This is a genomic window from Paracoccus aestuariivivens (assembly GCF_009711225.1).
Lineage (GTDB): Bacteria > Pseudomonadota > Alphaproteobacteria > Rhodobacterales > Rhodobacteraceae > Paracoccus > Paracoccus aestuariivivens.
The window spans coordinates 1-112,257 of sequence record NZ_WMIE01000001.1; the positions used below are offsets into that span (position 1 = coordinate 1).

Here is a 112,257-nt window from a genome sequence, read left to right on the forward strand (position 1 = left end):
TTCTGCATTCGGTCTCTCCCCCATTCTTGAGGCTCGGCACCAGCCGACCTGGTGCAACCCTCGAACGGAGAATGCCGCGGGAGAGGCCGCCAACCCAGTCAGCTCACCTCCCGATCATCGGGTCTAAGGGGCTAACGCGGCCGCACTGCGGACAAGGTCCCTCTCAAATGCCCTGAACGATCTCGATCACCAGCGCCTTCGACGGTTCACTTGGACAGGTGGCGGTCACCGCCACAGTTGCGCTTCACCGTCCACCGCTTGATGACCTATACCAATGGTCCGATCATCGCTACGCTTTAATCCTTGTAGCAGAAGCGAGTTTACAATTTTGAGATATAAGCCCGCCATCATGACCAAGTCATCAAAAGCCGGATGCAGATGATTCAAAATCGGTAGACATCGAAAATTAGATAAGATCTCAGTTAAGATTAATGGAAACAATCTGAAGGCAGGTCATAGCACAAATTAATCAAGCTTGCGTTCGGACGAACGCACGACCTCAGTTCATAAAATTCTCAAAAAACTAACCCTTGATCAATTCTAACGCAATACCTTGCGAACTCATTGCCCTATTTTGCGAAAACGACGATCGAACCAAATAACGCGTAACCATCCGATCAATTGTCAGGACATCGGAGAACTGCGAGATATTCGAATTACCTGTTACCTTTTCGAGTCTGACCCTCATCTCGGAAATCTGCCTATCGATTGAAAGGTTAGACAAACTTTCATCCAACCAAAGTGCTCCCTCGAGGAATTTTCGAACAGGCTTCGATGCAATCGCAGTGTACCATTTTGTATTCTCGGTTGAAGATTTTTTAGACAATTCTCCGAGTTCACGAAAAGCATTCAATGCAATCTCGATCTCAGGATAGTTCTCCCCAATACTTCGTTCAAACGACCTGATTTCAAATCTTGAGACAATCTCACCGATACGCCCGCCTTCAACAAACTCTTCAGATCCAACTGAAGACAGCGCCTGATTCAGGGCCAAGTATCTTTTATCAGTCAGCTTATTGACTAAACTCGACTTATCATCAGGATCCGCTTCCATAACCTTCTTGATGAACAAGCGGTTATTCATATCCCCTTCCAGACCAAACGCGCGAAGGGTGACGTTTAGAAGACGGTAGTCTGACACCAACTGATCTGCGCTCTTAACTCCCGGCATCTTCTCTTGGTAGTAGTCCTTCGCACGGAGAATATCATGACTCTTTCCGAAGGTATTCCTCTGCAACTCCTCAGTTCGCATCAACAACTTCCAGCCCGTATATCCGCCACTCGCCAGATTAACGGAATAAGTCATAAACGAGAACTCTGCAAAAGGACGGACTCAAGGGGCAATAAATAACGCAACTTCTTTAGTGCTTTATAGTAATTACCGTGACGAATCAAGCCGTCTACAGCAACCAATATATTCCTGCTTTCCTGGTCCGAAAAAATGGAAGAGAGTTGACTAACCCCATGCAAAACATTCATTCGTTCAATCTGCTCATCAACATCGCCGACGACGAGCAACTGACACGTATAGCAGATTCGACCAACTGGAGTATTCGCATCATTCGGATGCATTGCATCACGCAACCGAAGGATATGTGCATTGGGAGACACTATCGACAACCTGGCGCGCTTATCCCAATTTTCGACTACAGCCCCATTGATCAAGACTCGCTCACGAGATGAAAGTTTAAGGATAAGACCGCTCATAGGTCGCATACCCCACGAAGACCGCGCATTATAGCCATATTGATGTCTATAAGGACATTCGTATTTCCCCGCCCAACAAGGACATTGTGGCCATGCCTCAGTACAAATGCAGATAGCGACATCAATCCCGATTTAAGATCATCTCTCAGTTGGTTCGAGGGATCTGCCAACGCCGCACCAAGGAATGTCCACAACTCATTGTTTCGCGAGATGGCAGAAATCGTCCGTATATCGGCACACTCGCGAGGCGACTTGACCAATTCTCGCGTGACCAAAGAGAAGGCGTCATATTCCATCTCCTTTGGACTCCGGACCGCCGGATGGACGTAGGCGTTACCCAAAGCGGATGCCGGTACATGTTGTTCTCCTGTCCAACACTGAAAAACTAAAACGTGTTGGGGGCAGCGTAGGCTGCCCCCAGGTGAAAATTATTATCCTCTGAACAGGGACATGATCGAAGACGGTGCCTGGTTCGCGATCGACAGCGCCTGAATTCCGAGCTGCTGCTGGGTCTGCAGAGCTTGCAATCTGGCCGAGGCCTCCTCCATATCTGCATCGACCAGAGAACCAGCCGCCATTTTAAGCGAATCCGACAGTTTCGAGACGAATTCGACCTGGTCCGAAATCCTTTCTCCGGCCGCTCCAAGGGAAGCCGCACCAGAAATCGCGATCTTCATCAACGCTTCGATCTCAGTTACTGCAGTTTCCGCGCTATCAAGATCGGTGATCGTCGTGATCGTGGCGTCAACAATGTTCGCCTCGAAGTCGACTGATGCAACATTGATGCGGGATGCAGTCATTGTGGTACTGCTACGGTCAAGCGAACCCAACACCGAGTAAGTCGATCCTCCGATAACGCCATTGGTGCTTAGTAGATTCACACCATTTGCTTGAGTCCCTTTGACAATCGCCGCAATTTGATCACGCTTCGCAGTGATTTGGGTTTGAATGGTGGCGAAATTGCTGTCGCTACGATCCGCACCGGTGGCAAGTTGCTTCACCTCGTCAAGCAATTTTTGAACGCTCTCTGCACCGTCACGAGCGGTCGCCACGGTCTGACCTGCGACATTCAGGTTTGTCTGGATCGTCTTGAACGTTGTTTGATCCGTCTCCATCGTTTTGGAAATTGCCCAAACCGCCGCGTTATCCTGGGCGGAGGCCACCGACTTGCCGGTGGAAATTTCGCTTTGAGTCTTCGCGAGATTCGAATTGATACCCTTAAGGGTCTGCAAAGCGACAAGTGCCGAGCTGTTGGTCAGAATACTGGACATAACTTAACTCCATTCGTGGGAACATTTCATCCCCGTTGCGAAAAAGGCCCTTCTGACCCGCGGGGCTTTGCCCGATGCGTGATGCACGACTCTGAGGCTAGGCATCACAAGTGAATAAATACTGAACGGATACCCATGCACAAATGATCAGTGATGATAGTTTTATTCAAAACTTTCTGCTGGTGCTGTCGGAAATACGGTGACTCTCCCGCCTTCCATCGCGATCATATAGGGTGCAAGTTCCAGCAGACTCGGACAAAACTTTTATCATATCTATTGCCGATGATATCCCAGACATGACCGCAAGCGACAATAGCCCAATGCGCTCTACTTCTAGCGCGATATTATTTATATTCGATGCATCCAGGTCAACGGTGGCGCGCATTTCTTTAGACTCGGTAATAAGGTCATAAGCAAGAATTGGGTCCAAATTGATAATCGCGCCCTGAGCTTTTCGCAAACAATCAATTATGCTCATCTGCCACACCTCTGCCCGCCTGCAAGTCTAAGATCCATGCGAAGTGCCAGTGCCTCGGCATTTACCTCGCAAAGCAGGCTCGCGAACTGCTCCTCCCCAATGCCTCCACCGAATACGCCCTCTAGAGGCCTTGGCCCAGCGACCTTCAACATCTCGCCTAAAAATGCACGTTCAAGTCCATCGCTCACTTGCGACTTTCGGCCGCTATGACACGGTGCCGTTGCAATCTCGGGACCAACTTTCATTTCCGCCCTCAAACATGATTGGAATTTCTCACTTTTACGATGATCTGGTAAATATTTGGTAAGGCACGGCTGCTAGGTAGAGAGGCGAACACGCAAGGGAAACGCCGTGCTTGAAGCAATTGCAGCCCATTCATACACGTTGTCGAAGGCTCAGCCGCTCGCTCGTGGAAGCACGAACGACAGCAACTTCGAGTTCGAGCGGGAGTTCGTTCAATCAGAAATTTCACGGGCTGGTCAGATTGTTGACATGATCGGTGAAGAAGATATCGAGATCACGACGACCGGCGACAGCATTTGCACAAACGATTCGACAACAGATGTGTGTTCTGGTGATACCAATCTTCCCAGCCCCGCCGGATGTAACTCATGCGATTTCGAACAAGTCTTCGAACAACTTGATCGCCCGAGTTTTCATCCGAACGCGAATGATTCTGTCATAATAGAAGACGGAAACACAGAGGTTGGCGCAGAAAAAATGCCGCGTACTCTAGTCAACAAGCTTTCGATCGATCCGAACTCCGATTTATCAAATCAACATTTTCCGATCAAAAGAAGAGAAGAAGGCATAGTAGAATTTGTGCCTGATTTTGATTTCTTCAGTTTGCCCGACCAACTACCATCTACCCCACCCTTGACCAAATCTATTCCGAAGCTCAGCTTACCCAGAGCAAATGAAATTAATGGTGCTACAAAAACTGCCCCTGAAGCGGCACCGATAATTTTTGACACGACTCTGCATTCCACAACTACTTCGCCGGCAATTTATAATAGCGTAATCATTAGGCAAAATCACGATACCGGTTCAATAGATCGTTCGAAACACCTACCCGTGACTAACCCCGACGACAAGTCGAACCGATTCGAAACATTATCGACAGCCAACACTGAAGCATTCAATATATCTGACATAATAGTCTCATCGAAACCGGCACTTCAGGACATTGACCGCAACCAAACGAATGACGGTACATTCCTAGATGATGTCAAAACGAGTGAACATTCGGTCAATTCAGCTAATGGACGAGGGATTTCAGTATCAGGGAGCGTCGTTGCCCCGCACACATTCAGCGACCGTGCGGTATCTGAATCTCGAACCGACCCTGGCAGGCTGCTTCGGCAAGAAAACTCGGCCGACCCAGACCTGCCCAAGGTGGAAGGCCGCAACACAACACCGAACCCGGGCTTCAACTCGGTGCAATCCGTTAGTTCGTCGGATATTTCGATGGCTCAACCGACCGGCTCCGATCCGGCTCTGAGCGACCTCAAACCATATGGTGAGGCTGGCCCTGACCTATCGGTCAGGTTCGGACGTGAACCACTACAAGGACCATTATACGGAAATCAGGCTCCACAGCTATTCCATCAAGAGCCGCACGAGATCCTGCGGCAGATTTCCCGACAGGCGCAGCCTCTGGATAGCAACGAGATTGAGATTACGCTCTCCCCCGACGAGTTGGGCAAGGTCCGTATGGTCGTCGCATCTGGTGATACAATATCGGTCACAATTTACGCCGAGAATCGCGAAACTTTGGACCTCCTGCGACGAAACAGTGAGCAACTGGCCAAAGAGTTAAGAGAAAGCGGATTTGCGGATGCGTCGCTGTCATTCTCTGATCAAGGCGACGGTGCCGAACAGAAGCGTTGGCACGAGAAATCCGGCAGCAGCAACTCGATGGGCGTTGGCGCGGAAGCAGTAACTGTAACGCCAACGACCGAATCGCCACGTCTCGTGTCTCTTCGCCAGATTGACATACGCATATAAGGGAACAAGCCTATGGTAGACAGCATAAACGGCGTAAACACCGGCGCCACGGCAACGACCAATTCAACGGGTACATCAGGGACGTCGTCGGTTGGAAGCGATTACCTGACTTTTTTGCGGATGCTGACGACTCAAGTACAGAATCAGGACCCTTTGAATCCGATGGAAAGCTCTGATTTTGCCGTACAGTTGGCGACTTTCTCGGGCGTCGAGCAGCAGGTTCAGACCAACAATCTTCTTACTGAACTCCTGAACGCAAATGGCGGACAACTCGCGCAGTATTCCGGCTGGATCGGTAGGGAGATCCGCGCCTCTGGCCCAATCTGGTATGAAGGCGAGTCGGTGACGCTGCAAATCGACTCACCTGCAAATGCGGATCAACTTATCCTCATTACTTCGGATAGCGCCGGAAATGAGATCATGCGCGAGGATATTGGAACCGGTTCGGGCGAAGTCGATTGGCAAGGCCGCGACGCAAGCGGAAATGCCCTGCCCGACGGGCATTATCAGTTCCAACTGCTAGCAATGAATAATGGAGAGGTTATCTCAACAACGAATGTCGAGGGCTACTCCGAAGTGACAGGGATCGAGATTTCGACTGAAGGTCCGGTTCTTGTTCTGCGCGGCAACGGCGCAGTTCTCGTTGACCACGTAACCGGAATCCGTGAGGCCGCGGAACAGGGCTAGATCAGACCGGCAGGAAATTGATGGCTTATCTCGGGCGATGGATCGGGCCAAGGAAAAGACATGATAACCATCGATGTCGGGATTACCTGATCGTAGAAATCTAGTCCGGCCTTTGCGAATGTTTCGGCCAGTTCCCGCTTAGGGATATTGACCTTGCCCCGTGATCCCGGACTGGGGGTTGTTTTTCTCTCAGCCTAGGGAATCCAGGTTCGGCATCTGTCGCAGCGGGTGGCCACGCGGCACCAGCCGTTCAGGCGACCGAACATCATCTCGATGCGGCTATGCTTCTTTTGCGGCATTCATTCATCCTCCAAAGACCTCGAGAGCCTAACTCGGGGAGAACCACTTTTCAGGGGGAAGACCACCTGTCCCGCCAGATCAGCAATGATCTACATCGCTTCAGCGCGTTCGCCGTTGGGCTCGGACCAATGGTGCCTCGACGGCTCACCATATGATTTCCAGTTTGTTGTCCGGTTGCGGGCAGGTGCGGACATCGTCATCCCGTGACGATTAACCTACGAGATTCACTCGGTGAATCCCGTAGGTCGGCGAGTTGCACAAAAACGCCGCTGTGGCTATTGCGAAGGTTAAAAATAAACCGTCGATCAACCGGCCAGTAGCGCCGCGTTGCCACCGGCGGCAGTGGTGTCGACGCACAAATGGCGCTCGTGCATGACGTGGGCAACGTCAGGCGCCGAGCAGATCAACGGCCGCAAGGCGCCCTGCATACCCGCGAGGATCTGGGCGATCTGGCATGCGCCCGCCTTGTCGCCCCACCACAGAACGGCCGAGAAATCACCCTGCTGGCTCAACGACCCGAACGCAGCATCATCGGGCAATTCGACTGCCTTGCCACCCAAAGCCTCGACCGCCGCAAGCTGAGTCGCGCGGGCCTCAGTTCCGGGGCCCGCGCATAGAACCGGTGGGCGGGCAATCAGATGCAGGCGGTTCATCTCGCCTGTCGGACCGGGCATGAACTGCTCGACCGGTTGGGCGGCCTGCGACGTAGGTGCCACACCGGGAAACTCCGGCGCATAGAACCGTTGCAGGTAGAACGGGCCGCCAGCCTTGGGTCCGGTGCCCGAAAGCCCCTCGCCACCGAAAGGTTGCGAGCCGACAACCGCGCCGATCTGGTTCCGGTTGACGTAGATGTTTCCGGCATGGATCGCGTCCGTGACCTCTTGTACGCGCCCGTCGATGCGGGTGTGCAAGCCGAAGGTCAGACCGTAACCGCGCGCGTTGATCGCCTTAACCACATTCTCGATATCGCCCGAAGCGAAAGTCGCCACATGAAGGACCGGCCCGAAAATCTCGCGGTCCATTTCCTCGATTCCCGAAACCGTCACCATCGTCGGCGCGATGAAATGCCCGTCCCGAGGCGCATGCAGCGCATAGGCCACACGGCTGCGGTTCTGACCAAGATATTCCTTGATGCCCTGATGCGCTTCGGCGTCGATCACCGGCCCGACATCGGTCTCGATCGACCACGGATCACCCATGCGCAATTCGTTCATCGCGCCCTTGATCATCTCGATCAGATGCGGAGCGATGTCCTCTTGCACATAAAGGCAACGCAGCGCCGAACAACGCTGACCGGCCGAGCGGAACGCGGAAGCAACCACATCGCGGACCGCCTGTTCGGGCAAGGCCGTCGAATCGACGATCATTGCGTTCAGACCGCCGGTTTCTGCGATCAACGGGGTGCCCGGCTCCATATTGGCGGCCATGGCGCGAGCGATGATGCGAGCGGTGTCGGTCGAACCGGTGAACACCACGCCCTTGACCCGCGCGTCCGATGTCAGCGCCGCGCCAACCGTGGCGCCTTGACCCGGAAGCAATTGCAACGCCGATACCGGAACACCCGCTTCGTGCAACAAGCGCACAGCCAAGGTGGCGATCAGCGGAGTTTGCTCGGCCGGTTTGGCCAGAACCGCGTTTCCGGCCATCAGCGCGGCAGCGATCTGACCGGTGAAGATTGCCAGCGGGAAGTTCCAAGGGCTGATCGCCACCACCGGACCACGCGGAGCACGGTTCACGTTCTCCCCTTCCGAGGCGTAATAACGCAGGAAATCGACCGCCTCGCGCAATTCGCCAACGGCATCGGGCAAGGTCTTGCCTGCTTCGCGCGCCAATGCGGCGAAGATCGGGCCGTAATTCGTCTCGTATAGATCTGCGGCACGACGCAGGGTCGCGGCGCGCTCGGCAGGTGCCACATCCCAGTTACGGGCATCTTCAATGGCCTGAACAGCGGTACGGGCGTCGGCTTCGGTGACATTTGCCACGACTTCGCCGGTCGCCGGATTGCGCACCGGCAGCGTTGCACCCGTCGCAGGCGTTACGGTCAGCGGCTGGGCATCGGCGAGCGCGACATTGCGCGCCGCCTCGATCCGAGCCAGCACGGCGGTATCGCTTAGATCGAAACCTTGCGAGTTCGCGCGCTCCTTACCGAAGATTTCGGACGGCGCGACCAGACTTGCCGGAGCATGTGCCGTCGCCAGTTCGACAAAGGGATCGGCGGCGACAGCCTCGGGGGCGATGGATTCGTCAACGATCTGGTTCACGAAAGACGAGTTCGCACCGTTTTCCAGCAGGCGGCGGACCAGATAGGCCAGCAGATCGCGATGCGCGCCAACCGGAGCATATATGCGGCAGCGGCCCTTGTCTTCACGCAGGACGATGTCGTGCAAACGCTCGCCCATGCCGTGCAGACGCTGGAATTCGTACTCGATCCCCCCTGCCATTTCCAGCACGGCGGCGACCGTGTGGGCATTATGCGTGGCAAATTGCGGATAGATCCGGTCGGCGTAACCGATCAGCTTTTTCGCATTCGCGATATAGCTGACATCGGTCGCCACTTTCGAGGTGAACAGCGGGAAACCCGGCAGCCCTTCGACCTGGGCACGTTTGATCTCGCTGTCCCAATAGGCGCCCTTGACCAACCGGACCATGATCTTGCGGTCCAGACGCGTCGCCAGTTCGTACAACCAGTCGATGACCAGTCCGGCGCGTTTGCCGTAGGCCTGTACGACTACGCCAAAACCGTTCCAGCCCGCCAGAGCCGGATCGGACATTACCGCCTCGATCACCTTCATCGACAGAACAAGGCGGTCCTGCTCTTCGGCGTCGATGTTCATGCCCATGCCGCCGACCTTGGCCTCGCGGGCCAGTTTCTGAACGACGGGGACCAACTCGGCCATGACACGTTCTTCTTGCGCGACCTCGTAGCGCGGATGCAGCGCCGACAGCTTGATCGAGATGCCCGGATTCATCTGCACCGATCCCTTGTCGCAAGCCTTCGCAATGGCCGCGATGGCATCGGAATAGGATCGCGCATAACGCTTGGCGTCGGCCTCGGTCATGGCGGCTTCGCCCAGCATGTCATAGCTGTAGGTGAAGCCCTGCTTTTCGCGGGTCGTCGCGTTGTCCAGTGCCTTGGAGATCGTTTCACCCAGCACGAACTGACGTCCCATCTCCTTCATGGCACGACCCACGGCGGCGCGGATCACCGGCTCGCCCAGACGGCGAATGGCACCGCGTAGCGTGCCCGCGATACCGCCGTGGTTGTCGTCCAACACCTTACCGGTCAGCATCAGCGCCCATGTCGAGGCATTAACCAGCGACGAGGATGCCTCGCCCAGATGCTTGCCCCAATCCGACGGCGCGATCTTGTCTTCGATCAGCGCATCGATGGTGTCACGGTCAGGAACGCGCAGCATGGCCTCGGCCAGACACATCAAGGCGACGCCCTCACGGGTGGACAGGCCGTATTCCGCCAGGAAATGCTCCATCATCGTGGGCTTGGCCTCGCTGCGGATGCGGCGGACCAGCAACGCGGCACGGGCGCTGATCGCAGCGCGCGCGCGTTCATCCAGCGCGGTCTCGGCCACAAGCCGGTCCAGTAGCAATTGCTCGGGCTGGAATTTGCTGTCGGGACCAAGATCGGAAAGCTGGGTGTTGGGCATCGTATTCTCCTGAGTACGAGGCTGCATACTCTGACAGGCGTGGACGATGTGACCAAATGAGTGTATGGAGCTAGGCGATCATAACATAATTTGGCGGCATGGAAGACCATGGACGACGTTCTGGACGCGACCAACGTGAAGATCCTGCGCGAGCTGGTTGCCAATGCCCGCATTCCCATCACCGAACTGGCCCGCAAGGTCGGGCTGTCCAAGACGCCGGTGGCCTTGCGGATCAAACAGATGGAGAAAATGGGGCTGATCACCGGCTACCGCGCGATCCTGTCACCCCTGAAACTGGGCCTGACCCATGTAACCTATGTCGAGGTGCGGCTGTCCGACACGCGGCAAAAGGCGCTGGAGGCCTTTAACGAAGCCGTCCGCGCCATTCCCGAGATCGAGGAATGCTACATGATCGCGGGCGGCTTCGATTACCTGCTGAAGGTGCGCTCCAAGGACATGACCGGCTATCGCAGGATCATGGCCGAGAAAATCTCGGCCCTCCCCCATATGCACGCGACCACCAGCTATGTCTCGATGGAGGCGGTGGTCGAACAGAACTGGACCGAGCTTTAACCGGCCAGCAGCGCGTCCAGTCCGGCCATTTCCTCGTCGCTCAGGTGGATGCCTTCGGCCATCGAGCGGGCACGGATCTGGTGGCGGCGCTCGCCGGGCAACCTTGCGCCCTGACCAAGGATCGCGCTGAACAGCAACTCGGCCTGCGCAAAGGGATTGCTGCGGCCAGCAGCAAACCGCTCGGGCGAGAAGGCAAGGATCAACTGTCCATGACGCGGGGCCAAAGTCGTCGTGCCCAGTGCCGAAAGAGCGGCATCGCTGGTCAGATCGCCTATCATCACTCCAGCCAGCAGCTCGACCATGGTCGAAATCGCCGAGCCCTTATGCCCGCCGAATGGCAGCATCGCACCGGACAGAGCGGCTTCGGGGTCGGTGGTGGGATGGCCGTCGGCATCCAATGCCCAACCTTCGGGCAAGGGTTCACCCGCGCGGCGTTTCAGTTCGATCTCGCCGCGCGCGGCAACCGAGGTGGCAAAGTCGAAGACATAGGGCGCATCGTCAAGACGCGGCCAACCGAATGCGATCGGGTTCGTTCCCAGCAGCGGTCGGGTTCCACCTGCCGGAGCGACGGCGGAATAGCTGGGGCACATGGAAAGCCCGGCAACCCCGCGTTCGGCCAGTGCCTCGACTTCGGGCCATAGCGCCGAGAAATGCACGCAGTCATTGATGACCATCGCCGCGATTCCAAGGTCATGGGCACGGTCGGCCAGCAAAGGCAGCCCCGCTTCGAACGCTGCGGGCGAGAAAGCACCACCCGCCTCGACGCGGATGATGCCCGAATCCTCGTCGTCGATCACCGGTTGGGCATCGGGCGACACCTTTCCCGCCGCGAGCGTGCGCAGGATACCGTCAAGACGATAGATTCCATGCGACTTCGCGCCGTCGCGCTCGCCCGCCGCGACGATGCGGGCCAAGGCATCCGCGTGCAGATCGTCGAACCCGGCCTTGAGCAGAATGGCCTCGACCTTCTCGGACAGATCAGCAAAGGAAATTACCGGCATCTCAAACTCCCATACAAGTTGGGCCTACAAACCCGATTGTGACAAATGGCGCAAGTGTTGTGGTCTTTGCCCGTCACACCGACTGCGCTAGATACGGGCAAAGGGGGCCACATGGATTTCAAATGGCTTGAGGATTTTCTGACGCTTGCCGAGACCCGCAGCTTCTCTCGCTCGGCCGAATTGCGCGGCGTGACGCAAAGCGCCTTCAGCCGCCGGATCCGCGCGCTCGAGGAGTGGATGGGCACCGACCTTTTGTCGCGCGACAGCTATCCCGTGACCCTGACCCCCGAAGGCGTGCTGTTTCGCGAAACCGCCGAGGAAGCCGTCCGGATGATTACATCCCGCCGCGCCGAGTTCCGCGAACAATCCCGCGCCCGCGGTGGCGAGATTTCGTTCCTTTCCTTGCACAGCCTCAGCGTGACATTCCTGCCGGGCTGGCTGATGCGCCTGAAATCGGCGGCGGGGCAGATGACCAGCCGTGTTAAACCCGAGAATTTCGACCGATGCATCGAGGCCCTTTCCGAGGGTGGCTATGATTTCTTCCTGACCTATGCCCATCCGCAAGTGAACATCCCCCTCGACCCCGAGCGTTATCCGCATCTGGTCGTCGGTCAAGACAGCCTAGTCGCGGTCGCCCGTCCCGGCTGGCCACGCGAATGGCTGACCGAGGGAATGCCGCTTTTGCAATATTCGCGCGGTTCGTTCCTGAACCAGATGACGCGGATCGCACAGGGACAACCCGGTGCGCCCAAGATCTATGTTGCGCATATCGACGAAGCCTCGATGGCCGAGGCAATGAAAAGCATGGCCGTCGCCGGTCATGGCGTGGTCTGGCTGCCCCGTCTTCTGGTCGAGGCCGAAATCGCGGCGGGAAAGCTGGAAATCGTCGCCCCCGAGCTACCGATGCAGATCCGGCTATACCGCAATCCGTTGCGCGGGCGCGGGCTGACGGGGCGGGTCTGGCAGGTCGCCTCGACGCTGGATGAGGGTTATTCCAAAACGGAATAACCCAGCGCAACTTGGCATTGGATATCCGCCCTGCCCGATCCTACATCGCAGGAATGAAGGGCATGACGCCCGGAAAAACCTGATTAGATACAACTCCTAAAACCTGCCTCGCCGGAACGGCCCCGCTTTCAGTGGGTTCTTCGGGCATGCAGCCGAGGTGAATGACATGAAGACCCGCATCGACCACGATTTGCTTGGTGACCGCGAAGTTCCCGCCGATGCCTATTGGGGTGTGCACACGCTGCGCGCCGTCGAGAATTTTCCGATCTCGGGCCGACCCGTCGGCGAGATCCCCGAACTGGTCCGCGCTCTGGCTGCGATCAAGCAGGCCGCCGCTTTGGCCAATGCCGATCTGGGCCTGCTGTCCCCCGAGCGCCGCGACGCCATCGTCGCTGCATGCGAGGAAATCCGTGCGGGCAAGCTGCATGACCAATTCGTTGTGGACCAGATCCAGGGCGGCGCGGGCACCTCGACCAACATGAACGCCAACGAGGTCATCGCCAACCGCGCGCTGGAAATCATGGGCCATGCCAAGGGTGAGTACAAATACCTGCACCCGAACGAACATGTGAACATGAGCCAGTCGACCAATGACGTCTACCCGACGGCGCTGCGTCTGGCATCATGGAAGGGTCTGCAAAGGCTGATCGTAGCGCTGGCCTCGTTGCGCGGAGCCTTCACCGAGAAAGGCGTCGAGTTCCAGGACATCCTGAAAATGGGCCGCACCCAGTTGCAGGAAGCCGTTCCGATGACGCTGGGTCAGGAATTCAGCGCCGTCGCCATCACCATCGGCGAGGACGAACAGCGTCTGGCCGAAGCAGCAGCCCTGATCTGCGAGATCAACCTTGGCGCCACTGCCATCGGCACCGGCATCACCGCGCATCCGGAATATGCCGAGCGCGTCCGCGCCCGTCTGGCCGAGATCACCGTCATCCCGGTCGTCACCGCCGCCGATCTGGTCGAAGCCACGCAGGATTGCGGCGCCTTCGTGCAAACCTCGGGTGTGCTGAAACGTGTCGCGGTAAAGATCTCGAAGGTCTGCAACGACCTTCGCCTGCTGTCCTCGGGTCCGCGCGCAGGTTTCAACGAGATCAACCTGCCTGCAAAACAGGCTGGCTCCTCGATCATGCCGGGCAAGGTGAACCCCGTCATTCCAGAGGTGATGAACCAGATCTGCTTCGAGGTCATCGGCAATGATATGACCATCACCATGGCAGCCGAAGGCGGGCAGCTTCAGTTGAATGCCTTCGAGCCGATCATTGCCTACAGCATGTTCCGCTCGGTCGATCACCTTGTCGCAGGATTGCACACGCTCGAGCATAACTGCGTGCGCGGTATCACCGCCAATCGCGACGTGTTGAAGGAAACGGTTCGCCGTTCGATCGGGATCGTCACCGCGCTGAACCCCTATATCGGCTACGCCGCTGCCACCGAGGTCGCGACCGAAGCGCATATGACCGGTCGCGGCGTCTATGAACTGGTTCTGGAAAAAGGACTGCTGCCGAAAGAGCGGCTGGACGAAATCCTGCGCCCCGAGACGCTGACCCGCCCGACCCTGTTCGTAGCCTGATCGAGGTCCCCTGCCCCCAGGGGTAAAGCGGCCCCGGCACCTAGCCGGGGTCGCACGAAATTTCATCCAGCAGGAATGCGCGGAACTTGCGGATCGCGGGCCGGTTCCTGCGCCCCGTCGGATAGACCAGCCAATAGCTGCGCCCGTTTTCCGAAACCTGCTTGAATGGCTGGATCAGGCTGCCCGTTGCCAGTTCGTAGCGAAAGAACCGCGGCGTCAGAAGCGCCACGCCGTATCCCGCCAGCGCTGCGCGTGCCTCGTGCAGATCGGTGCTCAGGGTCAGGCCGGGCTTGGGGCGCTTTTCCCAGAAATCCACGCCTGCCTCGCGCATCCAGACCATCCAGTTCGGGTCCGAGGCATCCAGCAGCGGCAGTTTCAGCAAATCGGACGGTTGGCGCAGGTCATGCTTCTTGGCCAGTTCCGGCGACAACATCGGGGTATATTCGACGTTCATCAGATGATGCGCCGTCAGCCCCGGCCACTCGCCCGAACCGGCGCGGATCGCGACGCTGATATCCTCGCGCCCGAAATCGATCAGATTGTCGTTCGTCTCGAGCCGCACGGCCAGATTCGGATTGTTCATCTGGAACTTGCCCAAACGCGGCGACAGCCACGCCCCCGCAAAGGTCGGGACGGTCGAGATCGACAGCGTTGAAACCGAATCCGCCGATGGTTCGGAAAACGTCTCGCGCAGCATGTCAAAGGCGTCGATGGTCGGACGCGCGAACAGCGCTCCGGTCTCGGTCAGGGCAATCTCGCGGGTTTTGCGCAGGAAAAGCGGCGCGCCAAGCTTCTCCTCAAGCATGCGGATCTGATAGCTGACGGCGGCTTGCGTCATGCCCAGTTCATCTGCGGCACGCGTAAAGCTGAGATGACGGGCCACGGCTTCGAAGGCGCGAAGTGCAGCAAGAGGCGGAATCGACATAAGCAGGCCTTATGGATGCTTGCGGAGGCTTTGTTGGTCAAACCGCCAAGACAGTAGCATCCTGAACATACTCATCAACCACGCACATTGCGGAGAAATGCAATGTATGACTGCGCACCCACCCGGCGGCCCTTGCGGCTGACCGATCGTATCCTGATGCTTTTCGGCTTCGGCGGCCGTGATAAGCAGGACCTATACGTAACGACATCCGACCGGATGGCGGCGCTTGATGATCCTGCAACACGAAAAGCCCTGGCAGAATTGCCACCGCATCTTTTGCAAGACATCGGCGTCTCGGGTTCCGCGCCTCAACGCGGTGGAACCCAGTCGGTAGATGGCGAAGTCCTGCGCAAATACCTGTGGTAAGGCTTAACGCAGGCCCTCACAGAAGCGGCGGATGCGGTCACACGCATCCGTCAGAACCTCGTCCGAGGTCGCGTATGAAATCCGGAAATGGGGGCTAAGCCCGAAGGCCGCCCCAAAGACCACGGCCACGCCGGTTTCGTTCAGAAGCGCGGTCGCGAAGGCTTCGTCATCCGCGATCAACGCACCGCCAGCCGAAGTCTTGCCGATCAGATCCTTGATCGAGGGGTAGACGTAGAATGCCCCCTCTGGCACGGGACAGGTCATGCCGGGGCATGCGTTCAGGCCCGCGACCACCAGATTGCGGCGGCGCTCGAACACGGCGCGGCTGGTTTCCAGATAGTCCTGCGGCCCCTCCAACGCGGCCAGCGCGGCATATTGGCTGATCGAGGTCGGGTTCGATGTCGATTGCGACTGCAATTTGCCCATCGCCTTGATCAACTCGACCGGACCTGCGCCATAACCGATCCGCCAGCCCGTCATGGCATAGGATTTGCTGACCCCGTTCATGGTCAGCGTACGCTCTTTCAGCCCCGGCTCGATCTGGGCGGGCGTGACGAAGACGAAATCATCGAACACCAGATGCTCGTAGATGTCATCGGACAGCACCCAGACATGCGGATGGCGCATCAGCACGTCGGTCAGTCCGCGCATATGCGTCTCGCCATAGCCCGCGCCGGTCGGGTTCGAGGGCGAGTTCATGATCACCCATTTGGTCTTCGACGAGATCGCGGCCTCAAGCTGGTCGGGCGTAATGCGATAGCCGTTTTCCATCGCGCCTTCGACGATGACCGGAGTACCACCCGCCAGAAGCACCATGTCGGGATAGCTGACCCAGTAAGGCGCGGGAATGATCACCTCATCGCCGGGGTTCAGTGTGGCCATCAGCGCGTTATACAGGATCTGCTTGCCGCCCGTCCCGACCGTGACCTGGGCCGGCGTATATTCCAGCCCGTTTTCGCGCAGGAACTTGTCGCAAATCGCGCGCTTGAGTTCGGGGATGCCGTCGACGGCCGTATAGCGTGTGTGCCCCGCATCGATGGCGGCCTTGGCGGCTTCGCGGATATGTTCGGGCGTGTCGAAATCCGGCTCGCCCGCCGAAAGGCTGATGATGTCACGACCCTCGGCGGCCAGTTCGCGGGCGCGGCCCGTGATGGCAATGGTGGGCGAGGGTTTGACGCGGGCGAGTGTCTGGGACAAAAGGCTCATCGAATTCATCCTGCGGCTGGGTCGCCTGAAGTCATAGGCGCGGCGCCGTGGACAGACAAGCCAAAGGCGAACGAACACATGGAAGAAGCAAGGCTCAAACGGCTGCAGATGCGCAGCTGGCGGCGCGGCATGAAAGAAATGGACCTGATCCTTGGCCCGTTCTCGGACACCGAACTCGAAAAGCTTTCCGCCGCCGATGTGGACCTGTACGAGACGCTGCTGAACGAGAACGATCAGGACATCTATCCCTGGATCACCGCGCGGATCGGCGGAGAGCATCCTGGCCCCAAGGAACTGGTCGGACTGCTGGACGTGATTGCAGGATTCGCGACCGACCGCCTGACGCCAAAATCCTGAAATTTTTAGGTAAACCGGCGGAATCGTCGCGTCGATTAACCAGAGATTCGGAAATCTCGTTCATGGTCGCTGGCAACAAGACCTTGAACGGGATGAACCAATGCCACAGCCCAGCCACAGCCCGGTCCGGCCCGTGCCGTCATTGCGGCCCGCCCCAGACGTGGCACGCGCGGATGCCTATCTGGAAAGCCTGCAACTGCTCGAACGGTTGCACCGTCTGCTTCTGGACCTGATCAAGGACGAGTTCGAGCGATTGGGCCGTTCCGACCTGACTCCGGTACAGGCGCTGCTGATCTATAACCTTGGCGGTTCCGAGGTGACGGCGGGCGAGCTTCGGTCGCGCGGGATGTATCAAGGCTCGAATGTCAGCTACAATCTGAAAAAGCTGGTCGAGTTGGGCTATGTCAGTCACGAACGCTGTGACATGGACCGGCGCGCGGTGCGGGTCCGGCTGACCTCCTCAGGGCAGGATGTCCGTGACCATGTCTGCGCCCTATTCGCCCGCCATGCCGAAGGTCTGGCCCTGTCGGGCGTGTTGGACGATCCGGCGATCGAAGCCGTGAACCTGCAATGGCGCCGGATCGAGCGTTTCTGGCTGGAACAGATCCGCTACATCTACTGAACGAATGACCCGCCAGTTTGTGCTGGCAGGTCAAGTGCGATCACCAGTGACCGGTATTCTGCATGCTGGCCCAGGGTTCTTGCGGCGGCAGGGATTCACCCTCTTGCAGCAATTCGATCGAGACATTGTCCGGGCTACGCACAAAGGCCATATGACCGTCGCGCGGCGGGCGATTGATCGTCACCCCCGCATCCATCAATTGCTGGCACATCTCGTAGATGTTCTCGACCCGATAGGCGAGATGACCGAAATGGCGGCTATCCGAGGGAAGCCCCTCATCGCCGTCCCAGTTATGGGTCAGTTCGACCGGACATTCCGGCTGGCCCGGAGCTGCCATGAACACCAGCGAGAATCTGCCCTTGTCGTTATCGATGCGGCGAATCTCCTCCAGCCCCAGCAGCCGGTAAAACGCCATCGACTTTTCAAGGTCGAGCACGCGGACCATGGTGTGCAGATAGCGAACTTTCATATCGGAATCTCCTGTGTTTCGGGCGACAGAATGGCAGCTTGGCCGGTCCGCAGCAACGCCATGCAGATGATGATATGGCCTTCCATCGAGCGGCCACTGGTGGCAGGCGGCGCAGAACATCTGCAAGCGGGCCGGTCGAACAGCGTCGGACAAATGTGCGGACTGGTGCGCGCGTCACGTGGCAAAAGTCCTGATTCACGCCCCGCTTCGCATCACCAGATTCGGCCCGAATGTGGGCACGGCGCTGCATTGTTCAGGAATGTTGCTCGCAAAACACGCTCGCCCTTTTGCGGGGACGATGGGCAGCCAAAATCGTTTCTGGCCGAAGATATTGAAGTCACAGGAAAGCTTTACGGACCTCACGATCTGAGGCGAAGCAGCGAACCGGCAAGCATGACCGATTATGGAATTTGACGCGATTTTTGCTGTGGACGGATGGGGATCGCATGACTAGAAGCGGCCCCCTCGACCGCCGGATCATGCCATCCTCCGGAGCAAGGCCCCCACAACCATGGACCTTGAATGCGCTTATCCGCACAACCTTTCACAGAATCACGCCCCAGACTGATTAACGGCGCGTTCTTTGTTTGAGCCACAAGATATGGGTAGCGAACGCCATTCGTTATCTATATACTGGGTGAACGCGCCGACGAGGCCATGCGATTCCGGACCCAAATTCGGTCGCCCTTAGGCGTGAATGCAACTGTAGGTAGTTCGCGATTGACTGGTTCCGGCGAGGTTTCCTGCGGGATGTCCGGTTGTCGTCGCTGCCTGCGGGATCGTGACTAATAAAAAGGGACCACAGGCATGAGCATCACCGTCTATTCCAAACCCGCTTGTGTGCAATGCACCGCCACCACGCGCGCGCTGGACGCCCGCGGGCTGAGCTATGACGTCGTGGACCTGACCGAGGATGACGCGGCCATGCAACTGGTCACCTCGCTCGGCTATCGACAGGCCCCCGTCGTGATCGCCGGGGAAGAACATTGGGCCGGCTTCCGTCCCGACATGATCGGCCGTCTTTCCTGACGACCGATGGGCGGGCTGGTCTATTTCTCATCGGCTTCCGGCAACACCGCGCGCTTCGTCGCGCGGCTGAATCTTGAGGCCGCGCGAATCCCGATCTCGCCTTCGGACGAGATGCCAGAACCGGCCACGCCCTATGTCCTCATATGCCCGACCTATGCCGATGGCGAAGGTCGGGGCGCCGTGCCGAAACAGGTCATCCATTTCCTGAACGACGCGACCCGCCGCAAGCTGCTTCGTGGGGTCATCGCCGGGGGCAACCGGAATTTCGGCACGACCTTTGCCCTTGCGGGCAAGGTCATCTCTGACAAATGCAACGTCCCCCTGCTCTATCGATTCGAGCTGGCCGGGACAGAAACCGACATCGCCCGCGTATTGGCCGGGCTGGACAAATTCTGGGGGACAGAATGCTTGACGATGGCGTGAAGGCCGAGCTTGATTATCACGCGCTGAACGCGATGCTGAACCTTTACGACAGTGAGGGTCGCATCCGTTTCGACGCCGATCGCAAGGCCGCGCATCAGTATTTCCTGCAGCATGTGAACCAGAACACGGTCTTCTTCCACTCGCTGGACGAGAAGCTCGATTATCTGGTCGAAGAGGGCTATTACGAGCCCGAGGTGCTGGACCAGTATTCCAAGAACTTCCAGCGCGTGATCTGGGACGCCGCCTTCAAGCGCAAGTTCCGCTTCCCGACCTTCCTTGGCGCGTTCAAATATTACACCAGCTACACGCTGAAGACCCGCGACGGTCAGCGCTATCTTGAGCGCTACGAGGACCGCGTGGTCATGGTCTCGCTGGCACTCGCCCGTGGCGATGAGAAGCTGGCGATGAGCTTCATGGAAGAGATCCTCTCGGGCCGTTTCCAGCCCGCGACGCCGACCTTCCTGAATGCCGGGAAGAAGTCGCGCGGCGAGCTGATCTCCTGCTTCCTGCTGCGTCTGGAAGACAACATGGAATCGATCGGGCGCTCGATCAACTCGGCGCTGCAGCTGTCCAAGCGCGGCGGCGGCGTTGCATTGATGCTGACCAACCTGCGCGAGGCCGGTGCCCCGATCAAAGGCATCGAGAACCAATCCTCGGGCGTCATTCCGGTGATGAAACTGCTGGAAGACAGCTTCAGCTACGCCAACCAGCTTGGCGCGCGTCAGGGCGCGGGCGCGGTCTATCTGAACGCACACCACCCCGACATCCTGCGTTTCCTTGATACCAAGCGCGAGAACGCGGACGAGAAAATCCGCATCAAGACGCTGTCTTTGGGCGTGGTCATTCCCGACGTGACCTTCGAGTTGGCGAAGAAGAACGAGGACATGTATCTGTTCTCGCCGCATGACGTGGAAAAGGTCTATGGCGTGCCCTTCTCGGAGATTTCGGTCACCGAGAAATATGCCGAGATGGTCGATGACAAGCGCATCAAGAAGCGCAAGATCAACGCCCGCGAGTTCTTCCAGACCATCGCCGAGATCCAGTTTGAATCCGGCTATCCCTACATCATGTTCGAAGACACGGTGAACAAGGCGAACCCGGTCCATGGGCGCATCACCATGTCGAACCTGTGTTCGGAAATCCTGCAGGTGAACGAGGCGTCTGAGTTCAACGAGGACCTGTCCTATTCGCATCTGGGCACGGATATTTCCTGCAACCTTGGTTCGCTGAACATCGCCGCGACCATGGACGGGCCGGATTTCGGCGCGACCGTCGAGGCCGCGATCCGCGCCCTGACCGCCGTGTCGGAAATGTCCTCGATCGAGTCGGTGCCGTCGATCCGTCGCGGCAATGACGAGGCCCATGCCGTGGGTCTGGGCCAGATGAACCTGCATGGCTTCCTTGCCCGCGAGCGCATCCATTACGGCTCGCCCGAGGGTGTCGAATTCACCAGCGTTTACTTTGCCGCCGTCGCCTATCACGCGATCCGCGCCTCGAACCTGCTGGCGCAGGAACATGGCTCGACCTTCAAGGATTTCGACAAGTCGAAATATGCCGATGGGTCGTTCTTCGAGAAATACACCTCGCGCGACTGGCTGCCGGTTTCGGCGGATGTGGTGCGGGTGTTTGAAGGCGTGACCCTGCCCACCCGTGAGGATTGGGCGGCGCTGAAAGCTTCGGTCATGGCGAGCGGGCTTTACAACCGCAACCTGCAAGCGGTGCCGCCGACCGGCTCGATCAGCTATATCAACAACTCGACCAGCTCGATCCACCCGATCGTCGCCAAGATCGAGATCCGCAAGGAAGGCAAGATCGGCCGCGTCTATTACCCGGCTGCGTTCATGTCGAACGAGAACCTGGAATATTACCGCGACGCCTATGAGATCGGCCCCGACGCGATTATCGACACCTATGCGGCGGCGACCGAGCATGTCGATCAGGGCCTGTCGCTGACGCTGTTCTTCCCGGCCGAAGCCACGACCCGCGACATCAACCGCGCCCAGATCTATGCGTGGAAGAAGGGCATCAAGACGATCTATTACATCCGCCTGCGCCAGACCGCGCTGGAGGGAACCGAGGTGCAGGGCTGCGTTTCTTGCAGCCTGTGACCCGCGTCGCTGGCGGGGGGCTGTCTGCCCCCCGCACCCCCCGAGGATATTTGAACACAAAAGAAAGGTTCTTCGGATGAAGGATCAAGTGCTGCGGACCCCTTTACGCGCCATCAACTGGAACCGGCTGGACGATGAGAAAGACCTTGAGGTCTGGAACCGCCTGACCGTCAATTTCTGGCTGCCCGAGAAGGTGCCGCTGTCGAATGACGTGCAAAGCTGGGCCACCCTTCGCCCCGAAGAGCGCGAGCTGACCATCCGGGTCTTTACCGGGCTGACGCTTCTGGACACGGTGCAGAACACCATCGGCGCGCCCTCGATGATGCCCGATGCGCAGACCCCGCATGAAGAAGCGGTGCTGTCGAATATCTCGTTCATGGAAGCCGTCCATGCGCGCAGCTATTCGTCGATCTTTTCGACCTTGTGCATGACCAAAGAGGTCGATGAGGCCTTCCGCTGGTCCGAGGAAAACCCGCATCTGCAGGCCAAGGCGCGGCTGATCCTTGACGAATACAAGGCGGGTTCCGACCCGCTGAAGCGCAAGATCGCCTCGGTGTTCCTGGAAAGCTTCCTGTTCTATTCCGGCTTCTATCTGCCGATGTACTGGTCGAGCCGCGCGAAGCTGACCAACACCGCCGACCTGATCCGCCTGATCATCCGCGACGAGGCGGTGCATGGCTATTACATCGGCTACAAGTTCCAGCGCGCTGCCGAGAAGCTGTCCGCCGAAAAGCAGCAAGAGCTGAAGGATTTCGCCTTCGCGCTGATCTTCGATCTTTACGATATCGAGCAGAAATACACCGCCGAGCTTTATGACGGTATCGGCCTGACCGAGGACGTCAAAGCCTTCCTGCATTACAATGCCAACAAGGCGCTGCAGAACCTCGGCTATGAGGCGCTCTTCCCGCCCGCCGCCTGCGAGGTCAACCCGGCGATCATGGCCGCGTTGTCGCCCGATAGCGAGAACCACGACTTCTTCTCGGGTTCCGGCTCGTCCTATGTGATCGGCAAGGCCGTCGCGACCGAAGACGAAGACTGGGATTTCTGATCCGCTTCGCATGATCTGGACGCCCGCCGCTTTGGCGGGCGTTTTCCGTTTTCGAACACGCTTGTAGACGTGGCACGAACGGCTAGTCTGGTGTCCCAAGCCGAGGTCGCCATGCCACAAATCACGCTTCTGACTGGCCGTATCGCCCCTTTGCCGGATACCGATCAGGTCAGCGGCATCGACAAATCCGTTGTTGACCGGCCCTTGCAGCTTGGTACCACCGGGCTTGAGGGCGACGAGCAGGCCGATCTGCGCGTGCATGGCGGACCGGAAAAGGCCGTCCACCATTACCCGTTCGATCACTATGCGGCGTGGCGCACGGATCTTGGCGACCTGCCGATCCTGTCCACGGCGGGCGGCTTTGGCGAGAATATCTCGACCCTTGGCATGACCGAGGACACGGTTTCGGTCGGTGACATCTTCCGGCTCGGCGGCGCCTTGGTGCAGGTCAGCCAAGGTCGGCAGCCCTGCTGGAAACTGACGCGCCGGATCGGGGTCGAGGATATGGCCCGTCGCGTGCAGAAGACCGGACGCACCGGCTGGTATTACCGCGTCTTGCAAGCGGGTCAGGTCGCTCCCGATGACATGATCGAACTGGTGGACAGGGTCGCACCGGACTGGACGCTGCACAGGCTGTGGCACGCGCTTTATATTGACCGGATGAACCTGCGCGAATTGCACGGCATCGCTTCGCTGGACGTGCTGGCCGACGGTTGGCGGCGCTACGCGATCCGGCGGCTGGAAAGCGGTCAGGTCGAGGACTGGTCGCGCAGGCTCGAGGGCGGCGCATGACACCTCCGCTGGTCATCTCGATCCAAAGTCAGGTCGTTCTGGGTCATGTCGGCAATTCCGCGGCGGTGTTTCCGATGCAGGCCGCGGGGCTCGAGGTCGCGGCCATTCCGACCGTGGTCTTTTCGAACACGCCGGATTACGCGACCTTGCGCGGAAGGGCGCTGCCCGCCGATTTCTTTGCGGACCTTCTGCAAGGCGCGTGGGAGCGCGACTTGCCCCAACGCGCCGCTTTTGTCGTGACCGGCTATATCGGCTCGGTCGAGGTCGCGCTACTGGTGGCCGAGTTCATCGCCAAGGCAAAGGAAGCCAATCCCGCCCTAATCTATCTTTGCGATCCGGTCATGGGCGATGACGCACCGGGCCTTTATGTCCCCGAAATCATCGCCGCCGTCCTGAAAGATGACCTGCTACCGCAAGCCGATATCGCGACCCCGAACCCGTTCGAGATCGCCTATCTGACCGGCCAACCGATCAGGGAACTGGCCGATCTGCCCCGCGCATTCGATGCGCTGCATCTGGCCGCAGGCGCGCAACTGATCGCGACAGGCTGCCGCTTGCAGGAAACGGCAAGCGACATGTTGGAAAGCGTCATCCTTGGTCCCGACGGCGTGACACGCCATCCGACCCCGCGCCTGCCGGTGGCGATGGCGGGGACGGGCGATTTGTTTGCGGGCTTGATCACCGCTGCATTGGGTCGCGGTCGCAGCCTGACCGATGCGGTCGAATTCGCTCAGAGGCAAACCTCGCGCGCCTTGGCGCGAGCGGCACAGCTTGGCACGAAAGAAGTGGTCCTGTCGGACCGCGACTTCCGCGCCGCGCTATTGACGCTTTAGTTTTTCCGCAGGGCGTTCAGCAACGCCGCGCCGAATGCCCCCGGCTCATCCTTGGCGGCGGGCTGCGCAGATTTCGGCCCCCGCGCAGGCTGTGCCTTGGGGCTTCGTTCGGCTTGCGCGTCACGCGCGCTGGCCCCGCCATCCTTGCGCATGGTCAGACCGATGCGCTTGCGGGGCACGTCGACCTCGGTCACGCGGACGCGGACCACGTCGCCGACCTTCACCACCTCATTCGGGTCCTTCACGAAACGGTCGGCCAACTGGCTGATATGGACCAGACCGTCCTGATGGACGCCGATATCGACGAAGGCGCCGAAGGCCGCGACGTTGGTCACCGTCCCTTCCAGCGACATGCCGGGTTTCAGATCCTTGATATCCTCGACCCCCTCGGCAAAGCTGGCGGTCACGAAGCTGGGTCGAGGGTCACGGCCGGGCTTTTCCAGTTCCGACAGAATGTCGCGGATGGTCGGCAGACCGAAGTTCTCATCCACGAACTGCTCGGCCCGGACGCCTTTCAGTGCCGCCCCGTCGCCCATGATCTGGCGAATGTCGCGCCCGCAGGCAGCAACGATCTTGCGGGCAACGCCGTAGGCCTCGGGATGGACGGAGGAGGCATCAAGCGGCTCTTTCCCATCTCGGATGCGCAGGAAGCCTGCGCATTGCTCAAAGGCCCGCGGACCCAGACCCGCAACCTTTTTCAGCGCCGCGCGCGAGGCGAACGCCCCTTCGGCATCGCGATGCGCCACGATGTTTTGCGCGAGCGACGGCCCCAGCCCCGCGACATGCGCAAGCAAGGGGGCCGAGGCGGTGTTCAGATCGACGCCAACCGCGTTCACCGCATCCTCGACTACCGCTTCCAAGGTCTTGGCCAATTGGCGCTGGTCCACGTCATGCTGATACTGGCCGACGCCGATCGACTCCGGCGGCACCTTGACCAGTTCCGCCAGCGGGTCCTGCAAGCGGCGGGCGATCGAGACGGCACCCCGCAGCGACACGTCCAGATCGGGGAACTCCTTGGCCGCCAGTTCCGAGGCCGAATAGACCGAGGCCCCCGCCTCGCTGACGATGACCTTGACCGGAGCTTTTACGCTGTCCGGCAGTCGCTTGAGCACGTCGGCCACCATGCGCTCGGTCTCGCGGCTGGCAGTGCCGTTGCCGATGGCGATCAGTTCGACCTTGTGGCGCAGGATCGTTGCAGCCAGCGCGGCCTCGGCCCCGCGCAGGTCGTTCTTGGGTTGGAAAGGATACAGTGTCGCAGTTTCCAGCAACTTGCCGGTCGCATCCACAGCCGCCAGCTTGACGCCGGTGCGAATACCCGGATCAAGTCCGATGGTCACCCTAGGACCAGCAGGAGAAGCCAACAGCAAATCTTTGAGATTGCGCGCGAAAACGCGGATCGCCTCGGCATGGGCGCGGGTCCGCAACTCGGTCAGCAGGTCGATATACATCGTATTCGACAGCCGCACCCGCCACGCCCAACTAGCGACCTTGCGCAGCCAGGCATCGCCGGGCGCGTTCCCCAGACGACCGATGGCCGAGGTCACGATGCCTTCGGCCCGAGCGGTTCCGGTTTCGGCCTCGGGCGCGATTTCGATGGTCAGAATTTCTTCCTTGGCCGCGCGCAGGATCGCCAGCGCCCGATGGCCCGGAATGGCCGACCATTTCTCGACGTGATCGAAATAATCACTGAACTTCGCGCCCTCGGCTTCTTTGCCGGGGGTGACCTTGGCCGTGATCTGGCCCTCGGTCTGCATGAATTCGCGCAGGCGGCCCAGCATCGGGGCATTTTCGGAAAGCTCCTCAACCAGAATGTCGCGCGCGCCGTCCAAGGCGGCCTTCTGGTCCGCGACGTTCTCGGTCAGATAGCTTGCCGCCAGCGCCACGGGATCGGCACCGCGATTGTCTTGGATCGCGCGCAGCAGCGGCTCAAGGCCGTTTTCGCGCGCGATCATCGCCTTGGTCCGGCGCTTGGGCTTATAGGGCAGATAGATGTCTTCCAGCGTAGCCTTGGTTTCCGCCCCGACAATGGCGCGGGTCAATTCATCCGTCAGCTTGCCCTGCGTCTTGATCGATTCAAGGATCGCTTTCCTGCGAGCCTCAAGCTCGCGCAGATAGGCCAATCGTTCGGCCAGATTGCGCAGCTGGGTATCGTCCAGCCCGCCCGTCACCTCTTTGCGGTAGCGGGCGACGAAAGGCACGGTCGCGCCGCCATCCAGCAGACCTGTCGCAGCAACAACCTGCGCGGCAGATGCATTGATTTCATTGGCGATTGTCCGAGCAATCCGGTCGGTGGCGTCCATCCTCAGGCTCCGTTCGACTTCTGGACTGCCGTCTTACCGCGCGGCTTTGCGCAGGCCAAGCACTATCGGCGGGCCAATCCGAATCCCGCCCATGGCACCGTTCAGCTTGGGTCATTGCCGCGAAAATCGGCGGGACGGATGCTGTGACGGGTCAGCTTGTCATAGAACGTCTTGCGCGGAAGTTGCAGGCGTTCCATCGCACGGGTCGCATTGCCCTGAGCCAGACGCAACGCCTCGCGGATCAGGCCCGCTTCGTATTCGGCCATCAGATCGGTCAGCCCGCGCGGCGCATCCGAACCGCCCTGCGCCTCGAAGGGCGACAGACCCAGCGCATGAGCCTCGGCGAATTGACGTAACTCGCGCAGGTTGCCGCGCCAGTCATGCCCCGACAGCCGCGCGCGCACGGTCGGAGTCAAAGCCGGAACCGACACCTCCAGCCGTTCGCAGGCCTCAAGCAGGAAATGGCGGAACAGTTCGGGAATATCCTCGCGGCGATCGGCAAGCGGAGGCAAAGTAAGCGCCACGCCAGACAGACGGTAATACAGATCCGGACGCAACCGCCCCTCGCGCAGCAATTGCGACGGCTCGCCCTCGACCGAAGCGATCACGCGCAAATCCAGCGGTCGCGGCGAGGCTGCGCCAGAGGGCCATAGTTCCCCCGCCTCGATCAGCGACAGCAAGCGGGCCTGCAGGCCGGACCCGAGACTGTCCAACCGATCAAGATACAACGTACCGCGATGGGCCTTTTCCAGCCGTCCCACGCCCCGCCCCGTCCGCCCTGCGGAATCGAGGCCCAACAGCTCGGCATCGAAATGCGCCTCGTCCAGCGCCGCGCAGGCCACATGGACGAAACCGCGCCCCCGTCGCGCGCTTTGCCTGTGGATCGCGCGCGCGATTGTTTCCTTGCCCGAGCCGTTTGGCCCTACCAGAAGCACGTCGCCGTCTGCTTGCGCAATGCGTTCGATATTGTCGCGCAGGTGCTGCATGAAGGGACTTTGCCCGATCAACCGCGTCTCTCGCGCCAGTCGTTCCTGAGCCTTCTGGCGCAGAGTGCGGTTCTCGATCACCAAAGCGCGGGACTGGCAGGCGCGGTTCAGCGCGGCGACCAGACTGTCCGATCCGACCGGCTTGGACAGGAAATCATACGCCCCCTGCTTCAGCGCGGCGACGGCCATGGGCACATCGGCATGCCCCGTCAGCAAGATCACCGGCAGTTCGGCGTCCAGCGACTGGACACGTTGGAACAACTCGAACCCATCCATGCCGGGCATCCGCACGTCGCTCAGGATCACGCCGGGGAAGTCCGCGCCCAGCCCTTCAAGCGCATCGCTGGCCGAAGCGAATGGCTGCACCGTGAAGCCTGCTATCCGCAGGGATTGAACCTGCGCCGCCAGCAGATCGGCATCGTCATCTATCAGGCGGACAATGCGAATACAGTCGGTCATTCGGCCCTCGGAAGATCAAGGATAAAGCTCGCACCCTGCCCCGGCCGCGACGGTGCCGCGCGTAGGCTACCGCCGCATTCGCGGGCGATGTCTTGTGAAATGACCAGCCCAAGACCCATTCCGCTGGGTTTGCTGGTCAGGAACGGGGTGAACAGCTGCGCGGCGATCTCCTCGGGCAGGCCGGGGCCGTTATCCGATACGACGATCCGCACCATGCGGCCCGCCTCGACCGTTACGGTGATCCGGGCATCGGGCGTTTCCGCCAGCGCCTCTTGGGCGTTCTGCAACAAATTGACCAGTATCTGCTCAAGCCGGACCGTTTCCGCAACCACGCGAAGGTCCGAAGGGATCGGCGGCAGTTCGATGCGGACATGCTGCGTGCCCTGACCGCGCGTGGTCAGCAGCAGGGCCGCATCGAATGCATCCGACAACGGGACGGCACCAAGCTCGCCCTTGGCCTTGCGGGCAAAACCGCGCAACTGGTCTGTGATGCGCGAAATGCGCTCGGTCATGCGCCGGATGCTGGACAGGTTGTCAGCCACATCCGAGGTCGCCCCCGTGGACAGCAACGCCTCGCCATTCTCGGCCAATAGCCGGATAGTCGCGAGGGGCTGGTTGACCTCATGCGCGACCCCCGCCGTGATCTGGCCCAAAGCCGCCAGTTTGTTGGCCTGCACCATTTCGGCCTGCAACCGGTCCAGCCGCTGCTCGACCACCTGTCGTTCGCGGATTTCATCCGAGAGTGCGCGGGTCCGTTCATCGACGGCATGCTGCAGATCGGCGCGATAACGGCGCTCGGCCTGCATCCTGCTGATCGTCCTGTGCCGGGCACGCAAGGCAAATCCGCCCAGCACCGCCAGCAGCGTCAGTCCGAAACCAGCCGTTCCGGTCGCAAACAACGCCGCGTAAAGCGCGGGCCGTGCCGAGCCGGTGACGGTCATCACCCAATCCGTGCCCGGAACATCGGTTGATGCCGTCACCGCCATGTTGTCGGCCGCCGACGCCGGAACAAAGCGCCGCGCCGGATCGCTGGACAGGATGATCTGGCCGTTTGCATCCACCACATCCGTGCGGGCTTTCGCGTTTGCCCAATTGCGCTCGAGGCCGTCAAACTCGACCTTGACCACCATTACCCCCAGCGCAGATGCACCACCGTCGTCTGGTGCAACGCTATGCGAAAGATACAGGCCCGCGCGGTTGCTGATCGTGCCCAACGCGAATTGCGTCGCCTCGGCGTTTTGCATCGCCTCGCTGAAATAGTCGCGGAAACTGTAGTCCTGACCGACGAAACTGACCTTCTCATCCCAGTTCGAGGCCGCGATGGCCACACCGTTGCGGTCCAGCAGATAGATCACCGCGCTGTCGGTCTGCTCGCGCAGCCCGTCCAGCTTACGCGACACGCGATCGCGGTTCGTCTGATCCGGCTCAAGCAAAGCGCGGCGAACCAATCCGTCATCCGCCAGCACGGTCGTCACCGCGCGCTGACGCAACAGCACACTCTCGAGCGCCTGCATCCGCGCCCGCATGTCGTTTTCCTGCGCGGCCTTCAGATCGGCCAGCGCGGCGCGGTGGGTGATCTGGAAGCAGGCGCCAAGCACCAGCACCCCCAGAAGTAACGCGACCGCCACCCACGAAACGGGCAACCAGCGACGTATCGAATCATGATCTGGCGACACGTGCGCTTTCCAATCCATGTGTGGATTACCACACTACCAGAATAACGATGTGCGGAAAACCACACGTTTATACGGGACATTCCCGCCCAAATCCCCATGAAATCAGCGCATTGCTGCTATGCGCGGGAAAATTGGGCAGTGCATGCACGACGGTTAACATAGCCGCCACAGAACTGTCATCGCAGGTTGGAGGAGGCCTCAATGCAAATTGACACGTCGGCACAGCCGGCCGCCCACGAACATCGTCCGTTCTATCGTCACCTATACTTCCAAGTGCTGACCGCCATCGTCCTTGGCGCCATGATCGGGCACTTTTTCCCGCAAACCGGCGAGGCGCTAAAGCCGCTTGGCGATGCGTTCATCAAGCTGGTGAAGATGATCATCGCTCCGGTCATCTTCCTGACCATCGTCACCGGCCTTGCCGGAATGGGCACACTGAAAGGCGTCGGCTCGGTCGTCGGCAAGGCGTTCGCCTATTTTCTGACCTTCTCGACGCTGGCTCTGGTCGTCGGGCTGATTACCGCGAATGTCATCCAGCCGGGCGCGGGCATGAATATCGATCCGGCGACGCTGGATGCCAGCAAGGTCTCGGGCTATGCCGAAAAGGCGCATGAGACCTCGCTGACCGGCTTTGTCATGGACATCATCCCGACCACGCTGGTTTCCGCCTTTGTCGAGGGCAACATCCTGCAGGTGCTGTTCGTCGCCATCCTGTTCGGCATCGGCCTGATCCTTGTCGGCGACAAGGCCAAGCCCGTCGTCGCGCTATTCGAGACCCTCAGCCATGTCGTCTTCCGCGTCGTCGACATCCTGATGAAGGCCGCGCCGATCGGTGCCTTCGGGGCCTTCGCCTTTACAATCGGGAAATACGGCATCGCCTCGGTGGTGAATCTGGCGACGCTTGTCGGCACCTTCTACCTGACCTCGGCGCTGTTCGTGATCGTGATCCTTGGCACGGTCTGTCTGGCCAACGGTTTTTCGATCTTCAAGCTGATCGCCTATCTCAAGACCGAGATCCTGCTGGTTCTGGGCACATCCTCGTCCGAATCCGCCCTGCCCGCGCTGATGGAGAAAATGGAGAAAGCCGGCTGCGCCCGCCCCGTCGTCGGACTGGTCGTCCCGACCGGGTATTCCTTCAACCTCGACGGCACCAACATCTACATGACGCTGGCCGCGCTGTTCATCGCACAGGCGACGAACACCGATCTGAGCCTGCAACAACAGGTGCTGCTGCTGCTGGTCGCGATGCTGTCCTCGAAAGGTGCTGCGGGCGTGACCGGCGCTGGCTTCATCACGCTGGCCGCGACGCTTTCGGTGGTGCCGACGGTTCCGGTCGCTGGCATGGCGCTGATCCTTGGCGTCGACCGCTTCATGTCGGAATGCCGCTCGATCACCAACTTCATCGGCAATGCCGTTGCCACGGTCGTCGTCAGCCGTTGGGAAGGCGCGCTGGACCGTGAACAGCTTGACCGCGCCCTGTCGGGTGAGTTGGCCGAAGATGTCCGCCCCGTTTCACAGATCAACGCCCCGGCGGGTCTGCGTCTGGGCGAGGCCAGCGCCGACTGATCCAACCCAGGACGTCCCGCAGAAAGCCGCGGCCTTATGGGTCGCGGCTTTTTCTTTGTTTCAGTTTAGTCTCAAAGGCACGGTCGCAACATAGGACTTTCTCTTCATGTCCGGCGGGAAAGGCGGCATCCGCGGCATCCCCTCGAACGCTTTCACGAAATTCGCCAGTGTCCGTGCCGACAGACCATCGCTGGCCTTGACGATTGCGACATCCGCGAGGCTTCCGTCCGGATTGATCCTGAAGCCAATCGTGACGGTTTCACCCTTGGTCCCCCGCTTCGGACTTTCCAGCACCCACATCCGAGCACTCACATTCAATCCCAGTCGAAGCTGCGCTGCCTTTATCCATTCGGCTTGCGTCCTCGGTGGAGGCAATCCCGATCCTCCGGCCTGTTCGGCAAGGCACGGGGTCGACAACGCCAAGACGACACAAAGTGACGACAGAACGGTGCGCAGCATCGCGAATCCCTTGTGAGTGGCAAAGATCACCGCAGCATCGGAGTTCCGCTGATTCTACGCAAGCACCTGAAGTTATGTCGACTTCCGTGGCTCAGGTCACGATCCCGATCTGCCAAGGCACGAATTCATCCTGCCCGTAGCCCAGAAGCTCGCTTTTCGATTTCATCCCCGAGGCGCAGTCGATCATCATCTGGAAGATGACCTCGCCCAACTCCTCGATGGTCGCCTCGCCTTCGATGATGGTGCCGCAATTGAGGTCCATGTCGTCTTCCTGACGCCGCCACGTCGCCGTGTTCGTGGAAAATTTCAGCGAGGGCGCGGGCACGCAGCCAAAAGCCGAGCCGCGACCTGTGGTGAAGCAGATCAGGTTCGCCCCCGAGGCCACCTGCCCCGTCGCCGAAACCGGATCGTAGCCGGGGCTGTCCATGAAAACCATGCCATGCTCTGTCACCGGTTCCGCATATTCATAGACGCCGCGGAGGTTGGTCGTGCCCGCCTTGGCGACCGCGCCCAGCGACTTCTCAAGGATCGTGGTCAGACCGCCCACCTTGTTCCCGGCCGAGGGGTTGTTGTTCATCTCGGCCCCGCCCCGCGCGGTATGGTCCTTCCACCAGTCGATGCGGGCGATCAGCTTTTCGCCGACCTCCTGCGTCGCGGCGCGGCGCGTCAGCAGGTGTTCGGCACCGTAGATCTCGGGTGTTTCCGACAGGATCGCCGTGCCGCCATGGCTGACGAGAATATCGACCGCGTGGCCCAAGGCCGGGTTGGCGGTGATGCCGGAATAGCCGTCGGAACCCCCGCATTGCAGCCCGACGACCAGTTCAGACACGGGCACCGGCTCACGCGCCACCGCATTGGCCTCGGCCAGCATCGCCTTGATCTGGGCAATGCCATGCTCGATGGTCTTGGTCGTACCGCCCTGATCTTGGATGGTGAAGGCTTTCAGCTTGGCCCCCTCGGCCAGCCCGCCTTGCGCCATGATTTCCGAAATCTGGTTCGTCTCGCAGCCCAGCCCGATGAACAGCACCGCTGCGAAATTCGGATGGGTGGCAAAGCCCGATAGCGTCCGGCGCACGATCCGCATGGATTCGCTTTTGCCATCGACCGCGCAGCCGATGCCATGGGTCAGCGCAACGACACCATCAACATTCGGGAAATCGGCCAATGCCTCCGGGCGGATGTCACGGCGGAAGTGATCGGCGATGGAACGCACCACCCGCGCCGAGCAATTCACGCTCGAAATAATCCCGATGTAGTTCCGCGTCGCAATCCGCCCATCGGGACGGCGATAGCCCATGAAAGTCAGGGGCTCCGTCGCCGGAACCGTGGGCCGGGCATCGACGCCGATGGCGTGGTCCATCTGCACATCGGTCATGGCGAGGTTATGGACATGGATATGCTCGCCCGCGCGGATCGGGGCCGAGGCCAACCCGATGACCTGGTTGTAACGCCGGACCGCCTCACCCGCCGCAATGTCGCGGGTGGCGATCTTGTGGCCGGGGGGAATGTCGCCAAGCGTGGTGATACCTTCCTCGGGCAGGTTGGTTCCTGCGGGAATGGGTTGCGTGGCGATGATGACATCGTCCTCGGGCCGCAGGCGGATGATGCGTGGCGCTGACATGGCTTCGCTCCTTATAGGTCGAGGATGGCCTTGATGACGCCCGCCTCGGGGCGCGACCAATCCTGAAATAGCTGCACCCCGTCCGAGAGGGAACCGCGATGGGTGTTCAACGCGCGGGTCGGGACGCGGCCCGCCCGCATCTGGGCCACAACCTCGGCAAAATCGTCGGGTTGGGCGTTGCGGCTGGCGATCAGCGTGGCCTCGCGTTTGTGGAATTCGGGGTCCGAGAAGCGGATATCCTGCCGCACCACCGACAGCAGCACATAGCGCGCGCCATGAGCGAGGAAGCCGAAGCCGCGCTCGATCGGAGGGGCCGCCCCCGTCGCGTCGATGACCACATCGAACCAGTCGTTATTGGTCAGGCGGGCGGCGTTGGCCTCGGCGTCGGCATCCGCAAAGATGATGGCATCGGTGCCCAGCCTGTCACGCGTGAAGGCCAGCCGGTCCTCGCGCGTGTCCATGACCGTAACATGCGCACCGCGCGCCTTGGCAAAGATGATCGCGGACATACCGATAGGGCCAGCGCCCGTCACCAGCACACGGTCGCGCGCGGTGATCGCGCCACGCTTCACCCCATGCGCCCCGATGGCCAGAAATTCGATCATCGCGGCGTCTTCCAGCGGGATATCTCCGGTCGAAATGACGTTCTGCGCCGGAACCGAGATCAGCTCGGCCATTCCCCCATCGGTGTGGACGCCAAGGACGCGGATGTTGCAGCAGGCGTTGCCAAGTCCGATGCGGCAGGCCTGACATACCCCGCATGAGAGATAGGGCACGATGTAGACGGGATCTCCGGCCCGCAGATGGCTGTCCTCGGAGGCTTCCTCGACCGTGCCGGACAGTTCATGGCCCATCACACGGGGATATTCGAGGAAGGGGTGCTTGCCGCCGAAAATATGGAAATCCGTGCCACAGATGCCGACATGGCGGATGCGGACCAGTACCTCGCCATCGGTGTGCTTGGCATCGGGCCGCGAGATCAGGGCCAGTTGCCCCGGCTGTTCGCAGATAAGCGCTTTCATGGCGTGGTCCTTTCGGTCGGTGGGACGAGTTTCGCGATGGCCTCGTTGACGGCTTGCCGCCACGCCACGCTATCGGCCAAGGCTGCGGGAACTAGTCCCGGCAGGGCCAGAAATGACGCCACGGGATCATCAGCAGACATCGCGCGTATTGCGGCCAGCAATTCCTCGCGCCTTGGGTCATCGACATCCTGCCGCTGCGCAATGGCGGCGATCCACGCGCCGGTTGCCCGCGCGAACGGAGTGACGTCCTGTCCGGCGTTCAACGCATCCAAAGCGGGCGAAAAAATGCGCTGCGGCAACTTCTGCGTCGTATCCATCGCGATCTGGATATTGCGATGCGCGATGGCGGGATTTGCGAAGCGCAGCATCAGATCCCCGGCATAGCGATCAAGATCAATGCCGGGCACCGGATCCAGCGTCAGACGCGCGGCATCCATGTGGGCGCGGGCCTGAATGACCAGTTCGGGAACGGCCATCACGTCGCGGACATGCTCGAGCCCGTGCAGGATGCCCAGATGCGCAATCAGCGTATGGGTGCCGTTCAGCATCCGCAGCTTCATCTTCTCGTAGGGTTCGACATCGGTGACGAAAACCACGCCTGCCTTGTCCCATGCCGGACGACCTAACGGGAAATCATCCTCGATGACCCATTGGATGAACTGCTCGGTCTCGATGGCCAGGGGATCCTCGACCCCGAGTAGCGCCTTGGCGCGGTCGCGGGTGGCCTCCGTGGCGGCGGGCACGATGCGATCGACCATGCTACTGGGAAAGGACACTTCGGTGGCAATCCAATCCGCCAGTTCGGGATCATGCGCGGCAGCGAATTCAAGCGCCAACCGCCGCAGCACCCGACCGTTCGACGGAAGGTTGTCGCAGCATAGCACCGTGAAGGGCGGCACATCCGCAGCCCGTCGCGCGGCGAGCCCCGCGACCAGTAATCCGACCGCGCCGGTCGGCTGCTGCGGATTGGCCAGATCGGCAGCGATAGACGGATGCGCGCGGTCGATGCCGCCCGTCGCGGGATCGATGCCATAAGCCTTTTCGGTGACGGTCAACGTGACGATGCGGATCGCGGGATCGGCTAGTTGGCCAAGCACCGCAAATGAATCGTCGGAGGCGCAAAGCCAGTTCTCGGTCACGCCGATCACCTCGGCGCTGTCGCCGTCGTGACCGCGCGTGATCACGGTATACAGCCCGTCCTGAGCCTCGAGATCGCGGATCGGTTCCGCCCTGCGCAGGTTCACCGCGATAATGCCCCATGCGTCGGGATCGAGGTTCAACGCGCGCTGGGTGAAGACCGCCTGATGCGCGCGGTGGAATGCCCCGAAGCCCAGATGCAGGATGCCCGGCAACAGCGTCGCGCGGTCGAATTGCGGCGTGGCGACCGTCTCGGGCAGGACGGATTGCGAGGAAAGATGGCTCATGCAATGGCCCCCAGACGCGGATGGGACAGCGCGCGCTCGATCCCGCGCAGCTCCGCGAGGCCCTTCAGGCGCCCAATGGCGGGATAACCGGGCTGGGCGCCTCGGGTCAGGTCGTCGAGGATTTCCTGCCCGTGATCCGGGCGGATCGGAATCATGTGATCCTCGCGCCCTTCCTCTCGGCGGCGCTTTTCCTCGGCAAGCAGCGCCGCGATGACCTCGACCATGTCGGTGCCACCTTCGAGATGCTCATCCTCGAAGAAGGAACAGGGGGTGGTGTCGGCCTCGCGCGTGACATTGCGCAGGTGGACGAAATGGATGCGGTCGGCGAAATCGCGGGTGATCTGCGGCAGGTCATTATCGGGCCGCGCGCCGAGCGAGCCGCTGCACAGGGTCACGCCATTGGCACGGGCGTCCACCTGCCCCAGCATATGGGCGTAGTCGTCGCGGGTCGACAGGATGCGCGGCAGGCCCAGAAGCGGCCATGGTGGATCGTCGGGATGGGCGCAGATATTGATGCCGACCTCCTCAGCCACAGGAACCACCTGAGACAGGAAATCGACCAGGTTGCCGCGCAGGCGGCTGGCGTCGATGCCCTGATAGGTGCGCAGTTTTGCCAGAAGCTGGTCGAGCGTGTAGCCATCAGCCGAGCCCGGCAGGCCCGCGCCGATATTGCGGCCAAGCTCGGCGATGCGGGCGTCGGACATGGCTTTGAAGCGGCGGGCGGCCTCGTCGCGCAGGGCTTCGGGGTAGTCCTCGGCAGCGCCGGGACGCTTCAGGATATGCAGATCGAAGGCCACAAAATCGGGCAGGTCGAAACGCATGGCGCGGGCGTGTTGATGCGTCTCCCAGCGCAGATCGGTGCGGGTCCAGTCCAGCACCGGCATGAAATTGTAGCAAACCGTGCGGATGCCGCATTGCGAGAGACGGCGCAGGGTTTCCTGCCAATTCGCGACATGGGTACGCCAGTCGCCGGTCTGGGTCTTGATGTCTTCTGACACTGGCACGCTTTCGACCACGTCCCAAGTCAGGCCGCCGGCCATGACCTCATCCTGTCGCTGGCGGATGCCTTCGACGGTCCAAGCCTCGCCGGTCGGGACATGATGCAGCGCGCTGACGATACCATGCACCCCGGCCTGCAGGGCGTCACGGACCGTCACCTTGTCGACCGGGCCGAACCAGCGCCATGTGTATTTCATTTGAACGGCTCCTCATGGGCGAAGGTCAGTTGCACCTTGCAGGCGATGCTGCGATCCGAGGCCAGATCGAAGGCCTCGCGCGCCTGTTCAAGCGGCAGGCTGTGGCTGATGATCGGGCGCACGTCGATGGCCCGAGCGCCGATCAGACTGACCGCCTGAGCGAACTCGGCATGGAAACGCTGCGAGCCGCGCCAGGTGATTTCCTTGCCCACCAGCGCACTGAGCGGGATGGTCATGTCGCCGGTGACGCCGACCTGAATGATCGTGCCACGCGGGCGGATCGCGGTGAAAGCGGTGCGCAGCGCCGGACCCGCCGCCGAGCAGTCAAAGATCAGGTCGATCTGGCCCTTCTCCTTTTGCAGTGGCTCCAGCGCGTCGGGTTCGCTGGCGACATTGATCGTGCTGGTCGCGCCCATCGCGCGGGCACGATCAAGTGCGGCATCGGTCAGGTCCGTGACGATGACCTCATCCGCGCCGTGATGGCGCAGGGCGGCCAGAACCAGCAGACCGATCGGCCCGGCCCCGGTGACCATGATCCGCTTGGCGGAAAGGTCGGGGGCTTGCGCCACCGCGTGCAGGCAGACGGCGAGGGGTTCGGCGCAAGCGGCCTCGCCCTCGGTCACGCCTTCGGGGAAGGCATGGACCTGACGGGCGGGAACCGTCATCAGGTCACGGAACATCCCCTGCTCATGCGGCAGGCGCATGGCCGAGCCGATGAAATGCATGTCCAGACAATGGATAGGCATGTCTCGTTGGCAATACTCGCAGTTCCCGCAAGGCTGGGATGGGCTGACCGCGACCAGCGTGCCGCGGGCCAGATCGACCCCCTCGCCCGCCTCGATCACGCGACCCGACGCCTCGTGCCCCGAGATGATCGGCTCACGGACCCGAACGGGACCGAAGCCTCCGTCGTGGTAATAGTGCAGATCCGAGCCACATATCCCGCCTGCAGCCATTGCCAGCAACACCTGTCCGGGACCGGGGCGCGTTGCCTCTTGGGTTTCGACACGAAGGTCGTGGGCTCCGTAAAGCCGTGCTACCCGCGTTTGCATGGCTGTCTCTCCTACCTGATCAGGCCAAGCTGCGTCGGCAGCCACAGCGTCAGTTGCGGAACGAAGGTGATCAGCAACAGCGCGACGAATAGCGGGATCATCCACGGCAGGATGGCCAGCGCCGTGCGTTCGACCGACATCTTGGAAATCCGCGACAGCACAAACAGCACCATCCCGACCGGAGGCGTCAGCAACCCGATCATCAGGTTCAGCGTCACGATGATGCCCAGATGGACCGGATCGATGCCATAACGCGCCGCGACCGGCATCAGGATCGGCACAAGGATCGAGATCGCCGCAATCGTGTCCAGAAACGCGCCGACGATCAGCAGGATCACGTTCACGATGATCAGGAAGGTCCACCAGTTATCGGTCAGCGCGAACATCCCGTCCGAGAACATCTGCGCCGCCTGACTGACCGTCAGCAGCCATGCAAAGATCGAGGCGGCGGTGACGATGAACAGAACCGAAGCCGTGGTCTCGATAGTGTCGAACGACGCCTTGGCAAGGCTGCGGAAGGTCATGGTCCGGTAGCGCACCAGCCCAAGGAACAGCGACCAGATCACGGCGGCGACGGCGGCCTCGGTGGGGGTGAACCAGCCCATGGTCATGCCGCCGATCAGCAGGACAGGTGCCATCAGCGCCATGACCGCGTGCCAGTCGAAATACCAATCCAGTGCGATCAGCGCCGAAAGCCCGATCAGCACGGCCACGTTCACCGACAGACCCGCCAGCACCAGCAGATAGATCGCGACGGGGAAGCTGAGGACGATCAGCACCTCGATAGAGGCCCCCATGAGTTGCTTCAGATCGAACGGCGTGTCCGACCCCCAGCCCTTGAGGCGCGCAAAGATATAGACGGTCAGCATCATCAGCACGGTCATCACGATGCCCGGCAGGATACCCGCCATGAACAGCGCCCCGATCGAGGCATTGGCCATCATCCCGTAGATTACAAAAGGCAGCGAGGGCGGGAAGATCGGACCCAAAGTGGCGGATGCAGCGGTGACGCCGACGGCCGCCTCGACCGGATAGCCGTGATCCTTCATCGCCTTGATCTCGATGGTACCGATGCCCGCGGCGTCGGCCAGGGCCGTGCCGGACATGCCCGAGAAGACCACCGAGCCGATGATATTCACCTGCGCCAGTCCGCCCTTCATCCAGCCGACCAGCGACAGGGCAAAGTGATAGATCCGGCCAGTGACACCCGCGATATTCATCAGGTTGCCCGCAAGGATAAAGAACGGCACAGCGATCAGCGGGAAGCTTTCGACCCCTGCGATCATGCGTTGCGCCGCGATGATGTCGGGGGCGACGTTATACACCCCGATATAGGCCAGCGAGGCCACCGCCATCGACACCGCGACCGGCACGCCGATCAGCATCAACAGCAAGAACAATCCGATCAGCAGCAGCATGGCTCAGACTCCTGAATAGCCGGTTTCGGCCGCCTGCTCGCGGACGGTTTTCCGATTGGTCATGTCGCGGACGAAATTCTGGACCGAGCGGAGCAGCATCAGCACGAAGGCCACGAAGACGGTATAGAAGACAAAGCCGCGCGGCAGATCGACGGTCACCATGCGCTCGGTTCCGACGACGCCGATATAGCGCCACATCAGCCACGACATGTAGCCGAAGAAGCCGATGCAGATGACATCGACCGCGATCTCGATGGCGCGGCCCAGCTTTCGCGGCAGGAAGTTGAAAAGCAGATCCACCACGATATGGCGGCACAACCGCACGCACATGACCGCGCCAAGGAACACGATGATCACAAGGCAGTTCGCCGCGATTTCCTCGGTCCAGGTCAGGCTGTTGTTCAGGGCATAGCGGGTGAAGAATTGCAGGAACACGCAAAGCCCCATGGCCCAGAAGACCGCAAGCGTGATCCAGTCCTCGATGGAATAGGGCGAAAGATCGACGGGGCCGCCATCATCCTCGAAGGCATGCGCCATCTCTTCCACGCTGATGGGCGTGTGATCTTGGTCTGCCATGTCATGGCTCCGGATTTTGTTCGAGGGGGTCCCCGGCGCGGACCAGCCGGACGCCGGGGAGTTGCCGTTACTGGACCGCGCGGATGGCTTCCCAGTCTTCCTTGTTATAGCCGAAGTCTTCCATCTTGACGTTCTCGAGGACCGTCTTCTCGAAATCGGCCTTGTCGACCTCGGTCACGCCGATACCCATGCCCTTGAACTTCTCGACTAGAGCAGCCTCGCGCTCTTCGACGATCTTGGTGCCACGTTCTGCGGCTTCCATCATCACCTCGGAGAAGATCTTCTTGTCTTCATCCGACAGGCTGGCCCAAAGCTGCTTGGAGACCACCGTGTTCAGGTGATCGACGATGTGGCCGGTCAGCGCGATGTTCTTCTGGACCTCGTAGAACTTCTTGGCCTCGATGGTGGTCAGCGGGTTTTCCTGAGCCTCGACCGTGCCGTTTTGCAGCGCCAGATAGACCTCGGCGAAAGCGATGGGCGAGGTGTTCGCCCCGCAGGCGCGCGGCATGGCCAGATAGGCGGGAACGTCGGGAACGCGGATCTTCAGACCCTTCATGTCGGCGCAGGACTTGATGTCCTTGTTCGCCGTGGTCTGGCGCGTGCCGTAATAGGTCACAGCGGTGATGTGATTGCCCGAGGCTTCCTCATAGCCCGCCGCCAGCTTCTTGAAGACGTCGCTTTTGGTATAGGCGATCAGGTGCGACGGATCGCGGAAGATATAGGGGTAATAGGTCACGCCAATCGGCTTGTAATCGCGCGAGGCAAAGCTGGAACCCGAGATGATGATATCGACCGTACCCAGTTTCAGGCCCTGGTTGATGTCGGCTTCCTTGCCAAGCTGCGAGGCCGGAAAGACGTCGATCTTGTAGCGACCATCGGTGCGTTTGGCGATTTCTTCGGCGGCCCAGACGGATTCGGTGTGGAACGGCTCGGATGTCTCGTAGACATGCGCCCATTTCAGCGCCGTCTGTGCCTGAGCGGCAATGGTGCTTGCCATCAGCATGGCGGCGGCCCCCATCAGGCCTTTCATCGTGAACTTCATGCATATCCTCCCAGTAGCGTTGAGTTCAGTCTTCTTCTTGGCAGTCAGGCTCCCTGATTTCGTTCGACCAGAAAGCTTTCGGTAAAACGTCGTTGCGACTCGGTCAGGTGATGGCGCATCGCCTCACGCGCGGCAGAAGCATCGCCATCCGCAATCGCGTCGCGGATCGCCCCGTGTTCGGACAGGGCCAGACGCCATGTGCGCGGGCCTTCGAAACGGGTCGAAAACTGCATGAAAAACGGAGAAAGCCGCTTTTCGTAGATCTGCGCGGTAAAGTTTGCCAGCACCGAGTTCCCCACGCCCGAGGCAATCGCTATGTGGAATTGACCATCCAGCAGAATTGCCTGTGCACGATCATTCAGCGCCGCAGCCATGGCGTTCAGATTATCATCCAGCCGCGTGACCAGTTCATGGGTGACATGACGCGCGGCCTCTTCGGCGATGGCGCTTTCGACGATGCATCGCGCCTGTAAGATCTCGAGTGGCCCTTCGGAATCGGTGCTGATCGCACTGCCTTCGGGAGCCGGATTCGGACCGACATAGATCCCCGAGCCCATGCGGATTTCAACATGCCCCTCGACCTCGAGCGCGATCAGGGCCTCGCGCAGCGACGGGCGCGAGACGCTGAGCAGCTCGGCCAGATCACGTTCGGACGGCAGCCGCTCACCCGGCGCAAGCGCCTGAGTGGCGACAAGCGCCATGATCTGGTCGGCCACCTGCCGGTATTGTCGGCGGGGGCGGGTGTCGTTGAGCATGTATCCTCCGGTCCTGCGCCGCCTCCTCGCGGCGCTGGGGTCAAACTGGTTTGACCAATTGCAGACTAGAAACGGTTTGGCGACTCGGTCAAGAATTTTCTGATACGATTTCCCTGTTTTTATTGCTGCCATGCAGCGAAACTGTCCCTTTCGACTGGTCAGGCCAGTGGAGCAATCCCCAAGGTTTCCGCCAAGACACGAAACTCTTTTGCGGTCACGGGGTCCAAGATCACGCCCTTTTCGGCCCGAATCCGAGAGATTTCCCATTCACGATCCCCCGGCGCCATCACCCGACAATCCTGACGCGCGGGCGAGTCACGCAAAACCTGAAGATAACGCCGCATACCGGCATCGAAGTTTTCTGGGGCAAGAAACGCTTCGGGGTTCAGCGCAAGGACAAATGCACCCATCTGCCGCGGCGTGGAAAAATCGGGGCCGCCCATCGGCAGGATGTCGAAACTCAGCTTCATGCCGGTCAGCACGGCGCTGAAAATCTCGGCCACTCCGGCCAATGCCGCACCCTTGAAGCCGAACTCGCCGCCCAGTGGAGCAAGCATCTCGGCCGCATTGGGATCGGTCGTATCCACCCCCGCCGCATCCGAGGCAACAGCCTCGGGCAATCGAACCTCGAGGCTGCGGTAAAGCTGCACGCGGTTATAGGGAATCGCGCTGGTCGCCATGTCCAGAAACCACGGATCACCTCCCTGAACCGGCACGGCGACCGAGATCGGATTTGTGCCGTGGAACCGCATCGCTCCATCATGAAGCCGGACAAAGCTGTCTGAATTACAAAAGCTTATCCCGATAAAACCGGCCTGTGCCGCAGCAAGAGAATACGCCCCCGCCGGACCGAAATGCGAACTATTGCGGATCGCAACGGCCCCCAGACCGAACTGGCGGGCAAGTTCGACGGCTCGGTCCATGCCGTGATACGCGCCCACCGCGCCCTGCGCATTGTCGGCGTCCAGAACCTCGACCGCGCCGAAACCGCCGACCTTTTGCAACAATGGGCTACGGTTCAGGCGCCCTCCCTGCAAGGCTTTCAGATAATGCGGCAACAGGCGCACACCATGACTATCGACGCCGAAGGTCGTGCCGTGCAGCATCGCGCGGGTCGCGGCATCGGCGGTTGCCTGATCCGCCCCGACCGCCAGAAACGCATGTCGGCAAAACAGATCCAGATCCTGCAAGGCGATGTGCTGGTCGGTGGTCATATATCCTCGCTCCCAAAATGTCCCTTGCATACACTAGGCACAGGCCGGATGATGACACAATGACCAGACGGCCAGAAACATCCAGTCCCGCCTCGCGCCTGTATCAGCAGGCCGCCGACGCGCTTTCGCATGAGATCGCGCGTGGCCTGCTGCCCGATGGCCGCGCGCTGACGCAAGTTGGCGTGGCAGAACGATTCGGCATCAGTCGTGCGCCAGCCCGCAAGGCACTGGAGGTTCTGGTCGGGCTTGGCCTGCTGGCCAAACAGGAATCGGGGCGTTTCCGCGTCACGACGAATGCCCTTCCGATAGATGCCCCCCTACCCGAGCATTCCGGTCTGCGCCTGACCGCTCAGACTGGCTGGGAACGGATCTATCCCGAAATCGAACTGGCCATCGTGTCGCGAAGCTCGCTGGGCAGCTGGCGGCTGAACGAGGCAGCGCTGGCGCGTCATCACGGCGTCAGCCGCACCATCGCCCGCGATGTCGTCGGCCGCCTGCAGAACCGCGGCATCATCGACAAGGACGAACGCGGGCGCTGGTTCGCGCCGGGGCTGACCGCGCACCATATGGACCAGTTGTTCGAACTGCGTTGGTTGCTGGAGCCGGTGGCCATGGAAAAGGCGCTACCCCATCTGCCCGCTGGCCTGCTCGACGCAATGCGGGACGAACTGGAAGCCGCGATGGAAAAGGGCGCGCAGCGCGATGCGGGTCTGCTGGATTACCTCGAACACCGGCTGCATGTCGAACTGCTGGGCTATTGCGGCAATGACGCGCTGATCCGCGCGATCAGCCTGCCGCAGTCCCTGCTGATCGCGCATCACATGCTGTACCAGTTGACGCTGGAACTGTTCGGGACCGAACCGTTTCTGGCCGAGCATCTGGAAGTGGTGAACCGGCTGCGTGCGGGCGATATCGACGGAGCCAAGGGCGCACTGATCGCGCATCTGCGCATCTCGCGCCGCCGTTCGCTGCTGCGGATCGAAGCGGTGCAGGACATGATCCAGCCCGCGCCGCTACCCTATCTTGAACGGATCGACGCGGGCTGACCGTATTGTCGTAGACGATGAATTTGGCCTCTAGGCAGAAGGGCGATCTTGCCTATCCTGCCCGAGGAGAGAGGGCCCTTTGGGAGAGGGGCCAGAACAGGGGAGGAGAAGGACATGACCTGCAAGGGATTGCTGCTGACTGCCACCACGATAGGTCTGCTGCTGGGCACGCAGACCATGGCCGACACGGCCGATAAGAAAATTGCCCTGTCCAACAATTACGCCGGAAACAGCTGGCGGCAGGCGATGCTGGAAAGCTGGAAGCGCGTGACGGACAAAGCCGTCGCCGATGGTGCGGTCGCCAGTGCCGATGCGTTCACCACCGCCGAGAACCAGGCCACCGAACAGGCCGCCCAGATCCAGAACATGATCCTGCAGGGCTATGACGCGATTGTCGTCAACGCCGCCTCGCCCACGGCGTTGAACGGCGCGATCAAGGAAGCCTGCGATGCCGGGATCACCGTGGTGTCCTTTGACGGGATCGTGACCGAGCCCTGCGCATGGCGGGTCAAGGTCGATTTCGTCAAGATGGGCCGCGACGAGGTCGAATATCTGGCCAAGCGCCTGCCCGAAGGCGGCAACCTGTTAGAGATCCGCGGGCTGGCCGGTGTCTCGGTCGATGACGAGATCCATGCCGGTATCGAGGAAGGCGTCAAGGCCAACGCCAACTTCAAGATCGTCGGCTCGGTCAATGGTGACTGGGCCCAGGACGTGGCGCAAAAGGCCGTGGCGGGCATCCTGCCATCGCTGCCGGAAATCGCGGCCGTAGTGACACAGGGCGGGGACGGCTATGGCGCGGCGCAGGCCTTTGCTGCTGCCGGTCGCCCGACGCCGATCATCATCATGGGCAATCGTCAGGACGAGTTGAAATGGTGGGGCGAGCAGCGCGACGCGAATCAATACGAGACGATGTCGACCTCGATCGCACCGGGGGTCAGCACGCTGGCGTTCTGGGTCGCCCAGCAAATCCTTGACGGGCAGGACGTGCCCAAGGAACTGACAGTGCCCTTCCTGTCGGTCACGCAGGATACCTTGGATCAGGCACTTAAAGACACGCCCGAAGGCGGTGTCACCAATGTCGATTACAGTCAGGACGACGCGAAGAAAGTAATCGCCGGATCGAAGTAATGGTCGTACGGACAGGGGACGACCAGACCGGGGCGCAAGCCGTCCCGGTCGTGGAACTGCTGGGCGCCTCGAAAAGCTTCGGGGCCCTCAAGGCACTGGATCACGTCGATCTGCGGATCGCCGCGGGCGAATGTCTTGGTCTGGTCGGCCATAACGGCGCGGGCAAATCCACGCTGGTCAATCTTATCACCGGTCTTTTCGCACCAACCGAAGGACAGGTGCGCTATGCCGGTGCGGCCAACCATCTGGAGGCAGGCATTCGGGCCATCTCGCAGGAGGGTACGCTTTGCCCGAACCTGACCGTGCTGGAGAACCTTTCTGTTGTGCAGAGGGATCTGACTGGCCTTGGCTGGCGGCGTCGCGCGGCGGACCGGATCAGATCGGCGCTGGACGTCATTTTCCCCGGACATCGTATCAGGTCCGACAGTCTGGTCATCGACCTGACGCTGGCGGAACAGCAGATGGTAGAGATCGCCATCGGCTTCGCAGATGGCCTCCGCCCTGCCCGTCTGGTCGTATTGGACGAACCGACATCGTCGCTGGATGCCTCGATCGCGGCGCAACTTCTGGCCCATATCCGCCGGTTCTGTGCCGAGGGCGGAGCGGTGATCTTCATCTCGCATATGATGGGCGAGATTTTCGACACCGCCTCTCGCATCGTCGTGATGCGTGACGGACGCCTGATCGCCGAGCGTCCGGCTGGCCAATTCACCCGACAGGGGCTGGTCGATGCGATGGGGCATGTGACCGAAAGCGACGTCCAGCCCAGCCCAGCCGCTTTGGCCCGCGCGCTTGGCGACAAGTCACAGGCCATCCTGCGCACTCCCGAAGGAATCGAGGCCCGCAAGGGCGAAATCGTTGGCCTTGCCGGACTTGCGGGGCATGGACAGGCCGAGGCACTGGCGCGGTTCTATCTGTCGCAAAGTTCGGACTGGCACGGTGCGGCACGACCCGCCGCAGCCTTTGTCGCGGGCGACCGCAAACGCGACGGGCTGATGCCGATTTGGTCGATCCGCCGCAACCTGACCCTTGCCGCACTGGATACGCTGACGCGATGGGGTCTGATCGACACAGCGAAAGAAGCCGCAATCGGCGCGGAATGGCAGCGCCGGATCGGCATCCGCACCCCCGACATGGGCAATCCCATCCTGTCGCTCTCGGGCGGCAACCAGCAGAAGGTGCTGTTCGCCCGTGCGCTTGCCACCACCGCTGGGGTGATCGTCATGGACGACCCGATGCGCGGCGTCGATATCGGCACCAAGACCGAGGTCTATGACATGATCCGCCACGAGGCCGCCCGGGGTCGCACGTTCCTGTGGTACTCGACCGAGATGGACGAGATCCGCAACTGCGACCGCGTCTTTGTTTTCCGGAACGGAACGATCTCGGCCGAGCTGGAAGGCGACCGCATCTCCGAGGAAAACATCCTAGCCGCCTCGTTCCAATTCGATGAGGACGCCGCGTGAGATCCGTCAGTCCCCGCCTTGTCTTGCCGGTCCTGTCGCTGACCGTGTTGATCGCCGCCGTGTTCTGGCTGCAACCCCGCGCCATGAGCTATGTCGGGATCAATCTTCTGTTCAATCTGGCCGTCCCGATCGCGCTGGCAACCGTGGCGCAGATGATCATCATCATGGTCAACGATATCGACCTGTCGATGGGGGCATTCGTCAGCCTGATCGCCTGTATCACCGCCGCCATCCTGCCTACCGATCCCGCGTTGGGCATCGCCATGCTGGTCGGCTGCGTGCTGGTCTACGCCGCCCTTGGCGCGCTGATCGAGATCCGGCAATTGCCCGCAATCGTCGTAACCTTAGGCATGTCCTTCGTCTGGTCAGGGGCCGCCGTCCTGATCCTACCTTCGCCCGGAGGAACGGCTCCGGTCTGGCTGACCGCGATCATGAAGGCCAAGCCGCCATTCGTTCCGGTCGCCATCATCGCAAGCGTCCTGATCGCGACGGTCGCGCATCTTATCGTCATGCGATCAAGCTTCGGCGTGAAACTGCGGGCGCTTGGCGGCAATGCGCGGGCGGTATCGCGTTCGGGTCGGTCAACCGTCCTTCTGCGCGCCTCGGCCTATGGATTGGCGGGGATTTTTGCAATGCTGGCCGGAATGGCGCTGGTCGGGCTGACAACCTCGGGCGATGCGAATATCGCGCTGCGCTACACGCTGCTGTCGATCGCGGGCGTGATCCTTGGCGGAGGCGAATTCACCGGAGGCCGCGTTTCGCCCGTGGGAGCGGTGATCGGGGCGCTGACATTGACTCTGGCGGGCAGCTTCCTGTCGTTCCTGCGCCTTTCCCCCGACTGGCAGATCGGCGCGCAGGGCGCGATCCTGATCCTTGTTCTGGCCGCGCGACTGGTGGTCCGTCAGGCGGAGAAACGGTCATGACGATGATCCACAAGGCGCCGTGGTTCTGGGCATGGGTCGCCGCAATCGCGGCCTTCTGCGCCACATGGTCGCTCAGCGCCGGAGGGGCCGGAGGAACCGCGCTGGCCGTCGCCGCCCTGACCTTCGGCAGTTTCTCGGTGATGACGGGGCTGGGGCAGATGCTGGTCATCACAATGGGGCCGGGAAACACCGACCTGTCGATCCCCGCGACGATGACGCTGGCCGCAACCCTGTCGCTGAAACTGATGGGAGGGATGACGGGTTCGGCAGGACTGATCGTTCTGGCGGGGCTTGTGTCGGCGCTGGCCATCGGTGCGGGCGTCGGTGTCGCGAATTTCGCCTTGATCCGCCTGCTGCGCATCCCGCCGATCATCGCGACACTCTCGGCCAGCTTTCTGTACCAGTCCTTGGCGATCTGGTCGAACCGGGGCCTGCGGATCAAACCGCCTCAGGTCTTGGCCGATTTCACCACCGGACGGGCACTTCTGGGCATACCTAACCTTGCTTGGGTCGCGCTGATCATCAGCTTCGGCTTCTGGGTCTTGCTGAACCAAAGCGGCTTCGGGCGGCGTATCTCGGCCATCGGACAGAACCCGCGCGCGGCTCGGTTGGCAGGCGTTCCCACCGCTCGCGTCAGCGCCACGACCTATGTGATCTGCGCCATCATGGCAGGGCTGACCGGCTTTTTGCTGGCGTGTTTCTCGGGCGGGGCCGCGCTGAACATGGGGGCCGAGTTCCTGCTGATGTCCATCGCCGTGACCGTGATCGGAGGCTCCTCGATCGCGGGCGGCAATTCGAACGTGCCGGGTATCTGGGCCGGCGCGCTGTTCATGTATCTCATTGTATCCATGCTGAACTCTTACGGTCTTGGAGCAGGCGTTCGCTTGCTGTCTACCGGGATCATCATCATCGCCATTGTCGCCGCCGCCAGCGGCAGAAAGGCCCGCCTATGAGCATTTACGACCAGCGAGATCCGCGTTTTCGCAGCCTGATCCACCCCAATGCCCAGCTTCGTCAGATCGGCAGCGGCTTCGAATGGGCCGAGGGACCGGTATGGTTTCCCGCCGCGCAGATGCTGTTGTTTTCGGACATTCCTGCGCATCGGATGATGCGTTGGACGGCGGAGACGGGCTGTACGGTCTTCCGCGAGGATTCCGATTACAGCAACGGAAACACCCGCGATCCGTCGGGGCGTCTGGTCACCTGCCATCACGGGTTGCGGGCAGTGACCCGCACCGAACATGACGGCAGACGTACGGTTCTGGCGTCGCATCATGCGGGCAAGCGGCTGAACTCGCCCAATGACGTGATCGCGCGTTCGGATGGCAGCGTCTGGTTCACTGACCCGACCTATGGCATCCTGTCCGACCTCGAGGGATACCGCGCCTCACCGGAACAGGATGGTAGCTTTGTCTATCGCATTTCGCCGGAAGGAGGCGATCCGGTCGCCGTGGTCACCGATTTCACCCAGCCGAACGGCCTGTGCTTTTCACCCGACGAACGCCTGCTTTACGTGGCCGAGTCGGGCTCAAGCCATAATCCCGACGTACCGCCGGTGATCCGCGTTTTCGACGTGTCCGAAGACGGCACTGTCGGCAATGGCCGCGACTTCGCGATGATAGACAAGGGGTTGCCCGATGGAATCCGCTGCGATGCGCGAGGAAACCTGTGGTCTTCGGCCGCGGATGGGGTGCATGTTTTTGCGCCGGACGGAGCGCTTCTCGGCAAAGTTCTGGTGCCCGAGGTCGTCTCGAATATCTGTTTCGGCGGGCCAAGGGGGAACCGCCTGTTCATCACCGCGACCACAAGCCTTTATGTCGTCGCCGTCGATGCCACAGCAGCAGGTTGGCCAGCCTGATCACCAATGGCGCGCCAGCACCGCTCCGATCCGGTGTCGGGCGTCGCGCAAGACCGGACTTGTGCGCGGGTTTGGCGCGGAATCCTCGATCCGCGCCAATTGCTCAGACGCCAGCGCCAGACATTCCGACCGCGACAGCCCGATCCAACGCCGTGGCAACAGGATGGTACGCGTCCGGATCAAACGGGCGGTGTCCTGACTCCAGATCAGGAACCAGCTTGGCCCTGCTGCCCGTGCGGTCCAGCCGACCGGACAGATTGCAGCACGCTGCATCGACTGAAGGCTGCGCAATTCGGATTTGCCGCAACAGGTGGTGAACAGGAACAGCAGGTCCAGAACCTTGTCGGAAAGCTGGGTCATCTGACTCTTGGCCCCCTTCGCTAACATCGGACCATAATACACGACTGATGCAATAGTTTATATCGTTATTTTGCATTGGACCCTGCTTTGGGTTAGCCCATGCCTACCGACACTTCGACTGGACGAGGAATCCGCCCATGCGCCAATATCATTCCGCGCTGCAAACTGTGCTGACGCAGGGCACCCCGTCGACCGACCGGACGGGGACCGGCACGATATCTTATTTCGGCATGCAATGCCGCTATCCGTTGGCCGATGGTTTTCCGCTGGTGACCACCAAGAAATTGCACCTGCGCTCGATCGTGCATGAGCTGCTTTGGTTCCTGTCAGGCGACACGAATATCCGCTATCTCAAGGAAAACGGCGTCTCGATCTGGGACGAATGGGCCGACGAGAATGGGGATCTGGGTCCGGTCTATGGCCATCAATGGCGACATTTCCCGACCGTGCGCGAAGAGGATGGCCGCGTCGTCGTGGGCGAGGTCGACCAGATTGCCGAACTGGTCGAGCGGATCCGCAAGACCCCCGATTCACGGCGACTGATCGTATCCGCATGGAACCCCGGTGAGGTGGACCAGATGGCCCTGCCGCCTTGTCACACGCTGTGGCAAGTGCGTGTGCAAGGCGGGAAACTGCATCTGCAACTGTACCAACGCTCGGCCGACATGTTCCTTGGCGTGCCGTTCAACATCGCCTCCTACGCGTTGCTGGCCCATATGCTGGCACATGTGACCGGTTATGAGGCGGGCGATTTCGTTCACACGATGGGCGATGCGCATATCTATTCGAACCATCTCGAGCAGGTGCAGACCCAGCTTGAACGGGAACCACGCCCCCTGCCCCGTTTGCGCATCACCCGCGACGTGAAGTCGATTTTCGATTTCCGCTTCGAGGATTTCGAATTTCTCGATTACGATCCCGCGCCTGCGATCAAGGCACCGGTGGCCGTCTGATGCTAAGCCTGATCGTCGCCCGCGCCCGCAACGGAGCCATAGGCAAGAACAACGAGATCCCGTGGCACTCGCCCGAGGATCTGAAAATGTTCCAGCGCGAGACCACCGGTGGTGCCATCATCATGGGCCGCCGGACATGGGTCAGCCTGCCCTTCAAGCCCCTGAAGAACCGGTTGAATATTGTCGTGACGCGTGATGCACATTTGTCCGAGCATGTCGCGGGCTCGGTCCACGAGGCCGTCAACATGGCGTCAAAGGCCGGTTACAACCGCATCTACGGCATCGGCGGCGAGGCGATCTACCGCGAGATGCTACCGTTGGCCGACCGCCTGCTGCTGACCGAAGTCGATCTGGAGATTCTCGGGGCCGACGCCTTTTTTCCGGACTTCAACGAGGCCGATTGGCTGGAACTTGCAAGCCGCCAACTGCCCGGCGAAGGTCCGGCCTGCACTCTGCGCGAGTTGATCCGCCGCCGCTAGACCCCGACGGGTGCTTATAGCGGCTGCGGCCGGACAGGCATCAGCGACGGATCACAGCGCCGTCCAGCCACCATCGACCGAAATCGTCGTGCCGGTTACCTGATTGGCCGCAGCCGAACACAGAAAGACCGCCGTTCCGCCGATTTGATCGACGGTGGCGAACTCGCCCGAGGGCTGGCGCTGCAACATGACCTTGGCGATGACATCTTCGCGGCTCATGTTGTGGGTTTTCATCTGGTCGGGGATCTGCTGTTCGATGATCGGGGTCAGGACATAGCCCGGACAGATCGCATTGCAGGTGATCGATTCTCTCGCGGTTTCGAGCGCCGTGACCTTGGTGAAACCGACGATGCCATGCTTGGCCGCGACATAGGCCGATTTGAACGGGCTTGCCGTCAGGCCATGCGCCGAGGCGACATTGATGACCCGCCCCCAGCCCGACTTACGCATCATGGGCAGGGCAACTGCGGTCGTATGGAAAGCCGAGGACAGATTGATCGCGATGATCGCGTCCCATTTTTCGGCCGGAAACTCGGGAATCGGAGCGACATGCTGGATGCCCGCATTGTTCACTAGGATGTCGCAACTGCCGGCCTTTTCGATCAGCGCACGACACTCGCCCCCCTTCGACATGTCGGCCTGAATGTAGCGCACCTTGACGCCATGCTTGGCGGCCAGCGACTCGGCCAGGGCATGATCCTCGTCACGATCGGTAAAGCTGTTCAGGACCAGATCAGCCCCGGCTCGGGCCAATTCGGTCGCGATTCCCAATCCGATACCCGAATTGGACCCCGTAACCACCGCCGTCTTGCCACCCAGAAACTTTGCAAACACTGCCGACACCCTCCTCAGCCATGAGGCGGCAGCATGTGTAAAATCCCGTTACGGCACAAGCCTTAGCAAATGGCCGCAAAAGGGCCGCCCGACTACATCTTTTCGTGAGGTCGCAATCCGCGTCACTGGGATGTCAGATCGCCCGATTACGACGCAGAGCCTTGCAATCGCCAAAGAAAAAAGCGCCCGCACAGGGCGGGCGCGAGTCATGAGGCAGGTTTCATACAGGCAAGAAACCTATCGAGCAGTGCTTTATCTATACGCTTTTCACCTGTTGAGTCCAATGGGTAAGTTTGCCACAGGGCGAAGGGATCGCTAATCTGATCCGTGACAAAACCACAGACCCGAAAAACAGGGCGATCGAGCATGCGATTCTACAAATTCTCTAACGAATCCGCGATCTGGCGGTCACTCGCCTTTGCCGTGTGTGTTGCAGCGATGCCGCTGGCAAGCTCTGCCGAACCCATGCATGCCATTGCAATGTATGGAGAACCCGCGCTCAAACCCGGTTTTGAGCATTTGCCCTATGCCAATCCGGACGCGCCCAAGGGCGGCACGATTCGACTGGCCGAGTCGGGAACCTACGATTCGCTCAATCCATGGATTCTGATGGGCAATCCGGTCTGGCCGATCTTTACCCAGCCGGGCCTGCTGACCGAATCCCTGATGATGCGCTCGATCGACGAACCGTTCACGCTATACGGACTACTGGCCGAAAGCGTCGATACCGATCCTGACCGGACATGGGTCGAATTCACCCTGCGCCCCGAGGCACGTTTCTCGGACGGCACGCCTGTCACTGTCGAAGACGTGATGTGGTCCTACGAGACCTTGGGAACGAAGGGCCACCCGCGTTACACCGCAGTCTGGTCCAAGGTCGCCAAGATGGAGCAGACCGGCCCGCGCTCGGTCCGGTTCACCTTCAACACTGCGGATCGCGAACTGGCGCTGCTGATGGGAATGCGCCCGATTCTGAAGAAGACGCAGTGGGAGGGCAAGGATTTCAGCCAGTCCGGGCTGATGCCTCCGATCGGGTCGGGGCCCTATGTCATCGACAAGGTCGATGCCGGACGGGCGATCTCGTTCAAGCGCAACCCCGATTACTGGGGTCGTGACCTGCCGGTGAACAAAGGGCTACACAATTTCGACGAGGTCCGGTTCGACTATTTCGGCGATGCCTCGGCCATGTTCGAGGCGTTCAAGGCGGGCGAGACCGATATGTGGCGCGAATTGGTCGCCGCACGTTGGGACCGCGATTTCGACTTTCCCGCCGTCCGCGACGGGCGGGTGCTGAAATCGGAAATCGCCAACCAGCGCCCTTCGGGGATCATGGGTCTGGTGATGAACACCCGCAATCCGATCTTTGCCGATTGGCGGGTGCGCGAGGCTCTGATCGAGGCGTTCAATTATCGCTTTATCAATATGACCCTATCAGGCGGCAAAGACCCACGGATCACCAGCTACTTCTCGAATTCGGAACTGGCGATGAAGTCGGGGCCCGCCACGGGCCGCGAGGCGGAACTGCTTGCCCCCTTTGTCGCCGAACTGACCCCCGGCACGCTTGAAGGATACGCCTTACCCGAGGGCGGTGAACGCGCGATTGACCGCACGGGAATCCGCGCCGCGTTGAAGCTGCTCGAACAGGCTGGCTGGACCGTACAGGACGGCCAGCTTCGCAATGCCCAAGGCAGCCCCTTTGCCTTCGAGATCTTGCTGAACCAATCGGGCAGCGCCATGCGCTCCAGTTCCGAAACACGGCAGATCGTCGATATCTTTGTGGAATCGCTTCGGAATCTGGGCATTCGCCCACAGGTGACGCTGCTGGATTCTGCGCAATATGTCGAACGGACGAACAATTACCAGTTCGACATGACGTGGTATGAACGTGGCCTGTCCCTGTCCCCCGGCAATGAGCAATTGCTGTATTGGGGCAGCGCCGGTGTCGAAAAGACCGGAACCAAGAACTGGATGGGCATGAAATCCCCCGCCGCCGAGGCGATGATTGCCGAAATGGGCCATGCCACCACCCAAGAGGATTACCGCGCCGCAGTGCGGGCTTTGGACCGCATCCTGACCGCCGGTCGCTACGTCATTCCCGTAAGCTATTCGCCGATTTCGCGCTTGGCGCATCGTTCGAACCTACATTATCCTGAGAAAACGCCACTTTACGGGGATTGGCCCGGCTTCATGCCGGAAACCTGGTGGCAAGAAGAGAGGAAGTGAAATTGACGCGGATCGCAACCCTAGTCGCCCTTCTGGCGTTGGCCGGATGTAACACAGTCTCGGGCGTCGGTGAGGACATCACCGGCGTTGCGCAATGGGCACAAGGGAACATGGGAGGATCGGGTTACTGATGAAGTGGGTTCATGTCAGCGAAAATTGGTCCGCCTTTTTCGAGGCCATTCTTGAAAAATGGCCAGAGGCGGATGTCGATGAGCTTGAAGAGATCGACGGCGATCAGCGGGCTTTCATCAAATATATCTCGGAGGTGACAGATCAGGAAATCGCCGAGACAAGGGACGAGATCCGTGAATGGCTGGCTGGAGAAATCCCGGCCGACATCGTCATGGACCCCGGCCATGACAATCACTCGATCGCTCTTTCCGCCAAATATGTCGGCGAGGGCGAGGATGAATCCGATGACGATGCGCGGTTCGGCGATGATGACGAGATCCTCGACGATGGCGACGAGAATCGGGTTTAAGGCTCAGGCGTCCAAATCGACCCAGACCGGAACATGATCGCTGGGTTTGTCCTTGGCGCGTTCATCCCGGTCGATGCCGACCTCGATCAGCAAATCGGCGGCCTGAGGCGATAGCAGGACATGGTCGATGCGGATGCCATTGTCCTTTTGCCACGCGCCGGCCTGATAATCCCAGAATGTGAACGGGCCGCGCGAATTGTCCTGATCGCGCAGCCGCACCGCGTCCGTCCAGCCATCATTGATGATCCGCCGTAACGCCGCCCGACTTTCCGGCTGGAACAGCGCGTCATCGACCCATTTCTCGGGGTTGGCGGCGTCACGCGGTTCGGGGATGACGTTGTAATCCCCCAGCATGACGGTCGGAATCTCGTCGGCGCGAAGCACACGGGCGCGGGCGCGCAGCCGCTCCATCCATGCCAGTTTGTAGTCGAATTTCGGTCCCGGTTGCGGGTTGCCATTTGGCAGGTACAGCCCTGCGATCCGCACGGCGCGGCTTCCGACGACGGTCGCCTCGATATAGCGGGATTGCTCGTCGGTATCGTCCCCAGGCAGGCCGCGCACCACATCCTCGAGCGGCAGTTTCGACAGGATGGCGACACCGTTGAAGCCCTTTTGGCCATGGGTCTCGATATTGTAGCCCAGATCGGCGATCGGCTCGGCAGGGAAGGCTTCGTCCTGCGACTTGATCTCCTGCAAAACGACAACGTCGGGGCGGGCTTCGGAAAGCCAGCCGGTCAGTGTTTCGATACGGGCGCGGACGCCATTGATGTTGAATGTCGCGATCTTCATGGCGGGCAGACTAGCCGTGCCCGCCCGGTTAGACCAGATCAGATCGAGAATGACGTTCCGCAGCCACACGACGAGCTGGCATTCGGGTTTTCGATGATAAACCGCGCCCCGATCAGTTCGTCGCTGAAGTCGATGACCGCGCCGGTCAGAAACGGCAGGGACACCGGATCGACGACAACGGTCTGGCCGCTGCCCTGCAGGATCAGGTCGTCATCGGCAGGTTCGTCCAGCCGGATATCGTATTGAAAGCCCGAGCAGCCGCCACCGGCGACCGCGACCCGCAACGGGCGCGCCGGACCATCGGAATTGATTTCGGCCAGCCGAGCAAAGGCACGCTCGGTGACCTTGGGGGGCAGCGTTAACTGTACGTTCATGGGGCGTTCCCGTTTCCGTCCTTGAAACTGGAATATAGGCTTCAAGCATAGACCCCGCAAGGAATGCAGATTGATATGACGGCCCCTTTTGCCTGCCAGCCCGAAGAAAGCCGCGGCCGACACTGGCCCGAGCGCATGTCCACCTTCCGCAGCCCGTGGCAGCGCGACCGTGACCGGATCATCCATTCCAGCGCCTTCCGCCGCCTCAAGCACAAGACGCAGGTCTTCGTCGAGCATGAGGGCGACTACTACCGCACCCGCCTGACCCATACGATCGAGGTGGCGCAGGTCGCTCGCACCATCGCGGGCGTCCTTGGCCTGAACGCCGATCTGGCCGAGACTGTGGCACTGGCCCATGATCTTGGCCACCCGCCCTTCGGCCATACCGGAGAGGACGCGCTGGCCGCGCTGATGCAGCCCTATGGCGGTTTCGATCATAACGCGCAGGCGCTGCGGATCGTCACCAAGCTTGAACGGCACTACGCCGATTTCGACGGGCTGAACCTGACTTGGGAAAGTCTGGAGGGCATCGCCAAGCATAACGGTCCTGTCACCGGCCCCCTGCCCTATGCCTTGGCCGATGTGAACGCCGAATGGGATCTGGAACTACACACCAATGCCAGCGCCGAGGCACAGGTCGCCGCCGTCGCCGATGACGTGGCCTATAATCACCACGACCTGCATGACGGGCTGCGCGCCGGTTTGTTCACCGAGGAAGACCTGTCTCAACTGCCCGTCGTCGGCGAAGCCTTTGCCGAGGTTGACCGGCTGCATCCCGGCCTTGATGCCATGCGCCGCCGTCACGAGGCCCTGCGCCGTGTTTTCGGTGTCATGGTCGAGGACGTCATCGCCGTCGCCCAGAACCGCCTGACCAGCCTTCAGCCGCAAAGCGCACAGGATATCCGCGCCATGGAGGGGCCGATCATCCGCTTCTCGAAGCCGCTGTACCAGAATCTCAAGGCGATCAAGCTGTTCTTGTTCCAGCACATGTACCGCGCGCCCTCGGTCGTGGTCGAACGGAAGCGGGTGACCGAGATGCTGAACGGCCTGTTCCCCCTGTTCCTGCACGATCCTTCGAAAATGCCCGAGCATTGGTGTGCCGCCGCCGAAATCGCGCCCGACGAAACCGCCCGCGCCCGCATCGTTCTGGATTACGTCGCGGGAATGACCGACCGCTTTGCCATCGCCGAGGCCGACCGGCTACTGGCCTAAGCACCTTAACGAGGGTCAGTTCGGCTTATCGTGCTGATCGAGCCATTTTTGCATGAGCTCGATTTCGGCCTGTTGGGTGGCGATGACCTCGGTCGCGAGTTTGCGAACCTCGGGGTCTTGGGCCTGTTCCAAGGCGACCCTGGCCATGTCGATAGCACCCTGATGGTGCGGAATCATGCCCCGCATGAAGTCGATATCGGCATCGCCAGTATACTCGATGGCCATATCCTGATGCATCTTGTCCATCGCCTGCATGTACCCCTCGGTCGAGGCGGGAGACGGGCCATGATCCATTGCCGAATGGGTGGCGTGGTCCTGAGCACCCGCAGGAACCGCAACCAGCGCGGCAAACGCACAGGCAAGGATAGAATGTCGCAAAATTTCACCTCCTCCATTGTCGCGGTTTATCAAGCCGTAACATGCGCGGTTCGACAAATGACTTATCCGTCAGTGCCTGCGCCAACGCTGTGAACCATAGCGGGGCATGGTGCGTTAGGGCACGGAACTCAGCCATGAAGGAGACAGAGAATGATCGTCAATTCCGGCTCAGCGAAATGGGAAGGCGGCCTCAAGGACGGCAAGGGCTATATCTCCACCAAGTCGGGTGTGCTTTCGGACCAGCCCTATGGCTTCAACACCCGCTTTGAAGGCAAACCCGGCACCAATCCCGAAGAACTGATCGGTGCGGCACACGCTGCGTGCTTCAGCATGGCGCTGTCGATGATCCTGCAAGGGGCCGGCGTGACCGACGTCACCATCGAGACCACCTCGCAGATCGGTCTGGACAAGGATGGCGACGGTTTCTCGATCAAGACCGCCCATCTGGTCACCAAGATCTCGGGCAATGGCGATGCTGCCGTGATCGAGGATTGTGCCCGCAAGGCCGAAAAAGGCTGTCCGGTCAGCAAGGTGCTGAATGCGGAAGTGACTCTGGATGTGACGGTCGTCTAGATCGCACATTGCAAAACGGCGCCCATCGGGCGCCGTCTTTGGTTCAGATCATCATTTCCTTGGTCGCCGTCAGCTTCAGCTCGGGATGATCGCGCTGAACGCGGTCGATGTCCCATTGCAGACGGGTCAGATAGACCAGATCGCCATCATGGTCCTGCGCCATATGGCCTTTATTGGCATTGGCGAACTTCTCGACGTCGTCCTTCGGCCCCGCAACCCAGCGCGCGCTGGTGAATTGCGAGGATTCGAACCGCACCGGCAAGCCGTATTCGATCTCGATCCGGCTGGCCAGAACCTCGAATTGCAGCGCGCCGACGACGCCGACGATGAAGCCCGAGCCGATCATCGGCTTGAAGACTTTCGCGGCACCTTCCTCGGCGAATTGCATCAGCGCCTTTTCAAGGTGCTTGGCCTTCATCGGATCGCCCGCACGGACGGTCTGCAGCAGTTCCGGCGCGAAGCTCGGGATGCCGGTGAAGCGCAACCCTTCGCCCTCGGTCAGGGCGTCGCCGATGCGAAGCTGGCCGTGGTTCGGGATGCCGATGATGTCGCCGGCCCATGCTTCCTCGGCCAATTCACGATCGGCGGCAAGGAACAGGACCGGGTTCGATACGGCCATCGGTTTTTTCGACCGGACATGCAGCAGTTTCATGCCGCGTTCGAAATGCCCCGAGGCCAGACGCACGAAAGCCACGCGGTCGCGGTGCTTGGGGTCCATATTGGCCTGCACCTTGAAGACGAAGCCGGTGACCGCCTTCTCGTCGGGGCTGATCTGGCGTTCGGCCGCGTTTTGCGGCTGCGGTTCGGGGCCGAATTCGCCGATGCCGGTCATCAATTCCTTGACGCCAAAGCTGTTGATCGCCGAACCGAACCAGATCGGGGTCATATGCCCCTCAAGGAAGGACTGGCGGTCGAAGGCGGGCAGCAACTCGCGCACCATTTCCAGTTCCTCGCGCAGCTTCGCGAGCAGGTCGGCGGGAACGTGATCGGCCAGTTTCGGATCGTCGAGGCCCGAGATCTGCACCGTCTCCGCGACCTTGTTGCGGTCGGCGCGGTCCATGATCTCCAGCCGGTCATTCAGCAGGTCGTAAGCGCCGATGAAATCGCGGCCCATGCCGATCGGCCAAGACACCGGAGCCACGTCGATGGCAAGATTTTCCTGAATCTCGTCGATGATCTCGAAGGTGTCGCGGGATTCGCGGTCCATCTTGTTACAGAAGGTCAGGATCGGCAGGTCGCGCAAACGACAGACCTCGAACAGCTTGCGGGTCTGGCTTTCGACGCCTTTCGCGCCGTCGATCACCATGATCGCGGCGTCCACGGCGGTCAGCGTCCGGTAGGTGTCTTCCGAGAAATCGCTGTGGCCGGGTGTGTCGACGAGATTGAACAGATATTTGTCGAACTCGAAGCTCATGGCCGATGCCGAGACCGAGATTCCGCGGTCCTGCTCCATCTTCATGAAGTCCGAGCGCGTGCGCCGCGCCTCGCCCTTGGCGCGGACCTGACCGGCCATCTGGATCGCCCCGCCGAACAGCAGGAACTTTTCGGTCAGCGTGGTCTTACCGGCGTCCGGATGCGAGATGATCGCGAAAGTCCGGCGGCGGGCGATTTCGGGCGGAAGGACGGGTTGGTTGCTCATGTCCGGCCCTTTACCGCGCCGGACGGGCAGCCTCAAACGAATTGTTCACGCATCAGCCGTTCATCCAGCCCGTGGCCCGGATCGAACAGCAACGTATGATGGATCGAGGTCTCGGACCGGATCTCGACCCACAGGACCGAGTCGACACCGCGCGAATCGGCATCGGCCATGACCGGACGCTTGTCGGGCTCCAGCACGTCGAAGCGCAGCGTGGCGGATTTGGGCAGAATCGCCCCGCGCCAGCGGCGGGGACGGAAAGCCGCGATTGCGGTCAGCGCCAACACGTCCGAACCGAGCGGCAGGATCGGACCATTGGCCGAATAGTTATAGGCCGTCGAACCGGCAGGGGTGCACAACAGCGCGCCATCACAGACAAGTTCCTCCATCCGGACCCGCCCGTTCACCGACAGGCGCAGCCGCGCGGCTTGCGGACCGGCACGCAGCAGGCTGACCTCGTTGATGGCCAAGGCGCAATGCTCGTGACCATCGGTAGTGCCTGCGGTCATCGCCAAAGGATGGGTTCGGGTTTCCTCGGCGGCGGTGATCCGCGCGGGCAGGTCATCTTCCGAATAGGGGTTCATCAGGAACCCGATGGTGCCGCGATTCATCCCGTAGACCGGCAGGCCGCGGTTCTGATGCATGACGTTCAGCATCAGACCGTCACCGCCAAGGGCGACGATGACCTCTGCCTCGCGCAGGGGTACCTGACCATAACGCGCGGTCAGAACTTCGCCAGCGGTCGAGGCGGTCTCGGTGCTGCTTGAAATGAAATGAATCTTCATGGCCGCCATCATGGCGCGGGATCGGTCGGGCGCAAGCCCGTTCGTGACATGGAATATCTACCGCCGTGGCGTCGCATCCATCCTAGCGGGGCGAAACAAAAGGGGCTATGAGGCCCGCAACCATGCTGCACATGAGGACCAGATGACCGATACCGGATTCTTCACCGAGACGCTGGACAGCCGCGATCCCGAAATCTTTGGCGCCATCCGCAAGGAACTGGGCCGCCAGCGCGACGAGATCGAACTGATCGCGTCGGAGAACATCGTCTCCAAGGCGGTGCTGGAGGCACAGGGCTCGGTCCTGACCAACAAATATGCCGAGGGCTATCCGGGCAAGCGCTACTACGGCGGGTGCCAATATGTCGACATCGCCGAAAACCTGGCGATCGAGCGCGCGAAGCAGCTGTTCGGCTGTGAATTCGCCAACGTTCAGCCGAACTCGGGCTCGCAGATGAACCAGGCCGTGTTCCTGGCGCTGCTGCAGCCGGGCGACACCTTCATGGGCCTCGACCTGAATTCGGGCGGCCACCTGACCCACGGCTCGCCGGTGAACATGTCGGGCAAATGGTTCAACGTCGTCAGCTACGGCGTGCGTCAGCAGGACCAGCTGCTGGACATGGACGACATCCGCAAAAAGGCACTTGAGAACAAGCCCAAGCTGATCGTTGCGGGCGGCACCGCCTATAGCCGCGTCTGGGATTGGGCCGAATTCCGCGCCATTGCGGATGAAGTCGGCGCATATCTGATGGTGGACATGGCCCATATCGCGGGTCTGGTCGCCGGTGGCCAGCACCCCTCGCCGCTGCCCCATGCCCATGTCGTGACCACCACGACCCACAAATCGCTGCGCGGCCCGCGTGGCGGCATGGTGCTGACCAACGACGCCGATATCGCGAAAAAGATCAACTCGGCGGTCTTCCCCGGGTTGCAAGGCGGCCCGCTGATGCATGTGATCGCCGCGAAAGCCGTGGCCTTTGGCGAGGCGCTGCGTCCCGAGTTCCAGGACTACGCAGCCCAAATCGTCAAGAACGCCAAGGCCATGGCCGATGAGCTGATGAAGGGCGGCATCGACATCGTTTCGGGCGGCACCGACAACCACTTGTGCTTGGCCGACCTGCGTCCGAAAGGCGTGACCGGCAAAGCGACCGAGGCGGCCTTGGGTCGTGCCCACATCACCTGCAACAAGAACGGCGTGCCGTTCGATCCGGAAAAACCCTTCGTGACCTCGGGCATCCGTCTGGGCGCACCCGCAGGCACCACCCGCGGCTTCAAGGAAGAAGAGTTCCGTCAGATCGCTCGCTGGATCGTCGAAGTCGTCGACGGCCTTGCCGCCAATGGCGAGGAAGGCAATGCCGAAGTCGAAGCCAAGGTGAAGGCCGAGGTGGAGGCGCTTTGCGGCAAGTTCCCGCTTTACGCCGACCTCTAACCACAACGATTGCGCGGGTTCACATGAGCCCGCGCAACGTCACCACCCAGACGATGATCGCGCCCAGCACCATCAGGCCAAGGATCACGCTCGCGGTCACACCGACCACACCCCCCCGAAAACGCGCGCCCTGCCCCAACGGTCGCAAATAATGCGTCAACGCATGGTGCGCCTGATCGAGCTTCTGGAAATCGACCTGACGCGCCAGCTTGGGATGTCCCGCCATACGATCCGCTTTTGCCAGCAGGATCGCGTCGCGACGCAGCTTTCGCGGCAAAGCGCCCCCGCGCCGTCTGAGCATCTGCTCAAGGTCGGCGTAGTGACCGCGCCGCAGCCCTCCGTAGCGGGCTGCCATCAGGCTTGCCACTTCATCTGCCATTGGCCGGATTTTCTCGATCATCCTTGCCCTCACTTCTTTTGTCCAAGGCTACCGCCTCTGGCGGTTTTTCGCCAGTGCCGCTAGGGTGCCGCCATGATGCTGAACATGACTGTGACCGGAGAGGATTCGACCCAAGCCCCCGTGCTTCTGGCACATGGGCTGTTCGGATCGGGCAAGAACCTTGGCGGGCTGGCACGCAGGCTGGCCGAGACACGACGCGTGATCTCGGTCGACATGCGCAACCATGGCGACACTTTCCATGACGCCGACCACAGCTACGCTGCCTTGGCGGGCGATCTGGCGGAAATCATCCGCGCCGAGGGCGGCCAAGCCGATGTGCTGGGCCATTCCATGGGCGGCAAGGCCGCGATGATGCTGGCGCTGAACCATCCCGACCAGGTGCGCCGCCTTGCGGTTCTGGACATCGCGCCCTTTGCCTATGGCCATACGCAGACGCCCCTTATCGACGCGATGGAGGCGGTGGACCTGACCGACCTCAAGCTGCGCTCGGAAGCCGACCGCCGCCTTGCAGAGCACATCCCGCAGGCCAGTGTCCGCGCCTTCCTGCTGCAATCGCTGGACCTGAAATCCGACCCGCCGCGCTGGAAGTTCAACTTGCCGACCCTGCGCGAACAGATGCCGACCTTGGTCAGTTGGCCCTCGGACGCGCCGAAAGCGACATTCGACGGCCCGATCTTGGTTCTGGCCGGAGCCGAATCCGACTATGTCCGCGAGCCTCAAGTCGAGGCGATCCGCGCGCATTTCCCGCAGGCGAAGATCAAGTTCCTTGCCGGAGCCGGTCACTGGCTCCATGCCGACCGGCCCATCGAAGTGGCCGAGGCTGTTGCGAGCTTCTTCGGCTAACAGTCCAGATCCACCCTGCCCTCGCCCGTATCTCGCGGTATACGCGAGGTCAGGCTGTTCGGGATGGCGCGACAACCGCTGGCCTGCGCTGCCGCCTGCATCATCAGATCCGGCACCCGCACGCGATTCTTGCGGGAAAGATAGCCTAGCCGGATCACCTCGGCCTCGGTTTCCTTGACGAAGACCGCAAAGCGTATCCCCTCCAGTTCGACCTCATGCTTCGTCGCGCCAAAAAACTGCGGGGCGGGTGAAGCACAAGAAGCGAGAATCAATAGCGAGAGGATCATGAGGCGCATGGCGACAGGCTGCGCAACAAGGGTTAAGAAAGCCCTAACACCCCCGCAGATCGGCAATCTTCCGCCCAAGCGCCCTGTTCTCGCGCGGCTGTGAGCGGTGATCGGGAAAAACCTGCCCTAGTCTTGCGCGCAACAAACAAACGAGCAGTCAACGACAAGGAGCAAACAATGCGCCGTCTTCTTCCCCTCGCGCCGGTTCTGGCGGTGATGGCCCTTTCCGCTTGCGAAACCATGCAAGGTGCGGGCCGCGACATGCAGACCGCGGGCGCCCTGCTGACCGATCAGGCCGCAACCAGCCAGACCCAGATGGGCCAGCAGCCCTACCAGACGCCCAGCCCATACTGACCAACAGAAAGGGCGCCCGAGGGCGCCCTTGTCTTAGTTGTCCATCTTGAGCGCCTGAATGAAGGCGGTCTGCGGGATCTCGACCTTGCCGAACTGCCGCATCTTTTTCTTACCGGCCTTCTGCTTTTCCAGCAGCTTCTTCTTCCGCGTGGCGTCGCCGCCATAGCATTTCGCGGTCACGTCCTTGCGCATCGCCGACAGCGTTTCGCGCGCGATCACGCGGCTGCCGATGGCGGCCTGGATCGGGATCTTGAACATGTGGCGCGGGATCAGCTCTTTCAGCTTCTCGACCATGACGCGGCCACGGCTTTCGGCGCGGTCGCGGTGGACCATGATCGACAGCGCATCGACCGGCTCATCGTTCACAAGGATCGACATCTTGACCAGAAAATCCTCGCGATATTCGCTGATCTGGTAGTCGAAGGACGCATAGCCCTTGGTCACCGATTTCAACCGGTCGTAGAAGTCAAAGACCACTTCGGCCAGCGGCAGGTCATAGACCACCATTGCGCGGTTGCCGGCATAGGTCAGGTCCATCTGGATGCCGCGACGGTCTTGGCACAGCTTCAGCACATCGCCCAGATATTCGTCCGGGACCATGATCGTGGCCTTGATGCGCGGTTCCTGGATATGGTCGACATAGGTCAGATCGGGCATGTCGGCGGGGTTGTGCAGGTCGCGCACTTCGCCGTCCTTCATATGCAGCTTGAACACAACAGACGGCGCGGTGGTGATCAGGTCCAGATCATATTCGCGTTCCAGACGGTCGCGGATGACCTCGAGGTGCAGCAGGCCAAGGAAGCCGCAGCGGAAGCCGAAGCCGAGCGCTGCCGAGGTCTCCATCTCGTAGCTGAAGGACGCGTCGTTCAGCGCGAGCTTTTCGATCGCGTCGCGGAGCGCCTCGAAGTCGTTGGCATCGACCGGGAACAGGCCGCAGAACACGACGGGCTGGGCGGGTTTGAAGCCCGGCAGTGGCGTGTCGGTGCCCTTTTTCTCATGCGTGATGGTGTCGCCGACGCGGGTGTCGCGGACCTGCTTGATCGAGGCAGTCAGAACGCCGATCTCACCCGGCCCGAGTTCCGCGATATCGACCATCGCGGGTTTCAGGACTGCCAGCTTGTCGATGCCGTAGATCGCGCCGGTCTGCATCATCTTGACGCGATCGCCCTTGCGGATCACCCCGTCCATGACGCGGATCATGACGACAACGCCCAGATAGGCGTCATACCAGCTATCGACCAGCATGGCTTTCAGCGGCGCGTTGCGGTCGCCTTTCGGCGCGGGCAGGCGCGTCACGATGGCCTCCAAAACGTCCGGGATGCCAAGGCCGGTCTTGGCCGAAATCTCGATGGCGTCATGGGCGTCGATGCCGATCACGTCCTCGATGTTTTCCTTGACGCGGTCCGGCTCGGCGGCGGGCAGGTCGATCTTGTTCAGGACCGGCACGATGTCGTGGCCGGCGTCAATCGCCTGATAGACGTTCGCAAGCGTCTGCGCCTCGACGCCTTGCGAGGCATCGACGACCAGCAACGAACCCTCGACCGCGCGCATCGAGCGGCTGACCTCATAGGCGAAGTCGACGTGGCCGGGGGTGTCGATCAGGTTCAGGACATAGGTCTTGCCGTCCTTTGCCGGATATTCGATGCGCACGGTGTTCGCCTTGATGGTGATGCCGCGTTCACGTTCGATATCCATGCTGTCAAGCAGCTGGGCCTTCATGTCCCGTTCTGCGACCGTACCCGTCATCTGGATCAGGCGATCGGCCAAGGTGGATTTGCCGTGGTCGATATGGGCCACGATCGAGAAATTGCGGATGAGATCAAGGTCGGTCATGGCGCGGCTATACATTCGGAAACGGGTTGCGGGAAGGGGGAACGCGCGGGGGTCAGTCGCGCAGCGGAACGAACCCAGCGGCACGAAGCTGCTGGCGACGCAGAAGCGCCTCGCGCCACATGGCATAGCAGCCCGAGCCGACGATCAGCGCAGCACCGGTCATGGTCAGGGAATCGGGCCGTTCGCCAAAGACGATGACGGCCAAAGTCAGCGCAAACACCAGACGCGCGTAGCGGAACGGCGCAAGCGCCGCGGCCTCGCCCAGACGGGTCGCGGTGACAAGCAGTGCATATCCCGCTACGCCAACGGCAAGGCAGCCGACGAAAAGCAGGCATTGGCGCGGGTCGGGCATGACGAAGCTTTGCCCCAGAACGATGCCCATCGCAATCGAGGCGAGGAAGATCGCAAAGAACGCCGATGCCGCCAGTTGCAGCGACTGGACATGCGCGGGAATGCGCCGCGTCACCAGATCGCGCGCGGCAAGGCCAACTACGGCAACCAGCGCCATCAGCGATGCGGGTTCGAAATCGCCAAGCCCCGGACGCAGCACCAAAAGCACGCCGAAGAAACCGATGCCGATCGCCGTCCAGCGCCGCCAGCCGACTGGCTCGCCCAGAAACACCGCCGCCCCCAGCACCAGCGCCAGCGGCAGCGCCTGCATGATCGCGGCGGTCGAGGACATCTCGGTCAGGGCCAAGGCCACCACGATCCCGATAGACCCCACGACCTCGGCAAAATTGCGCAGCATGATTTGCGGGCGCAGCAGGTCGCGGGTCCATAGCCTGCCGCCCTGCATGCGCAGGATGGTCCAGAAGCACAACCAGCCGAGCAGACCGATGAAGCCCAGAACCTCGGCAAAAGGCAGCTCCTCGGACAGCAGCTTGATGAACATGTCCTCGACGGCGAACAACACCATCGAGACAAGCATGAGCATCGCCGCACGAAAATTCTCGCCGCCCATCGGACCGGACCTCAATTGTAGGAATTGCAGGCATTGCCATATGACGCGATGATCTGGCGGTCCAGCCAGAAAGGATAGCGGATGAGGTTCCACGTCGAAGATATGAGCTGCGGCCACTGCACCGCCACAATCGAACGGGCCGTCGCGCAGGCTGGCGGTCGCGCAACGACCGATTTGACGACCCATACCGTCGAAATCGAAGGGCTGGACAAGCTTCAGGCCGAGCAGGTGATTCGCAACGCCGGATACACGCCCAAGGCCACTTGATCGCATATCTTGCGGCCGGTTTCCTCCACTCTGCCAGAACTGGCCTTCGCACCGCGATTGAGCAAAACCACGGTTTCTGCTACCGTCCTGAGAATATAACGCGGCCTTGTGAGGGTGTTCAGCCCCGTCGCATTAGCTCCGAGGAGACAGTGATGTTGAACCGCTTGATCATCGCAGCGGCTGCAATCGCATTGACCACCCCGCTAGCGGTTGCCGGTCCGATCGATTCTGCCTGCGCCAAATCTGAACGAAGCGCCCGCAACGGTCGCCTTTGCGGCTGTATCCAGCAGGTGGCCGACCAGACGTTGTCGCGTTCTGACCAGCGCCGCGCCGCCCGCTTCTTCCGCGATGCAGATGAGGCCCAGTCGGTGCGTATGTCGAATAGCGACGCCGACAACGCCTTCTGGGCGCGTTACACACGGTTCGCCGCCACCGCAGAGGCCTATTGCTCACGCTGATCCGTCAGCCATGCGCATTGCCATTCTGACCGGTGCCGGAATATCGGCCGAAAGCGGGATCCGGACCTTTCGGGCCTCGGACGGGCTGTGGGAAGAACACCGTATCGAAGACGTCGCCACCCCCGAAGGGTTCCAGCGCGACCCCGTGTTGGTGCACCGCTTCTACAATATGCGTCGCGCCGATGCCGCGCGCGCCCAGCCGAATGCGGCGCATCAGGCTTTGGCCCGATTGGCCCGACACCATCAGGTCACGCTGATCACCCAGAATGTCGATGACCTGCACGAGCGCGGTGGCTCGCATGATGTCATCCATATGCATGGCTCGCTGCTTGGCGCGCTTTGCGCATCTTGTGGCCATCGCTGGCCCGCGCCTTTGACGATGCGTTGGCTCGACGCTTGTCCCCATTGCGGCGATGCCACGACCCGACCTGATATCGTCTGGTTCGGAGAGATGCCCTACCATATGGAAACCATCTGGCACGCCGTCGAAACCGCCGAGATATTCGCCGCCATCGGAACCTCGGGGCAAGTCTATCCGGCGGCGGGCCTTGCGCAGCACGCGCGACGGTCTGGCGCCCGCACGGTCGAACTGAACCTTGCCGGATCTGCTGTCAGCCGCGATTTCGACGAACATCGGATCGGAGCCGCGACGCAAACCGTTCCGGCATGGGTGACGGAACTCGGTGCCTGAGCATGCGGGCGGAGCTTGACGATGGCAGCGCAATCCTTCACCCCTTTGCGTTCCCGACCTGAAAGTTACCGATGCGCCAGATCGTTCTTGCCAATGCCCGCCTGATCCTTCCCGGTGCAGTCCTGGATGGCGCACTGACCATCGAGGATGGCTTGATCGCCGACATTAGTGCCGGAGAGACAGTACCCGCAGGCGCTATCGACATGCATGGCGATTATCTTGCCCCCGGCATGATCGAACTGCACACCGACAATCTGGAACGCCACATCCGCCCTCGTCCGGGGGTCGACTGGCCGCATGCCAGCGCGATCATCGCCCATGACGCTGAGCTTGCCGGCTGCGGGATCACCACGGTTTTCGACGCCATGCGGGTTGGGTCGGTCGTCAGTGACGGGCCGGATCAGGATTACGAGAAATATGCCCGCGAACTGGCGCATGAACTGATCCAGCTGCGCGGCGAAGGCGCGCTGCGCATCAGCCACCTGCTGCATTTGCGTGCCGAGGTCTGTTCGGAAACCCTGATCGCCGAACTGGACGAATTCGGCCCCGATGATCGCGTCGGCATCATCAGCCTGATGGACCACACGCCGGGCCAGCGCCAGTTCCGCGACATCTCCAAACTCGCCCAGTACGTGCAGGGTCGCTACAAACTGTCCGACGCCGAGTTCGACGAGCACGTCTTCCGCATGAAGGCCCTGCGTGACCGTTTCGGCGACGCCCATGAGGAAGCCGCCGTCGCGGTTTCCCGTCGCCTTGGCGCGACCCTTGCCAGCCATGACGACACCACCGCCGATCACGTCGCGCGCTCGGCCGCGCACGGTGTCCGCCTGGCCGAATTTCCCACGACATCCGAGGCCGCAAGCGCCTGCCATGATCACGGAATCATGGTGATGATGGGCGCGCCGAACCTGATCCGCGGCGGTTCACATTCGGGCAATGTCTCGGCGGCGGAATTGGCGCGGTCGGGTCATCTGGACATCCTGTCCTCGGACTACGTTCCTGCTGGCCTGATCGGAGGGGCGATGATCCTTGCCAATATCTGGGATGATCTTCCCCGCGCCATAGCCACGGTCACGGCAAATCCCGCCAAGGCCGCAGGGCTTGCCGATCGCGGCTGCCTGCAACAGGGATTGCGCGCCGATCTGATGCGGTTCCGCTTGGTGGCGGGCCGCCCTGTCATACGTGAAACATGGGTGCGCGGCGCTCGGGTCTAAAACGCTTGCGTTTGATCTGAATCAAGTGAATCACGCGATTCGCCTGCTATTCAGCGCCCTTGCCTAATACGGGTGAACATTATTCACCCCGCCTGATGAACCGGATCTGAGGGGGTTCGGGCAACAGGGAGGGCGAGGTTCGGCCTCGCCCTCGGCATGCCCGTCCTGAAGGGTGGCTCAGGCCATCAGCCGGTCTTTGACCATCGGTCCAACCGCTCCGAAATCCATCTGCCCAGCGAAGCGGGTCCGCAACTCGGCCATGACACGACCCATATCGCGAATGGATTCGGCACCCAGATCAGCGATCACCTTGGCGATGGCCGCACTGGTTTCCTGCTCCGAAAGCTGGCGTGGCAGGTAAGACTGGATGATCTTGATCTCGTCCTGCTCGCGCTCGGCCAGTTCCAGACGACCGCCTTCTTCATAGGCTTTTGCCGATTCCTGACGTTGCTTGACCATCTTCGACAGAATCGCGGTCAGATCGGCATCGCTCAGGCCGGCATCGTCGCCACCTTCGCTGCGTGCCGCGATCTCACGATCCTTGATCGCGGCCGAAATCAGCCGCAGAGTCGACAGTCGGGCCGTTTCCTTGGCCTTCATCGCCTCTTTGGTGTCTGCCGTGATACGTTCGCGCAATCCCATGTGATCCTCGCTCAATGAATGAACCGGCGCTTGTCTTCGGCTTCGCACCCCGCGTCAACCCGTCGCGGAGCGTCACGGTTCCGCGTATCATGGCTAACGTTCCAGCCTTGACGCGACGGGTCGCTAACCCTAGGTTCCCGCCGATTTACCCGGAGAGAGTGACGATGGCCCAGAAACCGACCGCATGTCTTGCACTTGCCGACGGCACCGTATTCTACGGACAGGGCTTCGGCGCTACCGGAGAAGTGGTTGCCGAGCTGGTCTTCAACACCGCGATGACCGGCTATCAAGAGATCATGACTGATCCTTCTTATGCAAGCCAGATTGTAACCTTCACCTTCCCCCATATCGGCAATACCGGTGTCACCACGCAGGATGACGAAGCTTCCGAGCCCGTCGCCTCGGGGATCGTGGTCAAATGGGATCCGACCGAACCGTCCAGCTGGCGCGCGAACAGCAACCTGATCTCATGGATGGAAAAGCGCGGCCGCCTCGGCATCGGCGGGATCGACACCCGCCGCCTGACCCGCGCCATCCGCCAGCAGGGTTCGCCCCATGTCGTCTTGGCCCATGATCCCGAAGGCAGTTTCGACATCGCCAAAATGGTCGCCAAGGCGCGCGACTGGAAAGGTCTTGTAGGTCTTGATCTGGCCAAAGAAGTGACCTGCGCCCAAAGCTACCGCTGGGACGAAGGTCTGTGGTCCTGGCCGGGCGCGTTCGGCAAGTCGGACCAGCCCAAGCCCTTCCGCGTGGTTGCGATCGATTACGGCGCGAAACGCAATATCCTGCGCTCGCTGGCACAAAGCGGTGCCGAAGTGACGGTTCTGCCCGCCACCGCCACCGCCGAGGACGTTCTCGCGCATAATCCCGAAGGCGTTTTCCTGTCGAACGGACCGGGCGATCCGGCCGCGACCGGTGCTTACGCTGTGCCGATGATCCAGACTCTGCTGGAAAAGGATTTGCCGATTTTCGGTATCTGCCTTGGCCACCAGATGCTGGCGCTGGCACTGGGTGCGAAGACGGTGAAGATGGGCCACGGCCATCACGGCGCAAACCATCCGGTGCGCGACGTCGAAACCGGCAAGGTCGAGATCACCTCGATGAACCACGGTTTCGCGGTTGATGCCCAGACCCTGCCGGAAGGCGTGATCGAGACCCATGTCAGCCTGTTCGACGGCTCGAACTGCGGTCTGCGCATGACCAAGCGTCCGGTGTTCTCGGTCCAACACCACCCCGAAGCCAGCCCGGGCCCGCAGGACAGCGCCTATCTGTTCGACCGTTTCGCAGACGCGATGCGCGCGCGCCGCTGATCCCGCACCGCCGGTTTAACCCGTTCTTAACCCTCTTCCTTCACAGAAGGAGCGGGCAGAACGGGGAATCACCCATGACCGGCATGCGCGCTCGTGCATCGATTCTAAGGAAAGGCGACCTTGCGGTTCCGGCAGACACCCCTGCCGGGCCGCATAAGGCCGTCATCGATACCCGCGATAATCGTCCCTTGGGGCAGATCTTGTTGGACGATGGCGCGGTCGATCCCGGGAACCTGCTCAAGGCCCTTGTCATGCGGCAACGGCAATCCGTCCGGCTGGGCGAGATCTTGTTGTCGAATGGCTGGGTCGAGGAAGACGCGCTGGTCCGCGCCCTTTCCCGCCAATGGCGTGCGAAAGCGCTGGATCTTGACGAAAATCCGCCCGACCCCCGACTGATCGATATGGCTGGCGCCGCGCTTTGCCTTGCCGAGGGGATCGTGCCTTGGCGTCAGGTTGGTGGCGTGACCTTTGTCGCGACCGCCCGCCCCGACGAATTCGACGTGCTGCGAGCAAGATTGCCCGCCGAGCTGGGCGCGCTGCGGATGTTGCTATGTACGGAAAACGCCGCGCGCGAGGCTATATTGAAGACGCGCAAGACCTCGCTCGTGCGTCAGGCTGAGCTTCGCGTTCCCGCCGATCTGAGCTGCCGCACCCGCAATGAACCGCGCACGGGTCGGATCGCCCTGACGTTGGGCGCTATCTGCACGGCTTCGCTACTGCTCCAACCCGTCATGGCGCTGGCCGTCCTGACATTCTGGGCGGTCCTGACCTTGCTGGCCTCGATGGTGCTGAAGGCGTTTTCATTCTTGGCGATTTTGCGGCAACGCAATCAGGCAATCGGGCTGGAACGCGCTATTGCCTTGGGTCACGTCACCCCTGCCGAGATGAAAGCCCCCTTGCCGGTGATCTCGGTCATGGTCCCGATGTTTGCCGAGGCCGATATTGCAGACCGGTTAATAGGACGGCTGGCGCGGCTGGATTATCCCCGCGAACTGATGGATATCCTGTTCGTCGTCGAGGAAACCGACCGGATCACCTGCGATGCGCTAGACCAAACAGAACTGCCCCGATGGGTCCGCGTGGTGCATGTGCCGGACGGCCCGATCCGCACGAAACCGCGGGCATTGAATTATGCGCTGAACTTTTGTCGTGGACAGATCGTCGGTGTCTGGGACGCCGAAGACCGCCCCGAACCCGATCAGTTGCACAAGGTGGCGCGCGGTTTCCACTTCGCCGCGCCGGATGTCGCCTGCCTGCAAGGTATTCTGGATTACTACAACCCCCGTACCAACTGGCTCGCGCGGGCCTTCACCATCGAATATGCAAGCTGGTTCCGCGGCACTCTGGCGGGCGCGGCGGCGCTTGATCTGGTCGTCCCGCTGGGGGGAACGACACTGTTCTTCCGCCGCGAACTGCTTGAGCAAGTCGGAGCTTGGGATGCATGGAACGTCACCGAGGATGCCGATCTGGGTGTGCGTCTGGTCCGCCATGGCTTCCGCACGGAAATGCTGGACACCGTCACCCATGAAGAGGCGAATTGCCGGACCCTGCCGTGGGTCAAGCAAAGATCGCGCTGGCTCAAGGGCTTTGCCATGACCTGGGCCGTGCATATGCGCGACCCAAAGGCGCTGTGGCGCGATCTGGGGCCGCGCCGCTTCATCGGATTGCAGGTGCAGCTTGCGGCTTCGGTCTCACAATATCTGCTCGCCCCGCTGCTCTGGAGCTTCTGGCTGCTCGGCCTTGGCCTGCCCCACCCGATGCGGAACCTGATCGAAGGGCATCTCGGCGGTCACGCCGTATCGGCACTGTTCACCCTGTTCATCGCATCCGAGGCGCTGAACATGGCGATCGCGGTATGGGCCGTGCGTGGCAAGGACCATCGGCATTTGATCGGATGGGTGCCAACCATGCATTTCTATTTTCCGCTGGGCTGTCTGGCCGCGTGGAAAGCGATATACGAGGTCGTCCGCCGCCCGTTCTACTGGGATAAAACCCAGCACGGAGTATTCGACGCCGGCCTCGAAGAGGACATCCCCACGCAGGCGACGGCAGCACTTATCCCGCTGAAGGGTCACAACGGGATGGTTTCGAACGGCACGATGCAGACCTCTACGTTGCCCGTCTTGGGTAAAACTGGCTAGCTGGGTTCGGTTTGCGCCTCGGCCAAAGCAGAATCGATGATTTCACCGGCTTGTGCCACGACGGCTTCAAGTCGAGCTGCCAGTTCCGCAAGGTCGTTCGTACCGGTCTCGCGCAGGAGAAACGCTTGGCCACCCTCGCCCAGATTTTCCATGTCGAGCGGTCTTTCTGTCAGCAGCCGACCCGAGCATTGCAGATTCCACAGAAACCGGCGGGCCGTCGCGAGCGTATCGGCTTCGGCCCGACCGATCAGTCCGGCGCGCGGACCGGCACGCAATTGCGCCTGAACAGCCCGAGTCGATGATCCGGTCCGCAAAGCAAAAAATTGCGCCAGTAACTCGATATCCTGCAACCGCCCGCGCCCGATCTTGGCCTCCCACGCGCCGTCAGGGGCCTTGGCCGCAAATATGCGGGCGCGCATTTCTGACAGGTCGGACATGACATTCGAAGCTTTACCCCTGCTTTCCAGAACCTCCAGACGCAAAGCCTCGACCTCATTGCCCAAAGTCGCGCCGTCGGTACCGCAAGAACCGATGACGCGGGCGCGGGTCAGGGCCAGATGCTCCCATGTCCAGGCCTCGGTCATCTGGTAATCGCGGAACGATTGCACCGAGGTCGCGACCGGCCCCTGCCGACCCGACGGGCGCAACCGCATATCGACCTCGAACAGCCGTCCCGACGATGTGGGCGCGGATAACGCGGTGATCATCGCTTGGGTCAGGCGGGCATAATAGGCACGCGGCGCAAGGGGTTTCGCCCCGTCCGAACTGTCCTGCCCCGCCGCGTCGTAGATCACGATCAGGTCGAGATCCGAAGCCGCGTTCAACTGCCGCGCGCCAAGCGACCCCATGCCCAGAATGACGGCTCCCCTGCCCGGAGGCGGACCATGGCGCCGGGCGAATTCATCCGCCACCAGCGGGAAAAGCGCGCTGACAGCCGTATCGGCGATATCGGCGTATTGGCCACCTGCCTCTTCGGCCCCGATCAAAGCCCGCAATTGATGGACGCCCGTGCGGAACTGCCATTCATGCGCCCAGCGGCGCGCTGCGTCCAAAGCCCCCTCATAGCCACCGTCGGGAGCGGCAAGAACCTGCGCCAAATGCGCATCGAGTTGCTTGTGAAGCCCCGCCGCACCCGGCCATTCCGAGAAGAAGCTGCCCCCCAGCACCGCGTCCAGCACCTCGGAATGCCGCGCAAGATAAGCGGCAAGTCCCGGAGCCGTACCGCAGATATCGGCCAGCAGATCGATCAACTGGGGATTGGCCTCGAACAACGAGAACAACTGTACGCCCGCAGGCAATCCGGCCAGAAAGGCGTCAAATCGGGCCAAGGCGTTCTTGCCATGATCGCTGCCGATCAGGCGGGCCAGAAGCTCGGGCTCGATGCGGGCGAAAACCTGTCTCGCACGTTCCGAGCGCAGCGCCGGATAGGCGCGCCAGCCATCGACCATCGCCTGCGCCTCTGGCGAAAGTCGCGGACGGTCGCGCTGCTCGGAGGGGGTGAAAAAGCTTGCGGTCAGGGTTTCGACCCGCGCGAGCCGCTGGGCCAGACGCGAGGACCACGCCGCGCTATCCGCTTCGCCCATCATCTGGGCGATGGTTGCGATTCCTTCCGGCGAATTCGGGACAAGATGGGTTTGCGCGTCATTGACCATCTGGATGAGATGCTCGATCTCGCGATGCTCGCGGTAGTGATCGGTCAGTTCGGCGGCGACCTCGGGCGGAATCCACCCTTTTTCCGCCAGACGGACCAATCCCTCGACCGTGCCACGCACACGCAGATCCGGATCGCGCCCGCCCGCGATCAACTGGCGGGTCTGGGTGAAGAACTCGATCTCGCGGATGCCGCCCTGACCCAGTTTCATGTTATGGCCGGGAACCTCGATCCGACCGTGCAACCCCTTGTGGTCGCGAATGCGGCGACGCATGTCGTCCGTGTCCTGAATGGTCGCGAAATCCAGATGCCTGCGCCAGACGAAGGGGCGCAGATCGCGCAAAAACCGCTCTCCCACCTCGATATTGCCGCCGCAGGGTCGGGCTTTGATATAGGCCCCGCGTTCCCATGTGCGGCCTTCGGCTTCGTAATAGGCCAATGCCGCCGAAACCGACATGCAGACCGGTGTGACCGCCGCATCGGGGCGCAGGCGCAAATCGGTGCGGAACACATAGCCCTGATCGGTATTGTCCGAGATCGTCGCCGCCGCTTTCCGAGTCGCACGGATCAAGGCTGCACGGGCCTCGAACTGGTCGTCGCGGGCATAGGCCGTGTCGTCGTAAAGAACGATCAGGTCGATATCGGACGAATAATTCAACTCGGCGGCACCCATCTTGCCCATCGCAAGCGCAGTGATGCCGCCCGCATCGCTGCCGGATTCGGGCAGTTTGCCGCGCGCGCGTTCATGCGCGACGTGAACGCGCAACGCCAGATCCACCGCGCAATCCGCCAGATCGGTCAACGCCCCCGTGACGCGTTCTAGCGGCCAGACCCCGCCCAGATCGGCGAGCGCGGTCCAAAGCGCCACCCGTCGCTTGGCGCGGCGCAGCGCCGGTCCCAAAGCCTCGGCCCCAAGATCCTGAAACCCCTGCGTCTCGCGCCGGACGATATCGTCATCGACCGCTTCGCGATCTTCCAGAGCCGAGGAAAGCCAATCGGCCTCAAGTCGGATCAGACCGGCAAGATAGGGGCTGCAACCCGCCGCACCGCGGATCAGATCGGAAAGGCCGGAATCAAGCGGCGCAAGCGCATCAAGCGCGGCCTGACCGCGGGCGGGATCGGCGGGAATCGGATGGCGGGTGATGCGGGCTGCGAATGTCATGGCCCGAACCTAACGGGGGCAAAGCCAAGGTCAATCTGGGCCGTAGCGATCCGGCATCACCCGCATAGGCGGAAATGTCACCTTCACCGCGACGGATCGGCGCAGCCCGCCGTTTCCGCGCTTGGACTCGGGCAGATCTGTTGGTACGCTTCCGCCACTCTATATCCGAGCAATTACTGGTTGGCCGTTCTTTGCCGATGTGCGCAGATCTGATCAGGTACCGAATGCTAAAGCGCGATCGCAAACCCGGCCCAACTGACGTTGGGAGCGGCTGATGCGGCATACCGTTCCCCATGCGCCACAATTCTATGTGACCGCGCCGCAGCCCTGCCCCTACCTGCATGGCCGCGCCGAGCGGAAACTTTTCACCGCGCTGGCCGGTGATTCCGCTAATGAACTGAACAACGCCCTGTCGCGTCAGGGCTTCAGACGCTCGCAGAACGTGTTGTACCGGCCAAGTTGCGAAAGCTGTGTCGCCTGCATGTCCGCGCGGATCAGGATCGCGGATTTCAAACCCTCGCGCACGCAAAGGCGGGTGATCAAGCGCAACGCCTCGTTGCGGCGCATGGCGACAAGTGCATGGGCGACCGAAGAACAGTACGAATTGTTCCGCCGCTATCTGGACCAACGCCACGCCGATGGCGGCATGGCCGACATGGACATCTTCGAATTTGCCGCGATGATCGAGGAAACTCCGGTCCGAACCCGCGTCATCGAATACCGCCTGACCGAACCGGGCTGCGCGCCGTCGCAGGATGACCGGCTGATCGCGGTCTGCCTGACCGATGTGCTGGATGACGGGCTAAGCCTTGTCTACAGCTTCTACGACCCACGTTTCGAGGCTTCGAGCCTTGGCACGCATATCATTCTGGATCATATCGAACTGGCGCGTGGCGCAAGCCTGCCCTTTGTTTATCTTGGCTATTGGGTGCCCGGCAGCCGCAAGATGGATTACAAGGCCCGCTTCTCGGCCCTAGAAATCTACAAGGGCGGCGTCTGGCAGCCGATTGGCGATCCCGAGCAGCATAATTCCGACATCCACCCCCTGTCGGTTGCCCCCATTGTCGAACAAGTCGCCCGTATCGACCTGCCGCACAGATCGCGATAAGCGAGTTTTCCGCAACAATATTACAATTGATCGCGTTTTGCGGTCATTTTATTGGATTTGGCCCATTGACCCTTTCTCGCCACCCCCATAGGTTCCGGCGGCGCGAAGGCGGCTGATGAGTGTGCGCCCGCGAGACGTTTGAACAAGGAGAATGGGCATGTCCCGAACCATGACCGGTGCAAGGATGGTAATCGAAGCTCTGCGCGATCAGGGCGTCGACACCGTATTCGGCTATCCGGGTGGCGCGGTACTACCCATTTACGACGAGATCTTTCAGCAGAACGACATCAAGCACATTCTGGTCCGCCACGAACAGGGCGCGGTCCATATGGCCGAGGGTTACGCGCGTTCGACCGGCAAGCCCGGCGTCGTTCTGGTGACCTCGGGTCCCGGCGCGACCAACGCCGTCACCGGCCTGACCGATGCGCTGCTGGATTCGATCCCGCTGGTCGTGCTGTCGGGTCAGGTCCCGACCTTCCTGATCGGCACCGACGGCTTCCAGGAGGCCGATACCGTCGGCATCACCCGTCCCTGCACCAAGCATAACTGGCTGGTCAAGGAAACCGACGATCTGGCCGCGACGATCCACAAGGCGTTCCATGTGGCGACCTCGGGCCGTCCGGGTCCGGTTCTGGTCGATATTCCCAAGGATGTGCAATTCGCGACCGGCGAATATGTCGGCCCGAAGCAGATCGCGACCCCCAGCTACCAGCCCGCCAAGAAAGGCGATCTGGACGCCATCACCCGTCTGGTCGAGCTGATGGAAAAGGCCGAGCGCCCGATCCTTTACACCGGCGGCGGCGTCATCAACTCGGGGCCTGCTGCGGCGCAATTGCTGCGCGAACTGGCCGATGCGACCGGTTTCCCGCTGACCTCGACCCTGATGGGTCTGGGCGCCTATCCGGCCTCGGGCAAGAACTGGCTGGGAATGCTGGGGATGCACGGGCTGTATGAGGCCAACATGGCCATGCATGACTGCGACCTGATGATCGCGGTCGGCGCGCGTTTCGACGACCGCATCACCGGCCGCGTCAAGGATTTCAGCCCCGGCTCGGTCAAGGCCCAGATCGACATCGATTCCAGTTCGATCAACAAGGTCATTCATGTCGACCTGCCGATCGTCGGCGATGTCGGCCATGTGCTGGAGGATATGCTGAAGGTCTGGAAGGCCCGTGGCCGCAAGACCAATGCCGAAGGCCTTCGCAAATGGTGGGCCCAGATCGAGCAGTGGAAGGCCGTGAAATGCCTGACCTATCGCAACTCGGACAAGGTCATCAAACCGCAGCACGCGCTGGAGCGGCTGCAAGCCCTGACCGCGCATCGGAAGGACCGCTACATCACCACCGAGGTCGGTCAGCACCAGATGTGGGCCGCGCAATTCCTGCATTTCGAGGACCCGAACCGCTGGATGACCAGCGGCGGGCTGGGGACGATGGGCTATGGCCTGCCGGCTTCGGTCGGCGTGCAGGTCGCCCATCCCGATGCGCTGGTCGTCAACGTCGCCGGCGAGGCGAGCTGGCTGATGAACATGCAGGAAATGGGCACTGCCGTGCAGTTCCGCGCCCCGGTCAAGCAGTTCATCCTGAACAATGAACGCCTTGGCATGGTCCGCCAGTGGCAGCAATTGCTGCATGGCGAGCGTTACAGCCAAAGCTGGTCCGAAAGCCTGCCCGATTTCGTGAAGCTGGCCGAGGCCTTTGGCTGCAAGGGCCGGTTGGTCAGCGACCCGGCGGAACTGGACGACGCGATTCAGGAAATGCTGGATTACGACGGCCCCTTCATCCTCGATGTGATGGTCGAGAAGCACGAGAACTGCTTCCCGATGATCCCCTCGGGCAAGCCGCATAATGAGATGATTCTGGGCGAAGCCTCGACCGAAGACGCCATTACCGGCGTCGGCGGGGCGCTGGTCTGATCATCATTACAGGGAAGACAAGAACATGGCGGCACTGAAGATCGAAAAGGGCGCGTCGAGCCATTCGGCCTATGACCTGCGCGACCCGAACGCCCAGACCATCGAAAGCCACACCCTCGCGGTGCTGGTCGATAACGAAGCGGGCGTCCTTGCCCGCGTCATCGGCCTGTTCTCGGGGCGTGGCTTCAACATCGACAGCCTGACCGTGGCCGAGGTGGACCATCTGGGCCACCGCTCGCGCATCACCATCGTGACCCGTGGCACCCCCGCGGTGATCGAGCAGATCAAGGCGCAGCTTGGCCGCATCATCCCGGTCCACGAGGTCCATGACCTGACCGTCGAAGGCCCCAGCGTCGAGCGCGAACTAGGCTTGTACAAGGTTTCCGGCAAGGGCGAAAAACGGGTCGAGGCACTTCGGATCGCCGAGATCTTCCGCGCGAATGTCGTGGATTCGACGCTGGAAAGCTTTGTGTTCGAGATTACCGGCACGCCCGAGAAACTGGACGCATTTGCCGATCTGATGCGTCCTTTGGGCCTGTCCGACCTCGCCCGCACCGGCGTCGTCGCGCTGTCGCGCGGCGCCTGACCAATCAGCCGGCAGCCGCGATCTTGTCGGGTCGCGGCACGGCATCGTGAACGTCATTCGAAATCACGCGCAAAACCGGCTGCGGTTCGCCCATCTCGCGCAAAAGCCCCGGCAGGTTCGACTTGCCATGGGCTGAAACGATCAGAACCGAACGCGCCATCCGATGCTGCCCGACATCCTCGTATTCCAATTCGACAAGATCGCCGGCCTCGGGCCAGTCATCTCCCAGCAGGTTGTCACGGCCCTGAAGATAGGCCAATGCAGCATGATCCTCGCACCAGATGATCGCCTTTTCGCGCGGTGTGTCGCTCCATAGGATTACGCCGATCATACATTCCCTCAGGGTAGCAACCCGCGAGTGACGGGCTCTTTACTCAATCTTTAGGAGAAACTATTGGCGATATACCGCCCAGGGAAGACGCATATTGGCGATTCTTCGCCGATATGCGAAGGCAAATGGAACCAAATCACAAGTTCGCGCATCAATTACACGCAGAAATGCCAAGAATATTGAAAATAAACAGTTTAGTTGAGAAAGCCGCTCGCTTAAGACTGCTGCATCTCTGCCACAGCCGCAGAAATTATCGCGCCCTTCCGGCGCGATAATCCGCCACAGCTCGGGCGACTTGCTGCATGCGGGCCGCACTCGATGGATGAGTGCCCAAAATCTTATCACCCGGATCAGGGATACGCGCAAAGAACTGCGCTCCGTGTTCGGGATCGAAGCCGGCGTTCAGGGTGATGATCGCGCCAAGGTAGTCGGCCTCGAGTTCCCAATCCTTCGAATAGTAACGCGCGCCGAACTGCGCTCCCATCTGCTGGGCGCTTTCGATGGCATCCGGATTGCCGCCATAGGCGCTGGCAAGCCCACCAAGGATCACTGCTCCCATAGCGGCGGCGGTCGATTTGCGGTCGATATGGCCTAGAATATGGTGGCTGGCCTCGTGCCCGACGACAAAGGCCAACTCGTCGGCATTGCGTGCCTCGCCGATCAGCGACAGGGTAAAGCCGATGACGGGCCGCCCCTTTGCGTCGACGGTCTGGAAGGCGTTCGGCTCTAGCCCCGAGCGATCATCGACGAGGAACTGGAAATCACAATTGATCGGTTGGGTGCGGCGCTGGACGCATTCCCGCTCGACTGCGGGTTCCATGCGGTTGATGACGCTGATGAAGGTCCGCGCCGAGGCGCGCGCACCCGACGATGAACCGGACGAGGGCGCGATACTGGGCGCTGGCTGGACTTCCGGCTGCTGCACGGGCTGGGCAACGCAACCCGCCAATGCCAGTGCCGCGACAGCTACCGCCTTCCAAGCCTTCATGATTCTCGCCTTTTGCCTGCTATTCCGGCGGCACGTTCCGCGCGTCGCGACACCTTATCCGGCCTTGTCGGGGCTCGCCAACCCCCGCACTTGCCGACGGCCGCAGTTCACGCGAAAGTTGGAGTATAACTGCCCAGAAAGGCCAGCAATGTTCACCATCGAACATGACTTCGACGCCACCGTCATTACGCTTGTCGACGAACTGCCCGACGGTGCCCCAATCGGGGCGCGGCCTCTGAACGAAGACGTCGTCATCCAAAGTTTCGACGACCGCGTGATCGTCGAGCAATATGATCCCGATACCGGCGAGTTGGCCCAGATCGTGATCACGATCGAACAACTCGAAGAACTGCGCGCCGCGCTGAATCTGCCCGAGGGTAATTACCGGCTGGAACGGCGCTAATCGATCCGGAACACCTTGTCGCGCGAGGTTGCTCCGCGCAGCAGGGTCAGTCTGGATTTGGCGATGCCCAGCGATTTCGACAGCAGCTTGACCACGGCTGCATTCGCCTTGCCGTCCTCGGGGACCGTCGTGACCAGAACGCGGACCGCACCGGCCTGAAGCGTGATCTCGTTGCGAGAGGCGCGCGGCGTCACGCGCACCGCGATCTCGGTGCCGCTGACGGCAAGATGGCTCAGGTCGGTCATCGGATTCCTGCGGGGCTGGTCATTTCCCGCCTTATATGGCCATCTGCAGCCAGATCGCCACCGCGCTGTCGGCGACCCGAAAGCGAGACGGACACAACGCCTTCGCGGCTCAGCCAAGCGCAACAAACATTCTCGAGGTCCGCCTTGCAATATTCCGACCCCGCCACGATTGCCTTCCTGCGCCAGCGCCGCTCGCACCCTCCGAAGCTGTTAACTGGCCCGCCGCCTGCGCGTGCCGAGTTGATGAATCTGCTGGAGCTCGCGGCTCGCGTTCCCGATCACGGCAAACTCGAACCGTGGCGCTTTGTCGTGCTGGAACGCGACACGCTGGACCGGCTGGCCCCGCTGCTGGCCGCATACGTCGCCGCTCAGGGCGGGGATGAGGCCGCCGTGGAAAAGGCGCGCTCGGCCTTTGACTCGCCGGTGATCGTGGCGGTGGTCTCGTCTCCGGTGGACAGCCCGAAGATCCCCGAATGGGAGCAGTTCCTGTCTGCTGGCGCGGTATGTCTTGAACTGCTGAATGCCGCGCTGGCGGCGGGCTATGGAGCCGCCTGGTTGACCGGTTACGCAACCCAGGCCGAATTCGCCAACGCCCATCTTGGCGTATCCGGACATGAGCGCGTCGTCGGCCTTGTCCATATCGGACAGCGGGGCACGACACCGCCGGATCGACCAAGGCCCGATATCGCTGGCAAGACGGTTTTCCTGTAATGGTCCTGAAATCCCTGAGCCGTGCTTGGGGCGACCTGCTGCGGCCACGCGTTTTCAGCGTCGTCTTGATGGGGATCGCGTTGACGCTGGTCCTGTTTGTCGCCCTACAAGCCGGAGTTTTCTGGGCCGTCAGACTATTCGCCCCCGACACCGTCACCCTGCCGTGGATCGGCGAGATCGCGATCAGCGGCGCCCTGTCTTGGGGATCACTTGCGCTGTTTCCGATCATGTCGATCTTCCTGATGGCTCCGGTGACGGCAAGCTTTGCTGGTCTTTTCGCAGAAAAGGTCGCGGATGTGGTCGAGGACGTCCACTATCCCGCCGCCAAGGGCCTACCGGTCGATTTCATGGACGGGCTGATGGAATCCCTGGCGGTCATGGGGGCAGTGATCGGGGTCACGCTGGTGTCACTGGTGCTGACACCCTTCATCGGACCTTTAGCTTCGATCCTGTTCTATCTGGCGAACGGCTGGCTGCTGGGACGGGAGTTCTTCCAGATGGCCGCAAGACGGCATCTGCACGCCCCGCAAGCGACCGCGCTGCGCAACCGCATGATCTGGCAAGCAACGACGCTGGGGGTCCTGATCACGCTGTTGGTCACCGTGCCATTCCTGAACGTGCTGGTCCCCGTGCTGGCGGCGGCGGGCTTCACCCACCTGTTCCACCTGAGCCCGCAGCGTTAGCCGGTCAGGGCCTCGATCTGGGCACGGGTGATGACGCCGCCCAGAATGATATAGGCGATCACACCCCAAAGCAGCGCCGAGATCAGCGTGGCCCAGATCATCTTTTTCTTCAGCTTCGGCTCATGCGGCGCGCCCGCGGGCGTGCCGGGAGTGATCTGCCCCACATCTGCCTGACTTTGCTGTCCGATCGGCAGCAGGACAAACAGGACCAGAAACCACAACACGGCATATAGGACGATACCTCCGGTCAGGTTCATGCGCCCATCCCCACGAAAACGGGCGACGACAAGGCGTATGCGGGCGATTTGGGCATCAGTTCCTCCGGTTCCTCTGCGAGAGTTTTAGGTCGCGGACCAGACGCAGGAAAGAAGAATCCGGCGACGACAAATTGGCGTTAACCGCTTCTTAGGGGAATCAGGCCAATCTGGATCGCAACAGCGATTCACTGGAAGGATTTCGGCGATGACGGATGACGCAGCGCACGACAGCAACGACATTCCAAAATGGCGTTCGGTTCTGCCGGACCGCCCGCTTGCCGGACTTACAGTGCTGGTGGTCGAGGATTCACGTTACGCATCCGAAGCGATGCGCTTGCTTTGCCTGCGCTCGGGGGCACGGATCAGGCGGGCCGATACCATACGGTCGGCGCTGCGGCATTTGCAGACCTATTGCCCGGGTGCGATCATCGTCGATATGGGCCTGCCCGATGGCGACGGGGCCGAGATGATCCGGACAATTGCCCGTGCCACACCCCGCGTTCCGGTCATCCTTGGCATTTCGGGGGATGCGGACAACCGCGATACCGCATTGCAGGCGGGTGCGAACGGGTTCCTGACCAAACCGATCGAAAGCCTTGGCCAATTCCAGCAGGCGATCCTTGGCGCCCTACCCGCCGAGGCCCGCCCCACCGGCTTGCGCGCGATCACCGACGAACTGATCATACCCGACCGCGCGGCATTGCACGACGATCTGGCCCATGTCGCCGAGATTTTGCAGGTCGCCGATGACCTGCAGGCCATCGAGTATATTGCCCGCTTTCTGGCCGGAATCGCCCGCTCGGCCCATGACGAACCGCTAGAGGATGCAGCGACCGCACTGGTGCGGGATCGCATCAACGGACCGGAACTGACGATGGATCTGGCCCGCATCAGTGGCATGGTACAGGAGCGGCTGTCGGCGGTTCAACGCCCCTGAAGCGCGCTTTCGGTCAGTTCGGACAGCCGCCGGATCTGGGTGCCGTCCGCCGCGAAATTCTGCGGATCAAGCCATTGCGCATAGGCATCGCGCAAAGCCGGCCATTCCCCGTCAAGGACCGAGAACCAGGCGGAATCTCGATTGCGCCCCTTGACCAGCAGATGCTGTCTGAAAGTGCCCTCATAGGTGAAACCGTAGCGCCGCGCCGCCAGCATCGAGGGCTTGTTCAGCGCGTTGCATTTCCATTCGACACGACGGTAGCCCGCCTCGAACGCCCAGCCGATCATCAGCAGGATCGCTTCGGTCGATGCAGCGCCCCGCTGCAGTTCCGGAGCGATCTGGATATGGCCGATCTCGATGACGCCGTTCGCCGGATCAATGCGCAGAAACGACGCGACACCGCCAATCCGGCAGGTCGCCTTGTCCCGCATAGCGTAAAAGAACGGATCGGATTTCTCAGCCACCGCCTGTTGCCATGCGCGATATTCGGAAAGATCAGTGAAGGGACCATAGGGCATATAGTCCCAAACCCAGTCGCTTCCCTGATTGGCATGAAAAAGCGCTTCGGCATGGCGTTCGGGTTGAAGCAACTCAAGCGTGACATAGCGTCCGCTCAATTCTGGACCCGGAACGGGAGGCGTCGAAAAATTCGCGACAACGGGGCCGACGGGTCGATCAGTCATAAAATCCTCGCGGAAGCCGGATCAGGCGAGGATCTTCGGATCATGGCCAAGGTCAAGCCCCGGAAAAATCGTCCGCTCAAGGACATCTTTCCCGATCCCGAACTGCCCGCGCAAGGCCCATGCGGCATAGGCGCGGACGTCGCGCGTCGGCAGCAGATCACGATCGGCATAAAGCTGACCATCGGCCAAACCCGGCCAATCGCCAAAGGCCCGCCCGCCCCGGATCGCCCCGCCTGCCATCAACAGCGCGCCGCCCGTGCCGTGATCGGTCCCACCCGAGCCGTTCTCGCGCACGGTACGACCGAATTCGGTCATCGCCAGAACAGTCGTGCTGCCCCAATTCGCACCTAGCCCATCGCGCAGCGCGATGATCGCAGCGGCCAGATTGTCCAAGGCGCGCCCCAATACATTGGGCTGGTTGGCGTGGCTATCCCAGCCCGAAAGCGAGAAGGCAGCGATCCGCGATTGCGCGTTCAACCGCGTGGCCGCAAACGCCCCAAGCGCCGTCGCATCCGCAGTCGGACCCTTTGTCATCGCGGTCTGGTCGGTTTCCGCCGCGATCCGGAAGGCGTCCCGCGCGGCTTCCCGAAAAATCGGATCGTCGTGATAGACATGATCGAACAACATCTGCGCCTGCGGCGACAGCGCCAGCGAGGCCCGCGGCGCCCAACCCAGATGCGCCGCCTCGCCACTGAGAATCCGCATCGGCTCCACGCCGACAGCATAGGCCGTCTCGGCAGTGCTGCCGGGCATGGCCTGCAGCATCCGGTTCAGCCAGCCGCCGCTGCGCCAATCGATGGGAAGGTCGTTCCCCGAACCGGCCTCGAGCAGATCCTGCCCGTCGAAATGGCTGCGCTTGTCGCGATAAGGCGTCGAAACCGCGTGGGCAAAGGCCAATTCGCCCTTGTCCCAAAGCGGTTTCAGCGGCGCGAGTCGCGGGTGCAGGGCATAGAATCCGTCCAGATCCAGCGCGCCATTGTCCGGCCCGACCGAGATATTCTGCCTGAGCTTTGCCAGCATGGGATCGCCATATGGCTGGATCGCGTCCAGCCCGTCCATGGCGCCGCGCAGAATGATCACCACCAGCCGACTGTCCGCAGGCAAGGCGGCGAAGGTGATGGTACTTGTCAGGGGATGTGCCGCAGCCGAGCACCCGATCAAGGCGGCGGATTTCAGAAACAGTCGCCGGTCAAGCTGAATCATCGGGGGCTCCTACCTCCGGTTGAAATCGTTGGAGGCAAGGATCAGCGCCACACCCTCGGCCTGACTCTCGGCCTTGGGAACCGCCCAGGCCAGTTGCTCGGACTGGGTGCCACCGAAAGTTGTCTCAATCATGGCGCGGGGATCGGGAGCCTGAGTCAGGAGTTTTCCCGGTGCCGTGAGCGCCCAACTGATCCGCGCAGCAAGAAGTTGGGGCGCGACCCAGGATTCCGCGCCTTCGGGCCAGCCGTCGGGGCCGATCGGACGCATCCAGCGTTGCCCCATCCGCGCGATCGGCTCGGTCAGCACTGCGGGAAGTTGCGGAAAGTCCAGTGCCATCACCTGCCGCCCCGTCACCCCAAGGGCGCGCAACGCCGCGACCACATAGTCGAAGGGTTGCCGCACCTTCTGGCGAAAGGTCGCAGCGAGTTCGGGATGCGTGATCATGACGCGATAGACCTGCGGCAGATGGCCGTCGGTGTCGAGCCATTTCGCGGCCATCGCATCGACAAGGTCCGGCGACGGGTTGTCCGAGACAAAATGCACCGCAAGCTTCCAAGAAATATAATGCGCCGCCTCGGGGCGACGCGCGATGTCTCGGAAGGCAACGCGGATGTCTTGCAAAACTGCCCGCTTGTCGCCGCCGTAGTTGATCCCCATGACGGTTTCAGCCCCCGGCTCGGCTATTTGCGGACGATAATTGAAGCCGTTGCGGTTGTCATAGCTGAGGCCGGTCATCAGTTCGGCAAGTTCTCGCACGTCCTTTTGCGTGTATGGTGCGCCGACGCCTAGCGTGTGCAGTTCCAGTGCCTCGCGCGCGAGGTTCTCGTTCAGGCCGATGTTCCGCTTCGGTTGCTTGATCGCGGCAATCGAATTCGGACCTTTGCTTCGGTTCTGATCCAGATACAACAGCATCATCGGGTGGGTGTCGGCAGCGAAAAACATATCTTCGAACCGACCGTTCACATGAGGGCGGATCGCCTCGTCCACGAATGCCATCGCAAGAGGATTTTGCCCCGGACCATCGGGCCTGACTGTGAAATGATCCGCCCAGAATTGGACCAGACGCTCTCCGATCCCAACCGGATCATCGACGGCCCGCGCGATCCGACGCTGCAGATCCCGATGTATCTGACGCCCCAACATTTGATTATGGGCCTGAAATTCCTTGTCCTCCTCCCCGCCGCGTTCCTGCCTTGCCTTGCGAAGATCGGCCAGACGGATGCTCATCGTGGCAGCGCGTGATGTCGTCATCGCCGTAGGCAATGGGGAAGCCAAACCAATGCCCGCCAGCACCTCGGCGGGATCTTGTGGCGGGGGCGTAAGCGGAGACAGGCCGTATCCAAGCCGAATGGCAGCAAGTTGTGGGAAATCTACCGTCATATGCCAAGCCGTCACTTCGGAAAATTCAGTCCCGAAGTTATGCCATATCATGAGCGAAACGTCAGTTCACGCTTTTGGCAGCTTTGTCCGGATATGCAAAAACCCGCCGAAATGCATCTGCTTCCGGCGGGTTTTCAAATCGTTATGCGAATTTACTCTTTAGGCAAACTGCGCAGACGCAATTCCCGCATCTGCTCGTTCGTCGGCTCGGACGGCGCACCCATCATCAGGTCTTCGGCGCGCTGGTTCATCGGGAACATGATGACCTGACGGATGTTCAACTCATCGGCCAGAAGCATCACGATGCGGTCGATGCCCGCAGCGCAGCCACCGTGGGGCGGAGCGCCATAGCGGAAAGCCTTGACCATGCCGCCGAAGCGTTTCTCGACCTCGTCATGGCCGTAACCTGCCAGTTCGAAGGCCTTGAACATGATTTCGGGGCTATGGTTCCGGATCGCGCCCGAAATCAACTCGTAGCCGTTGCAGGCAAGGTCATACTGGTAGCCCTTGATGTCCAGCGGGTCGCCCGACAGCGCGTCCATTCCGCCTTGCGGCATCGAGAACGGGTTGTGACTGAAGTCGATCTTGCCGTCATCGCCCTTCTCGTACATCGGGAAGTCGATGATCCACGCGAATTTGAACTGACTTTCGTCGGTCAAGCCCAATTCGCGGCCGATCTCGTTGCGGGCGCGACCGGCGACGGCCTCGAAGTTCTCAGGTTTGCCGCCAAGGAAGAAGGCCGCGTCGCCCTCGCCCAGCCCCAGTTGCACGCGGATAGCTTCGGTTTTCTCAGCACCCAGAGCTTTCGCGATGGGACCGGCAGCCTCGGTCGAGCCATCCTCGGCCTTGCGCCAGAAGATATAGCCCATACCCGGCAGGCCTTGCTGCTGGGCAAATGCATTCATGCGGTCGGCGAATTTGCGCGAGCCGCCGGTCGGCGCGGGAATGGCGCGAACCTCGGTGCCTTCCTGCTCAAGCAGTTTCGCGAAGATCGCGAAGCCCGAGTCGCGGAAGTGATCCGAGACGATCTGCATCTCGATCGGGTTGCGCAGGTCCGGCTTGTCGCTGCCGTATTTCAGCATCGACTCGGCGTAAGGGATGCGCGGCCATTCGGCATCGACGCGGCGGCCATTGCCGAATTCCTCGAACAGGCCCTGGATCACCGGCTGGATCGCGGCGAAGACGTCTTCCTGCTCGACGAAGGACATCTCGAGGTCGAGTTGGTAGAAGTCGGTCGGCGAGCGGTCGGCGCGCGGGTCTTCGTCGCGGAAGCAGGGCGCGATCTGGAAGTATTTGTCAAAGCCCGCAACCATGATCAGCTGCTTGAACTGCTGCGGAGCCTGCGGCAGCGCGTAGAACTTGCCCGGGTGCAGACGCGACGGCACGAGGAAGTCGCGCGCGCCTTCGGGACTGGATGCGGTGATGATCGGGGTCTGGAACTCGGTAAAGCCCTGATCCCACATACGGTTGCGGATCGAACGGACGACCTTCGAACGCAGCATGATGTTATTGTGTAGCGACTCGCGGCGCAGGTCGAGGAAACGGTAGGCCAGACGGGTTTCTTCCGGATAATCCTGATCGCCAAAGACCGGCAGAGGCAGGTCGTCGGACGGGCCCAGCACTTCCATATCGGTCGCGTAGATCTCGATCTCGCCGGTCGGCAGTTTCGGGTTCACCAGCGACGCATCGCGCAGTTTGACCTTGCCGTCGATGCGGATGACGGTCTCGGCGCGCAGTTTCTCGAGCCCTGCGAATGCGGGCGAGTCGCTGTCGGCGATGACCTGAGTGATGCCGTAATGGTCGCGCAGGTCGATGAACAGCACGCCGCCGTGGTCGCGGACCCTGTGGACCCAGCCGGACAGACGGATTTCGGACCCGGCATTCGCGGCGCTCAGCTCGCCGCAGGTATGGCTGCGATAGACGCTCATCTTGATTTCCCCTTGTTTCAGCGCCCGCATCAAGCGCGACAGGCCACGGAAGTCAAGTTCTAGAAGGGTCGCACGACGTTGCCCGAGTAGAAATATGCCCCCATTCCGACAGCGAACAGGACATTCCCCGCAACAGCATGCAGCACCCAAGCGGATGGAAAGCCGAAACGCAGATAGGCACGGGCAAAGAACCAGCCTCCGGCAAAGGTCAGGGCTGCCACGACCAGCGACCAGTACATCAGATGCGCGAACGAAAAGATCGCCGCATTCAGGGCAATCGCCCCCCTGCCTGATGGCAGCAACGCGCCGTAGCGGTGAAAGAACAGCGGGCGGAAGATCAGTTCCTGCGGCAGGGCGGACAGGATCGGGTAGAATACCCAGATCACCGGAATGAATTCGGGGCGGCTGCGCAGCATGTTGAACAGCGCACCGGGACGGCTGATCCACAGCACCGCCATACCCAAGAGCAGCGTGATGACCGCCATGCCCGCGATCTCGCGCCACGGCAGACGCGACCAGCCGCGCACCAGACTGCGCCAGTCAAAGCCGCCGGTGCGCCATAGCAGGAAAAGCCCCGCGACCGAGAAAAGCGCCAATGCCTCGAACAGAAGATGGCCGGGCATGAACAGCGCAATGACAAGTGGCGCTCCGAGATAGAGCGCCACGAATTCGATCCAGAGCAGACGGCGGCTTATTGCAGCCTCCGCTGCAACCAGAGCCGCCATTGCGCCGGACTGCCCGCAAACACGTTCAGGTCCACATTGCCGCTGATGCCGGGAACCCGTCCTGTGCCGGTATATTGCCAGAAGGTATATTGCTGGCCAGGATAGACGATGCGCGGATGGCCCGCGACCGAGCGCAGCCAGAACTCCTCGGGCCAACTGCCCAGATTGTTGTCGCGGTAGAAATCGACGGTCGTGTAGATGATCGGACGCTGGCCGTAATGGCGATGCAGGATGTCCTTGAAGATCTTGGCCTCGCGGAGGACCTCATGGCTGGGCGGACGACGCGGACAGGTCTTGGACGCGGTCCATTCCAGATCGATGACCGGAGGCATGGCATTGCGTTCACGTGGAACATTGGCGATGAACCATGCCGCCTGCTGCGCGCCCGAGCGGCAGAAGTAGAAGTAATGGTAGGCGCCGCGCGGAATGCGGGCCTGTGCGGCCTCGTACCAGTAGCGGCGGAAATTCGGGTCGGCGTGATCGCCGCCTTCGGTCGCCTTGATGAAGGCGAAGCTGATCCCCGAGTTACGGACCTGATTCCAATCGATATTTCCTTGATATCGCGAGATATCGATGCCGTGGACCATATGGTCATAGGGATGGCCGCCGACCCAGGCATGGGGCGCGGAATCGCCGAATTGCGGACCTGCGCCCGCTCCGGACACCACCGCGACCGGAGCCCGCCTGCCGCCTCCGCCACCACAGGCCGCGAGGGCGACCACCAGTAGGATGCTTAAAACCTTGCCAAGAACTCTCATGACTGCCCCTTGCCCAATGCCCGTGTTCTCCGGTGCTTTGGGTCTTTATCGCAAAGGTGCAGGTTTCTGTCACGATGGCGTGACAGTCACGAAAACGTCAGGGGCGAATACGTCGCGTGACGGTCGCGGTGCCGGATCGCGGCGGTGGTAGCTTTTTTCCAGCAAATGCTGGGATTTGCACCGCACAAGGCGTCCACCGCGCGTACACAGGCTGTACACCGGCCGTACACCGCGCCGATCACGAATTCCGCTCAGAGGGGCGAGGACAGGAATTCGCGCAGCAGTTGTGCCAGTTCATCGGGCATTTCCAGCGGCAGCATATGCCCCGCCGGAAGGCTGGCGAAGCGCGCGTTCGGGATGCCGTGGGCCAGTTCCCGAGCCTCGGCCATGCTGCGCAGCCGGTCCTGTTCGCCCGCCACGACCAGCGTCGGGCAGGTGATCCGGTCAAGCTGCGCCGTATCTCCGGCACGATAGAACCCTGCCTGCTTGCGAAAGCTGTCGCCGCCCAAGCGAAGGCTCATGGCGTGGACCCGCGCGATCAGGGCCTCGTCGCCCTCGCGCGAGGCGGCAAGCGACTGCGCGATCGAACGGCGCGACACACCGCGGAAGGTCGCCAGACCGGCCTCGGCCGCGACGACCCTGCGGCGGGCCTGCAACTCGTTATCGCCGCGCGACGATGTGGCGATCAGGATCAGCCGCGACACACGGTCCGGCGCCATCCGCACCATCTCGCGCGCGACATAGCCGCCCATCGAAAAGCCGATCAGGTCGAACTTCGCAGCCGAGACCAGCAACGTCTGCCGCGCCATATCCTCGATCGAGGTGGCGCTGTGGGGATCGGCATGGGTGAACGGACCGAAGCCGCCCAGCGCAGGCAGGATATCGGTCCAGAGATCCTGATCCAGCATGAAGCCCGGGACAAATGTCAAAGCCATAAGATATCCTGCCCTTGCTTCTGGACCTAGTTCGTCTCGGGGATCATCTTGCCCGGATTCATGATGTTGTCGGGATCGAGCGCCGCCTTGATCGCCGCCATCACGCCGATAGCCGCGCCGTGCTGGGCGCGCATCAGGGGGCGTTTACCGACGCCCACGCCATGTTCGCCGGTGATCGTGCCGCCCACGGCCAAGGCACGTTCGGCCATGCGGGTGGCGACGCGCTTGGCGGCAGCCAGTTCCTCGGCATTGCCGGGCATGACCAGAAGCTGCGAATGGAAATTCCCGTCTCCGACATGGCCGACCATCGGGCCGAGCAGGCCCTCGGAGCTGATGTCCTCGGCGGCGGCGGCGACCGCTGCGGCCAGATGGGACATCGGCACGCAGACATCGGTGACGACCGCAGTCGCGCCCGGTCGCAGGGCAAGGCAGGCGCGATAGGCCCCGTGGCGCATCCTCCACAAGGCGGCGCGTTCCGCAGGTGTGGTGGCCCAGTCGAACCCCTGCCCGCCGAAATCGGCGGCCAACTCGCCGAACTTGCTGGCGTCGTCCTTGACCGAGGCGGGCGAGCCGTGGAACTCGACCATCAGATGCGGGCCCTCATGCAGGCTGGTGCCATTCTGCAGGTTGAAGGCGCGGGCGGCATCGCCATCGACAAACTCGATCCGCGCCATGGGAATCCCCATCTGGATCGTCGCCGTCACACATTCGACGGCTTCCTCGAGCGTGCCGAAGGCGCAGACGGCGGCGGCGACTTCCTCGGGTTGGCCATGCAGGCGCAGGGTCAGTTCGGTGATGATGCCCAGCGTGCCTTCGCTGCCGACGAACAGCGCGGTCAGATCAAGGCCCGCGCTGGATTTCGCGGCACGGGTTCCGGTGCGGATCACCGTGCCATCGGCCAGCACGACCTCGAGCGCCAGAACATTGTCGCGCATCGTGCCGTAGCGCACGGCGGCGGTGCCGCTGGCCCGCGTCGCGGCCATGCCGCCAAGGCTGGCATTCGCGCCCGGATCGACGGGGAAGAACAGGCCCGTCGCGCGCAGTTCGGTGTTCAGCGCTTCACGCGTGACGCCGGGCTGGACGCTGACCTGAAGGTCACCGGCGCGGATGTCCAGCACGCGGTCCATCTTCATCAGGTCCATGACGATGCCCCCATGCAGGGCCAGAGCGTGACCTTCAAGCGAGGTCCCCGTGCCCCAGCCGATCACCGGAATGCGGTGCTGGTGGCAGATCCGCATGATGGCCGAGACTTCCTCGGTCGAGACGGGCCAGACCACGGCCTCGGGCGGTGGGGCGCTGTGATAGGTTTCAGAGCCGCCATGCAACTCTCGGTCGGCTTGCGCGAGGGAAAAGCGCGCGCCCAGCAATCGGGCGAGTTCGTCGGCAGCCGGAACGGGTATGGGCATCTGGTCCTCTCCTCATGGTCAGGCGTTTGATAATCCCGCTGTTGCGCAAAGGGCAAGGCAGGCAGAAAACACGCGCGAGAGGTGGACCCGTCCCCCGTGACGTGTTTCCCTTTTCGCAGAACGGGGTCAATGGCATGAGCGGCAAGGAAAAAGATCATCAGCCCACGGGTTGGGGGCGGCAGGGACTACGGCATCTGAAGCGCGATCTGGCCCATGCTTGGACGGTGCTGGTCACCCGCGGCCCCGGACAGGTCGAGTTCTGGATCATCGCCCTGCTGATCGGCATCTGTGCCGGTCTTGCCGCGCTGGCCTTCCGCATGGGCATCAGCGCCTTGCAGCGGCTGGCCTACGGCACCGATGACATGACGATGGCCACCGTCGCGGGGCATCTGCCGTGGTGGTGGGTGCTGGCGGTTCCGGTGATCGGGGGGCTGGTCGTCGGGCTGATCCTTGACCGTTTCACGCCGGACGGGCGGGTGCGCAGCGTCTCGGACGTGATCGAGGGCGCAGCGCTGGACGGGGGGCGGGTCGAAATCCGCGAGGGGCTGGCCTCGGCTGCGGCTTCGGTCATCACGCTGGGCACGGGGGGATCGGCAGGCCGCGAGGGGCCGGTGGTGCATCTGGCCGGAGTAATCTCGACGCTGGTGGCCGACCGCATCAAGGCCAGTCCGGTCACGGGGCGCGAATTGCTGGGCTGCGCGGTCGCGGGCGCAGTCGCCGCCAGTTTCAACGCCCCCATCGCAGGCGCGCTGTTCGCCCATGAGGTCGTTCTGCGCAATTTCGCCGTCCGCGCCTTTGCTCCCATCGCGATTTCCGCCGTCGCGGGCACGGTCATCAACCGTCTGCGTTTTGGCGGCGTGACCGAGTTCCGGCTGCCGCAAGCGGGTGGGCTCGGCTTCTATATCGAGCTGCCCGCCTTCATGCTGCTGGGGTTGCTTTGCGCGCTGGTGGCGGCGGGGCTGATGGCCTCGATCTTTCGGGCCGAGACGGTCGCGAACCGCGTGATGGCCCGCACCGGCTGGCCGCGCTGGCTGCGTCCGACCATCGCGGGGCTGCTGCTGGGGCTGATCGCGATCCCCTATCCGCATATCATCGGTGTCGGCTACGAGACCACGTCGGCTGCGCTGACGGGACGGCTGGATATCTGGACCGCCATCGTCTTCGCGCTGGTCAAGGCGCTGGCGGTGGCGATCACGCTGGGCGGGCGGATGGGCGGCGGGGTGTTCTCGCCCGCGCTGGTCATGGGGGCGTTGACGGGGCTGGCCTTCGGCATCCTTGCCACCTCGATCCTGCCGCAATTCTCCGGCAACGAGACGCTATACGCCTTGGCGGGCATGGGCGCGGTCGGTGCGGCGGTGCTGGGCGCGCCGATCTCGACCGCGATGATCGTGTTCGAGCTGACCGGAGACTGGCAGACCGGAATCGCGGTGATGACCTCGGTATCGCTCAGCACGGCGCTGGCCTCGCGCATGGTGAACCGGTCGTTCTTCCTGACCCAGCTGATGCGGCGCGGCGTCCATATCGCCGAAGGACCGCAGGTCTGGCTGCCGCAGAAGATGCGGGTGACGGCGGTGATGCGGGCGCTGGGGGCCAAAAGCACGCCCTCGGTCGATTTGTTGCAGAAGCTGGTGGCGGACGGGCAGACGATCCCTGACCAGATGACGCTGGAGCAGGCCCTGCGCCGTTTCGACGAAACCGGCGCGGCGTTCTATCCGGTCGTACATGCGGGAAGCGACGATATTCTGGGCGCAGTCTATCACATCGACGCGCTGCGGGCGCTGAATGCGGCGCTGGGTCAGGCCGCAGCCGAGCAGCACGGTTAGGCGCTGGCCCCGAACAGGCCTTTCACTGCACCAATCGCGGGCGAGACGACATGGTTCGCGACCGGAATCAGGATAAAGCCCAGCACCAGCCCGAAAATACCGTCGAAGAACGCGGTTGCGGCCCATGCGGCCAGACCGGGGGCGGCGGGCAGCGCATGGGCTGCGGCCTCGGCCATGTGATGGACCCATTCGTAGGGCTGGTGCTGGCCAAGCTCGTGCAGGCCATGCACGACGATCTGGCCACCGACCCAGATCATCGCGGCGGTTCCGACCACGGTCAGCACCTTCATGAAACCGGGCATGAACCGGACGATACCACGGCCCAAGCCCGCAAGCGCCCCGCCTTTCTCGGCCAGATGCAGCCCGAAATCATCGGCCTTCACGATCAGGGCGACAAAGCCGTAGACCGCGACCGTGATGCCGATGGCAACGACCGCAAGGATCAGCGCCTCCATCCAGATCGGGTCGCCATCGGGAATCGCGGCCAAAGCAATGGTCATGATTTCGGCCGACAGGATGAAATCGGTCTTGATCGCGCCCTTGACGCGTTCTTCCTCGAGGCCGGCGCCGCCGTCGTCGGTTGCTGTCAGCTTGGGCTCGTTGACCTGATGATGCCCGAACACATGCATGACCTTCTCGGCCCCTTCGAAGCACAGATAGGCCCCGCCGATCATCAACAGCGGCGTGATCGCCCAAGGGGCGAAGGCCGACAGAAGCAGCGCAATCGGCAGCAGGATGATCAGCTTGTTGAACAGCGAGCCGCGCGCGATCTTGAGAACAATCGGGATTTCGCGGGCAGCCGAGAATCCGTGGACATATTTCGGCGTCACGGCAGCGTCGTCGATCACCGCGCCAGCAGCCTTGGCTCCGGCCTTGGCGGCCTGCCCCGCGACATCGTCCACCGACGCTGCCGCAATCTTGGCGATTCCCGCCACGTCGTCCAGCAGCGCAAGCAATCCGCTCATCTGTAACCTGTCCCTGTTTGCGCCCGTTCAGGGCCGGATCATCCCATTTCTGGGCAAGGAACGCGGCCGGAGCAAGCCCGGTTCACCGATGAGCGGCGAAAGGCCCGCGCGACTTGAGCGCACGGGCCAGACAGGTTCAATCGAACTGAAACCGGATTACATCCTGGGCATCAGCACCGTGTCGATGACATGTACGACGCCGTTCGACTGATCGACATCGGGAATGGTGACGGTCGCGGTCGTGCCGTTCTCGTCGGTCAGTTGCAGTTCATTCTTCGGGCCGATCTTTGCGGTCAGCACGCAGCCGCCCAGAGTTTTCACCGGATGGGCGCCGCCATCATCCATGATCATCTTGCCGATGGCGGGCGACATCGCATCGACCGCTACGACGTGACAGGTCAGGATCTGGGTCAGCTTGTCCTTGTTCTCGGGTTTCAGCAGATCCTCGACCGCGCCTTTGGGCAGTTTGGCAAAGGCAGCGTTCGTCGGCGCGAAAACGGTGAAGGGGCCCGGCCCCATCAGGGTCTCGGCCAGTCCTGCGGCCTTGACGGCGGCGACCAGCGTGGTGTGATCCGCCGATTGCGAGGCATTTTCGACGATGGTCTTCGAGGGCAGCATCTCGGCACCGCCGACCATGGTGTTCGCGGCCATGGCCGCAGGCGCAGCCAAAGCCAATGCGGCTGCCAGAAGCGGGCTGGCAAGATCCTTGATACGGATAGTCATCGCAATTTCCTCCATTTGCGGACGCTCGGGTAGCGACCGATGGCCAAAGACACGGAGGATTCGCGAAAAAGTTGCGGGATGCGCCGGATTCAGGCCTTCACGAAGGCGTGAGCGGCGCAATCGCCAGAATTGGTCCTGTCGCCTGCCCTGTGGGAGAGCCGCCAACGGGCTCGTCGGACAGGGCGATGCGGATGCCATCGACGACCTCCAGCCCTTCGGGCAGGGTCAGACGCATCGCGCCTTGACGCGCGACCAGCCCCAACGAGACCGGAGCCGAGCCATCCGGCTTGATCCACCAGATTTCCCAGTCGCGGCCATCTGGAACCGTGCCGCTTTGCAGCATCACCTCGATGTTGCGACCATCCAGACGGGCGGCGACCTGCATGGCGGCATCATCCGAGGCCAGCTGCGCTTGATAGACCGGCGCAGCTTTCTGGCTGTCACGAACTGCGGGCATCATCAGGACCGCAGCCAGTGCCACGACCGCGACCGCCGCCCCGATCAGGGCGAAGGGCCGTTGCCACCACCGGATACGGCTGTCGATCGGATGGGTCAGCGGCGCGGAGGCATGGCCCAACTCCTCGCGGATACGCTGGCGGGCACGGGCGGGCGGCATGACCGGAACAAGCTCGTCGGCAAGCCCGGCAAAGCGTTCCTGCCAAGCGGCGACGCGGCGGGCAAAGTCCTGATCTGCAGTCAAACGCGCGGCGATATGGGGGGCTTCGTCCTCGTCGATCAGGCCCAGCGCCAGTTCGGCGGCCAAAGCCTCATCCTCGTCTTCCGGCAGGATTTTGGGGGGCAGATCATCGCTCATCGGCTTACGCAATCCTTCAGCCGCAAAAGGCCACGGCGCAACCAACTGCGCAAGGTGTTGATCGCCACCCCTTCGCGGGCGGCCAGATCGGCATAGGTCAGTCCCTCGAGATAGACCGCGCGCACCGCTTCGGCCTGTGTCGGGTCCAGTTGTTCCAGACAGCCCGCCAGCATGACGCGTTCCTGCGCGCGGATCGCGGCGCTTTCCGGCGAAGGCTCGGTCGAGGCGATGGCGGCCACCTCGTCGGCGGGGGTGGTGCCCTGCCGCGTGCCTCGCGCCCGCAGGCGGTCGATCGCGCGGTTGCGGGCGATGGTGATCAGCCAGGTCATCGGCGACAGGCCGTTGACCAGATAGCGAGAGGCGCTGCGCCACACGCTGACATAGACTTCCTGCAAGGTATCCTCGGCCTCGGGGCGGTCCTGCAACAGCGACAGGCAAACCGCGTATAGCTTGGCGGAGGTCAGGTCATATAACGCATCAAAAGCCGCACGGTCGCCCAAGGCGACACGCGCGATCAGTTCTTCCAGTGCGATCCGGCGCGCGTCACTCAAGCGGCATCGTCCTCTCGTCATGGTTCGCGGCAACCTTAGAAACAGCTTACCGGCACGTCAACGAAGCGCACCGGCAAAGATCCGCCATGCGCGAGTGCTTGCACGTCCCCGCCGAATGCGCGATCAAGTCACCGTTGCGACGAAAGGGCCTGAAACATGCTGGACGTGAACGCGAAACCCACCGAGGAAATCGACCTGCGCGAGGTCTTTGGTCTCGACAGCGACATGAAGGTCAAGGGGTTCGCCGAGCGCACCTCTCGCGTCCCCGAGATCGACCCGACCTACAAGTTCGATCCCGACACCACGATGGCGATCCTTGCGGGCTTTGCATATAACCGCCGCGTGATGATCCAGGGCTATCACGGCACCGGTAAATCCACCCATATCGAGCAGATCGCGGCGCGCCTGAACTGGCCCTGCGTGCGCGTCAACCTTGACAGCCATGTCAGCCGGATCGACCTGATCGGCAAGGATGCGATCAAGCTGGTCGATGGCAAGCAGGTCACCGTGTTCCACGAAGGCATCCTGCCCTGGGCGCTGCGCAACCCGACCGCGATCGTCTTCGACGAATATGACGCGGGCCGCGCCGATGTGATGTTCGTGATCCAGCGCGTGCTGGAGGCCGACGGCAAGCTGACCCTTCTGGACCAGAACGAGGTCATCACGCCGAACCCGTATTTCCGCCTGTTCGCCACCGCGAACACCGTGGGTCTGGGCGACACGACCGGCCTTTATCACGGCACCCAGCAGATCAACCAAGGCCAGATGGACCGCTGGTCGCTGGTCTCGACGCTGAACTATCTCAGCCACGACGCCGAGGCCGCCATCGTTCTGGCCAAGAACCCGACCTACAACACCGAGAAGGGCCGCAAGATCATCAACCAGATGGTGACCTTGGCCGACCTGACCCGCACCGCCTTCATGCAGGGCGATCTGTCCACTGTCATGTCTCCGCGTACGGTCATCGCATGGGCACAGAACGCCCGCATCTTCGGCGACAATGTGGGCTATGCCTTCCGCCTGACCTTCCTGAACAAATGCGACGAACTCGAACGCCAGACGGTCGCCGAGTTCTACCAGCGCCTGTTCGACGAGGAACTGCCCGAAAGCGCCGCCGTCAAAGCGGGCTAAGGCCCTATGCATGACCAGAGGCGGGTCAGCCCGCCTCTTTCGACCAAGCTGCGCACTGTTGGGGTGACGACATGAAAAAATCCGACAACCCCGCCGATCCGTTCAAGAAGGCCCTGACCGAGGCGACCCGCGCCATGGCCGAGGATCACGAGTTGAACGTGACCTTCAGCGCCGATCCCTCGGGGGTTTCGGGCGATACCATGCGCCTGCCGCAGGTCAGCCGCCGCATGACCCGAGACGAGGTCCTGCTGGCGCGGGGCACGGCGGATGCGCTGGCGATGAAGCTGCGCCACCATGATGCCGCGACCCATGCAAAATACGTCCCCGCCGGTCCGATGGCGCGGGATCTGTATGAAGCTATGGAAACCGCCCGCTGCGAGGCCCTTGGCGCGCGCGACATGCCGGGCGCATTGTCCAACATCGACGCGAAACTTGGTCAGGAAGCGGACCGCAAGGGTTACGGCCAGATCAAGGCTCCGGCGGATGCACCATTGGCGGTGGCTGCGGGCTATATCGTGCGGCAGGCCGCCACCGGTCGAGCCCTGCCCGCTTCGGCGCAGCATGTCGCCGATCTGTGGCGTCCCTTCGTCGAGGAACAGGCAGGCTCGGATCTGGATCAGGTCGGCAAGGTTCTGGCCGATCAGGCCGCATTCGCGCGGCTCGCCCGCAAGGTGATCGCGGATCTGGGCTATGGCGACCAGCTGGGCGAAGACCCCGACGAGCCGCAGGAAGACGAAGCGCAGGAAAACGCCGAGCAGGACGAGGAATCCGGCGACAACCAGTCCCGCGACCAGTCCGAGGACGAAGAGGCCGAGGCCAGCCCCGAGCGCACGCAGGAGCAGACGCAGGACGAGCGTCAGGCTCAGGTCAGCATGGACGACCAGTCCGACGAGGAAATGGCCGATGAAGCCGAGATGTCCGAGGCGGAATCTCCGCCCGACATTCCGCCCGCCGTCAGCGATGCCAATCCCGATTACAAGGTCTACGCGCAGGAATTCGACGAAGAGATCCGCGCCGAGGATCTGGCCGACCCCGCCGAGCTGGAACGGCTTCGCGCCTATCTGGACAAGCAGCTTGAACCCCTGCGCGGCGCGGTATCGCGGCTGGCGAACAAGTTGCAGCGGCGTCTTCAGGCGCAGCAGAACCGCAGCTGGGAATTCGACAAGGAAGAGGGCGTTCTGGATGCCGGACGCCTTGCCCGCGTCGTGGCGAACCCGACCACGCCTTTGTCGTTCAAGGTCGAGAAGGACACCGAGTTCCGCGACACGGTCGTGACGCTTCTACTGGACAATTCCGGCTCGATGCGGGGACGCCCGATTTCCATCGCCGCGATCTGCGCCGATGTTCTGGCCCGCACGCTGGAGCGTAGCCAAGTCAAGGTCGAGATCCTTGGCTTCACGACCCGCGCGTGGAAGGGCGGCCAAAGCCGCGAGAAATGGCTGACCGAGGGCCGTCCGGCCCAGCCCGGACGGCTGAACGACCTGCGCCACATCATCTACAAATCCGCCGATGCGCCGTGGCGGCGGGTGCGGCCGAACCTTGGCCTGATGATGAAAGAGGGCCTGCTCAAGGAAAACATCGACGGCGAGGCGCTGGAATGGGCTCATCGTCGTCTCGCCCGCCGCCCCGAGGCGCGGCGCATCCTGATGGTGATCTCGGACGGCGCGCCGGTCGATGACAGCACCCTGTCGGTGAACCCCGCGAACTATCTGGAAAAGCATCTGCGCGACGTCATCGCCATGATCGAGAAACGCAAGCAGGTGGAACTGCTGGCCATCGGCATCGGCCACGACGTCACCCGCTATTACCAGCGCGCCGTCACCATCACCGACGCCGAGCAACTGGCCGGTGCGATCACCGAGCAACTGGCCGCCCTGTTCGAGGCCGACCCGCGCAAACGGGCGCGCGTGCTGGGCATGAACGCGATGCGGCGGGGCTAACGGGACGTCACTCGGTTCCCGTTCCGGCGGGATCGCTTGATTTGCCAAGCCCCGTCATGCCACCACTGCCAGCAGGCAGACATCCCTGCTTGCAGGGTCATGACATGCTGCGAACCTATCGCGGCAGTCCGAATGAACTACCCGAGAACAAGAACAAGAGGCGACCTATGTTCCAGAGTTTCGAGAGCCACTCGAACCCCGCGCAGCACATTCCGCGACTGGCGGCATTGCGGGGCGAACTGGCCTCGCGCGGGCTTGACGGCTTCATCGTTCCGCGCGCGGACGCGCATCAAAGCGAATATGTCAGCCCGCGCGACGCGCGTCTGGGCTGGCTGACCGGATTTACCGGCAGCGCGGGCTTTGCCGTCGTGACGCCAGAGCGCGCCGGTGTGTTCATCGACGGACGTTACCGCGTACAAGTCAAAGCCGAAATCGCGCTGGATCATTTCACCCCTGTCCCATGGCCCGAGGTCAAGGCCGCCGTATGGCTGCGCGAGGCTTTGCCGCAAGGCGGGCGCATCGGTTACGATCCGTGGCTGCACACCCGTCGCGAGATCCGCGAACTGGAAAAGGGATTGGCAGGATCGGGTCTGGCGCTAATAGCGCAGGACACCAACCCGCTGGACAAGATCTGGACCGATCAGCCCGAGGCTCCGGTGGGTCGGGTACGGCTATGGCCCGACGACATCGCAGGCGAGACCTCGGCGCAGAAACGGGGCCGGATCAGCGCCAAGCTGCGCGATGCCAAGGCGCAGGCCGCCGTGCTGACGCTGCCCGATTCGATCTCGTGGCTGCTCAATATCCGCGGCGCGGATGTGCAGAAGAACCCCGTCGTTCTGGCCTTTGCCATTATCGAACATGACGGCCATGTCGCGGTCTTCACCGATCCGGCGAAATTCTCGCCCGAGGTGCGTCAGGCGCTTGGCAACGAGGTCTCGATCCTGCCGCTGGTGGCGCTGACCCCCGCGCTGACCAATCTGGCGGGTCCGGTCGTCGTCGATCCGGGCAGCGCGCCCGATCAGGTCTTCAGCCTGATCGAAAGCATGGACACGCTGATCGACGAAAGCCTTGATCCGGTCATCATGCCGAAAGCCACCAAGAACGCCGCCGAGATCGCGGGCATGCGGGCGGCGCATCTGCGCGACGGCGCTGCTGTCGCGGAACTGCTGTGCTGGCTGGAGGCGCGCGCGCCGCTGCTGGAAACCGAGCCCCTTACCGAGATCGGCATTGCCCGCAAGCTGGAGGAACTGCGCAGCGCGCGCGGCATTCTGGATATCAGCTTCGACACGATCCTTGGCTCGGGGCCGAATGGCGCGATCAACCACTACCGCGTCACCGAAGCCACCGACCGCCGCATCCTGCCGCGCGACATCGTCCTGATCGATTCCGGCGGGCAATATGATGACGGCACGACCGATATCACCCGCACCCTGCCGATGGGCGATTTCGATCCGGCAATCCGCAGACCCTATACCCGCGTGCTGCAGGGCATGATCGCGATCTCGCGCGCCCGGTTCCCGCGTGGCGTCGCGGGGGCACATCTGGACGCGCTGGCCCGTGCGCCCCTGTGGATGGAGGGCATGGATTACGATCACGGCACGGGCCATGGCGTCGGCGCGGGCCTGTCGGTGCATGAAGGACCGGTGCGGATCTCGCGCGTGTCGGAAATCCCGTTGCAGCCGGGTATGATCCTGTCGAACGAGCCGGGTTACTACCGCGAGGGCGAATACGGCATCCGGATCGAGAACCTGATCGTCATCGAACCGGCCCATAGTCCCGATGGCCGTGACATGCTGGGTTTCGAGACGCTGACCTTCTGCCCGATCGACACCCGCCTGATCGATCCGGCGCTGATGTCATCCGATGAGATCGCGTGGCTCGACGCCTATCACGCCAAGGTCCGCGAATTGATCGGACCGCTGGTGGCCGAAGATGTACGCGACTGGCTGATTGCCGCGACGCGGCCTTTGGGTGCCGCGGCTTAAGGTCAGCACCGCAAGAAAAAGGGGCGCGGCCAAGGTCGCGCCCCTGCATCATTCGGCGCCAGCCTCGATCCGGTCGGGATGGCGGCGGCGCCAGGACAGCGAGTTCACAAAGGCCACGGCGATGAAGCAGGCGCCCAGCAGGCCGGTGACCATTTCGGGAATGTGATACAACGTCTGGACGAACATGATGATCGACAGCACGAAAATCGACCAGAAGGCCCCGTGTTCAAGGTAACGGAACTGCGCCAGCGTGCCTTTTTCGACCAGCATCACCGTCATCGAGCGCACATACATCGCACCGATCCCCAGCCCGATGGCGATCAGGAACAGGTTCTGCGTCAGGGCGAAGGCTCCGATCACACCGTCGAAGCTGAAGGATGCGTCGAGTACCTCCAGATACAGGAACGCGCCCAGCCCGCCTCGGGCCATGTCGCCGGTGCTTGGCCCACCGCCCCAGCGGTCCAGCACCTGACCCAGCGCCTCGACCAGAAGATAGGTGATGACGCCCCATGTCGCGGCGACGATGAAGCGGTGTTCTTTGCCGTCGGGCAGGAAATGCAGGACGATCATCATGCAGACAAGGACAAAACCGACCTCCATGCCGCGGATCTCGCCGATCTTGCGCAGGGCGGATTCGACGCCTGCGATCCAGTCGACATCCTTGCTTTGGTCGAAGAAGTAGTTCAGCGCGACCAGCATCAGGAACGCGCCGCCGAAGCCCGCGATGGGCAGATGCGCCTCATGGATGATGCGGGCGTATTCGACCGGCTGGGTCGCGGCAAGACGGACGGCCTCGACGGGGTTCAGGCGGGCCGCGATGACCACCACCAGCAGCGGGAAGATCACCCGCATCCCGAAGACCGCGATGACGATGCCCCAAGTCAGAAAGCGGCGCTGCCATAGCGGCGTCATCTGCTTGAGTTTGTTCGCGTTGACGATCGCATTGTCGAAGCTGAGCGAGATTTCCAGCACCGCAAGCACAGCAGCGATCAAGAAGAATGACAAGGTTCCCGAGCCCGTGCCGGAATACTGCCAGCCGATGAGCCCCGCCAAGGCGAGTCCGATGGCCGTCACGGCAAAGGGCCAGATCATGTAACGAAGGGTGGAGTTCATCCTGCGTCCCCGATTGTGGACATGCCCTAGCAGCCATAAGCTTGCCGGACCGCACGGGCAACCCCGCGCCGCTCACGACCCCGCGCGATCAGGAGAAAAGATGACCCACGCCAGATTTGCGATCTATCACCTGCCGGATGGCGCTTTGGGCGATCTGGGCAGCGCATGGCTGGGATGGGATGCCCGCACCGGCACGGTTCCCGACCGCCCCGAGATCGCGGGGCTTCCGGCGGCGGCCACCAGCCTGACCTCGATCCCGATGCGCTACGGCTTCCATGCCACGCTGAAAGCGCCGTTCCGGCTGGCCGAAGGGCATTCGGTCGAGGATCTCGCGCGGCGGACGGAACTGGTCTGCGACCGGCTTGCCCCGTTCGAGATGGACTTGGACATGCATTGCGACTGGGGATTCGTCATGCTGCGTCCACGCCAGCAATCGCCTGCGCTGACCGCATTGGAGCAAGCGCTGGTCACCCGTCTGGACGATCTGCGCGCGCCGCTGCTGCCCGAGGACCGCGCGCGGCGCAGGCCCGACCAACTGCCCGAAAAGGCCCGCGCCCATCTGGACAACTGGGGCTATCCCTTTGTTCTGGACCTGTTCAATTACCACCTGACCCTGTCGAACGGCCTGCCCGCCCCCGAAGCGCAAGCCGTACAGGACGCCCTTGCCCCCGTCTTCGCGCCGCTGATCGAGGTCCCGATGCAGGTGCGCTCGGTCGCGTTGGTCGGCGAGGCGGACGACGGCAGATTGCAGCTTATCCGCGACATTCCCTTGCGTGGCTGAAGCCATGTCACGATGGTTTCACAACTTCAGGGCATGATTTGCTGGTAAATCTGGCCGGGAATGACCATGCCGCTACTGCCTCCGCTTCGCCTTGTCGGCGCGACCATCCTGCGGGATGGGGAACTGCGCCAGCGCTCTGTCGCGATCGCACGGGGCAAGATCAGCAAAGGGCCGTTGCCAGCGGTCGATCTTGACGGCTACCTGATCCTGCCCGGCATCATCGACCTGCTGCACCGCCCCCATCCCGTCCGGTCCGAGACCGCCCGACGCGCCGTCAGCGCGGGCATCACGACGGCGTGGCTTACTCCGGCATGGTCGTGGCAGGCCGCGCCGGATGCCCCGTGGCGCGACAAGGAAATCCTGCGCGGCATCCAACGCCCCGCCCTGCCCGACATGCGCCCCGCGATCAGCATCGAAAGCTACAGAACCGATTGCACGCAACGCCTGATCGATCTGGCCCGCGATTTCCGCATCGAACTGGCATGGTTCGAAAGCAGCTTCGCCCGCCTGCAAGATCTGCGCCAGCACGATCCGCATGGCTTCACCCACGAGTCATTGCGGCAGGGCCTGTCCTGCGACGAGCTGGCTCCGGCGCTGGACAGCGCCGCCGAGCGGCGCCGCGAAGTGCCGCGCCACCTGTGCCGTCTGGCCGAAGCCTTTGACGAACTCGGCATCCGCTATGGCAGCATCGGCGATACCGGCGGAGCGATGCGCGAAACCCATTCCATGATCGGCGCGGGACTTGCCGCCTGTCCCGCCGCACATTCGGCCGCCGCAGCCGCGCGCGCGATGGGTGATCCGGTCCTGCTTGCGGCCTCTGACGAGGACCGGATGCGCGATCTGCTGCGCAGCGGTCTGGGCGATGCAGTCGTGTCGGACGGAGCGCCCGAAAGGATCGTGCCGCTGGCCCTGTCGCTGGCCGGATCGGATCTGGCCGGACTGCCCCGCATCTGGGCCATGCTCTCGACCCGTCCGGCCGAGATCATGCGTCTGGCCGATCGCGGACGGCTGGATCACGGCTGCCGCGCGGATCTGGCGATCATCTCGCCGGAAACGGGTCGGCTCGAGGCCACGATCAGCGCCGGACATCTGGCCTATCTGTCGGGCGACGCCCGTCGCCGTTTTGCCGAGGCGGGCGTGCTGCCGGTTTCCGAAGGCCGCGCCATCGCCGCCGAATAGGGCCTAGGCGCGGACCAGAACGGCCAGATCGGCGACATTCGTCCCCGTCGCGCCCGTCACCACCAGCGCCCCGCCTGCCCCTAGCGCCGGAGTCGAGTCGTTGCGCGACAGCGCCTCGACCGGATCGGTTCCGGCGGCACGGATCGCCTCGGGCGTCTGCGGCCCGACCAGCCCGCCCGCCGCTTCGCCCGGACCGTCGCGGCCATCGCTGCCCACCGAGGCGAAGGCCCAGTCGAAATCGACCGGACTCGATTCGGTCAGCAAAGCCAGTCGCAATGCCAGTTCCTGATTGCGCCCGCCCATCCCGTTGCCGACCAGCCGCACCGTGGTTTCGCCGCCAAAGGCCAGCGCCTGCCCGGGTTGCAGATCGCGGGCCAAAGCCCAGATCGTTCGCGCGCAATCCTGCACGTCGCCCTCCAGCGGGACCGGCGCGGCATCCGCACCCGCCGCAACCATCGCGGCGACCGAAATCCCGTTCGAGCCGACCAGAATATTGCGCGCGGGTGGCAGCGGTTGCGTATCATCGGGCCGCGACAGCGCAACGCGCGCGCTGTCCGGCATCCACTCCCAGATCCCCAGTTCCTTGGCCAATGCCTCCGCCATCGCCCGCGTCCCGACCGGCGCGACCGTCGGCCCCGAGGCGATGACCCGCAAATCATCCCCCGGCACATCCGACAGGATCAGCGCCGTGACCGGCGCTTGCGACAAGCGCAGCCAACCACCGCCCTTAAGCCGCGACAGCCCCTGCCGGATCAGGTTCACCTGCGAAATATCCGCGCCCGAACCCAGCAGAAGCGCGTTGACCGCCTGCTTGTCGGCCAGCGTCATCCCCTCGGCAGGCGCGGGCAGCATCGCCGACCCCCCGCCCGAAATCAGCGCCAGAACACGGTCCTGCGGGCGGGTCGAGCGAAGCAGCCGCACGACCTCGTCCGCCGCCGCAGCGCCTTCGGCATCGGGTTGCGGATGGCCCGCCCGCATCACGCGCGCGCCCTCGAGCGGCGCGTCGTTTCCGGCATTCGTCACCACCAGCACCTGCGCGGCAGGCAAGGCGGCAAGCGCGGCCTCGGCCATGGCGCGGGCCGCCTTGCCCAGCGCAATGATCTGCCAATGCCCGCCTGCAGCGGGCGGATCGGCCAGAACCTCGGCCATGCCACGCTGGACGGCGGCGGCGGGATCGGCAGCGGCAATGCCCGCGCGGATCAGCGCCATCGCGCGCTCGGCGGGCAGCATCAGTTCACCTGATCGGGCAGCGGACGGCCTTCGGAAAAGGCGACCAGATTGTTCAGCGCGCGCATGGCCATGGCGGTGCGGACGGCCTCTGCGGCGGTGCCCAGATGCGGCAGCAAGGTCACGTTCTCCATCGCGCAAAGCTCGGGCGAGACCTGCGGTTCACGCTCGTAAACATCCAGCCCCGCTCCGGCGATCCGGCCCTGCTGCAAGGCCGCGACCAAGGCCGCCTCGTCCACGACATCGCCCCGCGCGATGTTGATCAGGATCGAATCCGGCCCCAGTTGGTCCAGTTCGGTCCCGCCGATCAAATGCCGCGTCGCCGCGCCCCCCGGCACCGCAATCACCGCGAAATCCGAGCCGCGCAGCAATTCGCCAAGGCTTTCGACCTGCCGCGCGGGGAAATCCAGCGCCGAAACGGTCGAACGGTTATGGAACAGTACCTCCATCCCGAAGCCGAAATGGCAGCGGCGCGCGATGGCCTTGCCGATCCGGCCCATGCCGATAATGCCGACCGTCGCGCCGGTGACATGCCGCCCCAGCAGTTGCGTCGGCTGCCAGCCGGTCCATTCGCCGCGCCTGAGCAAGCGCTCGCCCTCACCTGCCCGACGCGCCGTCATCAGGATCAGCGTCAAGGCGATATCGGCGGTCGCCTCGGTCACGGCGTCCGGCGTGTTCGAGACCGAAATCCCCGCCCCGGTCGCCGCACCAATGTCGATGTGATTGTAACCCGCGCCGAAATTCGCGATCAGCTTGCAGCGCAGATCGCCCTGAAACGCGTTGGCCGCGAAACGGTCGCCCAGCGTCGGCATGACCGCATCGAACTCCCGCATCGCCTTGGCGGCCTCGTCGGGGGTCAGGCCATCCTCGCGATCAAGGATCACCACCTCAAAGCGTTCGGACAGGGCCCGCTCGGCTTCGACCGTCATCCGGCGTGTCACCAGCAGTTTCATCAGAACATCCTTCCGCCCACGGGCACCGGCTTGTCCGGCGCGATCAGCACGACCTCGCCCGACTCGTCGGGCAGGCCCAGCACCAGAACCTCGGACCGGAACGGCCCGATCTGGCGCGGAGGAAAGTTCACCACGGCCAGCACCTGCTTGCCAACCAACGCCTCGGGCGAATAGTGCCGCGTGATCTGCGCCGAGGATTTGCGCTCGCCGATCTCGGGACCGAAATCGAGCCATAGCTTGATCGCGGGCTTTCGGGCCTCGGGAAAGGGTTCGGCCCGCGTGATCCGGCCAGTGCGAATGTCGACGGCGGCGAAATCGTCATAGGCGATCTGCGCCACGCTCATTTCCCCAACTCCCGACCGCGCGCCGCAGCCGCCGCGATGGTGCGCCGCATCAGCGGCGGCAATCCGCGCTCGCTATCCATCAACTCGACCAGTCCCGCCGCTGTCGTCCCCCCCGGAGACGTCACATTCTCGCGCAGCTTCGCCGGAGCCTCGTCATCATGCACGGCCAAAGCCCCCGCGCCCGCAACCGTCGCGCGCGCCAGTGCCAGCGATACCTCGGGCGACAGGCCTTCGGCCACGCCCGCCGCCGCCATCGCCTCGATCATGTGGAACACATAGGCCGGACCCGAGCCCGACAGCGCCGTCACCGCATCCATCTGGTCTTCGCCGTCCAGCCGGACGACGCGACCGACCGCCGACAGCAGCGCCTCGGCCAAGGCCATCTCGGACGCGCCCGCCTTGCCATTGCCGATAATCGCGGTGATTCCCTGCCCGATCGCCGCCGGAGTATTCGGCATCGAACGCACGATGGGCGAAGTCGGGAATGCTGCCTCATAGGCGGCGATGGTGACACCGGCGGCCACTGACAGGACCAGCGTATCCGCGCCATATCCCGAAAGGGTCGGCAGCACCCCCGCCATCATCTGCGGCTTGACCGCGATCACCAGCACCGCCGGTGCTTGCGGCAATTCGCCATTGACCGAGATACCCATGTCCGAAAGCTCAGGCCGCGGATTGGGATCGACCACATGCACGGCGCTGGCCAGCAACCCGTTCTTCAGCCAGCCATTCAGCAGCGCTCCGCCCATCCGGCCACAGCCGATCAGAACCAGCCCGCGCGCATTGATCGTCGAGAAATCCATCTCTGTCCCCCTGCATGGCCACCGCAGGGGGTGGCGATTTCAGGCGCGACCGTAGGCCTCGGACATGGCGATGTCCATGGCAGCAGCCGGAGTCGAATCGCCCCAGCAAGCCAGTTGGAAACAGGGATAAAAACGCTCGGCCGAGTCGATGGCATTGCGGATCATCTGGTCGATCTGCTCGGGGCTGGCAATGGCATCGCCCGACAGGACCAGACCGTAGCGCCAGACCATCAGCTTCTGATGCGCCCAGAAGGTGAAGCCGCCATCCCAGACCTCGTCATTGGCAAGGTTCAGCACTTCGTAAAGCGCCGGAAGGCGATCCGCCGGAGGATCCATGTCGAAGGTGCAGATCAGGCGCAGAACCTCGTCGCGGGGCGACCATGCCAGCGTGATGGAATAGCTACGCCACAAACCTTCGACCGACATCGCGATCTGATCCTCGGCGAGGCGGTCAAAGTCCCATTCATGATGAGTCGCGACGGTCTCGACGATGTCGATGGGATGGATCTCGTCGCTATGGATAAAGTCCCCAAGCTGCGTCATTTTCCCCCTGCCTTCTCCAGAGTGGCCGATCCCCATTCCATGGGGATCACGACTACACCCGGCGTGTCCTCTGGGTGTGCCTACAAGATATCGTGTTACGGTTCCACCAAGGTGTAAAGAGAAAATTGGTTAAACGCGCCGGTTTCGCTGCAACTGCATCATGGCCGGAACAACGGGCGCAGAAATGCGAAAACGGCGCAGGCTGGCAGGCCCGCGCCGTCAGGTTCACCGGAATGTCGGCTTGCGCCTACAGCACCCGGTTCACATGACCCATCTTACGGCCCGGACGCGCATCGCCCTTGCCGTATAGATGCACCTGAGTGCGCGGCTGTTTCAGAAGTGCGGGCACACGTTCCATGTCGTCGCCGATCAGGTTTTCCATCTCGACATCGGCATAGCGCTGGCCATCGCCCAAGGGCAGGCCGACCACGGCGCGGATATGCTGCTCGAACTGGTCCACAGCGCAACCCGCCTGCGTCCAATGCCCCGAATTATGGACGCGGGGCGCGATCTCGTTGACGATCAGCCCCTCGCGGGTGACGAACAACTCGACCCCCATGACGCCGACATAGTCCAGCGCATTGACGATCTTGGCCGCGAGCAGCACCGCATCGGTCAGCAGCGATTGCGACAGCCCGCAAGGCACGGTCGTCGTGCGCAGAATGCCTTCGCGATGGACGTTCAGGCCCGGATCAAAGGCAGAAACCTGACCATCCGCCCCACGCGCGACAATCACGCTGACCTCGGCAGAGAACTCGACAAACCCTTCCAGCACCGAAGGCGCGCCGGTCCAGTCGCGGCTTTCCTGATCCTTGAAGCGGATCTGACCCTTGCCGTCATAGCCCATGCGGCGGGTTTTCAGGATCGCGGGCGCGCCCAGATCCGCCAAGGCGGCGGGCAGGTCGGCCTCGGTTTCGACATTGCGATAGGGCGCGGTGCGCAGCCCGATCCCAGCAAGGAAATCCTTCTCGGTTAGCCGGTCCTGCGAGACGGCCAGCGCGCGGCGGTTCGGGCGGATCGGACGGATCGATTCCAGCAGGTCCAGCGCGGCGGTGGGCACATTCTCGAATTCATAGGTGATGACATCGACCGACTCGGCAAAGGCGCGCAAGGCGGCCTCATCCTCATAGGGCGCGTTCGTCACGGCATGGGCCACGTCGGCGGCGGGCGACGCGCCCGGCTCATAGATATGGGTGCGATATCCCAGACGGCTTGCGGCCACGGACAGCATACGGCCCAACTGGCCGCCGCCAAGGATGCCGATGGTGGAGCCCGCTTTCAGTTCAGTCATCTTTCGGCTCCTCGGGGATCGAGGCCGACAGCGCCTCGCGCCACGCATCCAGGCGCGCGGCCAGTTCGGGATCGTTGATCGCCAAAATGCCTGCAGCCATCAGACCGGCATTGGCCGCGCCCGCTGCACCGATCGCCATGGTGGCAACCGGATAGCCCTTGGGCATCTGCAGGATTGAATACAGCGAATCGACGCCCGACAGCGCCTTGGTCTGGACCGGAACACCAATCACCGGAACTCGGGTCTTGGATGCCATCATGCCCGGCAGATGCGCCGCACCGCCCGCGCCCGCGATGATCACCTTCAGGCCACGCGACACGGCACTCTTGCCGTAATCCCACAAACGATCCGGAGTCCGATGCGCGCTGACGATCTTTGTCTCGTAAGCGATCCCCAGTTCATCCAGAATGGTCGCGGCCTCGCGCATGGTGGGCCAGTCGGACTGGCTCCCCATGATGATTCCGACGGGTTTTTCCATGGCACCGCCCCTTTTCACGCAGGTTTCCCACGCCCTAATGCGCGCGAGGGGCAGATGCAATCATGCGATGATGTCGGGGGTCAGT

112 protein-coding genes (1 of these 112 only partly in view) are annotated in these 112,257 nt (G+C 62.1%); 50 read left to right on the top strand and 62 right to left on the bottom strand.

Annotated features, from left to right (window positions below; genetic code table 11):
* Positions 1–523: 523 nt before the first annotated feature.
* The 5 genes from GL286_RS00005 to GL286_RS00025 form a co-directional block, all read right to left on the bottom strand.
* Positions 524–1,306, bottom strand: a complete 783-nt coding sequence (locus tag GL286_RS00005; protein WP_155093510.1) for a DUF1217 domain-containing protein — start codon at positions 1,304–1,306, stop codon at positions 524–526.
* Positions 1,303–1,707, bottom strand: coding sequence for a flagellar biosynthesis repressor FlbT (locus tag GL286_RS00010; RefSeq protein ID WP_155093511.1), 405 nt, complete (start codon positions 1,705–1,707; stop codon positions 1,303–1,305). The genes GL286_RS00005 and GL286_RS00010 overlap by 4 nt, the downstream gene beginning before the upstream one ends.
* A complete protein-coding gene (locus GL286_RS22895; protein ID WP_425496076.1) occupies positions 1,704–2,048 on the bottom strand; it encodes a flagellar biosynthesis regulator FlaF in 345 nt (114 codons plus the stop codon). Before GL286_RS22895 ends, GL286_RS00010 begins: the two co-directional genes overlap by 4 nt.
* Before the next feature lie 90 nt (positions 2,049–2,138).
* Positions 2,139–2,978 carry a flagellin N-terminal helical domain-containing protein gene (locus GL286_RS00020; protein ID WP_155093513.1) on the bottom strand — a complete coding sequence of 280 codons (840 nt, stop codon included), beginning with the start codon at positions 2,976–2,978 and terminating at the stop codon, positions 2,139–2,141.
* A 166-nt stretch (positions 2,979–3,144) separates the two neighbouring features.
* Positions 3,145–3,456, bottom strand: a complete 312-nt coding sequence (locus GL286_RS00025; protein WP_155093514.1) for a hypothetical protein — start codon at positions 3,454–3,456, stop codon at positions 3,145–3,147.
* A 351-nt stretch (positions 3,457–3,807) separates the two neighbouring features.
* On the opposite strand from GL286_RS00025, the gene GL286_RS22835 reads away from it, so the two are divergent.
* Both GL286_RS22835 and GL286_RS00035 read left to right on the top strand, forming a co-directional pair.
* Positions 3,808–5,463: a flagellar hook-length control protein FliK gene (locus GL286_RS22835; RefSeq protein WP_155093515.1), complete on the top strand. Its 1,656-nt coding sequence runs from the start codon at positions 3,808–3,810 to the stop codon at positions 5,461–5,463.
* Positions 5,464–5,475: 12 nt separating this feature from the next.
* Positions 5,476–6,150, top strand: a complete 675-nt coding sequence (locus GL286_RS00035; RefSeq protein ID WP_155093516.1) for a flagellar hook capping FlgD N-terminal domain-containing protein — start codon at positions 5,476–5,478, stop codon at positions 6,148–6,150.
* 605 nt (positions 6,151–6,755) lie between these two features.
* Here the strand turns inward: GL286_RS00035 and putA are convergent.
* On the bottom strand, positions 6,756–10,112 hold the full coding sequence (putA, locus tag GL286_RS00040; protein ID WP_155093517.1) for a bifunctional proline dehydrogenase/L-glutamate gamma-semialdehyde dehydrogenase PutA: 3,357 nt from the start codon (positions 10,110–10,112) through the stop codon (positions 6,756–6,758).
* A gap of 108 nt (positions 10,113–10,220) precedes the next feature.
* On the opposite strand from putA, the gene GL286_RS00045 reads away from it, so the two are divergent.
* On the top strand, positions 10,221–10,685 hold the full coding sequence (locus tag GL286_RS00045; RefSeq protein WP_155093518.1) for an Lrp/AsnC family transcriptional regulator: 465 nt from the start codon (positions 10,221–10,223) through the stop codon (positions 10,683–10,685).
* Here GL286_RS00045 and GL286_RS00050 read toward each other — a convergent pair.
* Positions 10,682–11,686 carry an Ldh family oxidoreductase gene (locus GL286_RS00050; protein ID WP_155093519.1) on the bottom strand — a complete coding sequence of 335 codons (1,005 nt, stop codon included), beginning with the start codon at positions 11,684–11,686 and terminating at the stop codon, positions 10,682–10,684. The genes GL286_RS00045 and GL286_RS00050 overlap by 4 nt on opposite strands.
* Positions 11,687–11,797: 111 nt before the next feature.
* Between GL286_RS00050 and GL286_RS00055 the strand changes: the two genes are divergently transcribed.
* Positions 11,798–12,694 (top strand): LysR family transcriptional regulator, encoded by an 897-nt coding sequence (locus tag GL286_RS00055; protein WP_155093520.1) that lies wholly within the window; start codon positions 11,798–11,800, stop codon positions 12,692–12,694.
* Between the two features lie 166 nt (positions 12,695–12,860).
* The gene (aspA, locus tag GL286_RS00060) at positions 12,861–14,264 is read left to right on the top strand and encodes an aspartate ammonia-lyase (RefSeq protein ID WP_155093521.1); all 1,404 of its coding nucleotides are present in this window, start codon (positions 12,861–12,863) and stop codon (positions 14,262–14,264) included.
* 40 nt (positions 14,265–14,304) lie between these two features.
* On the opposite strand, the gene GL286_RS00065 is transcribed toward aspA, so the two are convergent.
* Positions 14,305–15,189: a LysR substrate-binding domain-containing protein gene (locus GL286_RS00065; protein ID WP_155093522.1), complete on the bottom strand. Its 885-nt coding sequence runs from the start codon at positions 15,187–15,189 to the stop codon at positions 14,305–14,307.
* Between the two features lie 132 nt (positions 15,190–15,321).
* On the opposite strand from GL286_RS00065, the gene GL286_RS00070 reads away from it, so the two are divergent.
* Complete coding sequence (locus GL286_RS00070; RefSeq protein WP_246184786.1) at positions 15,322–15,555, top strand: DUF1127 domain-containing protein; 234 nt, start codon at positions 15,322–15,324, stop codon at positions 15,553–15,555.
* A 3-nt stretch (positions 15,556–15,558) separates the two neighbouring features.
* Here GL286_RS00070 and GL286_RS00075 read toward each other — a convergent pair whose 3' ends face one another.
* Entirely contained in the window at positions 15,559–16,761 is a 1,203-nt protein-coding gene (locus GL286_RS00075; protein ID WP_155093524.1) for a pyridoxal phosphate-dependent aminotransferase, read from the bottom strand.
* Between the two features lie 78 nt (positions 16,762–16,839).
* On the opposite strand from GL286_RS00075, the gene GL286_RS00080 reads away from it, so the two are divergent.
* Together GL286_RS00080 and GL286_RS00085 are read left to right on the top strand one after the other, a co-directional pair.
* Positions 16,840–17,118, top strand: coding sequence for an FAD assembly factor SdhE (locus GL286_RS00080; protein WP_246184787.1), 279 nt, complete (start codon positions 16,840–16,842; stop codon positions 17,116–17,118).
* Positions 17,119–17,218: 100 nt separating this feature from the next.
* Entirely contained in the window at positions 17,219–17,740 is a 522-nt protein-coding gene (locus GL286_RS00085) for a MarR family winged helix-turn-helix transcriptional regulator (RefSeq protein WP_155093525.1), read from the top strand.
* Between the two features lie 40 nt (positions 17,741–17,780).
* Here the strand turns inward: GL286_RS00085 and GL286_RS00090 are convergent, their stop codons facing one another.
* Entirely contained in the window at positions 17,781–18,209 is a 429-nt protein-coding gene (locus GL286_RS00090) for a VOC family protein (protein WP_155093526.1), read from the bottom strand.
* A gap of 807 nt (positions 18,210–19,016) precedes the next feature.
* On the opposite strand from GL286_RS00090, the gene nrdH reads away from it, so the two are divergent.
* From nrdH to pdxY, 6 genes are all read left to right on the top strand, one after another.
* Positions 19,017–19,238: a glutaredoxin-like protein NrdH gene (gene nrdH / locus GL286_RS00095; RefSeq protein ID WP_155093527.1), complete on the top strand. Its 222-nt coding sequence runs from the start codon at positions 19,017–19,019 to the stop codon at positions 19,236–19,238.
* A 6-nt stretch (positions 19,239–19,244) separates the two neighbouring features.
* Positions 19,245–19,661: a class Ib ribonucleoside-diphosphate reductase assembly flavoprotein NrdI gene (gene nrdI / locus GL286_RS00100; RefSeq protein ID WP_155093528.1), complete on the top strand. Its 417-nt coding sequence runs from the start codon at positions 19,245–19,247 to the stop codon at positions 19,659–19,661.
* Positions 19,643–21,769 carry a class 1b ribonucleoside-diphosphate reductase subunit alpha gene (gene nrdE / locus GL286_RS00105; RefSeq protein WP_155093529.1) on the top strand — a complete coding sequence of 709 codons (2,127 nt, stop codon included), beginning with the start codon at positions 19,643–19,645 and terminating at the stop codon, positions 21,767–21,769. The genes nrdI and nrdE overlap by 19 nt, the downstream gene beginning before the upstream one ends.
* Positions 21,770–21,845: 76 nt before the next feature.
* Positions 21,846–22,817 (top strand): class 1b ribonucleoside-diphosphate reductase subunit beta, encoded by a 972-nt coding sequence (nrdF, locus tag GL286_RS00110; protein ID WP_155093530.1) that lies wholly within the window; start codon positions 21,846–21,848, stop codon positions 22,815–22,817.
* Between the two features lie 111 nt (positions 22,818–22,928).
* Positions 22,929–23,609 carry an MOSC domain-containing protein gene (locus GL286_RS00115; RefSeq protein ID WP_155094472.1) on the top strand — a complete coding sequence of 227 codons (681 nt, stop codon included), beginning with the start codon at positions 22,929–22,931 and terminating at the stop codon, positions 23,607–23,609.
* Entirely contained in the window at positions 23,606–24,442 is an 837-nt protein-coding gene (gene pdxY / locus GL286_RS00120) for a pyridoxal kinase (RefSeq protein ID WP_155093531.1), read from the top strand. Before GL286_RS00115 ends, pdxY begins: the two co-directional genes overlap by 4 nt.
* On the opposite strand, the gene GL286_RS00125 is transcribed toward pdxY, so the two are convergent.
* The 3 genes from GL286_RS00125 to GL286_RS00135 form a co-directional block, all read right to left on the bottom strand.
* Positions 24,439–26,742: a Tex family protein gene (locus tag GL286_RS00125; RefSeq protein ID WP_155093532.1), complete on the bottom strand. Its 2,304-nt coding sequence runs from the start codon at positions 26,740–26,742 to the stop codon at positions 24,439–24,441. The two genes, pdxY and GL286_RS00125, sit on opposite strands and share 4 nt — an antisense overlap.
* Positions 26,743–26,843: 101 nt before the next feature.
* Positions 26,844–28,187 (bottom strand): sigma-54-dependent transcriptional regulator, encoded by a 1,344-nt coding sequence (locus tag GL286_RS00130; protein ID WP_155093533.1) that lies wholly within the window; start codon positions 28,185–28,187, stop codon positions 26,844–26,846.
* Positions 28,184–29,863 (bottom strand): sensor histidine kinase, encoded by a 1,680-nt coding sequence (locus GL286_RS00135; protein WP_343038794.1) that lies wholly within the window; start codon positions 29,861–29,863, stop codon positions 28,184–28,186. The genes GL286_RS00130 and GL286_RS00135 overlap by 4 nt, the downstream gene beginning before the upstream one ends.
* Positions 29,864–30,064: 201 nt before the next feature.
* On the opposite strand from GL286_RS00135, the gene GL286_RS00140 reads away from it, so the two are divergent.
* Entirely contained in the window at positions 30,065–31,429 is a 1,365-nt protein-coding gene (locus tag GL286_RS00140) for a dicarboxylate/amino acid:cation symporter (RefSeq protein ID WP_155093535.1), read from the top strand.
* A gap of 60 nt (positions 31,430–31,489) precedes the next feature.
* Here the strand turns inward: GL286_RS00140 and GL286_RS00145 are convergent, their stop codons facing one another.
* The 11 genes from GL286_RS00145 to GL286_RS00195 all read right to left on the bottom strand — a co-directional run bounded on the left by GL286_RS00145 (position 31,490) and on the right by GL286_RS00195 (position 43,208).
* The gene (locus tag GL286_RS00145) at positions 31,490–31,888 is read right to left on the bottom strand and encodes an energy transducer TonB (protein ID WP_155093536.1); all 399 of its coding nucleotides are present in this window, start codon (positions 31,886–31,888) and stop codon (positions 31,490–31,492) included.
* Between the two features lie 91 nt (positions 31,889–31,979).
* A complete protein-coding gene (locus tag GL286_RS00150) occupies positions 31,980–33,509 on the bottom strand; it encodes a UxaA family hydrolase (protein WP_155093537.1) in 1,530 nt (509 codons plus the stop codon).
* Positions 33,510–33,520: 11 nt separating this feature from the next.
* The gene (locus GL286_RS00155) at positions 33,521–34,531 is read right to left on the bottom strand and encodes a zinc-binding alcohol dehydrogenase family protein (RefSeq protein WP_155093538.1); all 1,011 of its coding nucleotides are present in this window, start codon (positions 34,529–34,531) and stop codon (positions 33,521–33,523) included.
* Positions 34,528–35,955, bottom strand: coding sequence for a mannitol dehydrogenase family protein (locus GL286_RS00160; protein ID WP_155093539.1), 1,428 nt, complete (start codon positions 35,953–35,955; stop codon positions 34,528–34,530). Before GL286_RS00160 ends, GL286_RS00155 begins: the two co-directional genes overlap by 4 nt.
* On the bottom strand, positions 35,952–37,151 hold the full coding sequence (uxuA, locus tag GL286_RS00165) for a mannonate dehydratase (protein ID WP_155093540.1): 1,200 nt from the start codon (positions 37,149–37,151) through the stop codon (positions 35,952–35,954). Before uxuA ends, GL286_RS00160 begins: the two co-directional genes overlap by 4 nt.
* Positions 37,148–38,203 carry an L-idonate 5-dehydrogenase gene (locus GL286_RS00170; protein ID WP_155093541.1) on the bottom strand — a complete coding sequence of 352 codons (1,056 nt, stop codon included), beginning with the start codon at positions 38,201–38,203 and terminating at the stop codon, positions 37,148–37,150. The genes uxuA and GL286_RS00170 overlap by 4 nt, the downstream gene beginning before the upstream one ends.
* A gap of 11 nt (positions 38,204–38,214) precedes the next feature.
* A complete protein-coding gene (locus GL286_RS00175; RefSeq protein ID WP_155093542.1) occupies positions 38,215–39,621 on the bottom strand; it encodes a TRAP transporter large permease in 1,407 nt (468 codons plus the stop codon).
* 3 nt (positions 39,622–39,624) lie between these two features.
* On the bottom strand, positions 39,625–40,197 hold the full coding sequence (locus tag GL286_RS00180; RefSeq protein ID WP_155093543.1) for a TRAP transporter small permease: 573 nt from the start codon (positions 40,195–40,197) through the stop codon (positions 39,625–39,627).
* 67 nt (positions 40,198–40,264) lie between these two features.
* A complete protein-coding gene (locus GL286_RS00185; RefSeq protein WP_155093544.1) occupies positions 40,265–41,239 on the bottom strand; it encodes a sialic acid TRAP transporter substrate-binding protein SiaP in 975 nt (324 codons plus the stop codon).
* A gap of 44 nt (positions 41,240–41,283) precedes the next feature.
* Positions 41,284–41,994 carry a FadR/GntR family transcriptional regulator gene (locus GL286_RS00190; RefSeq protein ID WP_155093545.1) on the bottom strand — a complete coding sequence of 237 codons (711 nt, stop codon included), beginning with the start codon at positions 41,992–41,994 and terminating at the stop codon, positions 41,284–41,286.
* A 158-nt stretch (positions 41,995–42,152) separates the two neighbouring features.
* Positions 42,153–43,208, bottom strand: coding sequence for an Ldh family oxidoreductase (locus GL286_RS00195; RefSeq protein WP_155093546.1), 1,056 nt, complete (start codon positions 43,206–43,208; stop codon positions 42,153–42,155).
* Between the two features lie 59 nt (positions 43,209–43,267).
* Between GL286_RS00195 and GL286_RS00200 the strand changes: the two genes are divergently transcribed.
* From GL286_RS00200 to GL286_RS00225, 6 genes are all read left to right on the top strand, one after another.
* Positions 43,268–44,254 carry a GntR family transcriptional regulator gene (locus tag GL286_RS00200; protein ID WP_170294994.1) on the top strand — a complete coding sequence of 329 codons (987 nt, stop codon included), beginning with the start codon at positions 43,268–43,270 and terminating at the stop codon, positions 44,252–44,254.
* A gap of 114 nt (positions 44,255–44,368) precedes the next feature.
* Positions 44,369–45,382, top strand: coding sequence for an ABC transporter substrate-binding protein (locus tag GL286_RS00205; protein WP_155093548.1), 1,014 nt, complete (start codon positions 44,369–44,371; stop codon positions 45,380–45,382).
* The gene (locus GL286_RS00210; RefSeq protein WP_155093549.1) at positions 45,382–46,848 is read left to right on the top strand and encodes a sugar ABC transporter ATP-binding protein; all 1,467 of its coding nucleotides are present in this window, start codon (positions 45,382–45,384) and stop codon (positions 46,846–46,848) included. Before GL286_RS00205 ends, GL286_RS00210 begins: the two co-directional genes overlap by 1 nt.
* Positions 46,845–47,771 (top strand): ABC transporter permease, encoded by a 927-nt coding sequence (locus GL286_RS00215; RefSeq protein ID WP_343038795.1) that lies wholly within the window; start codon positions 46,845–46,847, stop codon positions 47,769–47,771. The genes GL286_RS00210 and GL286_RS00215 overlap by 4 nt, the downstream gene beginning before the upstream one ends.
* Complete coding sequence (locus GL286_RS00220) at positions 47,768–48,724, top strand: ABC transporter permease (protein ID WP_155093550.1); 957 nt, start codon at positions 47,768–47,770, stop codon at positions 48,722–48,724. Before GL286_RS00215 ends, GL286_RS00220 begins: the two co-directional genes overlap by 4 nt.
* Positions 48,721–49,629 carry an SMP-30/gluconolactonase/LRE family protein gene (locus GL286_RS00225; protein ID WP_155093551.1) on the top strand — a complete coding sequence of 303 codons (909 nt, stop codon included), beginning with the start codon at positions 48,721–48,723 and terminating at the stop codon, positions 49,627–49,629. The genes GL286_RS00220 and GL286_RS00225 overlap by 4 nt, the downstream gene beginning before the upstream one ends.
* Here the strand turns inward: GL286_RS00225 and GL286_RS00230 are convergent, their stop codons facing one another.
* Positions 49,630–49,989 carry a hypothetical protein gene (locus tag GL286_RS00230; protein WP_155093552.1) on the bottom strand — a complete coding sequence of 120 codons (360 nt, stop codon included), beginning with the start codon at positions 49,987–49,989 and terminating at the stop codon, positions 49,630–49,632.
* A 137-nt stretch (positions 49,990–50,126) separates the two neighbouring features.
* Here GL286_RS00230 and GL286_RS00235 point away from each other — a divergent pair, with 137 nt between their 5' ends.
* Both GL286_RS00235 and GL286_RS00240 read left to right on the top strand, forming a co-directional pair.
* A complete protein-coding gene (locus GL286_RS00235; protein WP_155093553.1) occupies positions 50,127–50,942 on the top strand; it encodes a thymidylate synthase in 816 nt (271 codons plus the stop codon).
* Complete coding sequence (locus GL286_RS00240; RefSeq protein ID WP_155093554.1) at positions 50,942–51,421, top strand: dihydrofolate reductase; 480 nt, start codon at positions 50,942–50,944, stop codon at positions 51,419–51,421. Before GL286_RS00235 ends, GL286_RS00240 begins: the two co-directional genes overlap by 1 nt.
* A 51-nt stretch (positions 51,422–51,472) precedes the next feature.
* Here GL286_RS00240 and GL286_RS00245 read toward each other — a convergent pair whose 3' ends face one another.
* Entirely contained in the window at positions 51,473–52,255 is a 783-nt protein-coding gene (locus GL286_RS00245) for a 3-hydroxybutyrate dehydrogenase (RefSeq protein ID WP_343038797.1), read from the bottom strand.
* Between the two features lie 366 nt (positions 52,256–52,621).
* Between GL286_RS00245 and GL286_RS00250 the strand changes: the two genes are divergently transcribed.
* The 3 genes from GL286_RS00250 to GL286_RS00255 are packed head-to-tail and all read left to right on the top strand — an operon-like array spanning position 52,622 to position 54,959.
* On the top strand, positions 52,622–54,478 hold the full coding sequence (locus GL286_RS00250) for an extracellular solute-binding protein (RefSeq protein WP_155093555.1): 1,857 nt from the start codon (positions 52,622–52,624) through the stop codon (positions 54,476–54,478).
* Positions 54,479–54,480: 2 nt separating this feature from the next.
* On the top strand, positions 54,481–54,609 hold the full coding sequence (locus GL286_RS22760; RefSeq protein ID WP_281352066.1) for a hypothetical protein: 129 nt from the start codon (positions 54,481–54,483) through the stop codon (positions 54,607–54,609).
* Positions 54,609–54,959 (top strand): hypothetical protein, encoded by a 351-nt coding sequence (locus GL286_RS00255; RefSeq protein WP_155093556.1) that lies wholly within the window; start codon positions 54,609–54,611, stop codon positions 54,957–54,959. Before GL286_RS22760 ends, GL286_RS00255 begins: the two co-directional genes overlap by 1 nt.
* Before the next feature lie 3 nt (positions 54,960–54,962).
* On the opposite strand, the gene xth is transcribed toward GL286_RS00255, so the two are convergent.
* On the bottom strand, positions 54,963–55,748 hold the full coding sequence (xth, locus tag GL286_RS00260) for an exodeoxyribonuclease III (protein ID WP_155093557.1): 786 nt from the start codon (positions 55,746–55,748) through the stop codon (positions 54,963–54,965).
* A 38-nt stretch (positions 55,749–55,786) separates the two neighbouring features.
* Positions 55,787–56,122: a HesB/IscA family protein gene (locus GL286_RS00265; RefSeq protein WP_155093558.1), complete on the bottom strand. Its 336-nt coding sequence runs from the start codon at positions 56,120–56,122 to the stop codon at positions 55,787–55,789.
* Between the two features lie 75 nt (positions 56,123–56,197).
* On the opposite strand from GL286_RS00265, the gene GL286_RS00270 reads away from it, so the two are divergent.
* Positions 56,198–57,334 (top strand): deoxyguanosinetriphosphate triphosphohydrolase, encoded by a 1,137-nt coding sequence (locus tag GL286_RS00270; RefSeq protein WP_155093559.1) that lies wholly within the window; start codon positions 56,198–56,200, stop codon positions 57,332–57,334.
* Positions 57,335–57,349: 15 nt separating this feature from the next.
* Here GL286_RS00270 and copM read toward each other — a convergent pair whose 3' ends face one another.
* Positions 57,350–57,712: a CopM family metallochaperone gene (gene copM, locus GL286_RS00275; RefSeq protein WP_246184788.1), complete on the bottom strand. Its 363-nt coding sequence runs from the start codon at positions 57,710–57,712 to the stop codon at positions 57,350–57,352.
* 150 nt (positions 57,713–57,862) lie between these two features.
* Here copM and GL286_RS00280 point away from each other — a divergent pair, with 150 nt between their 5' ends.
* The gene (locus GL286_RS00280; protein ID WP_155093560.1) at positions 57,863–58,285 is read left to right on the top strand and encodes an OsmC family protein; all 423 of its coding nucleotides are present in this window, start codon (positions 57,863–57,865) and stop codon (positions 58,283–58,285) included.
* Positions 58,286–58,328: 43 nt separating this feature from the next.
* Here GL286_RS00280 and GL286_RS00285 read toward each other — a convergent pair whose 3' ends face one another.
* Together GL286_RS00285 and GL286_RS00290 are read right to left on the bottom strand one after the other, a co-directional pair.
* Positions 58,329–59,924, bottom strand: coding sequence for a peptide chain release factor 3 (locus tag GL286_RS00285; RefSeq protein WP_155093561.1), 1,596 nt, complete (start codon positions 59,922–59,924; stop codon positions 58,329–58,331).
* Positions 59,925–59,956: 32 nt separating this feature from the next.
* The gene (locus tag GL286_RS00290) at positions 59,957–60,706 is read right to left on the bottom strand and encodes an NAD kinase (protein WP_155093562.1); all 750 of its coding nucleotides are present in this window, start codon (positions 60,704–60,706) and stop codon (positions 59,957–59,959) included.
* Positions 60,707–60,848: 142 nt separating this feature from the next.
* Between GL286_RS00290 and glyA the strand changes: the two genes are divergently transcribed.
* The gene (gene glyA, locus GL286_RS00295; protein ID WP_155094476.1) at positions 60,849–62,132 is read left to right on the top strand and encodes a serine hydroxymethyltransferase; all 1,284 of its coding nucleotides are present in this window, start codon (positions 60,849–60,851) and stop codon (positions 62,130–62,132) included.
* A gap of 19 nt (positions 62,133–62,151) precedes the next feature.
* Here the strand turns inward: glyA and GL286_RS00300 are convergent, their stop codons facing one another.
* Positions 62,152–62,532, bottom strand: coding sequence for a hypothetical protein (locus GL286_RS00300; RefSeq protein ID WP_155093563.1), 381 nt, complete (start codon positions 62,530–62,532; stop codon positions 62,152–62,154).
* 72 nt (positions 62,533–62,604) lie between these two features.
* Between GL286_RS00300 and GL286_RS00305 the strand changes: the two genes are divergently transcribed.
* A complete protein-coding gene (locus GL286_RS00305) occupies positions 62,605–63,375 on the top strand; it encodes an alpha/beta fold hydrolase (RefSeq protein WP_155093564.1) in 771 nt (256 codons plus the stop codon).
* Here the strand turns inward: GL286_RS00305 and GL286_RS00310 are convergent.
* Positions 63,372–63,671, bottom strand: a complete 300-nt coding sequence (locus GL286_RS00310) for a hypothetical protein (RefSeq protein WP_155093565.1) — start codon at positions 63,669–63,671, stop codon at positions 63,372–63,374. The genes GL286_RS00305 and GL286_RS00310 overlap by 4 nt on opposite strands.
* Before the next feature lie 168 nt (positions 63,672–63,839).
* On the opposite strand from GL286_RS00310, the gene GL286_RS00315 reads away from it, so the two are divergent.
* A complete protein-coding gene (locus GL286_RS00315; protein ID WP_155093566.1) occupies positions 63,840–64,016 on the top strand; it encodes an entericidin A/B family lipoprotein in 177 nt (58 codons plus the stop codon).
* Positions 64,017–64,049: 33 nt separating this feature from the next.
* Here GL286_RS00315 and lepA read toward each other — a convergent pair whose 3' ends face one another.
* Together lepA and GL286_RS00325 are read right to left on the bottom strand one after the other, a co-directional pair.
* Entirely contained in the window at positions 64,050–65,849 is a 1,800-nt protein-coding gene (lepA, locus tag GL286_RS00320; protein ID WP_170294995.1) for a translation elongation factor 4, read from the bottom strand.
* Positions 65,850–65,901: 52 nt separating this feature from the next.
* Entirely contained in the window at positions 65,902–66,810 is a 909-nt protein-coding gene (locus tag GL286_RS00325; RefSeq protein WP_155093568.1) for a DMT family transporter, read from the bottom strand.
* An 81-nt stretch (positions 66,811–66,891) separates the two neighbouring features.
* Between GL286_RS00325 and GL286_RS00330 the strand changes: the two genes are divergently transcribed.
* The 4 genes from GL286_RS00330 (at position 66,892) to GL286_RS00345 (ending at position 69,440) form a co-directional block, all read left to right on the top strand.
* Entirely contained in the window at positions 66,892–67,077 is a 186-nt protein-coding gene (locus tag GL286_RS00330; protein WP_155093569.1) for a heavy-metal-associated domain-containing protein, read from the top strand.
* A 152-nt stretch (positions 67,078–67,229) separates the two neighbouring features.
* Complete coding sequence (locus tag GL286_RS00335) at positions 67,230–67,535, top strand: hypothetical protein (protein WP_155093570.1); 306 nt, start codon at positions 67,230–67,232, stop codon at positions 67,533–67,535.
* A 10-nt stretch (positions 67,536–67,545) separates the two neighbouring features.
* Positions 67,546–68,226, top strand: coding sequence for an NAD-dependent deacylase (locus tag GL286_RS00340; protein WP_155093571.1), 681 nt, complete (start codon positions 67,546–67,548; stop codon positions 68,224–68,226).
* Between the two features lie 71 nt (positions 68,227–68,297).
* Entirely contained in the window at positions 68,298–69,440 is a 1,143-nt protein-coding gene (locus tag GL286_RS00345) for an alpha-D-ribose 1-methylphosphonate 5-triphosphate diphosphatase (protein ID WP_155093572.1), read from the top strand.
* 177 nt (positions 69,441–69,617) lie between these two features.
* On the opposite strand, the gene GL286_RS00350 is transcribed toward GL286_RS00345, so the two are convergent.
* A complete protein-coding gene (locus GL286_RS00350; protein WP_155093573.1) occupies positions 69,618–70,082 on the bottom strand; it encodes a GatB/YqeY domain-containing protein in 465 nt (154 codons plus the stop codon).
* A gap of 164 nt (positions 70,083–70,246) precedes the next feature.
* Between GL286_RS00350 and carA the strand changes: the two genes are divergently transcribed.
* A complete protein-coding gene (gene carA / locus GL286_RS00355) occupies positions 70,247–71,392 on the top strand; it encodes a glutamine-hydrolyzing carbamoyl-phosphate synthase small subunit (RefSeq protein ID WP_155093574.1) in 1,146 nt (381 codons plus the stop codon).
* Between the two features lie 74 nt (positions 71,393–71,466).
* Entirely contained in the window at positions 71,467–73,533 is a 2,067-nt protein-coding gene (locus tag GL286_RS00360; RefSeq protein ID WP_246184789.1) for a glycosyltransferase, read from the top strand.
* Here GL286_RS00360 and GL286_RS00365 read toward each other — a convergent pair.
* Entirely contained in the window at positions 73,530–76,346 is a 2,817-nt protein-coding gene (locus GL286_RS00365) for a [protein-PII] uridylyltransferase family protein (protein WP_155093575.1), read from the bottom strand. The two genes, GL286_RS00360 and GL286_RS00365, sit on opposite strands and share 4 nt — an antisense overlap.
* Before the next feature lie 274 nt (positions 76,347–76,620).
* Here GL286_RS00365 and GL286_RS00370 point away from each other — a divergent pair, with 274 nt between their 5' ends.
* From GL286_RS00370 to ilvN, 3 genes are all read left to right on the top strand, one after another.
* Positions 76,621–77,454, top strand: a complete 834-nt coding sequence (locus tag GL286_RS00370; protein WP_155093576.1) for an arginyltransferase — start codon at positions 76,621–76,623, stop codon at positions 77,452–77,454.
* Between the two features lie 157 nt (positions 77,455–77,611).
* Positions 77,612–79,369 carry an acetolactate synthase 3 large subunit gene (locus GL286_RS00375; protein WP_155093577.1) on the top strand — a complete coding sequence of 586 codons (1,758 nt, stop codon included), beginning with the start codon at positions 77,612–77,614 and terminating at the stop codon, positions 79,367–79,369.
* Between the two features lie 25 nt (positions 79,370–79,394).
* On the top strand, positions 79,395–79,955 hold the full coding sequence (gene ilvN, locus GL286_RS00380) for an acetolactate synthase small subunit (RefSeq protein WP_155093578.1): 561 nt from the start codon (positions 79,395–79,397) through the stop codon (positions 79,953–79,955).
* A 4-nt stretch (positions 79,956–79,959) separates the two neighbouring features.
* Here the strand turns inward: ilvN and GL286_RS00385 are convergent, their stop codons facing one another.
* Positions 79,960–80,286, bottom strand: coding sequence for a hypothetical protein (locus tag GL286_RS00385; protein ID WP_155093579.1), 327 nt, complete (start codon positions 80,284–80,286; stop codon positions 79,960–79,962).
* Between the two features lie 250 nt (positions 80,287–80,536).
* Positions 80,537–81,274: a M48 family metalloprotease gene (locus GL286_RS00390; protein WP_155093580.1), complete on the bottom strand. Its 738-nt coding sequence runs from the start codon at positions 81,272–81,274 to the stop codon at positions 80,537–80,539.
* Between the two features lie 148 nt (positions 81,275–81,422).
* Here GL286_RS00390 and GL286_RS00395 point away from each other — a divergent pair, with 148 nt between their 5' ends.
* Positions 81,423–81,677, top strand: a complete 255-nt coding sequence (locus GL286_RS00395) for a hypothetical protein (RefSeq protein WP_155093581.1) — start codon at positions 81,423–81,425, stop codon at positions 81,675–81,677.
* Here GL286_RS00395 and GL286_RS00400 read toward each other — a convergent pair.
* Positions 81,674–81,922, bottom strand: a complete 249-nt coding sequence (locus GL286_RS00400; RefSeq protein ID WP_155093582.1) for a DUF167 domain-containing protein — start codon at positions 81,920–81,922, stop codon at positions 81,674–81,676. The genes GL286_RS00395 and GL286_RS00400 overlap by 4 nt on opposite strands.
* A 144-nt stretch (positions 81,923–82,066) precedes the next feature.
* On the opposite strand from GL286_RS00400, the gene GL286_RS00405 reads away from it, so the two are divergent.
* Positions 82,067–82,633 (top strand): nitroreductase family protein, encoded by a 567-nt coding sequence (locus tag GL286_RS00405; RefSeq protein WP_155093583.1) that lies wholly within the window; start codon positions 82,067–82,069, stop codon positions 82,631–82,633.
* The gene (locus GL286_RS00410) at positions 82,633–83,316 is read left to right on the top strand and encodes an EI24 domain-containing protein (RefSeq protein ID WP_155093584.1); all 684 of its coding nucleotides are present in this window, start codon (positions 82,633–82,635) and stop codon (positions 83,314–83,316) included. Before GL286_RS00405 ends, GL286_RS00410 begins: the two co-directional genes overlap by 1 nt.
* On the opposite strand, the gene GL286_RS00415 is transcribed toward GL286_RS00410, so the two are convergent.
* Positions 83,313–83,573, bottom strand: a complete 261-nt coding sequence (locus tag GL286_RS00415; RefSeq protein ID WP_155093585.1) for a DUF1467 family protein — start codon at positions 83,571–83,573, stop codon at positions 83,313–83,315. The genes GL286_RS00410 and GL286_RS00415 overlap by 4 nt on opposite strands.
* A gap of 205 nt (positions 83,574–83,778) precedes the next feature.
* Here GL286_RS00415 and GL286_RS00420 point away from each other — a divergent pair, with 205 nt between their 5' ends.
* Entirely contained in the window at positions 83,779–84,510 is a 732-nt protein-coding gene (locus tag GL286_RS00420; protein ID WP_155093586.1) for a response regulator, read from the top strand.
* Here GL286_RS00420 and GL286_RS00425 read toward each other — a convergent pair.
* The 8 genes from GL286_RS00425 to GL286_RS00460 form a co-directional block, all read right to left on the bottom strand.
* Positions 84,498–85,193: a GNAT family N-acetyltransferase gene (locus tag GL286_RS00425; protein WP_155093587.1), complete on the bottom strand. Its 696-nt coding sequence runs from the start codon at positions 85,191–85,193 to the stop codon at positions 84,498–84,500. The genes GL286_RS00420 and GL286_RS00425 overlap by 13 nt on opposite strands.
* A 21-nt stretch (positions 85,194–85,214) precedes the next feature.
* A complete protein-coding gene (locus tag GL286_RS00430; protein ID WP_155093588.1) occupies positions 85,215–86,396 on the bottom strand; it encodes a DUF1501 domain-containing protein in 1,182 nt (393 codons plus the stop codon).
* A 9-nt stretch (positions 86,397–86,405) separates the two neighbouring features.
* Positions 86,406–87,776 carry a DUF1800 domain-containing protein gene (locus tag GL286_RS00435; protein ID WP_155093589.1) on the bottom strand — a complete coding sequence of 457 codons (1,371 nt, stop codon included), beginning with the start codon at positions 87,774–87,776 and terminating at the stop codon, positions 86,406–86,408.
* A gap of 152 nt (positions 87,777–87,928) precedes the next feature.
* Complete coding sequence (aspS, locus tag GL286_RS00440) at positions 87,929–89,704, bottom strand: aspartate--tRNA ligase (RefSeq protein ID WP_155093590.1); 1,776 nt, start codon at positions 89,702–89,704, stop codon at positions 87,929–87,931.
* A gap of 59 nt (positions 89,705–89,763) precedes the next feature.
* On the bottom strand, positions 89,764–90,369 hold the full coding sequence (locus GL286_RS00445) for a CPBP family glutamic-type intramembrane protease (protein ID WP_343038798.1): 606 nt from the start codon (positions 90,367–90,369) through the stop codon (positions 89,764–89,766).
* A gap of 26 nt (positions 90,370–90,395) precedes the next feature.
* On the bottom strand, positions 90,396–91,187 hold the full coding sequence (locus tag GL286_RS00450; RefSeq protein WP_155093592.1) for a glycoside hydrolase family 25 protein: 792 nt from the start codon (positions 91,185–91,187) through the stop codon (positions 90,396–90,398).
* Positions 91,188–91,438: 251 nt separating this feature from the next.
* On the bottom strand, positions 91,439–92,122 hold the full coding sequence (locus GL286_RS00455; protein ID WP_155093593.1) for an alpha/beta fold hydrolase: 684 nt from the start codon (positions 92,120–92,122) through the stop codon (positions 91,439–91,441).
* Positions 92,123–92,148: 26 nt separating this feature from the next.
* Positions 92,149–93,528, bottom strand: coding sequence for an FAD-binding oxidoreductase (locus GL286_RS00460; protein ID WP_155093594.1), 1,380 nt, complete (start codon positions 93,526–93,528; stop codon positions 92,149–92,151).
* Between the two features lie 134 nt (positions 93,529–93,662).
* Between GL286_RS00460 and GL286_RS00465 the strand changes: the two genes are divergently transcribed.
* Positions 93,663–95,351 carry a chloride channel protein gene (locus GL286_RS00465; protein ID WP_155093595.1) on the top strand — a complete coding sequence of 563 codons (1,689 nt, stop codon included), beginning with the start codon at positions 93,663–93,665 and terminating at the stop codon, positions 95,349–95,351.
* On the opposite strand, the gene GL286_RS00470 is transcribed toward GL286_RS00465, so the two are convergent.
* From GL286_RS00470 to GL286_RS00485, 4 genes are all read right to left on the bottom strand, one after another.
* A complete protein-coding gene (locus tag GL286_RS00470; protein WP_155093596.1) occupies positions 95,348–96,316 on the bottom strand; it encodes a DUF808 domain-containing protein in 969 nt (322 codons plus the stop codon). The two genes, GL286_RS00465 and GL286_RS00470, sit on opposite strands and share 4 nt — an antisense overlap.
* Positions 96,317–96,472: 156 nt before the next feature.
* Positions 96,473–97,039, bottom strand: a complete 567-nt coding sequence (locus GL286_RS00475; protein WP_155093597.1) for a fasciclin domain-containing protein — start codon at positions 97,037–97,039, stop codon at positions 96,473–96,475.
* A 97-nt stretch (positions 97,040–97,136) separates the two neighbouring features.
* A complete protein-coding gene (locus tag GL286_RS00480) occupies positions 97,137–97,853 on the bottom strand; it encodes an anti-sigma factor (protein ID WP_155093598.1) in 717 nt (238 codons plus the stop codon).
* Entirely contained in the window at positions 97,850–98,404 is a 555-nt protein-coding gene (locus tag GL286_RS00485) for a sigma-70 family RNA polymerase sigma factor (RefSeq protein WP_246184790.1), read from the bottom strand. The genes GL286_RS00480 and GL286_RS00485 overlap by 4 nt, the downstream gene beginning before the upstream one ends.
* Positions 98,405–98,560: 156 nt before the next feature.
* Between GL286_RS00485 and cobS the strand changes: the two genes are divergently transcribed.
* From cobS to GL286_RS00500, 3 genes are all read left to right on the top strand, one after another.
* Positions 98,561–99,535, top strand: a complete 975-nt coding sequence (gene cobS, locus GL286_RS00490) for a cobaltochelatase subunit CobS (RefSeq protein WP_155093600.1) — start codon at positions 98,561–98,563, stop codon at positions 99,533–99,535.
* Positions 99,536–99,606: 71 nt separating this feature from the next.
* A complete protein-coding gene (gene cobT / locus GL286_RS00495) occupies positions 99,607–101,475 on the top strand; it encodes a cobaltochelatase subunit CobT (RefSeq protein ID WP_155093601.1) in 1,869 nt (622 codons plus the stop codon).
* Between the two features lie 167 nt (positions 101,476–101,642).
* Positions 101,643–103,460, top strand: a complete 1,818-nt coding sequence (locus GL286_RS00500; protein WP_155093602.1) for an aminopeptidase P family protein — start codon at positions 101,643–101,645, stop codon at positions 103,458–103,460.
* A 48-nt stretch (positions 103,461–103,508) separates the two neighbouring features.
* On the opposite strand, the gene GL286_RS00505 is transcribed toward GL286_RS00500, so the two are convergent.
* A complete protein-coding gene (locus GL286_RS00505) occupies positions 103,509–104,573 on the bottom strand; it encodes a DUF475 domain-containing protein (protein ID WP_155093603.1) in 1,065 nt (354 codons plus the stop codon).
* 100 nt (positions 104,574–104,673) lie between these two features.
* On the opposite strand from GL286_RS00505, the gene GL286_RS00510 reads away from it, so the two are divergent.
* Positions 104,674–105,354, top strand: a complete 681-nt coding sequence (locus tag GL286_RS00510) for a DUF1045 domain-containing protein (RefSeq protein ID WP_155093604.1) — start codon at positions 104,674–104,676, stop codon at positions 105,352–105,354.
* 66 nt (positions 105,355–105,420) lie between these two features.
* A complete protein-coding gene (locus GL286_RS00515) occupies positions 105,421–106,533 on the top strand; it encodes an amidohydrolase family protein (protein WP_155093605.1) in 1,113 nt (370 codons plus the stop codon).
* A 3-nt stretch (positions 106,534–106,536) separates the two neighbouring features.
* Here GL286_RS00515 and GL286_RS00520 read toward each other — a convergent pair whose 3' ends face one another.
* The 8 genes from GL286_RS00520 to GL286_RS00555 form a co-directional block, all read right to left on the bottom strand.
* Positions 106,537–107,763 carry a glycerate kinase type-2 family protein gene (locus tag GL286_RS00520; protein WP_155093606.1) on the bottom strand — a complete coding sequence of 409 codons (1,227 nt, stop codon included), beginning with the start codon at positions 107,761–107,763 and terminating at the stop codon, positions 106,537–106,539.
* On the bottom strand, positions 107,763–108,713 hold the full coding sequence (locus GL286_RS00525; protein WP_155093607.1) for a 2-hydroxyacid dehydrogenase: 951 nt from the start codon (positions 108,711–108,713) through the stop codon (positions 107,763–107,765). Before GL286_RS00525 ends, GL286_RS00520 begins: the two co-directional genes overlap by 1 nt.
* Positions 108,713–109,057: a tRNA-binding protein gene (locus GL286_RS00530; RefSeq protein ID WP_155093608.1), complete on the bottom strand. Its 345-nt coding sequence runs from the start codon at positions 109,055–109,057 to the stop codon at positions 108,713–108,715. The genes GL286_RS00525 and GL286_RS00530 overlap by 1 nt, the downstream gene beginning before the upstream one ends.
* Complete coding sequence (gene proC, locus GL286_RS00535) at positions 109,054–109,860, bottom strand: pyrroline-5-carboxylate reductase (protein WP_155093609.1); 807 nt, start codon at positions 109,858–109,860, stop codon at positions 109,054–109,056. Before proC ends, GL286_RS00530 begins: the two co-directional genes overlap by 4 nt.
* A gap of 39 nt (positions 109,861–109,899) precedes the next feature.
* Positions 109,900–110,403 carry a type III secretion system chaperone family protein gene (locus GL286_RS00540; protein ID WP_155093610.1) on the bottom strand — a complete coding sequence of 168 codons (504 nt, stop codon included), beginning with the start codon at positions 110,401–110,403 and terminating at the stop codon, positions 109,900–109,902.
* A gap of 247 nt (positions 110,404–110,650) precedes the next feature.
* A complete protein-coding gene (locus GL286_RS00545) occupies positions 110,651–111,694 on the bottom strand; it encodes a 5-(carboxyamino)imidazole ribonucleotide synthase (RefSeq protein ID WP_155093611.1) in 1,044 nt (347 codons plus the stop codon).
* Entirely contained in the window at positions 111,687–112,172 is a 486-nt protein-coding gene (purE, locus tag GL286_RS00550; protein ID WP_155093612.1) for a 5-(carboxyamino)imidazole ribonucleotide mutase, read from the bottom strand. The genes GL286_RS00545 and purE overlap by 8 nt, the downstream gene beginning before the upstream one ends.
* 60 nt (positions 112,173–112,232) lie before the next feature.
* On the bottom strand, positions 112,233–112,257 hold the 3' portion of the coding sequence (locus tag GL286_RS00555; protein ID WP_155093613.1) for a YdcH family protein. The gene runs 194 nt beyond the window's last position; only the last 25 of its 219 coding nucleotides appear in the window; the start codon falls outside the window, past its right edge; the stop codon is at positions 112,233–112,235.

Coding starts and splice junctions, on each gene's coding strand:
- GL286_RS00005 (WP_155093510.1), bottom strand. CDS start 1,306: ATGACTTATTCCGTTAATCTGGCGAGTGGCGGATATACGGGCTGGAAG.
- GL286_RS00010 (WP_155093511.1), bottom strand. CDS start 1,707: ATGAGCGGTCTTATCCTTAAACTTTCATCTCGTGAGCGAGTCTTGATC.
- GL286_RS00020 (WP_155093513.1), bottom strand. CDS start 2,978: ATGTCCAGTATTCTGACCAACAGCTCGGCACTTGTCGCTTTGCAGACC.
- GL286_RS00025 (WP_155093514.1), bottom strand. CDS start 3,456: ATGAGCATAATTGATTGTTTGCGAAAAGCTCAGGGCGCGATTATCAAT.
- GL286_RS00035 (WP_155093516.1), top strand. CDS start 5,476: ATGGTAGACAGCATAAACGGCGTAAACACCGGCGCCACGGCAACGACC.
- putA (WP_155093517.1), bottom strand. CDS start 10,112: ATGCCCAACACCCAGCTTTCCGATCTTGGTCCCGACAGCAAATTCCAG.
- GL286_RS00045 (WP_155093518.1), top strand. CDS start 10,221: ATGGACGACGTTCTGGACGCGACCAACGTGAAGATCCTGCGCGAGCTG.
- GL286_RS00050 (WP_155093519.1), bottom strand. CDS start 11,686: ATGCCGGTAATTTCCTTTGCTGATCTGTCCGAGAAGGTCGAGGCCATT.
- GL286_RS00055 (WP_155093520.1), top strand. CDS start 11,798: ATGGATTTCAAATGGCTTGAGGATTTTCTGACGCTTGCCGAGACCCGC.
- aspA (WP_155093521.1), top strand. CDS start 12,861: ATGAAGACCCGCATCGACCACGATTTGCTTGGTGACCGCGAAGTTCCC.
- GL286_RS00065 (WP_155093522.1), bottom strand. CDS start 15,189: ATGTCGATTCCGCCTCTTGCTGCACTTCGCGCCTTCGAAGCCGTGGCC.
- GL286_RS00075 (WP_155093524.1), bottom strand. CDS start 16,761: ATGAGCCTTTTGTCCCAGACACTCGCCCGCGTCAAACCCTCGCCCACC.
- GL286_RS00080 (WP_246184787.1), top strand. CDS start 16,840: ATGGAAGAAGCAAGGCTCAAACGGCTGCAGATGCGCAGCTGGCGGCGC.
- GL286_RS00085 (WP_155093525.1), top strand. CDS start 17,219: ATGCCACAGCCCAGCCACAGCCCGGTCCGGCCCGTGCCGTCATTGCGG.
- GL286_RS00090 (WP_155093526.1), bottom strand. CDS start 18,209: ATGAAAGTTCGCTATCTGCACACCATGGTCCGCGTGCTCGACCTTGAA.
- nrdH (WP_155093527.1), top strand. CDS start 19,017: ATGAGCATCACCGTCTATTCCAAACCCGCTTGTGTGCAATGCACCGCC.
- nrdI (WP_155093528.1), top strand. CDS start 19,245: ATGGGCGGGCTGGTCTATTTCTCATCGGCTTCCGGCAACACCGCGCGC.
- nrdE (WP_155093529.1), top strand. CDS start 19,643: ATGCTTGACGATGGCGTGAAGGCCGAGCTTGATTATCACGCGCTGAAC.
- nrdF (WP_155093530.1), top strand. CDS start 21,846: ATGAAGGATCAAGTGCTGCGGACCCCTTTACGCGCCATCAACTGGAAC.
- GL286_RS00115 (WP_155094472.1), top strand. CDS start 22,929: ATGCCACAAATCACGCTTCTGACTGGCCGTATCGCCCCTTTGCCGGAT.
- pdxY (WP_155093531.1), top strand. CDS start 23,606: ATGACACCTCCGCTGGTCATCTCGATCCAAAGTCAGGTCGTTCTGGGT.
- GL286_RS00125 (WP_155093532.1), bottom strand. CDS start 26,742: ATGGACGCCACCGACCGGATTGCTCGGACAATCGCCAATGAAATCAAT.
- GL286_RS00130 (WP_155093533.1), bottom strand. CDS start 28,187: ATGACCGACTGTATTCGCATTGTCCGCCTGATAGATGACGATGCCGAT.
- GL286_RS00140 (WP_155093535.1), top strand. CDS start 30,065: ATGCAAATTGACACGTCGGCACAGCCGGCCGCCCACGAACATCGTCCG.
- GL286_RS00145 (WP_155093536.1), bottom strand. CDS start 31,888: ATGCTGCGCACCGTTCTGTCGTCACTTTGTGTCGTCTTGGCGTTGTCG.
- GL286_RS00150 (WP_155093537.1), bottom strand. CDS start 33,509: ATGTCAGCGCCACGCATCATCCGCCTGCGGCCCGAGGACGATGTCATC.
- GL286_RS00155 (WP_155093538.1), bottom strand. CDS start 34,531: ATGAAAGCGCTTATCTGCGAACAGCCGGGGCAACTGGCCCTGATCTCG.
- GL286_RS00160 (WP_155093539.1), bottom strand. CDS start 35,955: ATGAGCCATCTTTCCTCGCAATCCGTCCTGCCCGAGACGGTCGCCACG.
- uxuA (WP_155093540.1), bottom strand. CDS start 37,151: ATGAAATACACATGGCGCTGGTTCGGCCCGGTCGACAAGGTGACGGTC.
- GL286_RS00170 (WP_155093541.1), bottom strand. CDS start 38,203: ATGCAAACGCGGGTAGCACGGCTTTACGGAGCCCACGACCTTCGTGTC.
- GL286_RS00175 (WP_155093542.1), bottom strand. CDS start 39,621: ATGCTGCTGCTGATCGGATTGTTCTTGCTGTTGATGCTGATCGGCGTG.
- GL286_RS00180 (WP_155093543.1), bottom strand. CDS start 40,197: ATGGCAGACCAAGATCACACGCCCATCAGCGTGGAAGAGATGGCGCAT.
- GL286_RS00185 (WP_155093544.1), bottom strand. CDS start 41,239: ATGAAGTTCACGATGAAAGGCCTGATGGGGGCCGCCGCCATGCTGATG.
- GL286_RS00190 (WP_155093545.1), bottom strand. CDS start 41,994: ATGCTCAACGACACCCGCCCCCGCCGACAATACCGGCAGGTGGCCGAC.
- GL286_RS00195 (WP_155093546.1), bottom strand. CDS start 43,208: ATGACCACCGACCAGCACATCGCCTTGCAGGATCTGGATCTGTTTTGC.
- GL286_RS00200 (WP_170294994.1), top strand. CDS start 43,268: ATGACCAGACGGCCAGAAACATCCAGTCCCGCCTCGCGCCTGTATCAG.
- GL286_RS00205 (WP_155093548.1), top strand. CDS start 44,369: ATGACCTGCAAGGGATTGCTGCTGACTGCCACCACGATAGGTCTGCTG.
- GL286_RS00210 (WP_155093549.1), top strand. CDS start 45,382: ATGGTCGTACGGACAGGGGACGACCAGACCGGGGCGCAAGCCGTCCCG.
- GL286_RS00220 (WP_155093550.1), top strand. CDS start 47,768: ATGACGATGATCCACAAGGCGCCGTGGTTCTGGGCATGGGTCGCCGCA.
- GL286_RS00225 (WP_155093551.1), top strand. CDS start 48,721: ATGAGCATTTACGACCAGCGAGATCCGCGTTTTCGCAGCCTGATCCAC.
- GL286_RS00230 (WP_155093552.1), bottom strand. CDS start 49,989: ATGACCCAGCTTTCCGACAAGGTTCTGGACCTGCTGTTCCTGTTCACC.
- GL286_RS00235 (WP_155093553.1), top strand. CDS start 50,127: ATGCGCCAATATCATTCCGCGCTGCAAACTGTGCTGACGCAGGGCACC.
- GL286_RS00240 (WP_155093554.1), top strand. CDS start 50,942: ATGCTAAGCCTGATCGTCGCCCGCGCCCGCAACGGAGCCATAGGCAAG.
- GL286_RS00250 (WP_155093555.1), top strand. CDS start 52,622: ATGCGATTCTACAAATTCTCTAACGAATCCGCGATCTGGCGGTCACTC.
- GL286_RS00255 (WP_155093556.1), top strand. CDS start 54,609: ATGAAGTGGGTTCATGTCAGCGAAAATTGGTCCGCCTTTTTCGAGGCC.
- xth (WP_155093557.1), bottom strand. CDS start 55,748: ATGAAGATCGCGACATTCAACATCAATGGCGTCCGCGCCCGTATCGAA.
- GL286_RS00265 (WP_155093558.1), bottom strand. CDS start 56,122: ATGAACGTACAGTTAACGCTGCCCCCCAAGGTCACCGAGCGTGCCTTT.
- GL286_RS00270 (WP_155093559.1), top strand. CDS start 56,198: ATGACGGCCCCTTTTGCCTGCCAGCCCGAAGAAAGCCGCGGCCGACAC.
- GL286_RS00280 (WP_155093560.1), top strand. CDS start 57,863: ATGATCGTCAATTCCGGCTCAGCGAAATGGGAAGGCGGCCTCAAGGAC.
- GL286_RS00285 (WP_155093561.1), bottom strand. CDS start 59,924: ATGAGCAACCAACCCGTCCTTCCGCCCGAAATCGCCCGCCGCCGGACT.
- GL286_RS00290 (WP_155093562.1), bottom strand. CDS start 60,706: ATGAAGATTCATTTCATTTCAAGCAGCACCGAGACCGCCTCGACCGCT.
- glyA (WP_155094476.1), top strand. CDS start 60,849: ATGACCGATACCGGATTCTTCACCGAGACGCTGGACAGCCGCGATCCC.
- GL286_RS00300 (WP_155093563.1), bottom strand. CDS start 62,532: ATGATCGAGAAAATCCGGCCAATGGCAGATGAAGTGGCAAGCCTGATG.
- GL286_RS00305 (WP_155093564.1), top strand. CDS start 62,605: ATGATGCTGAACATGACTGTGACCGGAGAGGATTCGACCCAAGCCCCC.
- GL286_RS00310 (WP_155093565.1), bottom strand. CDS start 63,671: ATGCGCCTCATGATCCTCTCGCTATTGATTCTCGCTTCTTGTGCTTCA.
- GL286_RS00315 (WP_155093566.1), top strand. CDS start 63,840: ATGCGCCGTCTTCTTCCCCTCGCGCCGGTTCTGGCGGTGATGGCCCTT.
- lepA (WP_170294995.1), bottom strand. CDS start 65,849: ATGACCGACCTTGATCTCATCCGCAATTTCTCGATCGTGGCCCATATC.
- GL286_RS00325 (WP_155093568.1), bottom strand. CDS start 66,810: ATGGGCGGCGAGAATTTTCGTGCGGCGATGCTCATGCTTGTCTCGATG.
- GL286_RS00330 (WP_155093569.1), top strand. CDS start 66,892: ATGAGGTTCCACGTCGAAGATATGAGCTGCGGCCACTGCACCGCCACA.
- GL286_RS00335 (WP_155093570.1), top strand. CDS start 67,230: ATGTTGAACCGCTTGATCATCGCAGCGGCTGCAATCGCATTGACCACC.
- GL286_RS00340 (WP_155093571.1), top strand. CDS start 67,546: ATGCGCATTGCCATTCTGACCGGTGCCGGAATATCGGCCGAAAGCGGG.
- GL286_RS00345 (WP_155093572.1), top strand. CDS start 68,298: ATGCGCCAGATCGTTCTTGCCAATGCCCGCCTGATCCTTCCCGGTGCA.
- GL286_RS00350 (WP_155093573.1), bottom strand. CDS start 70,082: ATGGGATTGCGCGAACGTATCACGGCAGACACCAAAGAGGCGATGAAG.
- carA (WP_155093574.1), top strand. CDS start 70,247: ATGGCCCAGAAACCGACCGCATGTCTTGCACTTGCCGACGGCACCGTA.
- GL286_RS00360 (WP_246184789.1), top strand. CDS start 71,467: ATGACCGGCATGCGCGCTCGTGCATCGATTCTAAGGAAAGGCGACCTT.
- GL286_RS00365 (WP_155093575.1), bottom strand. CDS start 76,346: ATGACATTCGCAGCCCGCATCACCCGCCATCCGATTCCCGCCGATCCC.
- GL286_RS00370 (WP_155093576.1), top strand. CDS start 76,621: ATGCGGCATACCGTTCCCCATGCGCCACAATTCTATGTGACCGCGCCG.
- GL286_RS00375 (WP_155093577.1), top strand. CDS start 77,612: ATGTCCCGAACCATGACCGGTGCAAGGATGGTAATCGAAGCTCTGCGC.
- ilvN (WP_155093578.1), top strand. CDS start 79,395: ATGGCGGCACTGAAGATCGAAAAGGGCGCGTCGAGCCATTCGGCCTAT.
- GL286_RS00385 (WP_155093579.1), bottom strand. CDS start 80,286: ATGATCGGCGTAATCCTATGGAGCGACACACCGCGCGAAAAGGCGATC.
- GL286_RS00390 (WP_155093580.1), bottom strand. CDS start 81,274: ATGAAGGCTTGGAAGGCGGTAGCTGTCGCGGCACTGGCATTGGCGGGT.
- GL286_RS00395 (WP_155093581.1), top strand. CDS start 81,423: ATGTTCACCATCGAACATGACTTCGACGCCACCGTCATTACGCTTGTC.
- GL286_RS00400 (WP_155093582.1), bottom strand. CDS start 81,922: ATGACCGACCTGAGCCATCTTGCCGTCAGCGGCACCGAGATCGCGGTG.
- GL286_RS00410 (WP_155093584.1), top strand. CDS start 82,633: ATGGTCCTGAAATCCCTGAGCCGTGCTTGGGGCGACCTGCTGCGGCCA.
- GL286_RS00415 (WP_155093585.1), bottom strand. CDS start 83,573: ATGAACCTGACCGGAGGTATCGTCCTATATGCCGTGTTGTGGTTTCTG.
- GL286_RS00420 (WP_155093586.1), top strand. CDS start 83,779: ATGACGGATGACGCAGCGCACGACAGCAACGACATTCCAAAATGGCGT.
- GL286_RS00425 (WP_155093587.1), bottom strand. CDS start 85,193: ATGACTGATCGACCCGTCGGCCCCGTTGTCGCGAATTTTTCGACGCCT.
- GL286_RS00430 (WP_155093588.1), bottom strand. CDS start 86,396: ATGATTCAGCTTGACCGGCGACTGTTTCTGAAATCCGCCGCCTTGATC.
- GL286_RS00435 (WP_155093589.1), bottom strand. CDS start 87,776: ATGACGGTAGATTTCCCACAACTTGCTGCCATTCGGCTTGGATACGGC.
- aspS (WP_155093590.1), bottom strand. CDS start 89,704: ATGAGCGTCTATCGCAGCCATACCTGCGGCGAGCTGAGCGCCGCGAAT.
- GL286_RS00450 (WP_155093592.1), bottom strand. CDS start 91,187: ATGAGAGTTCTTGGCAAGGTTTTAAGCATCCTACTGGTGGTCGCCCTC.
- GL286_RS00455 (WP_155093593.1), bottom strand. CDS start 92,122: ATGGCTTTGACATTTGTCCCGGGCTTCATGCTGGATCAGGATCTCTGG.
- GL286_RS00460 (WP_155093594.1), bottom strand. CDS start 93,528: ATGCCCATACCCGTTCCGGCTGCCGACGAACTCGCCCGATTGCTGGGC.
- GL286_RS00465 (WP_155093595.1), top strand. CDS start 93,663: ATGAGCGGCAAGGAAAAAGATCATCAGCCCACGGGTTGGGGGCGGCAG.
- GL286_RS00470 (WP_155093596.1), bottom strand. CDS start 96,316: ATGAGCGGATTGCTTGCGCTGCTGGACGACGTGGCGGGAATCGCCAAG.
- GL286_RS00475 (WP_155093597.1), bottom strand. CDS start 97,039: ATGACTATCCGTATCAAGGATCTTGCCAGCCCGCTTCTGGCAGCCGCA.
- GL286_RS00480 (WP_155093598.1), bottom strand. CDS start 97,853: ATGAGCGATGATCTGCCCCCCAAAATCCTGCCGGAAGACGAGGATGAG.
- cobS (WP_155093600.1), top strand. CDS start 98,561: ATGCTGGACGTGAACGCGAAACCCACCGAGGAAATCGACCTGCGCGAG.
- cobT (WP_155093601.1), top strand. CDS start 99,607: ATGAAAAAATCCGACAACCCCGCCGATCCGTTCAAGAAGGCCCTGACC.
- GL286_RS00500 (WP_155093602.1), top strand. CDS start 101,643: ATGTTCCAGAGTTTCGAGAGCCACTCGAACCCCGCGCAGCACATTCCG.
- GL286_RS00505 (WP_155093603.1), bottom strand. CDS start 104,573: ATGAACTCCACCCTTCGTTACATGATCTGGCCCTTTGCCGTGACGGCC.
- GL286_RS00510 (WP_155093604.1), top strand. CDS start 104,674: ATGACCCACGCCAGATTTGCGATCTATCACCTGCCGGATGGCGCTTTG.
- GL286_RS00515 (WP_155093605.1), top strand. CDS start 105,421: ATGCCGCTACTGCCTCCGCTTCGCCTTGTCGGCGCGACCATCCTGCGG.
- GL286_RS00520 (WP_155093606.1), bottom strand. CDS start 107,763: ATGCTGCCCGCCGAGCGCGCGATGGCGCTGATCCGCGCGGGCATTGCC.
- GL286_RS00525 (WP_155093607.1), bottom strand. CDS start 108,713: ATGAAACTGCTGGTGACACGCCGGATGACGGTCGAAGCCGAGCGGGCC.
- GL286_RS00530 (WP_155093608.1), bottom strand. CDS start 109,057: ATGAGCGTGGCGCAGATCGCCTATGACGATTTCGCCGCCGTCGACATT.
- proC (WP_155093609.1), bottom strand. CDS start 109,860: ATGGATTTCTCGACGATCAATGCGCGCGGGCTGGTTCTGATCGGCTGT.
- GL286_RS00540 (WP_155093610.1), bottom strand. CDS start 110,403: ATGACGCAGCTTGGGGACTTTATCCATAGCGACGAGATCCATCCCATC.
- GL286_RS00545 (WP_155093611.1), bottom strand. CDS start 111,694: ATGACTGAACTGAAAGCGGGCTCCACCATCGGCATCCTTGGCGGCGGC.
- purE (WP_155093612.1), bottom strand. CDS start 112,172: ATGGAAAAACCCGTCGGAATCATCATGGGGAGCCAGTCCGACTGGCCC.